This is a genomic window from Pseudomonas sp. JL27(2026) (assembly GCF_056933555.1).
Genome location: NZ_CM167794.1, coordinates 1 through 110,848, shown reverse-complemented (window position 1 = coordinate 110,848; position 110,848 = coordinate 1). Strand labels below are relative to the sequence as shown.

Here is a 110,848-nt window from a genome sequence, read left to right as displayed (position 1 = left end):
AATGACCAAGATGCCGGAACTGGTCGCGTTCATGCACAGCATGATCGGCCTGGCCGCGGTGTTCATTGCGATTGCCGCCGTCGTCGAGCCGCAGTCCCTGGGCATCGTCAAACACCTGGGTGATGCGATTCCTGCAGGCAACCGTCTGGAGCTGTTCCTCGGCGCGGCCATCGGTGCAATTACCTTCTCCGGTTCGGTGATCGCGTTCGGCAAGCTCTCGGGCAAGTACAAGTTCCGCCTGTTCCAGGGCGCACCGGTACAGTTCGGCGGCCAGCACAAACTGAACCTGCTGTTGGGGATGGCGACCCTGGCACTTGGTATCACTTTCATGCTGACCGGCAACCTCAGTGCCTTCGCGCTGATGCTGGCGCTGGCCTTCGTGATGGGTGTGCTGATCATCATCCCGATCGGCGGCGCCGACATGCCGGTGGTGGTGTCGATGCTCAACAGCTACTCCGGCTGGGCTGCGGCGGGGATCGGCTTCTCGCTGAACAACTCGATGCTGATCATTGCCGGCTCCCTGGTCGGTTCGTCCGGTGCAATCCTCTCGTACATCATGTGCAAGGCGATGAACCGTTCATTCTTCAACGTTCTGCTCGGCGGTTTCGGCAACAGCGCAGACGCGGCAGGCCCGGTCGGTTCGAAAGAAGCGCGCCCGGTGAAATCCGGCTCGGCGGATGACGCGACGTTCCTGCTGACCAACGCCGACACCGTGATCATCGTTCCGGGCTACGGCCTGGCGGTCGCACGGGCGCAACACGCGCTTAAAGAGCTGACCGAGAAGCTGACCCACCGTGGCGTCACCGTGAAGTACGCGATCCACCCGGTCGCCGGTCGCATGCCCGGCCACATGAACGTATTGCTGGCCGAGGCCGAAGTGCCTTATGACCAGGTATTCGAGATGGAGGACATCAACTCTGAATTCGGCCAGGCCGACGTGGTGCTGGTGCTCGGCGCCAACGACGTGGTCAACCCGGCGGCGAAGAACGATCCAAAATCGCCGATTGCCGGCATGCCGATTCTCGAAGCCTTCAAGGCCAAGACCATCATCGTCAACAAGCGCTCGATGGCCAGCGGCTATGCCGGCCTGGACAACGAACTGTTCTACCTGGACAAGACCATGATGGTCTTCGGCGACGCCAAGAAAGTCATCGAAGACATGGTCAAAGCCGTCGACTAAGGCTGCTCCAGCGCAATACCGAAAACCCCGGCGCAGGTTAGGCTGGGGTTTTTTATTTCCTGCGATAACCCGACCAAAGGCTCTAAATCAGGGCCCTGCATTCGACCATGGTAGCGGGACGAATGTTTTTGAAATCACTAGACTGCGCATCTTGCTTCCGTTGCCCGAGATAATAATCCATGTACCGTGACCGTATTCGCTTGCCTTCGTTGTTGGACAAGGTGATGAGCGCAGCCGACGCTGCCGCTCTGATTCAGGACGGCATGACCGTCGGCATGAGCGGCTTCACCCGCGCCGGCGAAGCCAAGGCCGTGCCCCATGCACTGGCCGAACGCGCCAAGGTCACACCGCTGAAAATCAGCCTGATGACCGGCGCCAGCCTGGGCAACGACCTCGACAAAGAACTGACCGAAGCCGGCGTGCTTGCCCGGCGCATGCCATTCCAGGTCGACAGTACCCTGCGCAAGGCGATCAACGCCGGCAAGGTGATGTTCATTGACCAGCACTTGTCGGAAACCGTGGAACAGTTGCGCAACCAGCAGCTCAAGCTGCCGGACATCGCGGTAATCGAAGCGGTGGCGATCACAGAACTTGGCCACATCGTGCCAACGACCTCGGTAGGCAACTCGGCCAGCTTCGCGATTTTCGCCAAGCACGTGATCATCGAGATCAACATGGCGCACAACCCGAACCTGGAAGGTCTGCACGACATCTATATACCGACCTACCGCCCGACGCGCACGCCGATCCCGCTGGTAAAGGTCGATGACCGCATTGGCAGTACCGCGATTCCGATCCCGCCGGAGAAAATCGTCGCGATCGTCATCACGAATCAGTCCGACTCGCCTTCCACCGTGTTGCCACCGGACAGCGACACCCAGGCCATCGCCGATCACCTGATCGACTTCCTGAAGCAGGAAGTGGATGCCGGGCGCATGACCAACAAACTCGGCCCGTTGCAGGCAGGCATCGGCAACATCGCCAACGCAGTGATGTGTGGCCTGATCGACTCGCCGTTCGAAGACCTGACCATGTACTCCGAAGTGCTGCAGGATTCGACCTTCGACCTGATCGATGCCGGCAAACTGAGCTTCGCCTCGGGCAGTTCGATCACACTGTCGAGCCGCCGTAACGCCGACGTGTTCGGCAATCTGGAGCGCTACAAGGACAAACTGGTCCTGCGCCCACAGGAAATCTCCAACCACCCTGAAGTGGTTCGGCGCCTGGGTATCATCGGCATCAACACTGCGCTGGAGTTCGATCTGTACGGCAACGTCAACTCCACTCACGTCTGCGGCACGCGGATGATGAACGGCATCGGCGGTTCCGGCGACTTCGCCCGTAACGCACACCTGGCGATCTTCGTGACCAAGTCGATTGCCAAGGGCGGGGCAATTTCCAGCGTGGTACCGATGGTCAGCCATGTCGACCACACCGAGCATGACGTCGACATCCTCGTCACCGAGATCGGCCTCGCCGACCTGCGTGGCCTTGCACCACGGGAACGGGCGCGGGCGGTGATCGACAACTGTGTTCACCCCGACTACCGCCAGGCGCTCAATGACTACTTCGAAAAGGCCTGCGCCATCGGCGGCCACACGCCGCATATCCTGCGTGATGCCCTGAGCTGGCACATCAATCTGGAAGAAACCGGAAGAATGCTCGCGGTCTGATGGCAACAATTGGCAGCTGACGCAAACACAGTTTCGTCAGCTGGCCAGACCTCGCGCCAAGGCGTGCAAAAACTGTACTGCTGTACCGGTAATTTCTTACCGAAATTGCCTACCTTTTCGCCTTCAACACTCAAAAATGCACCATATGAGTGCTGACAGGTACAGTTGCCTCATTTTCGAGCCGTACAGCCCCTATTAACAGTTAACTGGTCTCTCACAATACAGGTGAACTGTATCTAGAGCGGCTGGCCAAACGAGAGGATCATTGGCATCAGTTAAACCACTACCTGATCCCGCCACAAGCGGAAGGATGTCAACCATGGAACGTACACTCAGTTCCGAACTGTTCTTCGACGACAAAGCTGTAAACACCCAGGCTTCCCTGCCTCTTCGCGTTATCGCCAACCTGATGTTGTGGCAGCGCCGCATCTCCAGCCGCCACCAATTGGCTCGCCTGGATTCGCGTCTGCTGGCTGACGCCGGGATTAGCGAAGCACAACGCTACGAAGAGCTGAGCAAGCCGTTCTGGCGCTAAGTTAGCGTCGCTGGCTCTGACCCACCGGGTCCACCGCCAGCACCCCGAATTGAATACACAAAACCCGTCGTGGGAAACCGCGACGGGTTTTGTCGTTTCGGGGGTCTGAAAAGCCTCGAACAGATTGCTTGCCTTCATACCATTACAGTTAAGAGAACAAACAATCTGAACCAGTACAATTTAACACTGGTGTATCTGCCCTCATCTGCACCGGCCGCGCAACATGGTGTTCCAAGGACATTGCCTCGCAAGGACATCCCCCATGAATCGCCCATCCAAAGCACAAGCCAACCCCGTTCTGCGCTTGATCACTGCGCTGTTCGCCTTAATGGAAAGGGCCCGCACCCGGCGCCTGCTGGGGCAACTCAATGATCAGCAACTCAGCGACCTGGGCCTCAGCCACGCCGATCGCCTGGCAGAAATGGACAAGCCGTTCTGGCGCTGACAATTGATACAAGACTGTTCGAAACACCCGCCGGGCGCCTACTATTGCGCGACAGCGTGGCGAACACCGCGCAGTGCGCGTCTGACATTTGAGGCAGTACGCGCCTCGCCGTGGCGGCCCGATGGTTTACCCGGCACCACTTTTTTGTGTTTCCCACAGGAGTCATCCCATGTCCCGTCTTCGCCTGCTCAGCGCCGCAGCCCTGCTGGCCGTGGCTGCCAATTCGCACGCTACCAGCCTGATCGTCACCACCGATGCCATTGTTGGGGCACTCAAGGCCACGTCCGACGCCACCTCCGATGCCAGCTCCTCACTGCGTGACAACAAGATCGTCCGCGCCGCCCGTGACGACGCCGCCAGCTTCGTGGCCAGCGAAGGCGCCATCCGTGGCGTGAAACTGGAAAGCGCGTTTGACCACATCCGCCATCAGGCACCACAGCTCAACGCCACCGACGAGCAACTGGCCCAAGCCATCCTCGCCATCTGACCGCAAGTCGGGAAAGGGGCGTGTAACAACCGCCCCAAACCTTCGGCGCTGGCTCTAGTCCGGGCATTGCGCTAGCCTTGGCGCTCGCTTTTCGCTATCGAGTCCAATGCGCTTTCTTTCAAGTTTGTTCATCGTCCCCGCTGTATTTACTGCCTGCTGGACCGGATCGGCCAACGCCCTGGACCTGACCACGCAGAACCTGGTCATCACGGCGTATGCCACGAGCATGGTGACCTCCGCGCCCTTCGACCATAAACTGCTGCTCGCCGCTCAGGATGACGCGGCGGCTTTCGTTGCCAGTGAGGGCCAACTGCGCGGTGCACGACTGGAGTCCGCGCTGGCTTACCTGCGTCAGACCCAGCCGAAACTTCATGCCAGCGACCTTGAACTGGCACAGGCAATTCTCGTCCAATAGTCATTCTTGTTTTTCCGGAGTCGTTCCATGCGTAACCCGCTGATTGCTGCCACCCTTGGCCTGCTGTTGTTGGCCGACGTGGCCCAGGCGCACACCCTGGTAGCCACCAGTAACATCATCGTTCGGGCCTTTGGCCGCACGATCGATTTCACGTCCGATACCACCACCTCCATCCGCGACTCGAAAGTCGTACGTGAAGCCCACGACGATGCCGCCAGCTATGTGGCCAGCAACGGCGACATTCGCGGCGCGCAACTGGAAGCCGCCTTCGACACCCTGCGCGCCCGCGTTCCCGAAGCGCGCGACGCCAGTGATCAGGTCCTCGCTGAAGCCATCCTCGCCCTGTGAAGAACCTCGCCGCCTGGCTCTTGGCCAGCGCCGTGCTGCTGTGTGGCAGCACGGCCCAGGCCGATCTGCAACTACGGCTCAAGACCGAAGGCCTGAGCCCGGCAGAACAACAGGCCAGCCAGGCGCTGATCGATGAAGCGATGCAGGCGCTGCCGCCGCGCTTCATCGAGCAACTGGACCGCCGGATCGATGTCGGCTGGACCGACCAGATGCCCGACAACGCCTACGGTGAAGCGTCGCTGGTTTCAGAGCTCAACCTCAATCGCAACCTGCTCAAAGGCCTGACCGATGGTAGTGCCGCGATGCAAAAAACCCATCGCCCCCACGGCACCGTACGCCGGGAAATGCTCGCCACGGTGCTGCACGAACTGACCCACATTTATGACCGCTCGCGTTTGTGGCCAAGCGCCGAGCGCACGTTGATCCAGCGCTGCACGCGCCAGAACAACAGCTCAGGCCTGATCGGCATTCCCGACCCATGTCGCGGGCAGACGGCACGGCGCTTCACCCTCAGCGATGACCCGCGCCTGCTCGACCTCGCAGGCTGGCAGCAATATGTCGGCCGTCGCGGTGAACGCGAGCAACACAACCGGCAAATCGCCCGCAGCCCGGACCTCTACGAAATCAGCAGCCCCAAGGAGTTCGTCGCGGTCAACATGGAGTACTTCCTCCTTGACCCGAGTTACGCCTGTCGGCGCCCGGCGCTGTACCGTTATTACAAGGAACACTTCGGCTGGGTGCCGGCCGCCAAAGACACCTGCGCGACGTCCTTCGCATTCCTCAACGCCGGCAACGACTTCGCCAAGCAGCCGCTGGGCAAAGTCGACCCGGAGCGGGTGTACGCCGTCGATTACCTGCTGGCCGAAGCCAACCAGAACTGGGTCAGCCGTTGGGGCCACAGCATGCTGCGGTTGGTGATCTGCGCACCGGGCCGCCCCCGTGGGCCGGACTGTCGGCTGGACCTCGATCAACATCTGGTGCTGTCCTACCGCGCATTTGTCGGCGACGTTCAACTGTCGAGCTGGGACGGACTGGTCGGCAAGTACCCGTCCCGCCTCTTTGTGCTGCCGCTGGCCCAGGTCATCGACGAATACACCAAGACTGAACTGCGCAGCCTCGCGTCGGTGCCGCTCAATCTGTCGCGCAATGAAATCGAGGAGGTGGTCGAGCATGCCGCCGAGATGCACTGGAGTTACGACGGCAACTATTACTTCCTGTCCAACAACTGCGCAGTCGAAAGCCTGAAGCTGCTGCGCAGCGGCAGTAACAATCCACAACTGACCGGCCTGGACAGCATCATGCCCAACGGTTTGTTGGAAGTGCTCAAGGGCCGTGGCCTGGCAGACACCAGCGTGCTCGACGACCCACGCGAGGCGCTGCGCCTGGGGTATCGCTTCGACTCCTTCCGCGACCGTTATCAAGCCATGTTCGAGGTGCTGAAAAAACACCTGCCGATCAAACAGGACTCCGTCGAAGACTGGCTCTCCCTGAGCGCGGCCGAGCGACGTGAATGGTTCGAACGGGCCGACTTGCGCACCAGCGCGGCCTTGTTGCTGCTGGAGCAAGCAAGCTTCCGACGGCAATTGCTGCTGGCCCAGGACGAGGTCAAGCAGCGCTACCTCGGTGCCCGCGAGCTGAAAAACGGGGGCATGGAGAAAGCCAATAACACCCTGCAACTGATCCTCGCCAACAGCGGATTCCTCAGCCGTCCGGCAGAACTGCTGGGCAGCAGCGGATACGGGCTGCCACAACCCAGCGAGTGGCAGCGGCTGGAGTCGGAAAGCAGCTTGCGGCAGAAGCAATTGCAGACGCTGACCGGTGATCTGGATAAGGAAGTTCGCGCTCTGCTGGAGCCCGGCCGCGCAGCCGAAATTGCCGCGAACGAAGCCAACGTCAAACAACTGGGCGAGCATTTGCGGGCGCTGCATAAAGCCGCGGGTGGTCTGGAACTACCCTGACGCTAAAGACTTCGCGGGCACGGGGCGCCTTGCCTACGAACTTACAGCGTCTCTTCGGGCTCTTCCGGCAGATGCTCATCCAGGTGCAGCCAGGGCAACCGGCTACGGGTCCAGATATGCCGATCTGCCGGTGCCTGCTCCGGGTGATCCAGCGTGGCGATGGTCACGTCAATGCTGTCCGGGCTCAGGTGGGTGGTCAACGCCACATGGGCACCACAGTTCGAACAGAAATACCGTGCACACTGAGCCGACGAGTCGTAACGCGCAGGCTCGCCGGCCAGCCACTGAAACGCAGAACGGGGCAGGGTGATCCAGGTCGTCACCAGACCGCCGCTGACTCGCCGGCAAATCGAACAATGGCAGTGGGCAATGTCCTGCAAGGGCCCGCTGAACTGATACCGCAGCTGTCCGCAATGGCAACCGCCCGTCTGAAGCTCGCTCATGTCGTGCTCTTCCTTTCGTGTGTTCGACGCCGCAACCCCCATGAACCGGCGCAATGGCCATTACTGTAGGCCGCAATCACCACCGCTGGACATCTCGTCCGAGGTTTCCCTGACGAAAGCTGGCTGAAAGCTTTCCCGATTAGGATCGCCGTCACTTCCGGCAAAAGACCGGTTGGCCCTGGCATGCGTTTCGACGCCTGCGGCCCAATTAACAACAACAATGGTGATTCTGATGTCCGCTGCTTCCCGCCTGTACGCCCCAACTCCGCCCGTACGCCTCGTGCTTTCCGTTCTGCGCTGACCCCACCCGGTTCGCCATTCCCTAGCCGCGCTACGCCTGGAGTATTCCCATGCTGACTTTCCTTGGCTTTGCCATGGTCATTACGTTCATGTTCCTGATCATGACCAAGCGCCTGTCCGCGCTGATTGCCCTGATCATCATCCCGATCGTCTTCGCCCTGTTCGGTGGTTTTGCGCCGAAGATCGGCCCGATGATGCTCGAAGGCATCACCAAGCTGGCCCCGACCGGGGTGATGCTGATGTTCGCCATTCTGTATTTCGCCCTGATGATCGACTCCGGCCTGTTCGACCCGGCCGTGCGCAAGATCCTCAAACTGGTCAAGGGTGACCCGCTGAAAGTTTCCGTCGGCACAGCGGTCCTGGCACTGATCGTGTCCATGGACGGTGACGGCGCCACCACCTACATGATCTGCGTGGCCGCCATGCTGCCGCTCTACAGCCGCATCGGCATGAGCCCGCGCATCATGGCCGGCCTGATCATTCTGGCCGGGGGCGTGATGAACATGACCCCATGGGGTGGCCCGACCGCCCGTGCCGCCAGTGCGCTGCATGTCGACCCTTCGGACATTTTCGTGCCGATGATTCCGGCGATGCTTGCCGGCGTGGTGGCGATCCTGGCGATTGCCTACTACTACGGTAAACGCGAGCGAGCGCGCCTGGGTGAACTGCACCTGCAAGGCGACGAAATCGATCACAGTGAAATCAGCGTTTCCCAGTTCCCGGATGCCCGTCGTCCGAAACTGATCTGGTTCAACGGCCTGCTGACCCTCGCCCTGATGGGCACGCTGATCGCCGGCCTGCTGCCGCTGCCGGTGCTGTTCATGGTGGCGTTCAGTATCGCGATGATCGTCAACTACCCGTGCCTGCAACAGCAGAAAGACCGTGTCGCGGCCCACGCCGGCAGCGTGCTGTCGGTCGTCGGATTGATCTTTGCCGCCGGGATCTTCACTGGCATCCTGACCGGCACCGGCATGGTCGACGCCATGTCCAAGAGCCTGCTGGCGGTGATCCCCGATTTCCTCGGCCCGTACCTGGCCGTGATCACGGCGCTGGTGAGCATGCCGTTCACCTTCTTCATGTCCAACGATGCGTTTTATTACGGTGTGCTGCCGGTTCTGGCCGAGGCGGCCAGCCATTACGGCATCACCGCGGTGGAAATGGCCCGCGCCTCGATCGTTGGCCAACCCGTGCACTTGCTGAGCCCGTTGGTTCCGTCCACCTACTTGCTGGTGGCGCTGGCCGGGATCGAGTTCGGCGATCACCAGCGTTTCACCCTCAAGTGGGCTGTGCTGGTGTGCCTGTGCATCCTGGCTGCCGCCTTGCTGATGGGGATCTTCCCGCTGTTCAGCACGTTGTAAAAACACTGACTCACTGCGCCGCCAGCCTGCCTTCGCGACCCGAAGCGGCTGGCGTCGTGGCTTAACACTCGCTCAAAGGAATACTCATGGAATGGCTGACTAACCCGGAGATCTGGGTTGCCTTCTTCACTCTGACGGCCCTGGAAATCGTGCTGGGCATCGACAACATCATCATGATCTCGATCCTGGTCAGCCGCATGCCCAAGCACATGCAGACCCGCACCCGGCTCTTTGGCCTGGCACTGGCCATGGTCACGCGCATCCTGCTGTTGCTATCGATCACCTGGGTCATGCGCCTGACCGCCGACCTGTTCGAACTCTTCGGCCAGGGCATTTCCGGTCGGGACCTGATCCTGTTCTTCGGTGGCCTGTTCCTGCTGTGGAAAAGCTCCCAGGAGATGTACCACGCGCTGGAAGGCGAAGATGAAACCGATGAGGCGCCGGGCGGCAAGGGCGGCAACTTCCTCTACACAATCATCCAGATCGCAATCATCGACATCGTGTTCTCCCTGGACTCGGTCATCACTGCCGTCGGCATGGTCTCCCATGTACCGGTCATGATCGCCGCCATCGTCGTGGCCGTGCTGGTGATGATGATGGCTTCCGGCAAGATCAGTGAATTCATCGACAAGCACCCGTCGCTGAAGATGCTGGCGTTGTCGTTCCTGCTGATCGTGGGCACCGTGCTGATCGCCGAAGCCTTCGAAGTGCATGTGCCCAAAGGCTACGTCTACTTCGCCATGGCATTCTCGCTGGCGGTTGAAGCCATCAACATCAAGATGCGCGCCGCGATGATGAAAAAGAAAAAACAACAGGAACCGGTGAAACTGCGCAAGGACATTCCTGGTCAGTAACCCGAATGCAGTAGCGCTGCAAACTCTGTGGGAGCGGGCTTGCTCGCGAAGGCGGAGTATCAATCGACACTAATGTTGCCTGATACGACGCTTTCGCGAGCAAGCCCGCTCCCACATTGGTTTGTGCAATTGCATGAAGCTGTTTTCATGACAGCTTTATTTCAATCACTTCTTTAGCTATGCGATGCTGGCGCCCAGGCCGTTCGCCAACTACAGCTTAAGTACAGAACGTAGAACGTCGCGCGGCACCGTCAACTTGCTCCTTTGGGGCGCTATTCACCCAGGGGGCCCACCATGCTGACCCTGCTCAATCTACTCTCCGCCGTGGCCCTGCTGATCTGGGGCACGCACATCGTGCGAACCGGCATCCTGCGGGTCTACGGCTCCAACCTGCGCCACGTGATCGGCCAGAACATGGCGCGCCGTCCACTGGCCTTCGTTGCCGGGATCCTCGTCACCGCCATGGTCCAGAGCAGCAACGCCACGGCGATGCTGGTGACCTCATTCGTCGGCCAGGGCCTGATGGCGCTGACACCTGCCCTGGCGACCATGCTCGGTGCGGATGTCGGTACGGCGCTGATGGCACGGGTGCTGACCCTAGACCTGTCGTGGCTGTCGCCGTTGCTGATTTTCCTCGGGGTGATTTTTTTCCTGTCCCGCAAACAGACCCGTGCCGGCCAGCTCGGGCGGGTCGGCATTGGCCTGGGGCTGATCATTCTTGCGCTGCAACTGATCGTCGAGTCCGCCGCGCCCATTACCCACGCCCAAGGCGTGAAGGTGATCTTCGCGTCACTGACCGGCGACATCCTGCTCGACGCCTTGGTGGGTGCGCTGTTCGCGATGATTTCCTACTCCAGCCTGGCCGCCGTGCTGCTGACCGCGACCCTGGCCGGTGCTGGTGTCATCAGCCTGCCGGTGGCCATCGGCCTGGTGATCGGGGCCAACATCGGCAGTGGCGTGCTGGCGTTCCTCAGCACCAGCATGCAAAACACCGCTGGCCGGCAAGTGGCACTGGGCAGCCTGTTGTACAAACTGATCGGCCTGCTGCTGATCATTCCGGTGCTCGACCCGCTGGTGCACTGGATGGACAGCCTCGATTTCAGCCCACAAGGCCTGGTGATCGGTTTTCACCTGCTCTACAACACCGTGCGTTGCCTGGTGCTGCTGCCCAGTGTCGGGCTGATGGCCAGGTTGTGTGCCTGGCTGATGCCCGAGCGTGTGGAAACCAACGGTCACGCACACCCCCGACACCTGGATCAGACCGCGTTGGTCACTCCCAGCCTGGCACTGGCCAACGCGGCGCGGGAAACCCTGCGCATTGGCGACCTGATCGACAACATGCTCGAAGCAACGCTAGACGTACTGCGCGGCAAACAAACCGCCGTCACCCTGGAAATGCGTCGCCTGAACGACGATGTCGAAGCCCTGTACATCGCCATCAAGCTCTATCTGGCACAAATGCCCCGCGAAGACCTCAGTGAGCAGGACAGCCGCCGCTGGGCCGAAATCATCGAGCTGGCGTTCAACCTGAAACTGGCCAGCGACCTGATCGAACGCATGCTGCGCAAGGTCCAGCAGCAGAAAACCTCGCAGCGCCGGTCCTTTTCCGACGTCGGCCTGGAAGAGTTGACCGGGCTGCACGCGCAACTGATTGCCAACCTGCGGCTGGGGTTGTCGGTGTTCCTCAGTGCCGACCGCGAAAGTGCCCACCAATTACTGCGGGAAAAACGCCGCTTCCGCGCCCAGGAACGTCGACTGGCCCACGCCCATGTCAGCCGACTGCAACGCAAGATCGCGCAAAGCATCGAGACTAGTTCCTTGCACCTGGAGCTGATCGCCGACATGAAACGCCTGAACTCACTGTTTTGCAGCAGCGCCTACGTGGTACTGGAAACGTCCGACACCGGCGCGCTGGAGCCGGACGATATGGCTGACATCACTCATTCACCCTGAACGTCTGGCAATGTGGTCAGTCAGTAACAATGGTTCAGCCTTAAAGCCATTCGCGAGCAAGCCCGCTCCCACATTGGTTTTGTGAACACCGCAAATCAACTGTGGGAGCGGGCTTGCTCGCGAAGAGGCCTTCACTGGCGACACGGATCTCCAATCAGCCGTAAGGAAGCCCGTTATGCGTTGTTTGCTGTTCGCTTGTCTGTTGCTCGGTTCTACCGCGTCCTTTGCCCTGGATCGCTTTCAGGTCGAGGGCTACGTGTTGCCCAACGGTCTGCAACTGCTGCTCAAACCCGGCAGCGAGCGCGGGCATGTGGCGATCCGCCTGGTAGTGGGGGTGGGCCTGGACGACTTCGCCTGCGCCGATAAGGAACTGCCGCACCTGCTCGAACACGTGCTGTTCAGCGGCATCGACGACAGCGGTGAAGGCGGGCTGGAGGAACGCATGCAAGCGCTGGGCGGCGAGTGGAACGCCTACACCAGCAACGCCGACACCACCTTCGTGATCGAAGCCCCGGCGAAAAACCAGCGTAAGGTCCTCGACCTGCTACTGGCCGTTCTGACCCAGACCCGGATCGACGACGCCGCGATCAATGCGGCCAAACACGTGGTGGAACGCGAGGACGGCGGCCACTACTCGCACTTGCAGCGCTGGCTGGACCGCCAGGACCTCGGGCACAAGGCGAGCAATCAACTGGCGGTGGAACTGGGCCTCAAATGCCCGGAACGCGCCGAAGTCGCCCATCTGACCCGCGAACAGTTAGAGAAGGTGCGCAAGGCCTGGTACGCGCCGAACAACATGACCCTGATTGTCGTCGGTGAACTCGACCGCTTGCTGCCCGCCTACCTGGAGCGCACCTATGCCCGGCTTCAGGCCGTCGACCCGGCGGATCATCGACCACTGCCGCAAATCAAGGACACCGCCGCCGCCCGGCGTGAACTGATCCACGGCGTGGTAGGCAATAGCGCCAAACTGCATTGGTTGTTTCCCGAACCGGTGCAGGAAGAACAACACAACGAAACCTTCGACCTGCTCAAGGACTACCTGGACTGGGCGTTATATCGCCAGTTGCGCCTGGACCACGGTTTGTCCTACGGGCCGTGGGCCGAGCGTGAAGTGTTCGGCGGTGTCGGTTTCTTCAGCCTCAATGCAGACCTGGACCGCAACGACCTCGAACCGGCCCGGCACGTGCTCGATGAACTCAAAGCCACACTGCTCAAGGACGGCCTCGACCCAGTCAGTTTCGAACGCCTGAAACAGGCCGCCATCGCCCGCCAGGCCTGGGCGGTGCAGGGCAATAGCGCGCTCGCCGATTACTACTGGAGCGCCCTCGGCGACTACGAGGACGGGCGCTTCGCCGACCCGGCCAAAGACCTCCAGGGGGTCACGCTGGAACACGCCAACAAGGCCCTGCGCGAAATGCTGGAGCAACCGGGCTATGTGCGAATCGAGAAGCCGCTGCTCAGTGATGACGAGGTGCTCTGGGTTGTGGCGGGAATGCTCGGCTTGATGCTGCTGGGAGTGCTGGGCTGGCGCAGGCACCGCACGCCACGATGAATGTGGCGAGGGCGCGAAGCGGCCCTGAAAAACTGCCAACACGATTATGAATCGTTGAACCCCTACGATGACTTTTACGACGGCTGCGCACCCGGGCGGGAGCAAGCGCCCTCGCCACAGGTTCTGCGCCCGGCCACACGGCAAGCGCCTCGCAACATCAGTGTGCCAGCGGTATCCTGTCGGGGATTTTTCCCACGACAATTGCGAACCGCCGAATGCCTAACCTGACTCTTTGCGTACAGCGCATCCTCGAACTGATGAAGCGCTATCCGGGGGTCATTGCACTCGGCGGTTTCATCTCCGGGGTCGGCAGCTTCATCCTGGTGGATCGCCAGCAAAGCCTGGCCACCTGGATCTCCATCATCATGCTGGTCAGTTGGGTCTGGCTGATGCTGGAAAACAGCCTCACGCAGTTGTTCACCAAGGTGTTCAAACGCGAAATACCGCAACCGCTGCTGCGCTATGCCACGCAGATGATCCATCAGGAAAGCCTGTTCTTCGTCCTGCCGTTTTTCTTTGTCACCACGACCTGGAACAGCGGCCAACTGGCGTTCACCGGGCTGCTGGGCGCGGCGGCGCTGGTGTCGATCATCGACCCGCTGTATTACAAATGGCTGGCGCCCCGGCGCTGGGCGTTCCTGGCGTTGCACACCCTGACCCTGTTTGCCGCGCTGCTCACGGCGCTGCCGATCATCCTGCACCTGACCACCTCCCAGAGTTTCAAACTGGCGCTGGGCATCGCCATGCTGATGTCCTTCCCGAGCCTGGCGTCGATTTTCCCGATTCGCACCGTGCGCAATGCGCTGGCCATTCTGAGCATCACCCTGGGCATCGGCGCCGCCGGCTGGTTGCTGCGTTCGTGGGTGCCGCCGGCCACCTTGTGGATGACCGACGTTGCCATCAGCACCCAACTGCAGGACCGCACGCCCGGCGACAGCCTCGACGAGGTCACCGCCGCCCAGCTGCGCACCAACGGCCTGTACGCCTACACCGCGATCAACGCCCCGCGCGGGCTGGACGAGCGGATTTATCACGTCTGGAAGTTCAACGGCAAAGAGGTCGACCGCATCGCCCTGGATATTCATGGCGGGCGCAAGGAAGGCTACCGGGCCTGGACCCACAAGCAGAATTTCCCCGCCAACCCGGTCGGCAAGTGGCAGGTGCGGGTGCTGACCGAAGACGATCAGGTGATCGGCGTGCTGCGCTTTGAAGTCACCGACCCAGGTCAAGACAACGCGACGCCGAGCGAGGCAAAGTAGCCGTTATCGTGCTATTACGTAGCACTGCGTAACAGCCGAACAAGCACGGAGCTTATGACCAACCGCGGCAGTGCCCACCTCGACACCTCCAGCCTCCCAGCGCAGTTACGCGTCACGGGGGACTGGACGCTCGCCCATTACGCCGACCTCAAGCGCTTGAGCGAAGCCCTCAAGGGCCAGTACGACGACAGCACCTCCATCAACCTCAACGGCCTCGATACCCTGGACACGGCAGGCGCCTCACTGCTGGTCGAGTTGCTGGGCAGCGAACGCATCGGCCGCTGCGCCGAGCACCCCGATTGCAGTCTGTCGGCCGCCGACCGCGCGTTGCTGCACACCGTCTACTGCTCGTTGACCGACTTCTGCGTACCGGTCAAAGAGCCGGAAATCAGCGTCGGCATTCAACTGCTGAGCCGCATCGGCCGTGCTGTCGACACCATCTGGCAAGACACCCTGCAACTGCTGGGCTTCATCGGGCTGATTCTGGAGACCATCGCCCGGGGGCTGCTTCGCCCCAAGCGCTGGCGCATCACGCCGATGGTCGCGCACATCGAACAGACCGGCCTCGACGCCGCGCCCATCGTGGCCCTGCTGACGTTTCTGGTGGGCGCCGTGGTGGCGTTCCTCGGCGCTACGGTACTCAAGAGCTTTGGCGCGAGCATTTTTACCGTCGACCTGGTGGCGTTCTCCTTCCTCCGTGAGTTTGGCGTGTTACTGACCGCCATCCTCATGGCCGGGCGCACCGCCAGTGCCTTCACCGCGCAAATCGGCTCGATGAAGGCCAACGAAGAAATCGACGCGATCCGCACCCTGGGCCTGGACCCGACCGAGTTGCTGGTGGTACCACGGGTGCTGGCGCTGCTGGTGGCGCTGCCGATGCTGACCTTTCTGGCGATGCTCTCGGGGATTATCGGCGGCGGGGTGGTTTGCGCACTGTCGCTGGGGATTTCGCCGGCGATGTTCCTCTCGTTGCTGCAATCGGACATCGGCGTTCAACATTTTCTGGTGGGCATGGTCAAAGCACCGATCTTTGCGTTCCTGATCGCCGCCATTGGTTGCCTGGAAGGCTTCAAGGTCAGCGGCAGCGCCGAATCGGTCGGCGCCCACACCACCTCCAGCGTGGTGCAGTCAATTTTCGTGGTCATCGTGCTTGATGCCGTGGCCGCACTGTTTTTCATGGAGATGGGCTGGTGAATCGCATCCCCCGTGCGCCCGCAGAGGCAGTGATCGAAGTTCGAGGGCTGTGCAATCGCTTCGGTAAACAGAGCGTGCACGAGAACCTCGACCTCGATGTGTACAAGGGCGAGATCCTCGCCGTGGTCGGCGGCTCGGGCAGCGGCAAGTCGGTGCTGTTGCGCAGCATCGTCGGCCTGCGCCGGCCCAGCGAAGGCTCGGTGCGGGTGTTTGGCCAGGACTTGCAGAACCTGCCCGAACAGCAGCGCTCGCTGATCGAACGGCGGTTTGGCGTGCTGTTTCAGAAGGGCGCGTTGTTTTCCTCGCTGACCGTGACGGAGAACGTCGCCCTGCCGCTCATCGAACACGCCGGCCTCAGCCGCGCCGACGCCGAACACCTGGCGGCGGTCAAACTGGCGCTGGCCGGGCTGCCACTCTCGGCGGCCGACAAGTACCCGTCGTCGCTGTCCGGCGGCATGATCAAGCGGGCCGCGCTGGCCCGGGCGCTGGCGCTGGACCCGGACATCCTGTTTCTCGACGAACCCACTGCCGGCCTCGACCCGATTGGCGCGGCGGCGTTCGATCAATTGATCCTGACCCTGCGCGATGCGCTGGGCCTGAGTGTGTTTTTGGTCACCCATGACCTGGACACGCTCTACACCATCACCGACCGGGTGGCGGTGCTGGCGCAGAAAAAAGTGCTGGTGGCGGACGCCATCGACAAGGTCGCCGAAACCGACGACACGTGGATTCACGAATACTTCCATGGCCCACGGGGCCGCGCGGCGTATCAAGCCGCTTCACTGCTCAACGAGGTATGACATGGAAACCCGAGCCCATCATGTATTGATCGGCCTGTTCACCGTGATTGTGGTGGTCGGGGCGCTGCTGTTCGGCCTGTGGCTGGCCAAGTCCAGCGTTGACACGGAGTTCAAGGATTACGAAATCGTCTTCAACGAGGCGGTCAGCGGCCTTTCCAAAGGCAGTGCGGTGCAGTACAGCGGGATCAAGGTCGGTGACGTCGTCACCCTGCGCCTGGACCCGAAAGACCCGCGCCGGGTGCTGGCACACATCCGTCTGAGCGGCGAAACGCCGATCAAGGAAGACACCCAGGCGAAACTGACCCTGACCGGGATCACCGGCACCTCGATCATCCAGCTCAGCGGCGGCACGCCGCAAAGCCCGACGCTGCGCGGCAAGGACGGCAAGCTGCCGGTGATCGTCGCCACGCCATCACCCATTGCACGCTTGCTGAACAACAGCGACGACCTGATGACCAACGTCAACGTGCTGCTGCATAACGCTAACCAAATGTTCTCTTCGGAAAACATCGAGCGCGTCAGCAATACCCTCGAACACCTGGAGCAGACCACCGGGACCATCGCCGGACAACGCGGCGACATCCGTCAGGCCATGCAACAACTGGGCTCCATCGGCAAACAGGCCAGCGCCACCCTGGAACAGACCACCGAGCTGATGCGTAACGCCAACGGTCTGCTCAACGATCAGGGCAAGCAGATGTTCGGCAGCGCCGAGCAGGCCATGAAATCGCTGGAACAAAGCGCCACAACCATCAACACCCTGCTGTCGGACAACCAGGACTCACTCAGCAACGGCATGCAGGGCCTCAATGGCCTGGCGCCAGCGGTGCGTGAACTGCGCGACACCCTGAGCTCGTTGCGGGCCATCTCTCGTCGGCTGGAATCCAACCCCAGCGGTTACCTGCTGGGCAGCGACACGAACAAGGAGTTCACGCCATGAAGCCGGTCTTTCGTTTAGCCAGCCAGCTCACCTTGATTGCCGGTTTCGCGCTGACCAGCGCCTGTTCGATCCTGCCCAAGGCCGAGCCGCTGGACGTGTATCGCTTGCCAGCCGCGCCAATCGCCGCACCATCAGCCAGCCATGCGCAGGCCTGGTCGCTGCGCCTGTCCAAGCCCCAGACCAGCGATGTACTGGGTAGCGCGAAAATCGCCGTGATCCCCCGAGGTGATCTGATCAGCAGCTACAAGGCATCGCGCTGGAGCGACCCGGCGCCAATCCTGCTGCGCAATCGCCTGCTCGATGGCTTTGCCCGGGACGGCCGCGTACGCCTGCTGAGCACCGATGACAGCAACTTGCAGACGGACTTCGAGTTGGGCGGGAACCTGCAAGCCTTCCAGACGGAGTACCAGGGCAACGCCGCGCAGGTAGTGATTCAACTGGATGCGCTGCTGGTGCGCGGCAGTGATCAGCGAATCCTCGCCAGCCGCCGCTTCGAAGTACGCCAGACGTTGAGCGATGTAAAAGTGCCAGCGGTGGTGACGGGGTTTGGTCAGGCAAGTGACGTGCTCACCGCGCAAGTGATTGCGTGGACGGTGGAGCAAGGGCAGAAAAGTGCGGCGGCGCTGAGACCCTGAAGAACTGCACATATCAATGTGGGAGCGAGCCTGCTCGCGAAAGCGGTGTGTCATTCAACAATGATGTCGACTGACAAAATGCCTTCGCGAGCAAGCCCGCTCCCACAGGCTTTGGTGGTTAACCGAAGAACCAGTAGCACACCCCGATCGCACCCAGCACCCCGGCCAGTTCCGCCAACAGTGCGCAACCCACCGCATGGCGGGCGCGCTGGATGCCGACGGCACCGAAGTACACCGCCAGCACATAGAACGTGGTTTCCGTACTGCCCTGAATGGTCGCGGCCACCAACGCCGGGAAGCTGTCGACGCCTGAGGTCTTCATGGTTTCGATGAGCATGGCCCGCGCGGCGCTGCCGGAGAACGGCTTGACCATCGCTGTCGGCAAGGCATCGACGAAGCGCGTGTCCCAACCGGCCCATTCCACCAGATGGCGAATCCCGTCCAGGCCAAAGTCCAGCGCGCCGGATGCGCGCAACACACCGACGGCGCAGAGCATCGCCACCAGATACGGCAGCAGGTTCTTGGCCACATCGAAGCCTTCCTTGGCGCCCTCGACAAACGCCTCGTAGACCTTGACCTTGCGCAACGCACCGATCACCAGAAACACCATGATCAGGCCGAACAGCGTCAGGTTGCCGAGGATCGATGACAACCCCGCCAGGGCAGTCGCCGACATCGTCGCCAACAACGCCATGAAGGCCCCCAGCGCCAGCGCACCGGGAATCAGGTACGCCAGCACCACCGGGTCCCACAACCGCAGGCGCTGCATGAATGCCACCGACAGCAGGCCCACCAGGGTCGAGCAACTGGTCGCCAGCAGGATCGGCAGGAACACCAGCGTCGGGTCGGGCGCGCCTTGCTGGGCGCGGTACATGAAGATCGTCACCGGCAGCAGCGTCAGGGACGACGCGTTGAGCACCAGGAACAGGATTTGCGCATTGCTCGCCACTGTCGCGCTCGGGTTGAGCTCCTGCAACGCTTTCATGGCCTTGAGGCCAATCGGGGTTGCGGCGTTGTCCAGGCCCAGGCCATTGGCGGCAAAGTTGAGGGTGATCAGGCCGATGGCCGGGTGACCGCGCGGCACTTCCGGCATCAGCCGCAGGAAGAGTGGGCCGAGGGCCTTGGCCAGCCATTCGACAATCCCGGCCTTTTCAGCAATGCGCAGAAAGCCCAGCCACAAGGTCAGGGTGCCAAACAGCAGCACCATGACTTCGACCGACAGCTTGGCCATGGCGAAGATGCTTTCCACCATCGCCGCAAAGATCCCGGCATTGCCGCCGATCAGCCACTGCGCCAGTGCTGAAATGGCCGCTACGATGAAAAAGCCAAGCCACAGACCATTGAGCATCAGTCAAATCCCCCAGAAGATGCGCGAATGATAGCGGGGAGTGCAGAAACGACAAACCCCGGATTTCTCCGGGGTTTGTTTGTTACTGCCTGCACAACTCCAATGTGGGAGCGGGCTTGCTCGCGAAAGCGGTGTGTCATTCAGCATTGAACTGGCTGACATGACGCCTTCGCGAGCAAGCCCGCTCCCACAAGGGGTTTTGCATCAGTTTTTAGAAATTTCGCCCGCCGGCAGCTTCTCTTTGCTGCGCCAGTGCGGCAGGGAGTTCCAGTAGCGCTGGCCCTTCGCGTCGTCGTACATGCCTTCCCAACGAGCAATCACCAGAACAGCCAGGGCGTTGCCGATCACGTTCAGTGCGGTACGGGCCATGTCCATGATGCGGTCGACACCAGCGATGAACGCCAGGCCTTCCAGCGGAATGCCCACGCTGCCCAGAGTGGCCAGCAGCACCACGAAGGACACGCCCGGCACGCCGGCGATACCTTTGGAGGTAACCATCAGGGTCAGTACCAGCAGCAACTGCTGGCTGATCGACAGGTCGATGCCGTAGAGCTGGGCAATGAAGATGGCCGCGATGCTCTGGTACAGGGTCGAACCGTCGAGGTTGAACGAATAACCGGTCGGTACCACGAAGCTGCAAATGGCTTTTGGCGCGCCGTAGGCTTCCATCTTCTCGATCACACGCGGCAGCACGGTTTCGGAGCTCGCGGTGGAGTAGGCCAGCACCAGCTCATCCTTGAAGATGCGCATCAGCTTGATCACCGAGAAGCCGAACAGGCGAGCGATCAGGCCCAGCACCACGAAGGCGAAGAACAGGATGGCGACGTAAACCAGGATCACCAGTTTGGCCAGCGGCAGCAGGGAGGCGAAGCCGAAGTTGGCCACGGTCACCGCAATCAGTGCGAACACGCCGATCGGGGCGTAGTTCATGATCATGTGAGTGACCTTGAACATGCTTTCCGATACGCCCTGGAACATCTTCACCAGCGGCTCGCGCAGGTCCGATTGCAGGCTCGACAGACCGAGGCCGAACAACACGGAGAAGAAGATGATCGGCAGCATCTCGCCACGCGCCATGGCGGCAAAGATGTTCGAGGGGATCAGGTTGAGGATGGTTTCGATGAACGCATGTTCATGCTGAACTTCGGCAGCAGTGGCCTGGTACTTGGAAATATCCACCGTACCCAGGGTGCTCATGTCGATGCCCGAACCTGGATGGAACAGGTTGGCCAGCACCAGGCCCACCAAAATAGCGATGGTGGTGACGATTTCAAAGTAAATGATGGTCTTGAGACCGATACGCCCGAGCTTTTTCGCGTCGCCCACACCGGCAATGCCGACGATCAGCGAGGAGATCACGATCGGGATCACGATCATCTTGATCAGACGGATAAAGATATCGCCCGCCGGTTGCAGGACGTTGCTGATCCACCAGGCTTTTTCGGCACTGAAATGGTTGAGCAGCGCACCGATTGCAATCCCCAGTACCAGACCGATGAGGATCTGCCAGGCGAGGCTAAGCTTTGCCTTCTTCATATCATTACCCTTACTTGCGTTTGACTCAGGCAGATGCGCGAACTGGAACGCTCAATAGCGGAAAAGTCTTTGCATCTGCCCCCGTATAAGGTCGCCCGGAGCTCGTATTTACGGCTCTTCGGCAGGCGAAAAAAGGCGCAACTATTCCGATGCAAGGGAGCTGCGTCTAATGCCGTAAACGCCTACCCTATGCCGAATCGGCATGAGTTTTTTCAAACAAAACCATCGTCCCAACCGGTTCGAATACGACATTTCGGCAGGCATAAGTGCCGTGAACCGGCCATCGTAGAGGAGATCGGACATTTTTTGAGCAACAGAAAGGGGACAAAAATCCAGGAAATTCCCTACGACCGAGATCGAAAATGACGCACAAAATAACGCCAAATTTCTCGATATACGGTCGCCCGGAAACACCGCGAAATGTTTTGAGTTCAGTGTAGAAGATTTTTTCGGGATCAACGTTGCAAAAACCGAGGCAACTGCTCTAGATCAAGCCTTTGCGAGATAAAGCTCGCTGCCTGTCCGCCAAGGCTTGTGCAATTGGCGAACAGGCGGCTCGACTTTTTCCTGACCCGGCCCTTGCGCAGGCACTCCCTGTACCCGTAGGTCACTGCGCTCCTGAAGCAATCAGAACGTCCCGGTCCCTTGGTCATGCACGCACCTTTCTGGGGGGGGTGCAGAGGAAAGAAGCGTTGCGCTTCTTTCGTGATCCGAACTCAGTAACCGTTCGGATCGTTCTTCAGTTGTTCTCTCAACAATCCCTGCATACCGTCGCCCGGCTTGCCGAGGAAACGGTACTCGCCATGGCACAGCCGCCCAGTAACAGGGCGGCTGCCCGTGTCTTTAACGAAACGTCCATGGTCAGCCTCGTCCACGACGGCCAAAGAAGAAAGAAGCAACAAACATCACCAGGAACACGACAAACAGAATCTTGGCGATACCCGTGGCGGTGCCCGCGATACCACCGAAGCCCAGTACGGCAGCGACAATGGCAATGATCAGGAAGGTGATTGCCCAGCTCAACATGGTGATTCTCCTTACGCGTCTATCTATTAGAGAGGTGCTGCGGTGGAGCGGTGCAGGGCGCGCCGGTCACGCGCCCGTATGTTGCCTAGAACACCCAACGTTCCTGCCGGGACGTCTCGACCGCAGGCTGTGCCTGGTCGACGTCCATCAGCTTCATCGGGGTTATGTCAGCAACAGGGTTGCTGAAAGCACTGAAATGGGTTTGGGGAGCATGCTGGATCGACACGCGAGGCACCTCGGGCTGCTGGCTCAATTGCCAGAGCTGGTACTGCTGACCACCGACCAAGGTGACTACCAATGCCAACACCACGAACAACCCTTGCTGCATGAGCAGTGCCGAGATACGCAATTGAGCAGCACGTTGGCGATTCATCCTGAAACTCCTCCCACGCAAGTGGTCTTGGGTTCGAGGGCAGCTCTTCCATAGCGCCCTGGGCTAATCAGGCTATTGCAGCCTGCATGCCAGCTTTCACAAGGAAATAAGCTCAACTAACTCAATGAGTTATAGAAACACGGAAATATCTGCAAGACGCATCCTGCACGATGTACCTCTAAGGGGTCGTGCGAAATGCACGACAACGAGCCAGGAAACAGAAATTTATTGAATGTTCCCGTGACCGCACAGGTCAGACGTTAGAGAAGGAGGGCTGACGGAAGTCGCTTTTTTTCAAAAAAACCAATCGAATCAGCTAGTTAATATGACGACTAGCAGATAGCTACCCTGCACCGGGTGGAATCGATCAGAATCGACCATGCAACTTGCCCGATTCGTCCGGGCCCCCATCAACACGACTCATCAAGGAGCGCAGGAATATGGAATCAGCCACCGAGCACCAGGGCCGCATTCTGCTGGTGGACGATGAGTCCGCCATCCTGCGAACCTTTCGCTACTGCCTCGAAGACGAAGGCTACACTGTCGCCACCGCCAACAGCGCGGCCCAGGCCGATGCGTTGTTGCAACGCCAGGTGTTCGACCTGTGCTTCCTCGATTTGCGCCTGGGCGAAGACAACGGCCTCGACGTCCTGGCGCAAATGCGCATCCAGGCACCCTGGATGCGCGTGGTAATCGTCACTGCGCATTCGGCCGTGGACACCGCTGTCGATGCGATCCAGGCCGGTGCGGCCGACTATCTGGTCAAGCCGTGCAGCCCCGATCAGTTGCGCCTGGCCACCGCCAAGCAACTGGAAGTGCGCCAGCTCTCGGCGCGCCTGGAGGCCCTCGAAGGCGAAGTCCGCAAACCCAACGATGGCCTGGATTCCCACAGCCCCGCGATGAAAGTCGTCCTGGAAACCGCCCGCCAAGTGGCGGGCACCGACGCCAACATCCTGATCCTCGGCGAGTCTGGCACCGGTAAGGGCGAACTGGCCCAGGCCATTCACGGCTGGAGCAAACGGGCGAAGAAGTCCTGCGTCACCATCAATTGCCCGTCGCTGACGGCCGAACTGATGGAAAGTGAACTGTTCGGCCATAGCCGTGGCGCCTTCACCGGCGCCAGTGAAAGCACCCTGGGCCGGGTCAATCAGGCAGACGGCGGGACACTGTTCCTTGATGAGATCGGCGACTTCCCGCTGACCTTGCAGCCCAAACTGCTGCGTTTCATCCAGGACAAGGAATACGAGCGCGTCGGCGACCCGGTAACCCGCCGCGCCGACGTGCGCATCCTCGCCGCAACCAACCTGATCCTTGAAGACATGGTCCGCGACGGACGCTTTCGCGAGGACCTGCTCTATCGCCTGAACGTCATCACCTTGCACCTGCCACCGCTGCGCGAACGGGCCGAGGACATCCTGGCCCTCGCCGACCGCTTCCTCGCCCGCTTCGTCAAGGAATACGCGCGCCCGGCCCGTGGTTTCAGCGACGAAGCCCGTGATGCACTGCTCGGTTACCGCTGGCCGGGCAACATTCGCGAACTGCGCAACGTGGTCGAGCGCGCCAGCATTATCTGCCCGCAAGAGCGGGTGGAAATCACCCACCTGGGCATGGCCGAACAACCCACCAACAATGCGCCGCGCATCGGTGCGGCGCTGAGCCTGGATGAACTGGAGAAAGCCCACATTGGCGCGGTACTGGCCAGTGCCGGGACGCTGGACCAGGCGGCCAAGACCCTGGGCATCGACGCCTCCACGCTGTACCGCAAACGCAAGCAATACAACCTGTGAGCCGCACTTCATGAAACTGGCGATGAAACTGCGCACTCGACTGTTCCTGAGCATTTCGGCGCTGATCACCGTGGCCTTGCTCGGGCTGCTGCTCGGACTCGTCAGCGTGATGCAGATGGCCAGCAGCCAGGAAGCGTTGATCCGCAACAACTTCATCACCCTCGACCTGGGCCTGAAACTGCGCCAGACCCTGGGCGACCAACTGATCATCATGCTCAGCGAAAAACCCGACCACGCAGCCTTCGAAACCTCCAAACAACACTACTTCGAACTGCTAGACGAAGGCATCGCCCATGAAGAGCGAGGCGATGGCACCCAATACAGCTTCAATCAGGCCAAAACTGACTACCTGAGTTTTCTTCAGGCCTTCGGTCAGGCGGGCGAGCCGTCCCACGTATTGAGCGGCAATGAAGACCTCACCGAAAAATTCAATGCCCTGCGCAACGGCCTGATCGCCGAACACAAGCGTGCGCTGGACAACATCAATGCCACCGAGCGCAAGGCCCGCGAACACGCATTGCTGGTCGCCGGCCTGCTCGGGCTGGTGGGGTTGGCGGTGCTGATCATCGGGTTCATCACGGCCCATGGCATCGCCCGCCGCTTCGGCGAACCGATCGAGGCGCTGGCCAAAGCGGCGGACAACATCGGCCAGGGCAACTTTGACGTCACACTGCCGATCTCTCCGGCGGCGGAAATGAACCAGCTCACCCGACGCTTCGGAATGATGGCCGAGGCCTTGCGCGAGCATCAGGCAACCAACATCGATGAGCTGCTTTCCGGCCAGCAACGCCTGCAAGCGGTGCTCGACAGCATCGACGACGGGCTGTTGATGATCGACCGCGACGGCCACCTGGAGCACCTCAACCCGGTGGCCCAGCGTCAGTTAGGTTGGGACGAAAAACGCCTCGGCCAGGGTTTGGGCAGCGCACTGTCGCGCCCCGAGCTCGATGAGCAACTGCAACTGGTGCTGAGCGGCGGAACGCTTGAACGGGCGCCGGAGGACCTGAATGTCGAGGTCGATGGCGAGTCGCGCTTGCTGACGTACAGCCTGACGCCGGTCAGCCATACCCATGGGCATATCCTCGGCGCGGTCATGGTGCTGCACGATGTCACCGAGCAGCGTGCCTTCGAACGGGTACGCAGCGAATTCGTCCTGCGTGCGTCCCACGAATTGCGCACGCCCGTCACCGGTATGCACATGGCCTTTGGCCTGCTTCAGGAACGTGTGCACTTTGCCGACGACTCCCGCGAAGCCGACCTGTTGAACACCGTGAACGAAGAAATGCAGCGGCTGATGCAGTTGATCAATGACCTGCTGAACTTCTCTCGTTACCAGAACGGCCTGCAAAAGCTGACCCTGACGCCGTGCTCCATCGAGGACCTGCTGGAACAAGCCCAAACGCGCTTCAGCGATCAGGCCGGTGCCAGGCACATCGAGTTGGTGGTGGAGACGCAAACGTCGCTGCCACACCTGCACGCCGACCAACCGCAACTGGACCGCGTGCTGGACAACCTGATCGGCAACGCTCTGCGCCACACTGCCGAGAACGGGCTGATCCGCCTCCAGGCACGCCGGCATGGTAAGCGGGTGATCATCAGCGTCGAGGACAACGGCGAAGGCATCGCCTATGGCCAGCAAGGGCGGATTTTCGAACCGTTCGTGCAGGTCGGACGCAAAAAGGGTGGTGCCGGGCTGGGTCTGGCGCTGTGCAAGGAAATCGTGCAACTGCATGGCGGGCGGATGGGCGTGTACTCCCGGCCCGGCCAGGGCACACAGTTCTACATGGCATTGCCACTTTAAGGCGGACTCTAGGCTTCGTCGTCGATCCGGCGGGGTGCCAGACGCCGCCCGCGAGTAATCAGTTCGATGAACTGCACCGCACTCAGCGCGTGAGCGAACAACCAGCCCTGACCGAAATGCACCCCTTCGCTGCTCAGCAACATGGCCTGGGCTTCGTATTCGATGCCTTCGGCAATCACCTTGAGCTGCAAGGCATGGGCCATACGGATAATGTGCGGGGCTACGCCGCTACTGGCGGCATCGTGGCCCAGTGCATCGATAAACGCCTTGTCGATCTTCAGACAATCCACCGGCAGGGTTTGCAAATAGGCGAGGCTGCAATAACCGGTGCCGAAATCATCGATCAGCACCTGATGGCCAGCATCTCGCAGCGCCTGCAAGTTATCCCGCGCCACCGTCACATCAATCAACCCGCGTTCAGTCACCTCAAAGGCAATCTGCCGGGCCGCGACCCGGTGCAATGCCAGCAAACGCGCCATCACCTGGCCGATACGCGGCACCATTACATCGCAGGCCGCCAGGTTGACCGAGATGTACAGCTGCGGATTGGCCCGCAATAACTGACCCAATTGCTCAAGCAGACGTTGCAGGACGAAGTCGGTGATCTGGCGGATCTGCCCCGAATCTTCAGCCATCGGGATAAACAGGTCTGGGCTGGTCAGCGTTCCATCGGGCCGCCGCCAGCGCAATAACGCCTCGGCGCCGACGCAACTGCGGCTGTCGAGGTCAAAGATCGGCTGATACAACACCTGCAACTCGCCCCGGCGCAGCGCCCCCTGCAACTCCCCGCCCATGGACTGACGCTGACGCGCCAACACAAACACCACCCCGCCAATGCACGTGCCTGCCAGCACACTCACCGGCAGCAGCCACCACCAGGCTGACAGCAAATGTGACTGGGTCCCGCTGCGGGGGGCGATCAGCACTAACTGGTACTCGGGCGTATTGGTGGGCATCCGGTAGATCAGCCGGGTCTGCGTGACTTGCAAGGGATTGCCACGGGACGCCGTCCAGGGTTCGCTGGGCGGCCAGGACTGAGGTGCACCCAGAACCGGAATCGCGCGCGCGCCATGGTCGAGCACCACCATCAGGCTGCTGCCGGGAGACAGGTCGACCATGTCGGTTAAATGCCCACGGGACGTAGCCACGCGAAAGTTGCCGCGACCGAGCATTAACGCAGCGCGGTTCTCATCCGGTTCGGTGGAGGTGTTCAGCCAATAACTGTAGGTCCGCCCTTTGATGTCCGGGGTACGGACGGCCGAGAGGCTATCTTGGCGTGGTCGGTTCGAGCAGAAATGCTTGGCATCGATGTAGGCCGCTTCGTAGACAAATCGATAACTGAAGCTGACCTGTTGCAAGGTCGCGATCATCTCTTCGTCGCAGCCGCGCAAGGGCTGCGCTTCCAGATCGTCCAGCCCTTCGCGCAATTGACCGAAGAGCTGTTCGAGGCGCTCCAGGAACCGTTTGCCCTGGGCGTTCATCTGCTCGCTTTCGCGTTGCTGGACCTGATGCAGCGCCACCCCCAGGCTGATGGCCAGCAATAACACCGCACTCAACACAGCCGCCATCATCGCCAAAGACCAAGGACGATAGAACCAACTGCGCACGGTCTCTCGAGCGGCAGGCATCATTGAATATCCGAAGGATTACCAATGAGTTATAGCAACTGATGGCGAACTCGCGCTGACCGTCGGGCGGGCGTCATTATTTTGTCTGATTCAGTACCTGGAGAATCGCGGCACTTTGCGCGTCCGGCGTGCCGTCAAAACGCGAAGGCCGGAAGTGCATCTGGAAGGCGGCCAGCACATGCCGGGTCGCCACATCGAGCTCGCCGGTCTGCGGCGTGGTGTACCCCAGACGCTCCAGCTCTTCCTGGAACCAGCTGATGCTCGGCAGCTGCGTGGCGAACCGCGCCTGCTGACGCGCCACGGCCTGGGCATCAGGCCACACGGCCAGGCCTTCATCTGCCAGGCGTTTCCAGGGAAACAGAGGCCCCGGATCGAGTTTGCGCAACGGTGCAATGTCGCTGTGACCGATGATGTGGCGCGGCGAAATGCCGTAGCGCTTGCTGATGTCCTTGAGCAAGACGATCAGTTGCTGAACCTGCGCTTCACTGTAGGGATACCAGACCCGTCCGGTCGGGGTATCGCGGAAACCCGGGTTGACGATTTCAATGCCGATGGAGCTGGAATTCAGCCAGGTCCGACCTTGCCATTCGCTCTCCCCGGCGTGCCAGGCGCGCAGGTTCTCATCCACCAGTTTATAAATGGTTGCACCTTTGTCGTCGCCGATCAGGTAATGGCTACTGACCTCACCGTGGGTCAGCAATTGCAGCGAGCGCTCCATGGATGCGGAGGTGTAGTGAACGACGACGAACTGCACCCGGCTATCATGATTGACCGACGGGTGGCTGGTGTCATATCGAGGACCGCTGGCACAACCGGCCAGCAGAAGAAAGGCGAGGGCAAACGAGAAAAATTTCATGGCAGAAGGCAATACGCTAAGACAGTAATGCAACAGTGTAACGTACTGCCTTCCCCTGAGACCGCTAAAGCTGTGGTTTACACAAAATCAAACAAATCATCATCAGCCAAGTTCCACACGGTTGCGTCCGGCATTTTTAGCGCGATACAGCGCCTGATCGGCTCTTTTAAGCACAAGATCGCTGTGTTCTCCCGGTTTGAAGGCACTTAGCCCGATAGACACGGTGACCGTCACCCGCTCACCTTTGAAGTGAAATGGGCATGCCTCGATGGCCGCCCGCAGGCTTTCAGCCAGCTTTACGCCCACTGTCAGCGGCGTATTGGGCACCAGCAGGACAAACTCCTCGCCACCGAACCGGGCAATGAAGTCCGAACCGCGCAGGCGCTTTTTCAGCACACTGGCGATGATTTTCAACACTTTGTCGCCAGCCAGGTGGCCGTAGTTATCGTTGATGCGCTTGAAATGATCGAGGTCGAGCATGGCCAGCAGCAACGTGTTGCCGTGCTGCTGCCATTGGTCGATTTCGTGACCCAACCGTTCACTCCACGCCGCGCGGTTCGGCAGTCCGGTCAATGGATCGACCAGCGCTTTCTGTCGCTGCTCTTCAAGATGCTCGCGATAACCCTGGGCTTCCTGCTCCATGCTCGCTACCCGCTCGGCCAGGCCTTGCAGGCGCGCCGCCACTTCTTGCTCCCGCTCGTCGCGCTGCTTCTGGTGCTGGTCCATGGTGCCGAGCAGGCCTTCGAGGTGGTTCTCCAGCACGTGCTTGAGGTCCTCCAGGTTCGCCGCTTCCTGCACACTACTTTGCAGGCCATCGACCTGCTCACGGATTTGCGTATCCATCTCCCGAGCGGCGCTGCGACTGTCGGCGTGGCCTTCACTGGCGGCCTGCAAGTTACTCTGGAAGGACTCAAGGCGTTCATTGAGTTGCTTGAGGTAAACCTCGAATTCATGCTGGCCGCTGTCGGTGATGGCCAGCATCAACACCGCCAGATCGTCGAGGATCGGCAGCAATTCGTACCAGTTCAGCCCATGTTGCAAACGTTCGCGCATCGCCTCGGCTTGCGGACGATGAGGCTCGGGCAGTGACAACTCGTCGAGCAGCCCCAGCAGTGTCTCTTCAATGTGCTTGGCCACCGAACTGTAGGACGGCTCCGGCGAATCGGGCAGGGCGTACAGAATGTCGTGTTCAGCGTGCTCCGGATCGATGGCCGCCAACGCCTCGGCCATCACAGGCGGGAGCGGCAGGCTGTCGAGGAACACGGGAGACTCATGAGCTGGCGCCGTTGTGGCTATCGGCATCAGTTCGTCGGGATTGAGCGGCGCGTCAGCCACCGGCTCTGACGCCTCAGGGGCGGCGTGGGCCTCAATCTCGGGCAGAAGCGGATCAGCCGATGCAACAGGAGTTTCGACATGCCTGGCCTCTGGAACCAGCACCGGTGGGACGAACGCCACCACTGTCGGTGTTTCGTCCGGCATTGGCAGTTCGACAGCGTCGGCGTCGGGTTCAGGCTCCGGCTCGACAACCGCGACCGGAGCTACCGTTTCGGGCACCGGCATCGACTGCGCTGCAGGCGCAATCTGCTCGGGAGCCGAAGGCTCGGCCGACAGCTCGATAGCAGACTCTGCGGGCACTTGTTCCGGCGCGTGCCCGGACGGTGCATCGTCTGGATGAGCCACCGCCGGTGGCGCGCCATCCTCCGCGTCCCGCCCGCCAAACAGCCGTTGCAACAAACCTGGGCGGTTCGGCTCGGCAGGGGTTTCCAACACGTTCAATGCCTGGCTCTGCAAGCTGCTCAACTCACCGAGCAGCAGCGGAATCTCGCGCGCCTGGCTGACCCGTCCGTCCAGTTTCTTGGCAAACACCTTCAGCGGGCGGCTCACCTCGCGCGGCAATGGCAAGGCTTGCAGTTGGCTGACCAGCGACGTCAGTGCGGTGCCGATCTGGTCGACCCGAGTCTCCCGGCGCTGCTCGGAGTCGAGCACGGCTTTTTCAAGCCGGGGCAGCAAAGCCGCCAGGCCAGCGTCCATGTCATTGGTGCGGATAACCTCGCGCATTTCCTTCATGCACTGGTCAACGGCGCGGTCCGTACCTTCCGCCGCCAACGTGCTGCGCACCAGCCCGCGACGCAGCAAGTCGAGCCGGGCATCCCAACGGCGTTCGAGCTTTTCCTGCTGTTCGATGCTTTTGAGGTACTTCTCTTTCCAGCGCTGTGCTTCGTCGCTCATTCAGGGGTTCCGCGAGGGGCAGGACTCAGCGCGGGCAATGCATCGGCCGTGAGCGAACCCGGCAGACGAATCTCTACCGCGACCGGCAGGTGATCGGAAATCGGTTGTGCCAGCACTTCGACCCGTTCAAGGGTCAGGGTCGGGCTGAGCAGAATATGGTCAAGACAGCGTTGCGGGCGCCAACTGGGGAAGGTCGCCTCGACTTGCGGCGCGAGCAGACCGAGGTCGCGCAGCGGAGAGCTTTGCAGCAGGTCGCTGGCGTGGGTATTCATGTCACCCATCAGCACCTGATGCTTGTAATCACCGATCAACTCGCGAATGTACGCCAGTTGCATCGTCCGCACCCGAGCGCCCAGCGCCAGGTGCATCATCACCACCACCAACGCTTCGGGGCCCTCGCCAAAACGCACGAGGATTGCGCCGCGACCCTTTGGCCCTGGCAACGGGTGGTCTTCAATCATCCACGGGCGCAGACGGCTGAGCACGCCATTGCTGTGCTGGCCAAGGCGACCGAGATTGCGATTGAGTTGTTGATACCAGTAAGGAAAGGCGCCCAATTGGGCCAGGTGTTCGACCTGATTGACATAGCCAGACCTCAGGCTGCCGCCATCGACTTCCTGCAACGCGACAAGATCAAAGTCGCCGAGCAGGCTGCCGATCTTTTGCAGGTTATCGGCACGCCCGGTGTGCGGCAGCAGATGCTGCCAGCCACGGGTCAGGTAATGCCGATAACGCTCGGTACTGATGCCGACCTGGATGTTGAAACTGAGTAAACGCAGACGACTGTCTGCGGGCAAGCCCGAGGATTGCACATGGTGCTCGTTGACCTGCGGATCATGCAGGCCAACGACGCGCTCAGTTCCCCAGCGGCGCATGGCGTGCGCCGCTTACTTAGCGGCGCGCTCCTTGGCGATCAACTGATCGGCCACGCTCAGTGCACCTTCAGGGCCACCGGCTGTGCCGAGGTCGAAGCGGTATTTACCATTGACGACCATGGTCGGTACACCGCTGATCTGGTAGGCCTGAGCCTTTTTCTTGGCGTCTTCAACCTTGCCTTTGACGGCGAACGAGTTATAGGTGCTCAGGAACTTGTCCTTGTCGACGCCTTCACCGACCAGGAACTCAGCCATTTCTTCCGGGGTCGCGAGCTTTTTGCCCGAGTGGATCGCTTCGAACACGGCCTTGTGAACCTTGTGTTCCACGCCCATGGCTTCCAGGGTAATGAACAGTTGGCCGTGAACGTTCCAGATACCGCCGAACATCGCCGGAATACGCACGAAGTTCACGTCTTCTGGCAGTTTTTCAGCCCAAGGGTTGATCATGGGTTCGAACGCGTAGCAGTGCGGGCAGCCGTACCAGAACAGCTCCACGACTTCGATTTTGCCTGGCACCGCCACCGGAACGGCGCTGCTGAGTTCGATATATGGCTTGCGGTCCACCTGCTGCTCTTCGGCCGCTTGAGCGGTGATACCAAACAGGCTGGCGGTAACGAGTGCGGCGCTGAGAATCAGATTACGCATGCTTTACTCCTGGGCAAATTAGGTCGCCTCGCGCGGCCTGCTTTCGGGCAGGTCGTGGCGGGCATTAGTGTTCTAGTGTAACGGCAGCGGCCACAAAAAAGGGCGGCCTAGGCCACCCTTTTTATGCTTGCATCGAAGGATTAATCGAGCGTTAACATTGCGCGAGATCAACACCCCGCGCCACGCTTGCCCGGCAGGCCCTTAGTGCAGGCCTTGAATGTAGCTGGACACCGCTTCGATGTCTTTGTTGCTCATTTTTGCAGCAATGCTTTGCATGATTTTCGTGTCCCCGTCGTTGGTACGGTTACCTTCACGGAAATCAGTCAGCTGCTTGGCAATGTACTGAGCATGCTGGCCACCCAGGTGCGGGAAGGCAGCGGCTGCGTTGCCGGCACCGTTAGGCGAGTGGCACCCGGTGCACGATGGCATGCCCTGGTCCAGTTTGCCGCCACGGAACAACTCTTCACCGTGAGCCACGACTTTCGGGTCCGCTGCGCCGACGCTGCCTTTCTGGCTGGCGAAGTAGGCAGCGAGGTCGGCCAGGTCCTGATCGCTCAGGTTGGTCAGCAGGCCGGTCATTTCCAGAACGGTGCGCTTGCCCGACTTGATGTCGTGCAGTTGCTTGTTCAGGTATTTCTCACCCTGACCCGCCAGTTTTGGAAAGTTTGGCGCCATGCTGTTGCCATCAGGGCCATGGCAAGCGCCACACACTGCGGCTTTCGCCTGGCCAGCAGCAGCGTCGCCTGCAGCATGGGCAAAACCGGTGACGCCCAAGGTCAACAGCAGACTCACGATTAATTTGTTCATCAGCTAATCCAACTACGGCTAAGGGTTAAAGAGTTATGGGCCGGGATTACTCGCTCATCCACTGGATGATGGCTCGGTAATCCTCGGCACTGCAGTCCATGCACAAACCACGCGGCGGCATCGCCTTGAAACCCTGGGTCACGTGTTGCACCAGCGTCTCCATACCTTGCGCCAATCTTGGCGCCCAAGCTTCCTGATCGCCCTTTTGGGGCGCCGTTGGGAGTTGGCCGGAATGACAGGCTCCACAAACACGGTTGTACACAGCTTCCGGATCCTGTGTAGCCTGAGCGCTGTAAAGCGGCATCAAGACACCGGCAGCTAGCAGCCATTTCGTCATAAAACGACCTTTTCAGGGTTGAGAGCGTGCTGCGTTCTAATGCGCAATCAAGGTCAATCGCTCTCGTGAACTTCATCCTACGCTGGGACAAAGCGCACACAAAATCTGCGGCATTATATACTGGCGTCACTGAAACGGAAACGACACTGCTCGCCGCGTCCATTCCCGGCGCCGCCCACATCGGAAATCCCATGCAACTCAAGAACCCCATCCTCGGCCTGTGCCAACAGTCCACCTTCATGCTCAGCGCGGCCAAAGTCGACCAATGCCCGGACGACGAAGGCTTTGAAGTGGCCTTCGCCGGGCGTTCCAACGCCGGCAAGTCCAGTGCGCTGAACACCCTGACCCACGCCAGCCTGGCGCGCACGTCGAAAACCCCAGGCCGCACGCAGCTCTTGAACTTCTTCAAGCTAGACGATGAACGCCGTCTGGTCGACCTGCCGGGTTACGGTTACGCGAAAGTCCCTATCCCGTTGAAGATGCACTGGCAGCGCCACCTGGAAGCCTATCTGGGCGGTCGCGAGAGCCTGAAGGGCTTGATTCTGATGATGGACATCCGCCATCCGATGACCGACTTCGACCTGCTGATGCTCGATTGGGCCGTGGCCAGCGGCATGCCGATGCACATTTTGCTGACCAAAGCCGACAAGCTGACCTACGGCGCCGCGAAGAACACCCTGCTTAAAGTTCAAGCAGATATCCGTAAAGGCTGGGGCGAAACTGTGACGATTCAGCTGTTCTCGGCCCCGAAACGCCTGGGCCTGGAAGAGGCTTACACCGTGCTGGCGGACTGGATGGAACTGGCCGACAAGAGCGCAGAAACCGAGGCCTGAGAGGCATAGGCAAATTGTCTGTGGGGTGATCAGGCAAGGCAAAAAACAGGCGGGAAAGCGGAGTTCAGGGGCCTGAATGAGCATTTCCCGCCTTTTTTAACGCCGCATGATTGCGCCACAGGCGATTTGCAGGCAAAAAAAACCCCGGACTTCGTATGGGGAGAGGAAGTTCGGGGTCTAAGTTCCGGACCGTTAGGGCGGGGTCCAGATATCTGCCAACACTTAACACAACATAGGAGCATCGAAGGGCTTCACCACCCATTCAGTAACTCTGAGTGGAGGTTCACGGATTTAGTTCAAACCCGTTTCAAAATCTATTGGGAATAAGCCCCAGAATTTTCCGAACTAATAGCCCTTCGCTGGCGCTTTGCCGCGACACTATGCCGCGGCATTACCCCCGAAAAAACCGCCAAAAAACGGCTTAATGAGCCTCATCCCAGTTATTTCCAACCCCGACATCGACCAAAAGTGGCACATCGAGCGTCGCTGCGCCGCTCATGTGAACGCGAATTTCCTCACGAACCTGGTCGACCAGGTCCTCGCGAACCTCCAGCACCAATTCATCGTGTACCTGCAAAATGACTTTGGCATCCAGCCCTGAAGCCGTCAGCCAGTTATCCACCGCCACCATGGCTTTCTTGATGATGTCTGCCGCCGTGCCTTGCATCGGGGCGTTGATCGCCGTGCGCTCGGCACCGGCGCGCTCCTGTGGCTTGTTGGAGTTGATCTCCGGCAAGTACAGCCGACGGCCGAACAAAGTCTCGACATACCCCTGGTCCGCAGCCTGGGCACGGGTGCGCTCCATGTACTCGCGCACACCGGGGTAGCGGGCGAAGTAGGTGTCAATGTAAGCCTTGGCCTGCTTGGTGCCGACGCCGATGTCCTTGCCCAGCTTCTGCGCGCCCATGCCGTAGATCAGGCCGAAGTTGATGGCCTTCGCACTGCGGCGCTGATCGGAGGTGACATCTGCCAGCTCGACCTTGAAGACCTCGGCCGCCGTCGCGGTGTGCACGTCCAGGTTGTTGCGGAAGGCGTTGACCAGGCCTTCATCCCGAGACAGGTGGGCCATGATGCGCAGCTCGATCTGCGAGTAGTCCGCCGCCAGCAGCTTGTAGCCTTTTGGCGCAATGAACGCCTGACGAATCCGACGGCCTTCGGCGGTGCGTACCGGGATGTTCTGCAGGTTCGGATCGCTGGAAGACAGACGCCCGGTGGATGCCACCGCCTGGTGATAAGAGGTGTGGATACGCCCGGTGCGCGGGTTGATCTGTTCCGGCAAGCGATCGGTGTAGGTGCTTTTCAGCTTACTCATGGAGCGGTACTGCATCAGCACCTTGGGCAGCGGATAGTCATCTTCCGCCAGCTTGGCCAGCACCTCTTCGGCGGTGGACGGCTGGCCCTTGGCAGTCTTTTTCAGCACCGGCAAACCGAGCTTTTCGTAAAGGATCGCGCCCAACTGCTTGGGCGAACCGAGGTTGAATTCCTCACCCGCGATTGCGCAGGCTTCGCGCTCCAGCGCCACCATCTTGTTGCCCAGCTCGATGCTCTGCACGCCCAACAGCTCGGCATCCACCAGCGCGCCCTGGCGCTCGATACGCGCCAGCACCGGCACCAACGGCATCTCGATATCGGTCAGCACACTGGCCAGACTCGGGATGGCGGTCAGTTTCTCGTGCAAAGCCTGATGCAGACGCAGGGTCACATCGGCATCTTCAGCGGCATAGGGACCGGCCTGTTCCAGCGCAATCTTATCGAAGGTCAGTTGCTTGGCGCCCTTGCCGGCGATGTCCTGGAAGCTCACGGTCGTGTGGTCCAGGTACTTCTGCGCCAGGCTGTCCATGTCGTGGCGGGTCGCCGTGGAGTTGAGCACATAGGATTCAAGCATGGTATCGAACGCGATGCCCCGCACCGTGATGCCGCATGCCTGATCGCCACCGATGGCGCAGTTGGCCAGGATGTTCATGTCGAATTTCGCGTGCTGGCCAACCTTGAGCTTGCCCGGGTCTTCCAGCAGCGGCTTGAGGGCGCGCAGCACGGTGTCGCGATCCAGTTGGTCCGGCACGCCGATGTAGGAATGAGTCAGTGGAATGTAGGCCGCTTCGTGGGCCTGCACGGCAAAAGACAGCCCCACCAGTTGCGCCTGCTGGGCGTCGATGCCCGTGGTTTCGGTATCGAAGGCAAACAGCTTGGCGTTCTTGAGTTTCTCCAGCCAGGCATCGAAACGCGCCTGATCGAGGATGGTTTCATACTGCGCTTCGACCGCCACCGGCGCCTCAACCTCGACCGCGCTCAGCAGATCAGCCACCGGCTCAGGCTGGGCCACGGCGCTCAGTTCGATGCGCTTGGCGTCACGTTGCAGCTCGTCCATCCAGCTCTTGAATTCCAGCAGGGTGTACAGCTCGGCCAGTTTTTCACGGTCCGGCTCACGCAGGTGCAGATCGTCGAGGCCGACGTCCAGCGGCACGTCGATTTTGATGGTCGCCAGTTGATAGGAGAGGAATGCCATCTCCTTGTGCTCTTCGAGCTTGGCCGGCAGCGTCTTGGCGCCGCGAATCGGTAAGGTCGGGACGATGTCGAGCTGTGCGTAAAGCTCGACCAGGCCACCGTTCACGCCCACCAGCAAGCCAGACGCAGTCTTGGGACCAATGCCCGGCACGCCCGGAATGTTGTCGGAGGAGTCGCCCATCAGCGCCAGATAATCGATGATTTGCTCGGGAGCGACGCCGAACTTCTCCTTGACGCCCGCCACGTCCATGGCGCTACCGGTCATGGTATTGACCAAGGTAATGTGCCCATCGACCAGTTGTGCCATGTCCTTGTCCCCGGTGGAGATCACCACCGGACGGTCAGCGGCCGCGCTGCTGCGGGCCAGCGTGCCGATCACGTCGTCCGCCTCGACGCCTTCCACGCAGAGCAGCGGGAAACCGAGGGCGATCACACTGGCGTGCAAGGGCTCGATCTGCACGCGCATGTCGTCGGGCATGCTTGGGCGGTTGGCCTTGTACTCGGCGTACATGTCATCGCGAAACGTCCCACCCTTGGCGTCGAAAACGACGGCGAACGGGCTTTCCGGGTACTGCTTGCGCAGACTCTTGAGCATGTTCAGCACACCCTTGACCGCGCCGGTCGGCAGGCCTTGGGAGGTGGTCAACGGTGGCAACGCGTGAAACGCGCGGTACAGGTAAGAAGAACCGTCCACCAGGACGAGGGGGGCTTGGCTCATGAGCAGGATCAACCTTTTCGGCGGGTCCGGCGCTAGAATAGCGGGACCGTTGACGACAAAGGGATAAGGTTATCATGCGCACACTCAATCGCCTGTTGCTTGCCGGCTTGTTTGCACTCACGCCACTGGCCGTCATGGCAGCCGATGATGCACCCACGCCGGAACCGGAAGTCACCATCCACACAGAAGGCGACAAAGTCATTCAGGAATACCGCCAAAACGGCTTCCTGTATGCGATCAAAGTCACGCCCAAGGGTGGGGTTCCGTACTTTTTGGTGCGCGCGGACGGAACGGATGCCAACTTTATCCGCTCGGACCAGCCGGATATGCTGATCCCGGCGTGGAAAATTTTTGAATGGAAGTAGCCTCTTAACTTTAATCGGCGCCGCCTCAACCACGGCGCCCGAACTGAGCAGTTTTTAACCATGTCTGTGTTCACCCCCCTGGCTCGGCCCGAGCTGGAAACCTTTCTTGCCCCTTACGGGCTCGGTCGCCTGCTTGATTTCCAGGGAATTGCCGCGGGTAGCGAAAACACCAATTTTTTCATCAGCCTGGAGCAGGGCGAATTTGTCCTGACCCTGGTCGAGCGCGGCCCCGTACAGGAGATGCCGTTCTTCATCGAGCTGCTCGACGTGCTGCATGACGCCAACCTGCCCGTACCTTACGCGCTGCGCACCACGGACGGCATCGCCCTGCGTGAACTGGCGGGCAAACCTGCGCTGTTGCAGCCACGGCTGGCCGGCAGGCACATCAAACAGGCCAATGCACAGCATTGTGTACAGGTCGGCGAGTTGCTGGGGCATCTGCACCTGGCGACCAAAGACAGCATGATCAAGCGTAAAACCGACCGCGGCCTGGACTGGATGCAGGAAGAGGGCACGCAACTGCTTTCCCACCTGGACGCCGAACCACGGGATTTACTGCAACGGGCGCTGGACGAAATGACCGAGCAGAAGACCAAAATTCTGGCGCTGCCTCGAGCAAACATCCACGCAGACCTGTTCCGCGACAACGCGATGTTCGAAGGCACGCACCTGACCGGGTTGATCGACTTCTACAACGCCTGCTCAGGCCCGATGCTCTACGACGTGGCCATTGCCCTGAATGACTGGTGCTCGGACGAAGACGGGGTGATCGACGGGCCGCGGGCGCGGGCATTGCTGGGCGCTTATGCAGCATTACGTCCGTTTACAGCCGCCGAGGCTGAGCTGTGGCCGACCCTGCTGCGCGTAGCGTGCGTGCGGTTCTGGTTGTCACGCCTGATCGCCGCCGAGTCGTTTGCCGGGCAGGACGTGCTGATTCACGATCCGATGGAGTTTCAGCAGCGGTTGGCTCAGCGTCAGCACGTCAGCACGCCGTTGCCGTTCGCCCTTTAAATTGTGGCGAGGGAGCTTGCTCCCGCTGAGTTGCGAAGCGCCCCCTCTTTACCAAAAAGAATGGGCCTGCTGCGCAGTCCAGCGGGAGCAAGCTCCCTCGCCACAGGTTTATTGCTTTAATTAAAGCGACTCCAGGCACCCCGCCAAATCATTCCCCAGCTTCTCCAGCACCTGCTCGTAACCTTGAGCGGTCGCTGGCGTGTAGCCGCCCAGCGCATCCAGCTCTGCCAGTTTCACCGGTAAACCTGCCACCAGGGTTTCAGCCAGTCGCGGACGCAGCGGCGGTTCACTGAACACACACGTCTTGCCCACTTCCTGCAACCGCGCACGCATGGCCGCTACGTGCTGAGCGCCAGGCTGCACTTCAGCGGCTACGCTGAACACGCCAGTGTGCTTGAGGCCGTAAGCGTCTTCGAAGTAGTCGAACGCTTCATGGAAAACGAAGTACGGCTTGCCTGCGATACCCGCCAGTCGGGCTTTCAGGCGCAGGTCCAGCGCATCCAGACGCTCGTCGAACGCCTTGAGATTGCTCTGATAGCGAGGCGCATTGGCCGGGTCGGCAGCACTCAGGTCTGCGGCGATTTTCGCGGCGATAACCCGCGCATTGACCGGCGATAGCCACAAGTGAGCGTCGAGGCTGCCGGGGCGATGGTCATGATCGTGCTCATCGGCCTCCTCTGCGTGGGAATGGCTGTCTTCGGCGAAACGGCGCAGCTTCAAACCCGACAGATCCTGCACGGCAACCGATGGAAGGCTACGGCCCTTGAGCACGCGCGGCAGAAAACCTTCCATGTCCGGGCCGATCCAGTAGAGCAGGTCCACGGACTGCACTTTCCGTACGTCGGATGGGCGCAAGGCGTAGTTGTGTGGTGAAGCACCCGGCGGCAGCAACACTTCCGGAACCCCGGCACCGTCCTGCACCGCTGCGGCAATCAGTTGCAAGGGCTTGATGCTGGTCAGCACCTTCACCTCGGCCTGAGCGGCGCTGATCACGAACAAACTGACGGTAAATGTGACAAAGATGGCAAAAAGTCTGGACACGATGACCACTCAAAGAGGCGAGAACGGGTAACATAATAACGTCTCTCACAAAACTCGTCGCCGCTCATGCCTAAAACACCGATTGCCAGCCGCCCCCACGACCACTCTCACTGTGTGCACAGCGCATTGTCCGAGGCCGACGCCATTTGCGCTCGCCAAGGCCTGCGCCTGACCGCGTTGCGTCGCCGGGTGCTGGAACTGGTGTGGCAAAGCCACAAACCACTGGGCGCCTACGACATTCTGGCGGTACTCAGCGAGCAGGACGGCCGCCGCGCCGCGCCGCCCACGGTGTACCGGGCACTGGATTTCCTGCTGGATAACGGCCTGGTGCATCGCATCTCTTCGCTCAACGCCTTCGTCGGCTGCAACCATCCGGGGCACGCGCACCAGGGCCAGTTCCTGATCTGCCGCGAATGCCATGCCGCCATTGAGCTGGAACAGAAATCCATCAGCGACACCATCGTCAGCAGCGCCAGCGAAGTCGGGTTCGTGGTCGAAGGCCAGACCGTCGAAGTGGTCGGTCTCTGCTCGGGTTGCCAGGGGGCTTGATGAGCGCTGCGTTGATCCGCCTCGAGCAGGTGACGGTGACCTTCGCCGGGCAAAACGTGCTGGACAACATTCAGCTCAGTGTCGAGCCGGGGCAGATCGTCACCCTGATCGGCCCCAACGGCGCAGGCAAGACCACCCTGGTGCGCGCCGTACTCGGCCTGCTCAAGCCCGACAGCGGCAGCGTCTGGCGCAAGCCGAAACTGCGGGTCGGCTACATGCCGCAAAAACTGCACGTCGACCCGACCCTGCCGCTCTCGGTGCTGCGCTTCTTGCGCCTGGTGCCGGGCGTGGACCGCGCGCGGGCCTTGGCGGCGCTCAAGGAAGTGGGTGCCGAACAGGTGATCGACAGCCCGGTGCAGAGCGTTTCCGGCGGTGAAATGCAGCGCGTGCTGCTGGCCCGCGCCTTGTTGCGCGAGCCGCAATTGCTGGTGCTCGATGAACCCGTGCAAGGCGTCGACGTGGCCGGGCAAGCCGAACTGTACAGCCTGATCACCCGCCTGCGTGACCGTCACGGTTGCGGGGTGCTGATGGTTTCCCACGATCTGCATCTGGTGATGAGCACCACCGACCAGGTGGTATGCCTCAACCGTCATGTCTGCTGCTCGGGGCACCCGGAGCACGTCAGCGGCGACCCGGCGTTCGTCGAGTTGTTCGGAAAAAACGCACAGAGCCTGGCGATTTATCACCACCATCACGACCACGCCCACGACCTGCATGGCGCGGTGGTCAGCGAGGCCCCGGCGGCCCACACCCACGTTCATGGAGATGGCTGCAAGCATGGCTGATTTTCTGTTGTATGCCCTGCTCGCAGGCCTGGCCCTGGCCGTCGTTGCAGGTCCGCTGGGCTCGTTCGTGGTCTGGCGCCGCATGGCCTACTTTGGCGACACCTTGTCCCACGCCGCCCTGCTCGGCGTGGCGCTGGGGTTTCTGCTGGATGTCAGCCCGACCGTTGCCGTCACCGTAGGTTGCCTGCTGCTGGCAGTATTGCTGGTAACGCTGCAACAGCGCCAGCCACTGGCTTCCGACACGCTTTTGGGAATTCTCGCACCGAGCACGCTCTCTCTTGGCTTGGTGGTACTAAGCTTCATGCATGAAGTGCGGATCGACCTGATGGCCTATCTGTTCGGCGACCTGCTGGCGATCAGCCCGACCGATCTTGCGTGGATCCTCGGCGGCAGCGCGGCGGTGCTGGCGTTGCTGGTAGCGCTGTGGCGCCCCTTGCTGGCGATTACCGTGCATGAGGAATTGGCCACCGTCGAAGGTTTGCCCGTGGCAGCATTGCGCCTGACCTTGATGCTGTTGATTGCGGTAGTGATCGCGGTGGCGATGAAAATCGTCGGTGTTCTGCTGATTACCTCGCTGTTGATCATCCCGGCCGCTGCGGCACAGCGTCACGCCCGCTCCCCGGAGCAGATGGCCCTTGGCGCGAGCCTGCTGGGCATGCTGGCGGTGTGTGGCGGCCTGGCGTTGTCGTGGTTCAAGGACACCCCGGCCGGCCCGTCGATCGTGGTCGCGGCCGCCGCACTGTTTCTGCTGAGTTTTGTCCTGCCCCGTCGAGGGGTGTAGACTTGCTCGTTTTTTGCGCAATCAGAGAGTCGCAGGAATGAAGCCGTTCGCCTCCCGTTATCTGCTCCTTATCGCGTTTTCCCTGCTGTTGGGTGCCTGCCAAAGCACGCCGCCAGCCTCCGAGGCTCCGGATACCCGGGCCACGGCCATCGCTCAGCTGGAACAAAGCCTGGCCAGTAGCGAACTGGCCACCGCCGAAGATCAACTCGCGGCCCTGCAGGCCGAGACGCCCAACGATCAATCGCTGGAGCAATATCAACGGCAATTGGCCGAAGCCTACCTGCAACGCAGCCAGATCGTCCTGCAAAAGGGGGATGTGAATGCCGCCGCCACGGCGCTTAGCCGTGCTCGCGCACTGATGCCCAAAGCCCCGGCGCTGACCGGTGGGGTTAACAACGCCATCGTCAATGCGCGCAAGGCTGAGCTTGATAAAGCCGAAGCTGCGCTTATGGCAGCCGAAGCCAAGCCGCAGGCCAAGGTCATCGATCCGACAGCTGAAAGCACCACGGTCCAGCTGAACCTCGCCGATATGGGCAAACTGCGTCATCAACTGGACGCGATTGCCTCCGATATCGTGAACTATCAGTGCGACGTCAGCATCCAGGCACCGCGCACCCAGGATTACCCGTGGCTGGCCACACTGCTGAGCAAACGGGTCAAGAAGCTTGATGCGGATTTCGATTTGAAACTGGAAAAGCAGATCCTGCGCAATATTCCGGCACAAATGGTTCTGACACCGCGCAAGCCTTGAATACGAAGATCGCAGCCCCCGGCAATGCCTACGGACCCATGTAGGAACTGCCGGGGGCTGCGATCTTTTGCGTTCCAGGCCAGGTGGTTATTTCCAAATCGCAGGATGAATGCGAAATAAATGCTAAGAACCTCTATACGGACAGGCTAAAATGCGCGCCCGGCTAACCGCTGATCCTTTTCTAACGCGCCCCACAAGGTTCGCTACGTGATCGAGTTTCAAAACGTCCATAAAACCTACCGCGTCGGCGGTAAGGATATTCCCGCACTGCACCCGACCAATCTGACGATTGAGAATGGTCAGGTGTTCGGCCTGATAGGCCATTCCGGTGCGGGAAAAAGTACCCTGCTGCGCCTGATCAATCGCCTGGAAGACGCCAGCGGCGGCAAGATCACCGTTGACGGCGAAGTCGTCACGGCTCTGACCCCGAATGACTTGCGGCGCTTTCGTCAGCAAGTCGGGATGATTTTCCAGCACTTCAACCTGCTGGCGTCCAAGACCGTTGCCGACAACGTCGCGCTGCCACTGACCCTGGCCGGTGAGCTGTCGCGCAGTGACATCGACAAGCGTGTGGCCGAGCTGCTTGATCGCGTGGGTCTGGCTGACCATGCCAAAAAATACCCGGCGCAGCTGTCCGGTGGTCAGAAGCAACGCGTCGGCATCGCCCGCGCCCTGGCGACCAAGCCAAAGATTCTGCTCTGCGACGAAGCCACCAGTGCCCTCGATCCGCAAACCACGGCATCGGTCCTGCAATTGCTGGCCGAGATCAACCGTGAGCTGAAACTGACCATCGTGCTGATCACCCATGAAATGGACGTGATCCGCCGGGTCTGCGACCAGGTCGCGGTGATGGACGCCGGCATGATTGTCGAGCAAGGCCCCGTGGCCGAGGTGTTCCTGCACCCCAAGCACCCGACCACCAAGCGTTTCGTCCAGGAAGACGAACACATCGACGAGAGCGAACAGCGCGACGACTTCGCCCACGTGCCAGGCCGTATCGTGCGCCTGACGTTCCAGGGCGACGCCACCTACGCGCCGTTGCTGGGGACAGTCGCCCGTGAAACGGGTGTGGACTACAGCATCCTCGCCGGTCGTATCGACCGCATCAAAGACACCCCTTACGGGCAACTGACCCTGGCCATCACCGGCGGTGACATGGAAGCGGCGTTCGCCCGCTTTACCGCGGCTGAAGTCCACATGGAGGTGCTGCGTTAATGGAAGCCCTGATGAGTTTCTTCAGCAATATCGACTGGTACGAAATCTGGCTGGCCACCGGCGACACCTTGATGATGCTCGGCGGTTCGCTGCTGTTCACAGTGCTGCTCGGCCTGCCGCTGGGTGTGCTGCTGTTCCTGTGCAGCCCGCGCCAACTGCTCGAAGCCAAGGGTTTCTACGCACTGCTGTCGCTGATCGTGAACATCTTGCGTTCGCTGCCGTTCATCATCCTGCTGATCGTGATGATTCCGTTCACCGTCCTGATTACCGGCACCTCGCTGGGTGTCGGCGGTGCGATTCCGCCATTGGTCGTGGGCGCCACGCCGTTCTTCGCCCGCTTGGTGGAAACCGCCTTGCGTGAAGTCGACCGCGGCATTATCGAGGCCACACAGGCCATGGGCGCGACGACACGGCAAATCATCACCAATGCCCTGCTGCCAGAGGCCCGTCCGGGTATCTTCGCGGCGATCACGGTGACCGCGATCACACTGGTGTCCTACACGGCAATGGCCGGTGTAGTGGGTGCTGGTGGTCTGGGCGACTTGGCGATCCGCTTCGGTTACCAGCGTTTCCAGACCGATGTGATGATCGTGACCGTGGTGCTGCTGCTGGTGCTGGTGCAGGTTCTGCAAACCGTCGGCGATAAGCTGGTGGTGCACTTTTCCCGAAAATAAATGCAATCGCCGGCCACGGCTGGCAGGTGCCCGACCGGGCGTCTCACAAGGAGTTTGCTGGATGAAAAAACTACTCGTTGCGTTCGCTGCCGTTGCAGCGTTCTCCGCCCAGGCCGCTGAAACCCTGACCGTGGCCGCGACCCCGGTCCCGCACGCGGAGATTCTGGAGTTCGTGAAACCAGCATTGGCCAAAGAAGGCGTGGACCTCAAGGTCAAGGTCTTCACCGACTACGTTCAGCCGAACGTGCAAGTGGCCGAAAAACGCCTGGACGCCAACTTCTTCCAGCACCAGCCGTACCTTGATGAGTTCAACAAGGCCAAGGGCACGCACCTGATCAGCGTGGCCGGCGTGCACCTGGAGCCGCTGGGTGCTTACTCCAGCAAGTACAAGACACTGGCGGACCTGCCGGGCGGCGCCAACGTCGTGATCCCGAACGACGCCACCAACGGTGGCCGTGCGCTGCTGCTGCTGGAAAAGGCCGGCCTGATCAAGTTGAAGGATGCGAACAACATCCTGTCGACCGTCAAGGACATCACCGAGAACACCAAGGACCTGAAATTCCGTGAACTGGAAGCCGCGACCATCCCGCGCGTGCTGACCCAGGTCGACCTGGCGCTGATCAACACCAACTACGCGCTGGAAGCCAAGCTTGATCCGTCCAAGGACGCACTGACCATCGAAGGCAAAGACTCGCCTTACGTGAACATCCTGGTCGCCCGCCCGGACGACAAGGACAGCGATGCGATGAAAAAACTGGTTGCTGCCCTGCACAGCCCGCAAGTTAAAGCCTTCATTCTGGAGAAGTACAAAGGCGCGGTACTGCCGGCGTTCTGATCTGCTGATGTAAAACAAAACGGGGACGCAATCACTGCGTCCCCGTTTTTTTATGCCTGAAACACCATCCCTGTGTGGGAGCGGGCTTGCTCGCGAAAGCGGTGTGCCATTCAGCAGTTATGTCGACTGACACTCTGCCTTCGCGAGCAAGCCCGCTCCCACATTAGAGCTATGTCAGCCCAAGCAATGCAGATTCACCCTACTGACGCTTGAGCATCACCGGCAACTGCGCCACTAACTTCGTGTTGTTCAGCGGTGCGCGAATGAACCCGCGTTGCGTACCGTCCGGGCCGATCACCGCCAGGTTGCCGCTGTGGTCCACGGTGTAGTTGGGCTTGCTGGTGTCGGCCGGGATAAACGGAATGCTCACCGCGTTGGCGACTTTCTGCAGGTCCTCGATCGACGCCGGGGTCAGGCCGATGAATTGCGGGTCGAAGTAACCCAGGTACTGCTTGAGCTGCATGGGGTTGTCGCGGTTCGGGTCGACGCTGACCAGAATGATCTGCAATTTGTCGACCGCTTCTGCCGGCAGCTCGCTCTTGATCTGCCGCAGCTGCGCCAGGGTAGTCGGGCAGATGTCCGGACAGAAGGTGTAGCCGAAGAACAACAGGCTCCATTTACCTTTCAGCTCGTTGACCGTGACCGGCTGGCCATCCTGATTGGTCATCTGCACGGCTGGCAGGTTGCGGCTTTGCGGCAGCAGGATGATCCCGGCGTCGATCAACGCCGTCGGGTCGCCCTGGCCTTTACTGGTCAGCACTTTGTTAACGGTCAGCCCCAGGACCAGGGCCACCAGGGCAACGAGAATAAAGACGGTTTTCTGAGTTCGAGTCATAGGTTCAACACTAGGTAGTGGTCTACGAGCAGGGCGATAAACAGCAGGAACAAGTAGTAAATAGAGTACTTGAAGGTGTTGATCGCCGCGTGCGGCCGAGTGCCACGGTACAGCACCACGGCCCATTGCAGAAACCTTGCGCCCAGCACCAGCGCGCACGCCAGGTACAGCAGGCCGCTCATGTGGATCACATACGGCATCAGGCTCACCGCCAGCAAGGCGAAGGTGTACAGCAGAATATGGACCTTGGTGTAGTGCTCGCCATGGGTCACCGGCAGCATCGGGATATCGGCCTTGGCGTATTCCTCCTTGCGGTGAATCGCCAGCGCCCAGAAGTGCGGTGGGGTCCAGGCGAAGATAATCAACACCAGCAACAGCGGTTCGGCGCTGACATGGCCGGTGGCAGCGACCCAGCCCAACAACGGTGGCGCGGCGCCCGCCAGGCCGCCAATGACAATGTTCTGCGGCGTGGCGCGTTTCAGGAAACCGGTGTAGACCACCGCATAACCGAGCAACGAGGCCAGCGTCAGCCAGGCCGTCAGCGGGTTGGTGAAGGCCAGCAACAAGGCTTGCCCGGCCACGGCCAGCACGAGTGCGAAGGTCAGGGCTGCGGTCGGTGAAACCCGGCCTTCGGCCAGCGGCCGCTTATGGGTGCGAGCCATCACCGCATCGATACGCCGGTCCACCACATGGTTGACCGCCGCCGCGCCCCCCGCGCACAACCCGATCCCCAGGTTCCCGAACACCAGCACCGTCCACGGCACCCCGGCCCGGGTCGCCAGGAACATGCCCACCAGCGAGGTGATCAACATCAGCACCACCACTTTGGGCTTGGTCAGCTCCAGATAGTCGCGCCAGATCGCCCGGCCGTGCCGTTCGCCGATCAGAGTCGCCATGGCATTTCTCCTTTAAGGGTTGTGGGCCCGGCCGAGTGCTTGCGCAGACGCAAGCGCCAGCGTGCAGGCAGTGGCTGCCTGACCCGGACCAGGCTGGTCCGTGCGTGGTAATTGACCAGCACCATCGTCAGCAACAACGCCGCACCGCCCGCGTTGTGGGCGACAGCCACCGGCAGCGGCAGGTGGAAAATCACGTTGCTGATGCCCAGGCTGATCTGCGCCGCCAATGCCACCAGCACCAGCCCGGCGAGCCGGGTCATGCCGACGACCTTGAGTTGCCAGGCCAGCCCCAGCAGCACCAGGGTGACCAACAACGCGCCGAGGCGGTGAGTCAGGTGAATGGCCGTACGGGCATCGCTGTCGAGCTGCCCGCCCAGGTAATTGGGGCCGATGTGTTGGGTCAGGTGAAAGCCGTTGGCGAAATCCGCAGGTGGCAGCCACTGACCGTGGCAGGTCGGGAAGTCGAGACAGGCCACCGCCGCATAGTTGGAGCTGACCCAGCCACCGAGGGCGATCTGTCCGATAACCAGCAGTAACCCGGCAGTCGCCCAGTGCTGCAAGCGCCTGGGCACAATCAACGCCGGCAACACGCCGGACAAACGCAACGTCAGCAAAAACAGCAGGCTCAAGGTCGCAAAACCACCCAGCAGATGCCCCGTCACGACCTGCGGCCAGAGCTTGAGGGTCACCGTCCACATGCCGAACGCCGCTTGGGCAAACACCACCGCCAGCAAGAACAGCGGCAACTTCAAGGGTTGGTCCGGGTGATGCCGATGGGTCCAGGCGCGGGCGGCCAGCAACGCGATCAGCAGCCCCAGCGTGCCGGCGAAATAGCGGTGGATCATCTCGTTCCAGCCCTTGTGGGCCACCACCGGCGTGTCAGGGAAATGCAGTTCGGCGTGGGCCAGTTGGGCTTCGCTTTTTGGCACGCTGATGAACCCGTAGCACCCCGGCCAGTCCGGGCAACCGAGGCCCGCGTGGGTCAACCGGGTGTAGGCGCCGAGCAACACGACGACCAGCGCCAGCAGGGTGGCAAACAGCGCAAGGCGAAATCCAGGTTTGGCCATGACGATGCCCTTATCCGATGTTCGACAGTTTCAGCAGGTGGCGCAGGTCGTTGAGCAGGTCCTTGCCTTTGACAGTCGGGTCATAGCGCAGCACCAGGTTGCCGTGTGGGTCGATGATCCACAGTTGCGCCGATGCCTTGCCCTGAACGTTTTTGGTGTAGGTCGCAAGGTCCAGCGGGTAGCGCTGCAACTGCGGATACTCGCGTTTGAGCTTGGCGTCGTAATCCGCGCTCAACGGTTGCGCGGCGGCCAGCGCATGGCTGGCGCGTGAAGCGTCACGGCCCAGGCCGACCTGAATCTGCCGGGCCAGGTACACCAGTTGCTGGCAGTCCACCGAGCAATCCTGCGGCGCGGTAACCAGCATCTGCCAACGCTCTTCATCCGCCTGCACGCCAAGTTCGGCGCGGCCCTGGCCATTGCCGATCAGTTCGCCGTGATAGCTGCGACCCTCCGGCACCCAGAACTGCAATTTGTACATGCCGGTGGCCAGGATCATCGGGCCGATGACCATCAGCAGGATCAGGATCAGTTGCCAGCGCCCACGCCGACGATTGGGGGACTGCGCCTCAGACATGTTGGGTGGATTCATGGCCGCTCCCATGCTGTTTCTCCTTTGCGTTGTGCCATCCGAGGTAGAGGTAAAGGCCGAACAGGGCCAGCGCCATGGCAAACCACTGCACGGCATAACCGAGGTGTTTCTCCGGCCCCATGGCCACCACCGGCCAGTCGGTTTCATAGGACGCAGGGCCTGCTTCTTCGCGCAGTTCGTAGGCATAGCCGTTGCGCCCCAATTCACTCCACAGCAGCGCCGGGTCGACGGCCGTCACCAGCCGTGGCCAGTTCGCCTTCGTCGGGTCGGGGTGCAGTTGAAAGGTCGCGCCGGGGGCGACATACACCCACGCGTCCAGGCTCAGCGCTTGTTCGGGGGTGGTGAACATCGGCGGCGTGCGCCGATCCGGCCACGGCAGCCAGCCACGATTGAGCAGCAGCCAGGTGCCCGTCGCCTGATCCTGAAAAGGTTGCAGCAGCTCGACACCGGGGCGACCGTTGCGGGTGCGATTGTCCAGCAGGTAGCTGTGGGCGGCATCGAACTGGCCGTGCAGGCGCACCCGGCGAAACGCCGGGTCTGCGCTGGCTTGCAGTTGCGCGCTGGCCATTGGCTCGGCCGCCCGGCGTTCGGCGTAACTCTGGAGCATCACGCGTTTGTGTTCGCCCCGGCTCAATTGCCAGAAGCCGAGAAACACCAGCAGCGGCAGCAACACGACCACCACCAGCGTCGGCACGAAACCTGGCCGAAAGCGCGTCATAGCGGCGCCACAAAGTCGGTAGTCGGGCTGGCTATACTCATCTGCATCGCATTCCCCCGGGAGCCTCGCCATGCTCAAAGCAGCCATCGTCCTGATGCTGATTGCCACGGTTGTCAGCCTGTTCAGCGGCCTGTTTTTTCTGGTCAAGGACGACAGCCGCTCGAATCGCCTGGTCATCGCCTTGAGTGTTCGTGTGGCCCTGGCCGCTGCCACCGTCGGGCTGATTGCCTGGGGCTTTTTCAGTGGCCAGTTGGTGTCCCACGCGCCCTGGTGAACACCGCCTCAGAGCACGTAAACGAAGACAAACAAACCGATCCACACCACATCCACGAAGTGCCAATACCAACTCGCCGCCTCGAAGCCGAACTGGTGATCGGCGTCGAAATGCCCGCGCATGATGCGCATCAGCATCACGAACAGGATGATGGTGCCGATGGTCACGTGAGCACCGTGAAACCCGGTGAGCATGAAGAACGTCGCGCCATACACGCCGGACCCCAGGGTCAGCCCCAGCTCGTGATAGGCGTGAATGTATTCCTTCGCCTGGAAGCCGAGGAACGCACAGCCCAGCAGCACGGTCAGCGCCAGCCAGATTTTCAATGCGCCACGATGGCCCTTCTTCAAGGCATGGTGGGCGATGGTCACGGTAACGCTGGAGCTGACCAGCAACACCGTGTTCAACAGCGGCAAGCCCCAGGGGCTGATGACTTCCTTGGGCGGCGGGAACAGTGTCGGGTCCGGGGTGTGCAGCAATGGCCAGGCAAACTGGAAGTTCGGCCAGAGCATGTGCGCGATGCCTTTGTGCCCCTCACCGCCTAGCCATGGGCCGGACATGTTGCGCACGTAGAACAGCGCCCCGAAGAAGGCGATGAAGAACATCACCTCGGAAAAAATAAACCAGCTCATGCCCCATCGGAACGTGCGGTCCAGCTGTGCGCTGTACAGCCCCGAGCGGCTTTCCTTGATCACCGTGCCGAACCAGCCGAACAGCATGTACGCCAGCAACAGGCTGCCGACGAAAAAGATCAGCGGGCCGTGGGATTCGGGCCGCGCAGCCTTGAGGTCGTTGAACCAGGTGCCCAGGCCAAACACGGTGACGACCATGCCGACTGTGGCGATGATCGGCCATTTGCTCTGGGCGGGAACGTAATAGTGCTCATGACTTGCCATTGATTGTTCTCCTTATCGGGCACCCTTGAACGCTCAAGGACCGGCGTTGGTGTTGGCCACCACCGGCGGATGACGTGCAGTGATATCGAACAGCGTGTACGCCAGCGTCAGGTGCTTCACGTCCTTGGAGATGTCGCGGTCGACGATGAACCGTACGGGCATCTCGATCCGCTCACCGGGTTGCAACACTTGCTGGGTGAAACAGAAACATTCGGTCTTGTGGAAATACATCGCCGCCTCACCCGGCGAAATACTCGGTATCGCCTGGGCGCTCATCGGATGATCCGTCGGGTTGCGCGCGACGAAGACCATCTCGTTCACCGCACCGGGGTGGATCATCAGGTCATCGGCCTTGGGGTAAAACTCCCAGACCATGTCCACGGCGTTGGTCGACAGAAACTGCACACGGATCTGCCGCGAGGTGTCGACCACCTGCTCGCCCTGATATTGCCCGCCGGTTTTGCCATTGATACCCAGCGCCTTGCACATCACGTCGTAGATCGGCACCAGGGCAAACCCGAAGACAAACATCGCCGCCACCACTAACAACAGCCGCGTCACCAGCTTCTTCATCGAAACCGAATCAGCCATGGAGGCGGGCCTCAACGCTGCCCACTGTGGGAGCGGGCTTGCTCGCGAAGCAGACGCTGCGGTTTATCAGAAACACCGCGTTATCGTTCTTCGCGAGCAAGCCCGCTCCCACAAGACCGAGGCTGTTCATTTCACTTCCGGCGGCGTGGTGAAGGTGTGATACGGCGCCGGAGACGGAATGCTCCACTCCAGGCCTTCCGCGCCTTCCCACGGTTTGGCCGGGGCGGGCGGGCCGCCACGGATGGTCTTGATCACGATGAACAGGAAGAAAATCTGAGTCGCACCAAAGGTGAACGCCCCGATGGAAGACACCATGTTGAAGTCGGCAAATTGCAGGTTGTAGTCCGGAATCCGCCGCGGCATACCCGCCAGCCCCACGAAGTGCATCGGGAAGAAAGCCATGTTCATGCCGATGAACGACAACCAGAAGTGCAGCTTGCCAAGGGTTTCGTCGTACATGTGGCCGGTCCATTTCGGCATCCAGTAGTAGGCCGAGGCGAAGATCCCGAAGATTGCCCCCGGCACCAGCACGTAGTGGAAATGCGCGACCACAAAGTAGGTGTCCTGGTACTGGAAGTCCGCCGGAGCAATGGCCAGCATCAGCCCGGAGAACCCACCAATGGAGAACAGGATCACGAACGCCACGGCAAACAGCATCGGTGTCTCGAAAGTCAGCGAGCCTTGCCACATGGTGCTGGCCCAGTTGAACACCTTGACCCCGGTCGGCACCGCGATCAGCAGCGTCGCGTACATGAAGAACAGCTCGCCCACCAACGGAATGCCCACCACGAACATGTGGTGCGCCCAGACGATGAACGACAGAAAGGCAATACTGGCCGTGGCATAAACCATCGAGGTGTAGCCAAACAGCGGTTTGCGGGCGAAAGTCGGAATGATCGAGCTGACGGCACCGAACGCCGGCAGGATCATGATGTACACCTCGGGATGACCGAAGAACCAGAACACGTGCTGGAACAGCACCGGGTCACCGCCACCGGCAGCATTGAAGAAACTGGTGCCGAAATGGATGTCCATCAGCATCATGGTCACGCAGCCGGCCAGCACCGGCATCACCGCGATCAGCAGGAACGCGGTGATCAGCCAGGTCCAGACGAACAGCGGCATTTTCATCAGGGTCATGCCCGGGGCACGCAGGTTGAGAATGGTGGCGATCACGTTGATCGCGCCCATGATCGAGCTGATGCCCATCAGGTGGATGGCAAAGATGAAGAACGTCACGCTTTCCGGTGCGTAGGTGGTGGATAACGGTGCGTAGAAGGTCCAGCCGAAGTTGGGCCCGCCGCCCGGCATGAACAGGGTCGAAACCAGCAACAGGAACGCGGCCGGCAGCAACCAGAAACTGAAGTTGTTCATGCGCGGCAGGGCCATGTCCGGCGCGCCGATCATCAGCGGGATCATCCAGTTGGCGAGGCCGACAAATGCCGGCATCACCGCACCGAAAACCATCACCAGGCCGTGCATGGTGGTCATCTGGTTGAAAAACGCCGGCTCGACGATCTGCAAGCCCGGCTGGAACAGCTCGGCGCGGATCACCATGGCGAACGAGCCGCCGAGCAGGAACATCGTGAAGCTGAACCACAGGTACAGCGTGCCGATGTCTTTGTGGTTGGTGGTCAGCACCCAGCGCATCAGGCCCTTGGCAGGGCCGTGGGCGTGGTCATCGACGATGGCATGACCGTGGTCATCGCTCACAGCATTCATGGCCTGACTCCTGCAAACGGGTGGGCTGGGCGGCTTGGGGCGGCGAGCCCCAAGCGTTCACGGGAACACGCAATAGACCGGGTCATTTGCTTTGCGCCTGTTTGAGGGCCAGTACGTCTTTAGGCGTGACCATGTCGCCTTTGTTGTTGCCCCACGCGTTACGCTCATAGGTCACGACGGCGGCGATATCGACTTCCGACAGTTGCTTGCCAAACGCCGCCATGGCGGTGCCGGGCTTGCCGAAGTAGACGCGGTGCAGGTGGTCTTCTTTCGGCCCGGTGGCAATCGGTGAGCCCTTGAGTGCCGGGAACAGCGGCGGCATGCCCTGGCCTTCAGGCTGGTGACAGGCAGCGCAGGTGGTGTGATAAATCTTGTCGCCGCGCTCCTTCAGCTCGTCCAGGGTCCACTCTTTACTGGTCAGCTCTTTGAGCTTGGCGGCATCGGCCTTGCGGTCGGCCAGCCAGGTGTCGTAATCGGCCTTGGTCTTGACGTCGACCACGATCGGCATGAAGCCGTGGTCCTTGCCGCAGAGTTCCGCGCACTGGCCACGATAGAGGCCGGGCTTGTCGATGCGGGTCCAGGCTTCGTTGATGAAACCGGGAATCGCATCACGCTTGACCGCAAACGCCGGCACCCACCACGAATGGATCACGTCGGCGGAGGTCACCAGAAAGCGCACCTTGGCCCCCACTGGCAGCACCAGCGGCTGGTCGACTTCCAGCAGGTAGTGTTCGCCCTTGGCGCTTTTGTTATGGATTTGTTCTTGCGGGGTGGCCAGGTTGCTGAAGAACTCGACATCCTGACCCAGGTATTTGTAATGCCACTTCCATTGGTAGCCGGTGATCTGGATATCAATGTCCGGCTCGCTGGTGTCGTACATCTTGATCAGGGTGGCAGTGGCGGGCACAGCCATGGCCACAAGGATGATGAAGGGAACGACAGTCCAGAGGATTTCGACGGTGGTGCTTTCGTGGAATCTGGCCGCCACCTGGCCGGTGGAACGCCGATGAACCATCATCGACCAGAACATGGCACCGAAGACGATGAGACCGATCACCACACATATCCAGAAGATGGTCATGTGCAGATCAAACACTGCGTGACTGATTTCAGTCGCTCCAGGCGCCATATTCACAGTCCAGGCAGCGTGTGCCTGGCTGAAAACCGACCACAACAGGAGGCCCATCCAGACTCGTGGATGTCGCATCATTGCGGGTTCCCCTTATCGTTCTTGTTATCCCGCCGGTTTTCACCTGCGGTCAAGGGATCGGCTGCCCAGACTACGAACTTAAACCGCCGAGCCCTTGCTGCACATGCAGCCGGGCGTCATCAGCTAACTCCATACAACCCCGAGTATAGACAGCGACTGAGACCTCGCAACGCAGGGGCGTAAATCAACTGAAACACCCCGGACTTGCGCCAGAGGCCTTGAATGGAGAAGGATGCAGAGGTGAATACTGGCTAACCGATATAACGCAGGCGTATAAGTATTAAATAATTATGACAAAACCGTCTTAGCAGTTTTCATAAGCAGGCTAACTTATGTTCTCCCTATTTCACTGCCTTTGTTCCCTGGAGTTTTCATGAACACCGCCGCATTGCGCGAGCAGATACAACGTGCCCAACAACATGAAACCGAAACTGGCCAGCTGACACGTCAGTTGGAAATTCAATTGCCGCACCTTCACTCCGCCATTCAATTGCCGGATGTCGACGCCAAAGGCGTCATGACCCGTTTTGTCACTGCTTATATAGAACAAGTACCGGACCTGCTGGACGCGGCAAATGACGTCGCACGCCAAGCGGGTATCGAATCCCAGATCAAACCGGTGCTGAAAATCGCCGAGCAGTTCTTCATCCAGCCGCCCGCCATCATGGCTGGCCACGTCGGGCTCGACAGCCTGCTGGACGAAGCCTACCTCGCACACCGCCTGGTTGAAGAGGTCAACGACCTTTATATCAAGCACTTTGGCCAGCCACTGATCCCCTTGGACATGACTGTCGCCAACCTGATCGCCCACCAACTGATCGGCGAAAATTTCGCCAACCAGCTGGATGAGGCCGTACATCACGCCGTCGACACCCTGCTTGATGAAGACAGCTTCGCCCTGGAATCCGTCGAAGCCTACCGTGAGAAACTCAACAGCCCGGACACCGGCGCCGCATGGAAACGCTGGCCGTGCCTGTCACGCCAATTGGGCGTGGGCCTGGAACTCGATCAGCCGGCAGCCTGATCCAACTGAACGTACAGCCGGCTTGCTCCGGACTGAGATCCAACGACGGCGGTCACTCATTCAATAGGGATGTCGACTGGCTCACCGCCCTCGCAAGCAAACGGAACACCCAGCGGGGATCTACCCAGCGAAACCGACCCCCCGCGCTAGTGCGCAACCGTCCTTCAAGCCGCCGCTTCAACCCCCGCGCCTCGATCAACAGCTTCGACCCCTTGCTTTCATTGGCCCGTCCCCACTTCTCGAGCAGGCCAACAACTCCCATGGCAAAACACCTTTCCATTGCACAGCACGCATGATGACGCACCCTGAGGTTTTTTCAGGTATGGCGAAGCCCGACCGCTTTTCAGCGGCCTCGACCCGGCCAGACAACGTGTTCAGGCGGTTTAGAAGCGCGCTTTTGGCGTCGCCATGGGAATGGGGTGGCTGCCATCCAGCGGCAGGAAGCACCCTTGATCGGCGTCGTACGCTTTGATTTCACTGGTTTCGATGCTGTAGACCCAGCCATGGATAAACAGCTGACCGTTGGCCATGCGCGAGGCCACCGAGGGGTGGGTGCGCAAGTGCTGCAACTGGGCGATCACGTTTTCTTCGGTGAGGACGTGCATGCTTTCGTTTTCGTCAGCGCAATGGCAGTTATCCTGGACCATGGTTTTCGCCACTTCGGCGTGCCGCAGCCAGGCTTTGACCGTGGGCATTTTTTCCAGGCTTTGCGGGTTCAACACTGCACGCATCGCGCCGCAGTCAGAATGCCCGCAGATGATGATGTGCTGCACCCCCAAGGCCAGTACCGCGTACTCGATGGCCGTGGATACGCCACCGTTCATTTGACCGTACGGCGGCACCACATTGCCGACGTTGCGGGTCACGAACAGGTCGCCGGGAGCGCTTTGGGTGATCAATTCAGGAACGATGCGCGAGTCGGCGCACGCAATGAACATTGCACGGGGCCGCTGGGCCGTGGCGAGTTTCTTGAAGAGTTCCTCCTGTTGCGGGAAGACCTCGTGATGAAAGTGCAGAAAGCCGTCGACAATATGCTGCAGCGCTGCATCGGCGCTTTCGGCCTCGGGGAGGGCAGAAGCCGACGCAGCCAACGGCTGTTTATCCTTGTCACTCATAATTCATCCTCTTTGGCGGAGTAAGGGAATTTTCCCGTTTTGTCCGGTACGAAACCAGCACCTGATTAAAAAATATACAACCCTTTTATCTCGACCGGTCGGTCATTCGACAAACAAGGTAGCAGCCTAAACTTAGCTAAAATTGAATGAAACGCTCTAGAACAAGCGTTCCAGGTCACACAAAACGTGACCAGCCTACAAACGTTGCCTTTTTGTACCCCTCAACCATAGGCCACTCGCGCCTAGAGCAACGACATCTGACGCCCCGGCGGACAAAACGCCTGGCAATCCAGGTCGAAGCCTTCGCGGCGGTTGAGCCCCAGACGTTTGATGGTTTTTGCAAAGCGTTGCGCCAGCAAATCGGCAAACGGCCCTTCGCCACGCATCCGGGCACCAAATCGGCTGTCATACAGTTCACCACCACGGCTTTGGCGAATCAGGCTCAGCACATGAGCGGCGCGTTGCGGGTAGTGCGCCGCCAGCCATTCCTCGAACAACGGCGCCACTTCCAGGGGCAGACGCAACATCATGTAAGCGGCACTCTGCGCCCCGGCAGCATGGGCCTGGGTGAGCAAGCTTTCGAGTTCGCTGTCATTGATCATCGGGATCATCGGTGAACACAACACACCCACCGCAATGCCTGCCTCACGCATCACACGGATGGCGCGCAAGCGGGCCTTGGGCGCTGCGGCCCGGGGTTCGAGAATACGTTTGAGTTCATCGTCCAGGGTCGTCAGGCTGATCATTACCGCCACCAGCCGTTGCTGCGCCAGTTCGACAAGCAGGTCCAGGTCGCGCAGGATCAGCGACCCCTTGGTGATGATCGTGACCGGATGGCGATAACGCAGCAGCACCTCGAGGGTTCGCCGCGTGATCCGCTGTTCCCGCTCGATCGGCTGATAAGGGTCGGTGTTGGACCCCAGATTGATCGGCGCACACTGATAGCCCGGCCTGGAAAGCTGCTGCTCCAGCACATCGGCGGCATTGGTCTTGGCGATCAGTTTCGTTTCGAAATCCAGCCCCGGCGACAGGTCCCAATAGGCGTGGCTGGGGCGCGCATAACAATAGATGCAACCGTGCTCACAGCCACGGTAAGGGTTGATCGAGCGGTCGAAGGGCAGGTCGGGCGAGTTGTTGCGGGTGATGATGGTTTTCGCAGTCTCAATGCGCACCTCGGTGCCTTGGGTCAGCGGTGCTTCTTGATACCAGCCATCGTCCTCTGCCACCGAGATCTTGGGAGCAAAGCGATTGTGCGGGTTGGTCGCGGTGCCGCGACCGCGAGGTGGCAAGGAAGTGGTCATCGGTAGCAACCTGTTAACTGTATGTGCATACAGTATCCGAGAGCTCAGCATTGGACCAGTGCCGTTCGGCAGCTTCAGAATAAAATATGCACCGTTAGTTACTGATAACAACTAAGCGTCAATCAATGAAACAGATAGTTGGTGGTTGACTGTGTACTATCACCCGTACTATCTCCGGCACAGGTAACACTCAATCAACTCAACCCGTAAAAGGATTTACTTATGTCGTTCTTCAATCAACGCGGTATCTTTTTGCAATTACTTCGCCCAACTGTTGTTAACCCACGCGAAGCTCAGGTGTCGATGCAATTGGCCCGTAAAGAGTCGCAATGGGACCCGGTCAATCAAGTAGAGACCGATGTACTGGTGGACTCCATTTTCATTACCGCTGTTTCAAACGATGGCGGTCATTCCTTTAATATCAACACCGTACGCAAGGATGTGGACGGTGATGGCGATATTGATGAGCAAGACAAAGCTAAACTGCTGGCATTGGCCAAGGCCTATTCCAGCATCGTCAGCCCATGACTCAAACTGACTAACCGTCCATCAGGGCGGACGAGATAAACTGGCTATCGTTGATATCGTAAACATGGACCCTCGCCCGGGCATAACGCGGTATAAGAGTGTCTCTGTATGCACAGGAGCACAGCAATGCCCAAGCAACTAGCGGGCCTGGCGGAGTAAGACCATGGAGAAGATTTTCTATGCGGCAGATGCCTATCTCCCGACCTATGAACAAGGCGCCGACCTGATCATGGTCAAGACAGCCAGCGGAGAGCTCTGGGGAATTGCCTGCGAGTTCGACCTCTGCACCCAGGACATCGAACAGGCAGCGGTGCGCTGCAAGGGTCCGTTCGACGAAGCAGACCCGAAGTTCGCCCACGCCCGCTGGACCGAGTATGACGACAGCATCGGAGTGATCCCGGCGAGCTGGCAGGACCTGATCAACGCCGGGCTGGCCGATTTCATCGTCGGTTATCAGTTGGAAAGCGAACTGGGCATCCATCGCTTTCCACAACGCTGAGCATCGCCACCTCGCCGGGATCCTAAAAGGACACCGGCGAGACTGCTTACTGGCTGATCACTTGTCCCAAGTCGTCATTGGACGTGCTCTGCCTATCACCCTTGCGCAAGTCCGCCACCTGTGCGGGCTTCACCAGGGAGCCTCGATTCCCCCAACTCGTGCGGATGAAATTGACCACATCGGCCACTTCCTGATCCGACAGACGCCAGGCGAATGCCGGCATGGTGAAGGTCGACGGTGCACTGTGCGTGGCCGGCAGGGTGCCGCCCTTGAGTACGATGTGAATCAGCGAGGTCGGGTCGTCCGATTGCAGCACCGGGTTGCCCGCCAGTGCCGGGAACACTCGGGTATAGCCGTGCCCGTCGGTGCGGTGGCACGCCGCGCAGTTGTCGATGTAGACCGATGCCCCCGGTTTTCGGTCATCACCGTTCCACAGCGCCTGGGCCACCTGCTTGTCGTACACGTGTGGCTGATCCGTGGGGTCGTTGGCCGGCAGGGACTTGAGGTAACGGGCGATCGCGCTGAGATCCGCGTCGCTCATGTACTGCATGCTGTGCACCACCACATCGCTCATGCCGCCAAACACCGCACTGCGATCACTGCGGCCAGTCTTGAGAAACTGCACCAGTTGCTCCTCACTCCAACTGCCCAGGCCGTCCTTGTGATCGCCACGCAGGCTTTTCGCGATCCAGCCTTCCAGCGGCGCACTGCCGGACAGAAAATCACTGCTTTCGCCAGCGCTCAAGGCCTTTTCCTGCAGGGTCAGGGCACGCGGCGTATGGCACGCGCCGCAATGTCCGAGCCCTTCCACCAGATACGCCCCACGGCCGACGACTGCATCCTCACCCACGGCCGGTTGAGACGCCTCTACAACATTCGGGGCAAACATCCAGCGCCATCCGGCCAGCGGCCAACGCATGCTCAAGGGCCAGGGAATGTCGCTGTCCCTGTTCACTTGAGCAACTGGTGCCACGCCTTTCATGAAGTAGGCATACAACGCCTGCATGTCTGTATCAGTGACACGGGCATAGGACGGATACGGCATGGCCGGGTAAAGCGTACTACCGCTTTTGGCGACGCCATGGCGCACGGCCTTGTCGAAGTCTTCGAAGCTGTAATCGCCCACACCGGTTTTGTCCGGGGTGATGTTGGTGGAGTAGATCGTCCCGATCGGGGTTTCCATCGGCAGGCCACCGGCGAACGGCTTGCCGTCCTTGGCGGTGTGACACGCCACACAGTCGCCCGCACGGGCCAGGTACTCGCCTTGCCTGATCAATACTTGATCATCTTCAGCAGCGCTGATCGAGCAACTGCCGAGCAGGGCGAGGGTCGCGATAACGAGGGTCTTCATGGTCATCGCTCCTTAAGCCTGAACCAACGGGCCGGGGTTCTTCAGGTACTGCTCGCGAATCGCCCGCGCCGACCAGTAGGTGAGGGCAGCCACCAACCCCGTAGGGTTGTAACCCAAGCCTTGTGGGAAAGCGGAAGCACCGGGCACGAAGACGTTATGCACGTCCCAGCTCTGCAAGTAGCGGTTCAGCGCACTGGTTTTCGGGTGGGTGCCCATGATCGCGCCGCCGTTGAGGTGGGTGGTCTGGTAGGACGCCGTGTTGAAGTGGTCGCCGACTTTCTTGCCAATCACGGCGATAGCCTTGGGGTTCATCGCCTCGGCGATCTTGCCCATTTTCTCGACCATGAAGCGGTTCATCTTGATGTCGTTTTCCTGCCAGTCGAAGGTCATCCGCAGCAGCGGCAGGCCGTAGGCATCGCGGTAAACCGGGTCGAGATCCAGGTAGTTACCACGGTAGGACTGATGCGCACCGTGAGCGTCCATCGACACCTGATGGGTGTAGTAATCGGCGGTGGCGCGCTTCCAGGCACTGCCCCAGGCCGGGGTTCCCGGCGGATTTGAAGTGCCGGCAATCGGCCGGCTGCCCGCCTGGTTGACCCACATCGGCGAGCCGCCGACGAAACCATGGGGGCCATGGTCGAAGTTGTCGGCGTTGAAGTCGTCCACCGCCACACCGTTGCCGCCCGCGCCAATGAAGTTGTTGGTGTGCACGTCCTTGTCGAAATAGGCCTTGATGGTCGCCATGTTCTGATAGGCAAAGTTACGCCCGACCACACCTTCGCCAGTGATCGGGTCATAGGGTTTGCCGATCCCGGACAGCAGCATCAGCCGCACGTTATGAAGCTGGAACGCGCCCAGAATTACCAGGTCCGCCGGTTGCTCGATCTCGCGGCCCTGACCGTCGATGTAGGTCACGCCGGTAGCCTTGCTCTTGCTGCTGTCGAGATTGACCTTGAGCACGTGGGAATTGGGCCGCAGCTCGAAATTCGGCAGCGGTTTGAGCGCCGGCAGAATGTTCACGTTCGGTGAAGCCTTCGAATACATGTAGCAGACGTAACCGCTGCAGAACCCGCAGAAATTGCACGGTCCCATCTGTGCGCCGTAAGGGTTGGTGTACGGACCTGAAGTATTGGCCGACGGCAGGTTGTAAGGTTTGTAACCCACCGCGTTGGCGGCGCTCTGGAACAACTGCGCGGAGTAGGTGTTCTTCTGCGACTCCAGCGGAAAGTGGCTGGAACGGTCCGCCGCATAAGGGTTGCCGCCCTTGCCTTCACCCACCACTTGCCCGTTCACGGTCCAGGCTTGGCCGGATGTCCCGAACACTTTCTCGGCATAGTCGAAGAACGGCTCCAGTTCTTCATAGCTGACGCCGAAGTCCTGAATCGTCATGTCCTTGGGGATGAAGTGTTTGCCGTAGCGTTCTTCGTAGTGGCTGCGCATGCGCAGCTCGATCGGATCGACCCGAAAATGCACGCCAGACCAGTGCAGGCCGGCGCCACCCACGCCATTACCCGGCAAGAACGCCCCAAGCTGACGGTTGGGCAGGGCAATGTCATTCACGCTATGGCGAATGGTTACCGTCTCTTTCGAGACATCCTGAAAAAGCTTTTTGCGCACGCTGTAGGTGAGTTCGTCGATCACCTGTGGGTAGTTGCCGTCGGGATAGGTGTCCTGCATCGGCCCGCGCTCCAGCGCCAGCACATTGAGGCCGGCCTCTGTCAGCTCCTTGGCCATGATGGCGCCTGTCCAGCCAAAGCCGACGATCACTGCGTCGACCTTCTTCATTACCGTTGCCATGCTCAAGCCCTCTCGCCGCGAATCGACACTGCCGGGAAGGGGTACTGCTCGTTGCGCTCCACCCAATCCATGAAATCGGCGCGGGCGCCGGGGAAGCCGATCAGGGTCCAGCCGACCATGCCTTTATTGCCGCCGTGGATCGGGTCGCAGAAGAACCCTTCCCGGGTGTTTTGCAGCAACAGACTGAAGAAAATCTTCGGCGGCACGCTGTCGAATGTCGGCGTACCGGCCTCCAGTTGCTTGAGCAAATCGTCTCGGGTAGCGCTGTCTTGCTCAGCAAAAACTTTACCGTTGAACGCTTTCGACCAGGCATCCGTCGCCGCGATGCCCAGGCGGTAGATCTGTTTGGGCACCAATTTGCTCTGCCAACCCATTTCCGGCGCAGCGTCGGCATTGAACGGGCCTTGCATGTACCACAGCGCACCGGCGGCATACGGCGTGTTCATTTGACGGTCGATGTACTCCGGCACACCGGCTTCCAGCGCACCCGGGCCTTGTTCATCGGCAGGAATCAATCGCGCGACGGCGGCCTGAATGAAAGCCCACTCTTGTGCTGTGAAGTAGCTAGGCTGATACACAGCACTGTCGACCGGCGTCTGGCCGGAGCTGGCCGGCGCGGTGTCGGGCGCAGCCATCAGCACCGAGCTGCCAAAGCCTGTGCTGGCAACGGTGACCACCGGGATCAAGGTCAGGGATTTGCGTAAAAACTCACGCCGCGGGTTGTCTCGATCTTGATCAGACATGGGGGGTGCACCTCATCAGGCATTGGGCAGAACATCGCTTCAACGAGCGACTTGTCGTTTTTTGGTCGTGCCCCAGTGGGAAAGGACGCGCCAGTAATCATTAGTTACAAATGGTAGCAGCCTAAGCATCAAGATTAATCGTTTCAGCTCAAATAAACCCTGGAGCACTACCGCAGAGTGGGTTCACAACTTTTTGACAGACGTCTCACGGGCCTTTGACTGGCCCTCCCGCACGCTGCCCACCGATCTTCCATTCGTCTTTTAGGCCCCTACCTATGCCGACATTGCGCATCATCCCTGTGCTCAGCCTGCTGCTGATGTTGTTCGCGGTTCCTGCGGTCCAGGCGGACGACGCAGGTTCTCCACGTCCGGCCGAATGGGCACAGCCTGTGGAGGTGCAATACAACCTCTACCAGATGTCGCCGACGCTCTATCGCAGCGCGTTGCCTGATAGCGGTGCCGTGCCGTTGCTGGAAAAACTCAAGGTCGCGACCGTCATCAACTTCCTGCCGGAACCGGATTCAAACTGGTTGTCGGCACCCGGCATCAATCAGGTACAAATGCCGTACCGCACCAATCATGTCGATGACAGCGACGTGCTCGCGACGTTGCGGGCGATCCAGAGCGCCGAAAGCAAAGGCCCGGTGTTGATGCACTGCAAACATGGCTCGGACCGTACCGGTTTGATGTCCGCCATGTACCGGGTGGTGATTCAGGGCTGGAGCAAAGAAGACGCCCTGAAAGAAATGACCGAAGGTGGTTTTGGCGACAGTAGCCACTTCAAGGACGGCATTCGCTACATGATGCAGGCCGATGTCGACAAACTTCGCACGGCCCTGGCCAACGGCGACTGCAGCACCAGCCGCTTCGCCACCTGCTCGATGAAGAGCTGGCTCAAGACTGCCGGCGAGTAACTCACGCCAACGATAGAAGCCCCCCGAGCGCTGAACCCGGGGGGCTTTCATCAGGCAATGATCATGATTGGAAAAGCCCGGTCGTCACTGGCCGGCCGAGAAATACCTCCAGGGATTCGAGAAGGGGTCGCGAATCCCCCACCGCGAAAATCGCCTCACGAAAGGCTTTGCCGGTTTCAGGGCTGAATACCCCTCGTTCCTCAAATGGCTTGAACGCTACTGTCGCCAGGACACCGGACCATGTGTAGGCATACATCGAAGCCTCATAACCGGTCACCAGGTAGTCAAAGCCGTTGGCATACCGCGTGTAGCCCGGCAGCCGCAGGTGCGGGAACTGCTCCCGTACCTGGGCAAACACCGACGCCACGCTACGGCCATCGCCATACCCCCGGTGCAGTTCAAAATCGTACAAGGCGCCCATCAACAACCGCGCGGTTTGCCAACTGCTCTGTTGATGAATCGACGCCAGTATCGCGTCAACCCGTGCCTCGGATAAACGCTCGCCAGTTTGGTGGTGCGCCGCGATCCACAGCAGAAAATCCCGGGACAAACCCCATAGTTCAAAGACCTGCCCGGCGAACTCGGCCGTGTCGCGCCCCAGCTCAGAGATGCCGGAAATCCGCCGATACGGTGAACGCGTCAGTACGTGCTGCAAGCAGTGGCCCATCTCATGAAGCAGCACCCGCATTTGCATGTGATCGAGCAAACACGGCTGACCCGCCACGCCCTCGGGAAAGTTGCCGTGCAAAATGGCCATCGGCAGTTTGACCTGACCTTCGGCGGTCACCCGACGATTTCGCGGGGTGGATGTCCAGGCATAGTCGTCCCCTTGCGGGCGGTGAAACGGGTCGATGTAAATGTGCCCGATCACCTGGGAATGCTCCCTGACTTCCAGCAGCCGCACCTGCTCATGCCAGCGGCTGAACGTCTGTTGCTCGACGATTTCAATGCCAAACAGACGTTCACTGAAGCGGCACAACCGGTGCAACGTACCGTCCAGTGGGAAATAGGCGCGAACCCCGCTGAGGGCTGAACCATGCTGGTGCTGCCGCAGTTTCTGCGCATAAAACTCAAGGTCCCAGGCCTGCACATCGGCAACCCCCTGCTCAGCCGCAAAAGCTTCAAGCGTTTGGGAATCCTGGGCAAAATGCGGTGTTTCCAGCGTCAGTTGCCGCTGTAGAAAATTCACGACCTGACGGGCCGATTCCGCAGATTCGGTCGCCAGCTTCAACTCGGCAAAGTTGGCGTACCCCAGCAGTCGGGCCTTTTGTTGACGGTTGGCGAGCAATAGCTCAAACACCGGGCCATTGTCGAATTGCCCGGCGTGCGGCCCTTGGTCCGACGCCCGCGTGGCGTTGGCGATGAACAACTCCTCGCGCAAGGTTCGGTCTTCGGCATAGGTCATGACCAGGCGCCAGGTTTCCTGATCCAGCGTGATCAGCCAACCCTCATGCCCCGCTTCCCTGGCCTTGGCGGCCATGCGCTGTTTAAGGTCGTCGGGCAGGCCATCCAACGACGATTCATGGTTGAGCCGCTTGCTCCAGGCGTTGTCGGCGCTCTCCAGTTGCTGCAGAAACAAACCGCTGAGCAGCGATATTTCACGGTTGAGCTGCGCCAGTGTTGCCTGTTGATCCGCCGGCAAATCAATCCCCGACAACCGATACCGTCGCAGGATTTTCTTCAAAACCGCTTGGCGTGAAGCGTCGAAATTCTGCGCAGGCGAGCTGTCCGCCAGGGCCTGATAGGCCAGGAACAGCTCACGATTGCGTAACAGCCCGGTTTTATAGACCTCCACAGATTCGTCACAGGCAGCGCTTGCCTTACGCCAGGCGTCACCGGTATGGGCAACCAGATCCAGGGTATGAATAACGGACATCGCCTCATCCAGGCGCGCAGTCAATTCATCCATGCCCAACACCAGGTCATCCCAGTTCGGCAGCACCGACTGGCTGACAACAATCAGGGCAGTGGCACGGCGGTTATCGGCCAGAATCCGTTCGATGGCGGGCACCAGGTGTTCGGCGCGCACAGCCGCATAGGGCGGCAGGTCGTGGACCTGCAAAAGTGGATTGCTTTCAAGCATCACGTCTTCCTTGAATAGAGGCTGAAACAAGTCGCCAGCCTAAAAAGGAAGAGCCGTGAGAGGGTGGTAGATAACTATCGCCTTCCCGTCATCGGACAGGAAGGCGAGCGTCATCGCGGTGGACGATCAGGCCTGATCGTCCGGCTTTTTCTTGAGCTTGGGGTTCGGGAAAAACTGCACCGCCTGCACCTTGGCATCCGGCACTTTCAGCGCAGAGGTATTGACCCGCGTGCCCAATTCCTTGGGCACGGACAGCCCTTGCTCGTTGAGCGTGTCGGAGTAACCGCAGGCCACGCATTCGCGGTGCGGCACGGAGTCCTCGCTCCACATCATCAACTTGTCCGGCTCACTGCACGCCGGGCAAACGGCCCCGGCGATAAAGCGTCTTTTGGTCATCACAGGCCCATCACTCATGCTACCGCGACCTCGTCGAGGCCACTGTGACGCAAGAGTGCGTCAATCGACGGCGCCCGTCCGCGGAAATCGACGAACAGCACCATCGGCTCCTGCGAACCGCCACGCGCCAGGATCGCTTCGCGAAATGCCCGACCGGTGGCAGCGTTGAGCACGCCTTCTTCCTCAAATTTGGAGAACGCATCGGCCGACAGCACTTCAGCCCATTTGTAGCTGTAGTAACCCGCCGCGTAACCGCCAGCGAAGATGTGCGCGAAGCTGTTAGGGAAGCGGTTGTAGGCCGGTGGGCGCATCACCGAGACTTCGTCGCGCACGCCTTCAAGCACTTGCAGCACACTGCGACCGTCACCGTGGGTGGCGTGCAGCTCGAAGTCGAACAGCGAGAACTCCAACTGACGCACCATCATCAGGCCGGACTGGAAGTTCTTCGCCGCGAGCATTTTTTGCAGCAGGTCCTGGGGCAGTGCCTCGCCGGTTTCGTAATGCCCGGAGATCAGCGCCAGGCCTTCCGGCTCCCAGCACCAGTTTTCCATGAACTGGCTCGGCAGCTCGACCGCATCCCAAGCCACGCCGTTGATGCCGGACACGCCAGCATGCTCGACGCGGGTCAGCAGGTGATGCAGGCCATGGCCGAATTCATGGAACAGGGTGGTGACTTCATCGTGAGTCAGCAGGGCAGGCTTGCCACTGTCGGCCGGGGTGAAGTTGCAGACCAGGTTGGCCACCGGGCTTTGCAGAACGCCCGCAGCGGTGCGGCGACGATCACGGGCGCCGTCCATCCAGGCCCCGCCCCGCTTGTTGGCACGGGCGTACAGGTCGAAGAAGAAGCGGCCGACGTGCTGGCCGTTTTCCTTGATTTCGAACAGGCGAACGTCCGGGTGCCAGGTGTCGAAACCGGTCTGCTCGGCAATTTCGATGCCGTACAACCGTTGAACGATGGCGAACAGGCCACTCAGCACTTTGTCGATCGGGAAGTACGCACGCAGCGCTTCCTGAGCGACGCTGTAGCGTTGTTCACGGAGTTTTTCGCCGTAGAAACCGCTGTCCCAGCTTTGCAGGTCCGGGCAACCTTGCTCGGCGGCGTAGGCCTTGAGCTGTTCCAGGTCCTGTGCGGCAAAGGGTTTGCTGCGCTTGGCCAGATCCCGCAGGAAGCTCAGCACCTGATCGCTGGACTCGGCCATTTTGGTGGCCAGGCTCAGCTCCGAGAAACTGGCGAAGCCCAAGAGTTTTGCCAGCTCCTGACGCAGGTCGAGGATTTCTTCCATCACCGGGCCGTTATCGTTCTGACCGGCGTTCGGGCCTTGGTCCGACGCACGGGTGCAGTAGGCGGCGTAGACTTCTTCGCGCAGCGCGCGGTCCTGGGCGTAGGTCATCACCGCGTAGTAGCTCGGGAACTCCAGGCTGATCAGCCAGCCTTCCAGGTCTTTGGCCTGGGCGGCGGCGGCCATTTGCGCCTTGGCCGAATCGGTCAGGCCGGCGAGGGCGGCTTCATCGGTGACGTGCTTGGTCCAGGCCTGGGTGGCGTCGAGCAATTGGTTGGAGAAGTGGCTGCCCAATTCCGACAGCTTGCTTTGCACCTCGGCGTAACGCTTTTGCTCAGCCGCAGGCAAATCGATACCCGACAGACGGAAGTCACGCAGTGCGTGTTCAAGAATGGTGTTTTGTGCCACGTCGAAACCGGCCGCTTCAGAGCTGTTTACCAAGGCTTCATAAGCCTGGAACAGTTCGCGGTTCTGGCCCATTTCAGTCGCGTAGGCGCTCAGTGCCGGCAGGCAGGACTCGTAAGCCTCACGCAGTTCGGCGCTGTTGCACACGGCATTGAGGTGGCTGACCGGGCTCCAGGCCGCGCCCAGGCGATCATTGAGTTCATCCATCGCCAGCACCAGGCCGGCCCAGGTAGGCTGTGCGCCCTGAGTCTTGAGGATCTCGGCAATGGCGGTGCGGTTGTCCGCGAGGATCTGCTCAATGGCAGGTTGTACGTGCTCAGCACGGATCGCCGAGAACGGCGGCAGGTCGTAGGGCTGCAAAAGAGGGTTGTTCACGCTCACGGTTGGCACCTTGGCTGGAAGAAACATGCGGCCATCTTAATTACAATCGACGCCAACCGCAGCTATCAGCAACAGAGAGAGAGCCTATCGTGTCCCTTCGCAAGTACCAGAACCACACCCCCACGCTTGGCAAAGGCGCCTTTGTCGACGGTTCGGCGGTGGTGATCGGCGACGTCGAAATAGGCTCCGACAGCTCGGTCTGGCCGCTGACGGTCATCCGCGGCGACATGCACCGCATCCGCATCGGCCAACGCACCAGCGTGCAGGATGGCTGCGTGCTGCACATCACCCACGCCGGCCCCTTCAACCCGGACGGCTTCCCGTTGCTGATCGGCGATGACGTGACCATCGCCCACAAAGTCATGCTGCACGGCTGCACCGTGGGCAACCGGGTCCTGATCGGCATGGGCAGCATCGTCATGGACGGTGCGGTGGTCGAAGATGACGTAATCATTGGCGCGGGCAGCCTGGTGCCACCGGGCAAACGCCTGGAAAGCGGTTTCCTCTATGTCGGCAGCCCGGTAAAACAGGTTCGTGCACTGACTGACAAGGAGCGGGCGTTTTTCACCTACAGCGCGGCCAATTACGTGAAACTCAAAAACCTGCATCTGGCCGAAGGCTACGACCAGCTCTGACTCTCATTCAGGAATGTTCATGCATTACCAGACCGTTTTATTCGACCTCGATGGCACCCTGACCGACCCGCGTGAGGGCATCACCCGTTCGATCCAGTACGCCTTGAGCAAACTGGGGATCGACGAACCCGACCTGAGCAAACTCGAACACTTCATCGGCCCGCCGCTGCTGCAAGCCTTCATGCAGTTCTACGACTTCGACGAGGCCAAGGCCTGGGAAGCGGTGAACTTCTACCGCGAGCGCTTCAAAGTCACCGGGCTGTATGAAAACCGCGTCTTCGACGGTGTCACGCCGCTGCTGGAAACCCTCGGCGGGCAAGGCCGACAGTTGTACATCGCGACGTCCAAGCCGTGGATCTACGCCCGGGAAATCGCCCGGCACTTTGGTTTTGATCGGCACTTCAAGGTGATCTACGGCAGTGAACTGGACGGCACGCGCACCGACAAAGTCGAGCTGATTGCTCATTTATTGAGCGAAGAACAGCTGGACCCGACCACCACACTGATGATCGGCGACCGCAAACACGACCTGATCGGTGCCCGCAGTAACGGGCTGGATGCGGCGGCGGTGGGTTATGGCTTTGGCAGCCACGAAGAATTGAACGCTGAAGCCCCGGCGTATCACTTCGAAACATTGGCCGAGTTACATCAGGCGTTTTTGCAGCGCTAGTTGCTGGTCTGCTTTTGTGGCGAGGGAGCTTGCTCCCGCTGGGGCGCGGAGCGGCCCGGAAGTCATGCGGCGCGGTTTTTCAGCTTGATCGCATCCGCAGGTTTACGGCTGCTGCGCAGCCGAGCGGGAGCAAGCTCCCTCGCCACAGGGTTACTTGTTTGCCAACGCCTTCAACGCTGCCTTGCGTTGTTCTACGGGCAACGCCCCCAGCTTCTCGACCGCCGCATAAAACCGCAGCCAGTCCCCGCCCGACTGTTTGAACATTTCGGCGAATGCCGGTACCCATTGGTCATACAACCCAAACGGCAGCAACCGGGCATTGTTCAGCGGGGCATTGACCCAGGCATCAAAACGCTTGTCGCCGGCCCATTGGCTGTCGCGCAGGGTTCGGTAGTCGCTGCGCAAACGTTCAAACTCGGCGGCTTTGCGCGCGCGCATCTGCTCGATTGGCAGGGGCTGGGTGTAAAGCTGTTCGAGCCGGACGCGGGTATCCAGCAGCAGTTGAATGAATTGATCACGCTGGTGCACCAGCGCCTTGCTGGCCGGTGGCAAACCGCGCGCCGTGCGCCATTGACGGGTGCCTTCCTGCTCGACGAAGGTGGCAAAGGACTCGTTGAAGGCCGTGTCGTCCTTCACATAAAACCGCTGATGCGCCAGCTCATGAAATATCAGCGTGGCCAGGCGCTCGTCGCCCCAGCTCATCATTGAACTCATGATGGGGTCATTGAACCAGCCCAGGGTCGAGTAGGCTTCGACCCCGCCAATCGACACGTCCATGCCCTGCTGGCGCTGCAACGCCGCCTCACCCCGCGCCGCACCCTGGCTGTAGTAACCGCGGTAGGCCACGCACCCGGCGACAGGGAAACAATGGTTGAGCGGCTTGAGTGAAAACTCCGGTGTGGCAAACACATTCCACACCACGAACGGCCGGCCTATGTCGGCGTACAGGCGATAGCTTTTGTTGTCCGGCAGGTGCAATTGCTGGCTGGCGAAGGTCCGGGCCTTTTGCGCTTGGACCAAATGGCCACGCAGAGTGGCGTCACGCGTCGGGTCGGCAATGACCTCGCTCACCGGCTCACGCGCCCGCAGCAACTGCCACTGCCCGCTGGCCAACTGGCTGTAATAGCTGACGCTGGTGCAACCGTTGAGCACCAAAAACACCACACCCGGAAACAAAACCCGCAAAACGCGATCAAGTAACCCATGGCTCCTACGCGGCCTATCCAAATCGAATCATCCTGTGAGTGTCTGATTGCAAGACTATCTCGCCTGTCTGGAGCTTCGCTATGCGCGCGTTAATGCTGACTACGGGGCTGCTGCTGGTGGCAGGCTGTGCCGGATTGCCCGCCCACGACCCGGCGCAAGCCTGGATCGACCTCAAGCACCACCCAGACACGACGCTGCTCGCACTGGAAGTCGACGATAAAACCGTGGCCGATGACCGCTACTTTGAAGTCCAACCCGGCAGCCACGCACTGAAGGTGCGCTACCAGTTCGCGGTGGAACCGACCAACATCGGCCCGGAGACAGAGCCGCTATGGCGCGATTGTCAGTTGAAGGTGCGCTTCGAGGCATTCAATGCAGGTGAGCGCTACCAATTGCATGCCGCCCACATTGGCTGGCGACCCTCGATCCGGCTCTACGATCAACAGCATAAGGTGGTGGGGCAAGGACAACCGGCCGGCTGCCAGCACAGTTGATCGGCGCTATGCTGAGCGCATGACCGCCCGGAAGATCATCATGCGCAAGACTCTGCTTTTACTCGCTGCCAGCTCACTCGCCGCCTGTGCGAGCCCGTTGCCGGACGTCAACCCGAACATGGCCTGGGTCGACTTCGCCATGCCGACACCCGGTGGCAAAGTGCTGATGGCCGAGCGCCTGGACAATAAGCCGCAACGTGACGGGCGGTTTTTCCAGGTCACGCCTGGCAGCCATGAACTGACGGTTCGTTTCGACTTCGAAATCTTCGGCGGTGGCCTGGCCATGAACACCGACCCGCAGGAACGGCTGTGCTACATGACCCTGCGCTACGACCACTTCGAGGAGGGCCAGCGTTATCGTCTTGAAGCCCGCTCACTGTCCTTCACCCCGAGCGCCCGGCTGTACAACGCCAAACGTGAAATCGTCGCCGAAGAACGGCAGATCAACTGTGTACCCTAAGGCGAATTATCTGTCGTTCTTCTGGTAGATGATTTTCCTGGTGCCGTTTTCGCAGGTGCCGACCACCATGTTCTGATCGTGCACTTCATCATTGGTAACGATCTCCAGGGTGTAGGAAGTAACGCCCTGGGCCTGGATCTTGGCTTCGATCTCGGCCTTGAGTTCTTCACACGGCTTTGGCGCCGCCAAGGCCGAGGTGGCCAGTGCACTGCAGATAATCGCCAAGGCAAAACGTTTCATGGTTGAAGCTCCCTTGAGGCAGCGCGCACAGTCATGCGCTGAAGCTGCTGTCACTTATTCGACCACAGTTTTGCGAAGCGAGTTCTGACATCGCTCACAACCCTCATGTTTAGCCGTGGGGATTGTGTCGCTGACAAGGTAGCTCTCGCGAGCAGGCTCGCCCCCACATTTGAAATGCATTCCAATTATGGGAGCGAGCCTGCTCGCGAAGGCGCCAGTGCATTCAGCGCCTGATCAAACCTGAAAAAATCAGCTTACCAACGTGGCGTCCAAGCTGATTCTGGCGTTCAGCACCTTGGAAACCGGGCAGCCCTCTTTGGCTTTTTTGCTCAGTTCTTCGAATTGCTGCTGAGTTGCACCGGGAATTTTGGCCTTGAGAATCAGGTGCACGGCGGTGATCGCAAAACCACCGTCAACCTGATCCAGCGTGACCTCGGCCTGAGTGTCGATGCGGTCGGCCTTGAGGCCGGCATCGCCAAGAATCATCGAAAAGGCCATGGAGAAACAGCCAGCATGGGCCGCGCCGATCAGTTCCTCAGGGTTGGTGCCCTTGCCGCCTTCGAATCGGGCCTTGAAGCCGTAGGGCGCGTCCCGGAGTACGCCGGTTTCGGTGGAAATCGAGCCAATACCGGTTTTCAGATCACCTTCCCAATGCGCCGATGCTTTCTTCTTGATGCTCATCTGTGCCTCCTCGAGATCCGGCGCGAAGGGTCGCGCCTTCATGGTTTTCGGTTGCTAAGGGTTCTGAGGATAGAAGGCCGGGCAAAGTTCACCTTCTCGGATCAGACCGCTTATCGGGTAGGCAAATTCAGGTCTGCTATTGAAACTCGGGTATATGCCCACATTGCATAGAACACGCTTACGCATTCGGCAGGTTTTCGTTCGTGAGAAAAGCCTGCGTACCCTTTGGAGAAGCAGGCTTATGAAACCACTGTCCGATATCAAGTTCTCGACCCTGGACCTTGTACCCGTTCGCGAGAACGGCAGCCCCGCGCAGTCGCTGCGCAACTCGCTGGACCTGGCGCAGCACGTCGAGAAGTGGGGCTACAACCGCTTCTGGGTGGCCGAACACCACAACATGGATGGCATTGCCAGCTCCGCGACCTCCGTGCTCCTCGGTTACCTGGCCGGTGGCACGTCGAACATTCGTGTCGGCTCCGGCGGCGTGATGTTGCCCAACCATGCGCCCCTGGTGATCGCTGAGCAGTTCGGCACACTGGAAAGCCTTTATCCCGGCCGGATTGACCTCGGCCTGGGCCGTGCGCCTGGTTCCGACCAGATGACCGCCCGTGCCTTGCGCCGCGAACGCTCCGGCAGCGCCGATGATTTCCCCGAAGACGTCGCCGAACTGATGCGCTACCTCGGCCCACGCACACCCGACCAGCGAGTCATCGCCATGCCCGGCACTGGCACCCAGGTGCCGGTCTGGCTGCTGGGCTCCAGCCTGTTCAGCGCGCAACTGGCTGGGGAACGCGGTTTGCCTTACGCCTTTGCCTCACATTTCGCACCGCGTTACATGCACGAAGCGATTCGGGTGTATCGCAATCACTTCAAGCCTTCAGCCGTGCTGGATAAACCCTACGTGATGCTCGGCGTCCCGCTGGTCGCTGCCGATACCGACGAACAGGCCGATTACCTGGCGACGTCGGTCTACCAACGGATTCTCGCGCTGATGCGCGGCCAAAGCCTGGTCCAGCGCCCTCCGGTGAAATCCATGGAAGGCCTGTGGTTGCCTCACGAGAAGCAAGCTGTGGGCGATTTCCTGGGGCTGGCGATGGTCGGCAGCCCGGCGAAAATTCGCGCAAAACTGGAGGTGCTGATCGAGCAGACCGGTGCCGACGAGTTGATCTTCACCTGCGATTTGTACGAACACGCCGACCGCCTGCATTCCTACGAGCTGCTGGCACAGGTCATGAAGGGCTGACCCTCAAACCGCGCCCATAAAAAAGCCGACGCCAAGGCGTCGGCTTTTGCGTCTGCAAGGGATCAGCCGCGTTTGTAGACGATTACCTTTTTGCCCGCGTCGCACTTGCCGACCACTTTACCGCCTGCTGCCGCGCCTTTATCGACGATTTCCAGCGAATAGTGTTTGGTACCCTTTGCGTCGATTTTCGCTGCGATTTCGCTTTTCAGCTCTTCGCAGGGTTTGCCTGCCGCAAGGGCCGTTCCCGCAATGCTTAACAAACCTACCGCTAAAATAAATTTCTTCATCGGTCACATTCCCTGGTCGGATCAAAAGAGGGTCAGCGTAAGCACTTGAGCGTCTGGCACCCAAGAGGATGTAGCGCTTTGCCATTTCCTATGGCAATCGGCCAGCGTACAAGTTCAGAAGCCTAGCTCAAGCTCAGCTATTGGCAATCCGGAAACCGACTTTAAGCGTCACCTGGAAGTGCGCGGCCTTGCCGTCCTTGATGTGCCCGCGGGTTTCGGTGACCTCGAACCACTCCAAGTGCTTGATGCTCTTGCTGGCCTCGGCCAGGGCGTTGTTGATGGCGTCTTCAATGCTGGTGGGGGACGAGCCAACCAGTTCGACTTTCTTGTAAGTGTGATGGTCAGTCATGGCGTTCTCCTTGAGTACTGATTACAGCCTAGCAGTGATTTTTCTCATGACTTGAGGCAGCTGCTCCGACTGCCTATTCAGATTTACTGCACTTTCCAGAAGCGCTGGAGTCCCAATCAACACACGCTACTCATCAACAATGCAGGAGAGCCACCATGGCCAACACCTCGTTACGCAAAGCCTCATTGCAAAGCATGGAAGCCGAGATCGAGAGTCTGCTCAAGTCGTTGGAAAGCCTGAAAGACGATGCCTCGGACGAGTCGCGCAAAACCCTCAAGGCCCTGAAAAGCAACGCCGAAAACGCGCTGAGACACTCGCGTCACCTGCTCAGCGATGCGTACGAAGAAGTCAAAGTCAAAACCCGTGAAACCGGGATCGCCACCCGCGATTACGCCCAGGAACACCCATGGACCACGGCCGGTGTAGCGGTCGGTGCGCTGGGCTTGCTGGCTGCGTACTTGCTGTGCAAACGCGGCGACTAGACCTGACGCAGCTCATTTTTCAGCCACTGCGCCAACTGCCGAGCGCGCCCGTCCGCGGCGCGCTTGGGTAGCCACAACGCCAGTTGCGCCGGGGTTTCGCAAAAACCCCACGGCGCGACCAGGCGTCCAGCCTTCACGTCTTCGGCCACCAGCGGCTGCGGGGCAATCGCCACGCCCAGCCCGGCCACTGCGGCTTCCAGCAAGTAATACAAATGCTCGAAACCCTGCCCGAACTTCAACGCTTTGGCGTCCAGACCGCTTTGCTGCGCCCAACTGGGCCAGGCTTGCGGCCGCGAGGTGGTGTGTAACAAGGGCTCGTTGAGCAGCGCCGCTGCTGGCGCCGCACGCAGGCGTTCAAACCCGCCAAAGCGTGGGCTGAGCACCGGGCCGATGCGTTCGCTGGCCAATTCATAGACGTGCATGTCCGCAGGCCACGGCGGCTCGGCAAACACCAGCAAAGCATCCAGCCCTGGCCGACGCGGGTCGAGATCACCTTCGCCAGCCGACAGGTGCAAGCGCAAATCCGGCAGGTCGGCATTCAGCCGGCCCAGGCGCGGGATGAACCAGCGCGCCAACAGGCTGCCCGAGCAGCCGAGCACGAACGGCGCGTCGGCGGTGTTCTGGGTCAACTCGGCGCACACGGTGCGCAAACGCTCGAAGGCATCGCTGCTGGCATCGCGCAAACGCACACCGGCATCTGTGAGTTTCAGGCCGCGTCCATCCTTGCTGAACAGGCTCACGCCCAAGTGCGCTTCCAGGGCTTTCAACTGGCGGCTGACTGCTCCATGGGTCACGTGCAATTGCTCGGCGGCTTGACTGACGCTGTTCAAGCGGGCAGTGGCCTCAAAGGCGCGCAGGGCGTTCAGCGGGGGAAGGTCGTGGCTCATGGGATCTGTGAGTTTTCCTGACAGGTTGCAGCGATCTTATCGGTTTTCAGCCCGAGACGTCAGGGGTAGAGTGAACGCCATTGTCACTTCACGCATTCACCTGGAGCGCCCCATGACCCAGACTAATCTGCGCAACGGCCCTGATGCCAACGGCCTGTTTGGCGCGTTCGGCGGCCGCTACGTCGCTGAAACCCTGATGCCGTTGATCCTCGACCTGGCCCGCGAATATGAACTGGCGAAGGAAGATCCGGCCTTCAAAGAAGAACTGGCCTACTTCCAGCGCGATTACGTCGGACGCCCAAGCCCGCTGTACTTCGCCGAACGCCTGACCGAATTCTGCGGCGGCGCCAAGATCTACCTCAAGCGTGAAGAGCTGAACCACACCGGCGCGCACAAGATCAACAACTGCATCGGCCAGATCCTGCTGGCGCGGCGCATGGGCAAAAAACGCATCATCGCCGAGACCGGCGCCGGCATGCACGGCGTGGCGACCGCCACCGTGGCCGCGCGTTTTGGTCTGGACTGCGTGATCTACATGGGCACCACCGACATCGAGCGCCAACAGGCCAACGTGTTCCGCATGAAACTGCTGGGCGCCGAAGTGATTCCGGTGGTGGCCGGCACCGGCACCCTGAAAGACGCGATGAACGAAGCCCTGCGTGACTGGGTGACCAACGTCGACAGTACTTTCTACCTGATCGGCACCGTGGCCGGCCCGCACCCGTACCCGGCGATGGTCCGTGATTTCCAGGCCGTCATCGGCAAGGAAACCCGCGAACAGCTGCAAGCCCAGGAAGGCCGCCTGCCGGACAGCCTGGTGGCGTGCATCGGCGGCGGTTCCAACGCCATGGGCCTGTTCCACCCGTTCCTCGATGATAAAAGCGTCGAGATCATCGGCGTCGAGGCGGCCGGCTACGGCATCGAAACCGGCAAGCACGCGGCCAGCTTGAATGGCGGCGTACCGGGCGTACTGCACGGCAACCGTACCTTCCTGTTGCAGGACGACGACGGCCAGATCATCGACGCCCACTCGATCTCCGCCGGCCTCGACTACCCGGGCATCGGCCCGGAACACGCCTGGTTGCATGACATCGGCCGCGTCCAGTACACCTCGGTGACCGACGATGAAGCCCTCGACGCCTTCCACAAATGCTGCCGCCTGGAAGGGATTATTCCTGCCCTGGAAAGCGCCCATGCCCTGGCCGAAGTGTTCAAACGCGCACCGACCCTGCCCAAGGATCATCTGATGGTGGTCAACCTGTCCGGTCGTGGCGACAAAGACATGCAGACCGTGATGCACCACATGGAACACTCCCAACAAGAGCAATCCAAGCAGGAGAAACACTGATGAGCCGCCTGCAAACCCGCTTCGCTGAACTCAAGGAACAGAACCGCGCCGCCCTGGTGACCTTCGTCACCGCTGGCGACCCGAGCTACGACACTTCGCTGGCGATCCTCAAGGGCCTGCCAGCGGCCGGCGCCGATGTGATCGAGTTGGGCATGCCCTTTACCGATCCGATGGCCGACGGCCCGGCGATCCAGCTTGCCAACATCCGGGCCCTGGGAGCCAAACAGAACCTGGCGAAAACCCTGCAAATGGTTCGCGAGTTCCGCAAAGACAACACCGACACGCCGCTGGTGCTGATGGGTTACTTCAATCCGATCCATCACTACGGCGTACCGCGCTTCATCGCGGACGCGAAAGAAGCCGGGGTCGATGGCCTGATCGTCGTCGACATGCCGCCCGAACATAACGCCGAGCTGTGCGACCCGGCGCAAGCGGCCGGCATCGACTTCATCCGCCTGACCACCCCGACCACCGACGACGTGCGCCTGCCGACCGTGCTCAACGGCAGTTCCGGCTTCGTGTACTACGTGTCGGTGGCCGGCGTGACTGGCGCGGGCGCAGCGACGCTGGAGCATGTCGAAGAAGCCGTTGCCCGCCTGCGCCGCCACACCGACCTGCCGATCAGCATTGGTTTCGGCATTCGCACACCGGAGCAAGCGGCGGCCATCGCCCGCTTGGCTGATGGTGTGGTGGTGGGGTCTGCGCTGATCGACCACATCGCCAACGCAACCACACCGGACCAAGCCATTGATGGCGTACTGAGCCTGTGCCTGGCGCTGTCCGAAGGTGTGCGTAAGGCCCGCGTCAGCTGAAGGTAAAGTTCCTGATACAGAGGAATTAGCGCCCACCGCGACAGACTAAATAGCAAGACCCAGGGGTTTGGAACCGAGTTCCAGGCCCCTTTTTTTGCTGTGGATGCGGTGAGGAAACCCTGAATGAAAATGCCCAAACGCCTGATCGCCAGCCTGGGTGTGTTGATGCTCTGCGCCGCCCCCCTGGTGCCTGTGTACGCGCAAGAACAATGGAACGGTCACGACCACGGCGGCCCGCAGTATGACCACCATGGCGACGATCATCGCGGCCCCGGCCCGCACTACCGCGAGCCGCCGAGGGACTTCGGTCCGGTGCGCGAAGTTATCCGCGTCAACCACGGGTATTTCGTACGCGGCGCGCCACCGCCGCCGGGTATTCGTTGGGTCAGAGGCCAGCCCTTGCCGCGCGGCTACTACGGCGAACGCCTGGACAATCGCGCCCTCTCACGCTTGCCGTACTACCCAGGTTACGAATGGCGACGCATGGGTGGCGACATCGTGTTGATCGCCGTGGGCAGCGGAGTGGTTTATGAAGTGCTGGAGGGGGTTTTGTACTAAGTAGCGCGCTACACCGTACCCGTGGCGGGGGCGCTTGCTCCCGCTCGGCTGCACAGCAGTCGAAAATCCAGCGACCGTGTTTGACCTGATGTAACGGGGTCGCTGATTTTGGGGCCGCTTGGCGACCCAGCGGGAGCAAGCTCCCTCGCCACAGGTTGCACTGTGCTCAACAAATGCTCAAAAAATCGACAGATCCAACGGCCGGATCGCACCCATCCAGATCGCATGGTCAGTGTGATCGGCCAAATCATTGCCGGTATCCGGGTGCAAAAACACCACCAGGCCTTTGCGATTGAGCGCCAGCCACGGCAGCACCACACCGATGTACTCTGGCTCGAAAGCCAGCTGGCAACTCCAGTCCGGGTGCGGGCCGACCGGCCGTTCGTGGACCCGGCCCATCTTCAGCGGGAACAACTGCGCCGCCTGCTCACACAGGGCTCGTGCTTGATCGATGGTGCTTGCGTCAAAGTAAACGTGGGCGTGGTAGCCCTTGATCCGTTGCATACAGTTCTCGCGTCTCGGGATTCACTCCCCACACCCGCAACGCTACACCGCAATAGACGGCAGGGCCAAGCCTGTCAGCGACCCGGCGCGATGACGTTTGCGCTGGGGCATGGCGTGGAAGAGTCGAGAAAACTCGAAGGGCCGGAGAAGACTGATCCGATTTGAAGACTGATCAACGCAAATGCCGCGTCGAGCATACCCCCTGTGGCGAGGGAGCTTGCTCCCGCTCGGGTGCGAAGCGCCCACGTTCTTGCCGATGCATCGCATTGGCAGGTTTTAGGGCCGCTTCGCAGCCCAGCGGGAGCAAGCTCCCTCGCCACAAAAGCCTAGAGCGCCAGCTGGCGACGGAGTTCGGCCAGTACCGGCGCCGTATCCGGGCGCACACCACGCCACAGGAAGAACGCTTCGGCCGCCTGTTCGGCCAGCATCCCCAGACCGTCCATGGACACCGCCGCACCGTGCTCACTGGCCCAGCGGCAGAACGAGGTCGGCTCCTTGCCATACATCATGTCGTAGCAAACGGTCTGACCCGGTTCGATCAGGCTGCTGGCAATCGGCGGTACATCGCCTGACAGACTGGCCGACGTGGCGTTGATGATGAGGTCCACCGGCTCACGCAACCAATCGAAACCGCTGGCGGACACTGGGCCGAGGTCGGCGAACAGTTCGGCCAGCAATTCGGCCTTTTCCACCGTGCGATTGGCAATGATCACCGACGCCGGCTGCTCGGCCAGCAACGGCTCCAGCGCGCCGCGCACCGCACCGCCCGCGCCCAGCAGCAGAATGCGTTTACCGCGCAGGCTGAACCCGGCATTCACCGTCAGGTCCCGTACCAACCCGGCACCGTCGGTGTTATCGCCCAGCAAACTGCCATCCGCCAGTTTGCTCAAGGTGTTGACCGCACCGGCCCGCTGCGCCCGTTCTGTCAGGCTATTGGCCAGGCGATAGGCCTCTTCCTTGAACGGCACGGTGACGTTAGCGCCACGGCCTTCACGGAAAAACGCCGTGGCACACCCGGAAAAATCATCCAGCGGCGCCAGCAAGGTGCTGTAGTCCAACTGCTGGGCGGTCTGCTCGGCAAACAGGCGATGGATCATCGGCGATTTACTGTGGCCAATCGGGTTACCGAATACGACATAACGGTCCATCAAGCAGCATCCTCAGTGAGCAGCAGGCAAGGGCCGGGAGTTATCCACAGCCCGGAGCGGACATGGCGTCAGGCGGTGGCCAGCCAGTCGCGGTCTTGCAGGAAGTACTCGGTCAGGCGCGCTTCTTCGCTGCCCGGCGCAGCCTTCCAGTCGTAGCCCCAGCGAACCTGCGGCGGCAGCGACATGAGGATCGATTCGGTACGCCCGCCCGATTGCAGGCCGAACAGCGTGCCGCGGTCGTAAACCAGGTTGAACTCGACGTAACGCCCACGGCGGAATTCCTGGAACTCGCGCTGTTTCGCGGTGAAGGCTTGTGCTTTGCGCCGTTGCACGATCGGCAGGTACGCCTCGATGTAAGCGTCGCCGATGGCGCGCATGAAGGCGAAACTGGTGTCGAAGTCCCACTCGTTCAAGTCATCGAAGAACAGGCCGCCGATGCCCCGGGGCTCGTTGCGGTGCTTGATGTGGAAATAGCTGTCGCACCAATCCTTGTAGCGGCTATAGACGTCCGGGCCGAACGGCGCGCAAGCCGCAGCAGCCACGCGGTGCCAGTGCACGCAGTCTTCTTCATTGCCGTAGTAAGGGGTCAGGTCGAAGCCGCCGCCGAACCACCAGACCGGTTCTTCACCTTCTTTTTCGGCGATGAAAAAGCGCACGTTGGCGTGGGACGTCGGCACATGGGGGTTATGCGGATGGATCACCAGCGACACGCCGAGGGCTTCGAAGCCGCGCCCGGCCAGTTCCGGCCGATGGGCGCTGGCGGACGGTGGGAGACCACTGCCAAAGACGTGGGAAAAGTTGACGCCACCCTTCTCGATCACCGCGCCGTTCTCAATCACTCGCGTGCGACCGCCGCCACCGGCAGGCCGGGTCCAGGCATCTTCGACGAAGCGCGTGCCGCCGTCTTCAGCTTCCAGCGCAGCACAAATACGGTCTTGCAGGTCGAGCAGGTAGGCTTTTACGGCCTCGGTGCGGGTAGTCATGGCATCACCTTGAATCGGGCAAAGCTACGCGGCGCTCAAATCGGCCGGCGGCAAACGGGCGCACAGGATAACACTGCACCTTGCGCCGCCACAGTTGACGAAGATCAAGCTTAGGAGTCCGATAGGGTCCTTCGAAAAACACCTGAGGAGAATGCAGATGGCCAAACGTATCCAGTTCAGCGCCCACGGCGGCCCCGAAGTGCTTGAGTAGGTAGACTTCCAGCCAGCCGAGCCGGGGCCGCAACAGGTCCGCGTGAGCAACAAGGCCATCGGTCTGAACTTCATCGACACCTATTTCCGCAGTGGCCTCTACGCACCGCCAGCCCTGCCATCGGGCCTGGGCGCAGAGGGTGCAGGCGTGGTCGAGGCCGTCGGCAGCGGCGTGACCCGTTTCAAGGTCGGCGATCGCGTGGCCTATTGCAGCGGCCCGCTGGGTGCCTACAGCGAGTTGCATGTACTGCCCGAAGCCAATCTGGTGCATCTGCCGGACGCCATCAGTTTCGAACAGGCTGCCGGTGTCATGCTCAAGGGCCTGACCGTGCAATATTTGTTGCGTCAGACCTATGAACTCAAGGGTGGCGAAACCATTCTGTTCCACGCCGCGGCTGGCGGCGTCGGCTCGCTGGCCTGCCAATGGGCGAAAGCCTTGGGCGTGAAACTGATCGGCACCGTCAGTTCAAAGGAGAAAGCCGCGCTGGCCAAGGCCAACGGCGCCTGGGCCACCATCGACTACAGCCATGAAAACGTCGCACAACGCGTGCTGGAACTGACTGACGGTAAAAAAGTCCCGGTGGTGTACGACGGCGTCGGCAAGGACACATGGCTGACGTCCCTGGACAGCGTTGCACCTCGCGGTCTGGTGGTGAGCTTCGGCAATGCGTCCGGGGCGGTGGAGGGCGTGAACCTGGGGATTCTGTCGGCCAAAGGCTCGCTGTACGTGACCCGGCCGACACTGGCGACCTACGCCAACAACGCCGAAAACCTGCAACGCATGGCGAATGAATTGTTCGAGATGATCATCAGCGGCAAGCTGAAGGTGGACATCAGCCAGCGTTATCCACTGGCCGAAGCGGCGAAGGCGCAGACCGAGTTGTCGGCGCGGCGTACGACCGGGTCGGTCGTTCTGTTGCCCTGAGATTTTCGCTGACTGTTAAGGCCCCTTCGCGAGCAAGCCCGCTCCCACACTAGACTTGTGTACGACACAGATCAATGTGGGAGCGGGCTTGCTCGCGAAGGGCCTCACCTCGGTCTTAGGCCGGGCGCACGACCTGGCCGGTTGCCAGGTCGCGGATCAGGCTCGGGTTCTTGCGCCCGCCCAGGCTTCCGCCCAACACCATGTCGACCTGCCCACGGAAATACTGCTCGACGCGAATCCGCGTACGCGCCGCCGGGCGGCCTTGCGGGTTGGCCGAGGTCGAGACCAGCGGCCCGACCAACGCGCACAAATCCCGCACTAGCGGATGATCGCTGACCCGCAGCGCCACGGTCTCGTGCACCCCGGTGATCCATTGCGGCAGCATGTTCTGATGGGGCACCAGCCAGGTATTCGGCCCCGGCCAGGTACTGGCCATGCGATCCATCCACAGTTCAGGGAAATCTTCGAACAGGAAATCGAACTGGCGAATGTTGTCGGCGATCAGGATCAGGCCCTTGTCCACCGAACGACCCTTGATTGCCAGCAAGCGGTACACCGCCTCTTCATCCCATGGGTCGCAACCCAGGCCCCAGACAGCTTCGGTTGGATAGGCAATCACCGCCCCTGCGCGAATTTCTCGTGCGGCTTGCTGCACACGCCAACTGTTGACCATGAAAAACTCTCCGGAATTAAGCTGTGCGCAGTTTACCGATCTTCCCTTCAAAACCCAGCGCCTGAAAGCCTTAGCTTAGGCGCGCAAACCAGCGTCCGCCTTCACACGCCGCACGACCCTCCATCTCAAGCTCCGTCAATGCCGCCAGAACCTTGGGCAGCGCCCAGCCTGCGGCATTCGCCAGGGCTTCACTGGTATGCGGCGCGGCAAACAGCAAACACAGCAACGGATGATCGATAGGCGCCGCCGCTGTGGATAACGGCAGATTCTGCCAGCCGCGCAGGCCTTCAAGGATGTGTTCGATGGTTTCCACCAACACCGCGCCATCGCGGATCAACTGATGACAGCCACGAGCACCGGGGTGATGGATGGAGCCGGGAATCGCGTACACCTCGCGGCCCTGTTCTGCCGCCAGGCGCGCGGTAATCAGCGAACCGCTGGCCGTACTGGCCTCGACCACCAGCACCCCCAGGGACAAACCGCTGATGATCCGGTTACGACGCGGAAAGTTGCTGGCCTGGGGACCGGCGTCCAGCGGAAACTCGGAAACCACCGCGCCGCCCTGGGCAATCATCGCCTCGGCAAGCGCTCGGTTGCGCTGTGGATAAAATTTTTCAAGGCCCGTGCCAAGCACCCCGACCGTCAGCCCGCCGACGTCCAGTGCCGCCTGATGCGCGGCGGCATCGATGCCCAGCGCCAGGCCGCTGGTGATGACAAAACCGGCCCCCGCCAGGCTGCGGGAAAACGCGGTGGCGGTGTCCATCCCTGGCCGTGAGGCGCGGCGGCTACCGACCATCGCCAGTTGCGGTTTTTCGAGGATGGTCGGATCGCCCGCCACGAACAACAACGGCGGAGCATCAGCGGTTTCGGCCAGCAGTGCCGGGTAACCTGGCTGGTCAACCATCAGCAAATGCTGGCCGGGACGCTCTAGCCAGGCCAATGCATGATAGGCGCCATCACGAATCTCGGGGCTACGCCGAGCCTCTGCACACGCCGCCGGCAACCCCAACGCACGCCAGGCACTGGCCGGGGCGCTGATGGCTTTTGAGGCCGAACCAAAGGCTTCAAGCAACGTGTGAAAGCGTCGCGGACCCAACTCCGGCAGACGATGCAGGCGCAAACGCGCCTCCAGTTCCGCCGGCGAAACCGGCGGGGGTGCAGACAGCGACATAAGATCATCCTTGATCGTTATTGGTCCTGCTGTAATCAGGAACAAGCTGTGGATAAGTCTGTTGGTAACTTGTTGAGTGTTTTACGGGTTGCGCACCTTGTCCATCACCGCCAGGGAGCGTGAAGCGTTGAGGATCAGGCCGTAACTGAGCTTGTCGTAGGTGCGAAAGACCATCAGCAACCCGGCGCGCTCGTCAGGGACCTTCACTTGATCGCCGGTCACCCGGTCGCGCACGGTTTCACCGGTTTTCATCACCGCGAGCACATTACCCTCAGCCAACCCGTCGCGGCGGCCCTTGTTCAGGGTGACCACGTCGAGCACGCCGATCTGCGTCACACCGCGCGGCACGTCGATAATCAGGCCATTGATGTCGGTGTGGGGCGCGCTGGGCATGAAGGTTGAGTTGATGGCCCGTTCTTCGCCGCTGAACAACCGGTCACCTAGGCGAACCTCCTGAGTGGTGCGTTGCAGGGCCAATGTGGCCACATCGCCTTCGGTGGCGACGATTTCGCCGCCGCCGATGTCATCGGCGTTGATCCCCAGGAACTCCTTGCTCTGCGGATCGCTGTAGACCTTGCCCTGACGGAAGATGCCGTACACCGACTGCGTCGGGTCGAACTTGCCCCGGGCATAGATGCGGTCACCGGCACCGCTGAGCACCCGTTCGGCATCGCCGGCGACGATGTAGGGCGCCTTGTCGAAGTCCTCGACCTTGTTGACGATGCGGTTGCTCAGCAGAAAGCTGTTGATGGCTTGCAGCGGAATGCTCGGGATGGCGTCGGCCACCGGCGTGCTGCGAATCCGCGGCGAAAGCTTGATAGTGCCCCGGGAAGTGCCCCGATTGAGGGTCAGGCGCGGCTGGCCATTGACGTACACCAGCGACAACGAGTCGCCGGGGTAGATCAGGTTGGGGTTTTCGATCTGCGGGTTGGCGTGCCAAAGCTCTGGCCACTTCCAGGGTTCTCGCAGGTATTTGCCGGAGATGTCCCAAAGTGTGTCGCCCTTGACCACGGTGTAATGCTGAGGGAAACCATCCCGAAGCTGCACTTGCCCGTGCGCAATACCGGCCGAGGCCAGAAGCAGCAAGGCGAGTAGTGATTTCCTCATGCAGTGAATCCCTTTATTATATGCATTCGCGTAAAACGCCAGAGCCCCCGTGGCTCGCTCCTGACTCTTCTCGAAAAGAAGGGAGCTACGTTTTACAACGGTAGCCTGCATCTTCGGACCCGCCAGGCAATCGACCCTGACTTTTCCTAACACGTGCAGCAATTACGCCTATGGCCATTTTAAACATCCTCGAATTTCCCGACCCGCGCCTGCGTACTATCGCCAAACCAGTGGCCGTAGTGGACGACGAAGTGCGGCAGTTGGTCGATGACATGTTTGAAACAATGTATGAAGCCCCGGGTATCGGCCTCGCCGCAACCCAGGTCAACGTGCACAAACGCATCGTGGTGATGGACCTTTCCGAAGACCGCAGCGAACCCCGGGTGTTCATCAACCCCGAATTCGAAGTGCTGACCGACGAAGTGGACCAGTATCAGGAAGGCTGCCTCTCGGTGCCGGGTTTCTATGAAAACGTCGACCGCCCGCAGAAAGTCAAAATCAAAGCGCTGGACCGTGACGGCAAACCTTACGAACTGATCGCCGAAGGCCTGCTGGCCGTGTGCATCCAGCACGAATGCGACCACCTCAACGGCAAGTTGTTCGTCGATTACCTGTCCACGCTCAAACGCGACCGGATCAAGAAGAAACTGGAAAAGCTCCATCGCCAGAACGCTTGATGCCCTCCTTCAAAGGCTTGCTGCGGCAAGCCTTTTTCTTTTCAAGATGCTTTGTAACAGAGAGCCCTTCATGACTGAGCCATTGCGCATCGTTTTTGCCGGCACCCCCGAATTTGCCGCCGAACACCTCAAGGCCCTGCTCGACAGCCCTTACGAGATCGTTGCGGTCTACACCCAGCCGGATCGCCCGGCGGGTCGAGGACAAAAACTGATGCCAAGCCCGGTCAAACAGCTGGCGCTGGAACACAACATCCCGGTGCTGCAACCGCCCACCCTGCGCAACGAAGATGCCCAGGCCGAACTGGCCGCGCTCAAGCCGGACTTGATGGTGGTCGTGGCCTATGGCCTGATCCTGCCACAAGTTGTGCTGGATATTCCGCGCCTGGGCTGCATCAACAGTCACGCCTCGTTGTTGCCACGCTGGCGCGGTGCCGCGCCGATCCAGCGCGCCGTTGAAGCGGGTGACGCGCAAAGCGGCGTGACCGTGATGCGCATGGAAGCCGGCCTCGATACCGGGCCGATGCTGCTCAAGGTCACCACACCGATCAGCGGCGATGACACCGGCGGCAGCCTGCATGACCGCCTCGCCGAGATGGGCCCGCCAGCCGTGGTGCAGGCGATTGCCGGCCTCGCGGCAGGCACCCTGGAAGGTGAAGTGCAGGACGACAGCCTCGCCACCTACGCGCACAAATTGAACAAGGACGAAGCGCGCATCGACTGGACCCGTCCGGCGGTCGAGCTGGAACGTCTGGTTCGCGCCTTCAACCCGTGGCCGATCTGCCACAGCACCCTCAACGGCGAAGCGCTGAAAGTGCTCGCGGCCAGCCTCACCGAAGGCAAAGGCGCACCGGGCGAAGTCCTCGGCGCCAGCAAGGACGGCTTGATCGTCGCCTGCGGTGAACACGCCTTGTGCCTGACCCGTCTGCAATTGCCCGGAGGCAAGGCGCTGAACTTCAGCGATTTGTTCAACAGCCGTCGTGAGAAATTTGCCGTTGGCACTGTCTTGGGCCTTGCGGTGGACGCCCAATGAACCCGCGTCTGGCCGCCGCCAAGGCCTTGGCCGCCGTACTCAACGGCAAGGCTTCGCTGAACAGTTCGTTACCGACGCAACTGGACAAGGTCGAAGACCGTGATCGCGGTTTTACCCAGGACCTGGCCTTTGGCACGGCGCGCTGGCAGCCACGCTTGTCAGCGCTGGCGGCCAAGCTGCTGCAAAAACCCTTCAAGGCAGCCGACGCCGATGTCGAAGCACTGTTGCTGGTCGGCCTCTATCAACTCCTTTACACCCGTGTTCCGGCCCACGCCGCCATCGGTGAAACCGTGGGTTGCGCCGAAAAGCTGAAAAAGCCTTGGGCCAAAGCCCTGCTGAACGCCGTGCTGCGCCGCGCCCAACGTGAAAGCGAAGCGCTGCTGGCCGAGCTTGAGCACGACCCGGTGGTGCGCACCGCTCACCCGCGCTGGCTGCAAAAGTCCCTGAAAGCCTTCTGGCCCGATCAGTGGGAGGCGATCTGCGCAGCAAACAACGCGCACCCGCCGATGATTTTGCGGGTCAACCGTCGTCATCACAGCCGTGACGCCTACCTCGCGTTGCTGAGTGAAGCCGGCGTACCGGCCCAGCCGTGCACGTTCAGCCAGGACGGCATCGTCCTCGACACGCCGGGCGATGTGCGCGGCCTGCCGGGCTTTGCCGAAGGCTGGATCAGCGTGCAGGACGAAGCGGCGCAACTGGCCGCCGACTTGCTGGACCTGGCGCCGGGCCAACGGGTGCTCGATGCCTGCTGCGCACCGGGCGGCAAGACCTGCCATATCCTCGAAACCGAGCCAAAATTGGCTGGCGTGGTGGCCGTGGACCTGGAAGCCAAGCGCCTGGTGCGTGTGCGCGAAAACCTTGAGCGGCTGGGCCTGAGCGCCGAGCTGATCGCCGCCGATGGCCGCGACACTCAAGCGTGGTGGGATGGCAAACCGTTCCAGCGCATCCTGCTCGATGCGCCGTGCTCGGCGACCGGGGTGATCCGCCGTCACCCGGACATCAAACTGACCCGCCAGCCGGATGACATTGCCGCGCTCGCGGTGCTTCAGGGCGAATTGCTCGACGCGATGTGGCCGACCCTCGACGTCGGCGGCATCCTGCTGTACGCCACCTGCTCGACCTTGCCGACCGAAAACACCGAAGTCATTGAAGCCTTCCTGTCCCGCACGCCGGGCGCCCGCGAGTTGGACATTGCCAGCCAGGCCGGCATCAAGCAGCCTCACGGTCGCCAGTTGCTCGCGCAAGAGGGCGGTCACGACGGGTTCTACTACGCCAAGCTGATCAAGATTGCCGCCGCGCGCGGTTAAACGGGTTTAAGGGAGTGACCGGATGAAAATCATCATCCTCGGCGCAGGGCAGGTCGGCGGCACGCTGGCGGAACACTTGGCCAGCGAAGCAAACGACATCACCGTGGTCGACACCGATGGCGAACGCCTGCGTGACCTCGGTGATCGTCTCGATATCCGCACCGTGCAAGGCCGCGGCTCGTTTCCGACCGTGCTGCGCCAAGCCGGGGCCGACGACGCCGACATGCTGGTGGCGGTGACCAACAGTGACGAGACCAACATGGTCGCCTGCCAGGTCGCCCACACCCTGTTCCACACCCCGACCAAAATCGCCCGGGTACGCGAAGCCGCCTACCTGACCCGCGCCGGCCTGTTCGACAACGATGCGATCCCGGTCGACGTGTTGATCAGCCCGGAACAAGTGGTGACCCACTACATCAAGCGCCTGATCGAGCACCCGGGCGCCTTGCAGGTGATCGACTTCGCCGAGGGCAAAGCCCAACTGGTGGCGGTCAAGGCCTACTACGGCGGGCCGTTGGTGGGCCAGCAACTGCGCCAGTTGCGCGAGCACATGCCTAACGTCGAAACCCGCGTAGCGGCGATTTTCCGACGCGACCGGCCGATCCTGCCGCAAGGCGATACGGTGATCGAGGCCGACGACGAAGTGTTTTTCATCGCCGCCAAAGCGAACATCCGGGCGGTGATGAGCGAAATGCGCCGCCTCGACGAGAGCTACAAACGCATCGTGATCGCGGGCGGCGGGCAGATCGGCGAGCGACTGGCCGAAGCCATCGAAAGCCGTTATCAGGTGAAAATCATCGAGATGAACCCGGCGCGCTGCCGCTACCTCTCGGACACCCTCGACAGCACCGTGGTCTTGCAGGGCAGCGCCTCGGACCGCGACTTGCTGCTGGAGGAGAACATCGCCGACGCCGACCTCTTCCTGGCGCTGACCAACGATGACGAAGCCAACATCATGTCCTCGCTGCTGGCCAAACGCCTCGGCGCGAAGAAGGTGATGACCATCATCAACAACCCGGCCTACGTCGACCTGATCCAGGGCGGCGACATCGACATCGCCATCAGCCCGCAACTGGCGACCATCGGCACCTTGCTGGCCCACGTGCGCCGGGGTGATATCGTCAGCGTGCACTCGCTGCGCCGGGGTGCGGCAGAAGCCATTGAGGCGATTGCCCATGGCGATGCGAAATCGAGCAAGGTGATTGGCCGCGCCATCGAGAACATCGGGCTGCCGCCGGGCACGACCATCGGCGCGATCATCCGCGACGAAGAAGTGCTGATCGCCCACGACGACACCGTGATCGAAACCGGCGACCACGTGATTCTGTTCCTTGTGGATAAAAAGCATATCCGCGATGTGGAGAAGCTGTTCCACGTGGGGTTGAGCTTTTTCTGATCCCGAATTTACGGTGCTCGTGCGGGCCTCTTCGCGAGCAAGCCCGCTCCCACACTGGATCTTCGCCATACACAAAATATGTGTTCACTGAAAATCTAATGTGGGAGCGGGCTTGCTCGCGAAGGCAATCTCACTGACACCTATCCCTTCCCGATCCACCTCAACAAGGAATCCACCGATGATCGAATCCCTCGAAAAAATGCTCGCCAAGGGTGTGGATAACTCGCTGCTGCGCTTCGGTCTGGGCAAGGGTTATCTGGATCTGGGCGAAAACGCCAAGGCGGCCGAGCATTTCACGCGCTGCGTGGCGTTCGATCCCAAGTATTCGGCGGCCTGGAAGTTATTGGGCAAGGCCCACCTGGCGCTGGCTGACCATGCCGCCGCCCGTCAGGCCTGGGAGCAAGGCCTGGAAGCGGCCCGCGCCCACGGCGACAAGCAGGCGGAAAAGGAAATGACGGTGTTCCTGAAAAAGCTCGACCGATTGGCCAAGTGATCAAAAAACACTCAGGTCAGAGGTAACGCAGGCCGATACCTTCGGCGTCGACCTGCACCACTTCCATGCGCACACGCGGCGCTATCACCGGCAGGTCCTGCACCTGGCCATAGACCACGGCGCCCTTGGCCAGGGCCGCCAGCGCCGGGTGTTTCACATAGACGCCGCTGGTCGACAGGTTGCGGGTCTGGCCCAGGCACTCGCCGAAGCTCTCGTGCTGGATCTTGATTCGAAATGACTTACGGTGTTCGGACATCTTCTGCGCCCTTGATTGAACGGTTGTGGATAACTTTCATGGGGCTTGCCCGCAAAACTATCCACAGATCATGCCAGTGAGCCTCAGTACCAGCGCGCTTCGCCCGGCGGTCGTTTCTTGAAGCGCTTCATGCTCCACATGTATTGGCTCGGGTACGCCCGCACGTACTTCTCGACAACCTGGCTCATGGCCGCGCAGGAGGTCTCGGTATCCGTGCTGTACATGTCTTCGGGTGCAGCTTCCAGAATCACTTTGTAGCCTGAACCGTCCGGCAGGCGCAGGGCATGAAGGAACACGCCGACTGCTTTGCCACCGGCCAGCATGTTCGGCACGAACTTGCTGGTCAGGGCCTTGGTGGCGAAGAAGGGCACAAAGATCCCGGCGGACTCGGCCGGTTCCGGGTCAGCGGGAATGCCCACTGCACCACCCTTGCGCACTTCCTTGATGACACTGAGGATGCCTTCCTTGGTGGACGCGGCGACGCGATTGCCCAGTTGCACCCGTTGTTTGCGCAGCAATTCATCCACGGCCTTGAGCTTGGGTGGACGATAGAAAATGATCGGTTTGCACTGGTTGCAGTAGAAGTGGTTCAGCACTTCCCAGTTGCCCAGATGGCTGGTGATGCCGACCACGCCTTTGCCGGACGCCAGCGCGTCCTTCAACACCTCAAGGCCTTCGACTTCACGCACCAGGTCGATGGAACGCTGGGCCGGCCAGATCCAGGCGCAGGCGCTTTCGGTCAGCGACTTGCCGATGTCCATCAGGCTCTGGCCTGCCAGACGCTCGCGCTCGGCGGGGTCCATGTCGGGGAAACACTTGGCGAGGTTGATGCGCACGACGTCGCGGGAACGGTTGGGGGTTTTCCACATCACCCAGCCAATCGCCGAACCGACCGCTTGCACTGCCCGCCACGGGAGCAGGGCGAATAACCGCAGAGCGCCGACCAGCAAGGCGCCTTTCAACTTTTCCACAGGTCACTCCTGAGCTTCTTAATCGACATCATGAACCGTGTCGCGAGCCGGCTATTCTAACCACCGTTGGCCAACGTGGCGTAGCGATCACACTCAAGGGTGTGATCCATGACCATGCCCGAAGCCTGCATCAGCGCATAGCAAATGGTCGGGCCGACGAAGGTGAAGCCGGCCTTTTTCAGGCCCTTGCTCATCTCCACGGCGGCAGGCGTCACGGCCGGCACTTCGCTGCGGTCCTTGAAATGATTGACCTGGGGCACGCCACCCACAAACGACCACAGCAGGGCCACCGGGTCTTCCAGCGCCAGCCAGGCCTGGGCGTTGCGCCGGGCGGCATTGAGTTTGAGGCGGTTGCGGATGATCCCCGGATCGAGCATCAACTCGTCGATTTCGGCATCGCTCATCTGCGCCACGCGCTGCACATCGAAGCCGAACAGCACCTCGCGGTAACGCTCGCGTTTCTTCAGGACAGTGATCCATGACAGCCCGGCCTGGAACCCTTCGAGCAAAAGCAACTCGAACAAGCGCTGCGCATCGCGTAGCGGCACGCCCCACTCTTGATCGTGATAAGCCATGTATACGGGATCATCGGAACACCAAAAGCAGCGTGGCATAAGGCTCCAGGGGGCGTGCGAACGAACGAATCGGGTATACTCCCGCTCTTTAAATCGCAGCCCAAGTAACAGGTGAATTTCGTGAGCCAGCCTACGCCAGCCGTGCGTACCTTCCAAGACTTGATCCTCGCCCTCCAGCAATACTGGGCCGAGCAAGGTTGTGTGGTACTTCAGCCCTACGATATGGAAGTAGGCGCCGGCACTTTCCACACCGCAACATTCCTGCGGGCCATCGGCCCGGAAACCTGGAACGCCGCTTATGTGCAGCCCAGTCGTCGCCCGACTGACGGCCGCTACGGCGAAAACCCGAACCGTCTGCAGCACTACTACCAGTTCCAGGTCGTCCTGAAGCCGAACCCGGACAACTTCCAGGAACTGTACCTGGGCTCCCTCAAGCACGTGGGCCTGGACCCATTGGTGCACGACATCCGTTTCGTCGAAGACAACTGGGAGTCGCCAACGCTGGGCGCCTGGGGTCTGGGCTGGGAAGTCTGGCTCAACGGCATGGAAGTGACGCAGTTCACTTACTTCCAGCAAGCGGGCGGCATCGAGTGCTACCCGGTGACCGGCGAGATCACCTACGGCCTGGAGCGTCTGGCCATGTACCTGCAAGGCGTGGACTCGGTCTACGACCTGGTCTGGGCTGACGGCCCGATGGGCAAGGTCACCTACGGCGACGTGTTCCACCAGAACGAAGTGGAGCAGTCCACTTACAACTTCGAACACGCCAACGTCGAGAAACTGTTCGAACTGTTCGATTTCTACGAAAGCGAAGCCAAGCGCCTGATCGAACTCGATCAACCGCTGCCACTGCCAAGCTACGAGATGGTCCTGAAGGCTTCGCATACCTTCAACTTGCTGGATGCGCGCCGGGCAATCTCGGTGACTGCGCGTCAGCAATACATTCTGCGCGTACGCACCCTGGCGCGTTCCGTTGCGCAAGCCTATCTGCTGGCTCGCGCCAAGCTGGGCTTCCCGATGGCAACCCCGGATTTGCGTGATGAAGTGTTGGCTAAGCTGGAGGCAGCACAATGAGTGCTCAAGATTTCCTGGTTGAACTGGGCACCGAAGAGCTGCCACCCAAGGCCCTGAACACCCTGGCCGAAGCGTTCCTGGCCGGTATCGACAAGGGCCTGCAAGCGGCTGGCCTTGGCTATGAAGCCAAAACCGTCTACGCCGCGCCGCGTCGTCTGGCCGTGCTGATCACCGCACTGGCCACTCAACAGCCGGACCGCAGCATCAACCTCGACGGCCCGCCCCGTCAGGCCGCGTTCGATGCCGAAGGTAACCCGACCCAGGCAGCCCTGGGCTTCGCCAAGAAGTGCGGCGTCGAGCTGAGCGAAATCGATCAGAGCGGGCCAAAGCTGCGTTACAGCCAGAGCATCGCCGGCAAGCCGACCGCCAGCCTGTTGCCGACCATCGTCGAAGACTCGCTGAACGACCTGCCGATCCCGAAACGCATGCGTTGGGGCGCTCGCAAGGAAGAATTCGTTCGTCCGACCCAATGGCTGGTAATGCTGCTCGGCGACCAGGTGGTCGACTGCACCATCCTGGCGCAGAAGGCCGGTCGCGATTCCCGTGGTCACCGTTTCCATCACCCGGAAAACGTGCGTATCACCACACCGGCCAACTACCTGAACGACCTGCGCGCCGCTTACGTATTGGCCGATGCCAATGAGCGTCGCGAGCTGATCAGCAAACGCACCGCCGAGCTGGCCACGATGCAGGAAGGTACTGCCATCGTTCCGCCGAGCCTGCTCGACGAAGTGACCGCATTGGTCGAATGGCCAGTGCCGCTGGTGTGCTCGTTCGAGGAGCGTTTCCTCGATGTGCCGCAAGAAGCGCTGATCACCACCATGCAGGACAACCAGAAGTACTTCTGCCTGCTGGATGCCGACGGCAAGTTGCTGCCACGTTTCATTACCGTGGCCAACATCGAGAGCAAAGACCCGCAGCAGATCATCGACGGTAACGAGAAAGTGGTTCGCCCACGCCTGACCGACGCCGAGTTCTTCTTCAAGCAAGACAAGAAGCAGAAGCTCGAAGACTTCAACCTGCGCCTGCAAAACGTGGTGTTCCAGGAAAAACTCGGCAGCGTCTACGACAAGGCCGAGCGCATTTCCAAACTGGCCGCGTTCATCGCCCCACGCATTGGCGGCAACGCCCAATGGGCGGCACGCGCAGGCATTCTGTCCAAGTGCGACCTGGCGACCGAGATGGTCGGCGAGTTCCCGGAGATGCAAGGCGTCGCCGGTTACTACTACGCCCTCAACGATGGCGAGCAGCAAGACGTTGCCCTGGCGCTGAACGAGCAATACATGCCGCGTGGCGCGGGCGCTGAGTTGCCGACCACCCTGACCGGTGCGGCCGTGGCCATCGCCGACAAGCTCGACACCCTGGTGGGCATTTTCGGTATCGGCATGCTGCCCACCGGCAGCAAAGACCCGTATGCCCTGCGCCGTGCAGCGCTGGGTGTGTTGCGGATCCTGATCGACAAGAAGCTCGACCTCGACCTGACCGACGCCGTGGCCTTCGCCGTCAATGCGTTCGGCACCAAGGTCAAGGCTGCCGGCCTGGCTGACTCGGTGCTGGAGTTCATCTTCGACCGTCTGCGTGCCCGTTACGAAGACGAAGGCGTGGAAGTGGCGACTTACCTGTCGGTTCGTGCCCTGAAGCCGGGTTCGGCGCTGGACTTCGATCAGCGTGTACAAGCGGTGCAAGCCTTCCGCAAATTGCCGGAAGCCGCCGCACTGGCGGCGGTGAACAAGCGCGTATCGAACCTGCTGAGCAAGCTTGAAGGCAGCGTCCCGACCACCGTTGAAGCCAAGTACTTCGACAACGCCAACGAGTTCTCCCTGTACTCGGCGATCCAGCAAGCGGACCAAGCAGTGCAGCCCATGGCCGCAGCACGTCAGTACAGCGAATCGCTGGCACGCCTGGCCGCCTTGCGCGAGCCGGTCGATGCGTTCTTCGAAGCGGTGATGGTCAACGCTGAAGATGCCAAGGTGCGTGCCAACCGTTACGCGTTGCTGGCACGTCTGCGTGGCCTGTTCCTCGGCGTCGCCGACATTTCGTTGCTGGGCTAATTGTTTAAGGGGCGGCGTTTGAAACTGCTGATTCTCGATCGGGACGGGGTGATCAACTACGACTCCGACGCTTACATCAAGTCGGTGGCGGAGTGGGTTCCGCTCCCCGGCTCGATCGCAGCCATCGCGCAGTTGAGCAAGGCCGGCTGGACGGTAGCGGTCGCTACCAACCAGTCGGGCATTGCTCGCGGCTACTACGATGTCGCGACCCTGGACGCCATGCACGCGCGTTTGCGCACGCTGGTGGCGGAGCAGGGTGGCGAGGTCGGTCTGATCGTCTATTGTCCTCACGGGCCAGACGAGGGCTGCGACTGTCGCAAGCCCAAACCCGGCATGCTGAAAACCATTGCCGCACATTACGACGTGGCGCTGACTGACCTGTGGTTCGTTGGCGACAGTCTCGGTGACCTGGAGGCGGCAAAAGCCGTCGACTGTCAGCCAGTTTTGGTAAAAACCGGAAAAGGCGAAAAGACTCAGGGCAAGACCCTGCCGGCAGGGACTTTGATTTTTGACGATCTGGCGGCGATTGCCGCAGAACTTATCCACAACTAGAGCGATTCTGACATCCTGATCAAGGACTGTTCGGGAGCGCGCTTTTAACAGGCGGGCACAGCCCCGCAACGGTAAACGCGGCCATGTCGATCTTGCAGGCAATCAGAACCTTTCTTTTTTACCTGCTGCTGGGCACCAGCTCGTTGCTCTGGTGCAGCCTGAGCTTTTTTATCGCGCCTTTCTTACCGTTCAAGGCGCGCTACCGTTTCATCAACGTCTACTGGTGCCGCTGCGCGTTATGGCTGAGCAAGGTGTTCCTGGGCATCCGCTATGAAGTCAAAGGCGCCGAGAACATCCCGGACCGCCAGTGTGTGATTCTGTCGAACCACCAAAGCACCTGGGAAACGTTTTTCCTGTCGGCCTACTTTCAGCCGCTGAGCCAGGTGCTCAAGCGCGAACTGCTCTATGTGCCGTTCTTTGGCTGGGCGATGGCCATGCTGCGACCGATCGCCATCGACCGCGACAACCCGAAGGCCGCGCTCAAGCATGTGGCCAAGAAGGGTGATGAACTGCTCAAGGACAATGTCTGGGTGCTGATCTTCCCGGAAGGCACCCGCGTTCCGTTCGGCACCGTGGGCAAGTTCTCCCGGGGCGGTACGGCGTTGGCGGTCAACGCGCAATTGCCGGTGCTGCCCATTGCCCACAACGCCGGCAAGTTCTGGCCGAAAACCGGCTGGGCGAAAAAACCGGGGGTCATTACGGTGGTCATCGGTGCGCCGATGTACGCCGAAGGCACCGGGCCTCGGGCAATTGCCGAGCTCAACGACCGCGCAGCCGCCTGGAACGAGCAGACCCAGCGGGACATGGGCTCCCTGCCTCCGCTGCCCACTGCAGCAGACAAAGAAGCCGTTTGAGATTCTGTGGATAACCTGTGTACGGTTTTTCTGAAAGGTGTCGAATTTGCTCACTAGGCTTATGATTTATATACATATTTCTTAAGCTCATAAAACGCGGAAAAACGTGCATAAGTTTTCACGACGCAAAAAAACCGGCGATTTGAGCCGGTTTTTTTACGCCTGTTTGCCCGCCCTCACTCATCCAGCAGCGGCAACCGCACGCTGAATGTCGTGCCTCGTCCCACCTCGCTTTCACAGTCAATCCGCCCGCCGTGGCGGTCTACCACCGCTTTGACCATCGACAAGCCCAGGCCCAACCCGTCACTGCCCTGCGACGACGCAAATCGCCGGTACTGACTGAACAGCTCCGGCAGCTCGGCGGGTGCAATGCCTTGGCCCTGATCGGCAATGTCACAGGTCAGCCAGCCCTGTGCACCACTCACCCGTACGCTGACCTGCGAACCGGCCGGGCTGTACTTGATGGCGTTTTCCAGCAGATTGAACAAGGCGCGGGTCAGCAGTGACTGATCGGCCAGCACCATGGTCTCGGCGTCATCGTCCAGGTCATGCAGCAACTGAATGTTCTTGAGCTGCGCGATGCTCATGGCCTGATCGAACGCATCGAGCAGCAGCATGGCAAACATGCTCGGTTCAAACTGATACACCTCGGACTCGGCCTTGGCCAGTTGCACGAACGCCTCGGTCAAACTCAATGCCTTGCGCACTTGCAGCTCGATCTGGCTGAGCAGCGGGCGGTCACCCGAGCCTTGGTGGTACTGAACGTCCAGCAGCGCCAGAATCGCCGAATGCGGTGCGCGCAGGTCATGGGAGAGAAAGCGCAACAGGACTGCCCGCTGCTCTTCGGCATCGCGCTCGACACTCAGGTCGGTGAGGCTGAGCAACCAGCCGATTGGCGTATCGCCTTCGGCCGGCATCAACGCAGCCCTGTCCAGGCGCAGGCTGCGCGCCTGCACATCACGAAACTCCAGAGGGTCGAGCGAGGACAACGTCGGGCGAACCTTTCCGGGCGCCATCGGATAGCCCAGCGCGGTCAGGCACTCCAGTAAATCCGCGCCCACCAGGTCACAGGCAAACACACTGCGGGCATTGCGGTTTGCCAGCAGAATGCGCCCGCTCGGGTCGCTGATCAGCGTTGCCACCGGCAGGTATTCCAGGCCATCGGCGATAAACCGTCGAGTGTCGCGGGTGCGGCTCATGGCCTGCTCAAGGGCGATGATTTGCCCCTGCAACACGTCGCCCGCCGGCGCCTGGATGCGCCGCCGTTCGGGGAAGACTTTCGGTTCGCTGTCGAGCCGCGCCAGTTCCCAACCGAAATAGGCGAGCACTACGCTCAGGCGCCGCCAGTTCCAGATCAGGTAACCCAGCAGCATGGCGACCAGGCTCGCGGCCGGTGACCACCACCAGCCAAATCTGAGCAGCAGGCATGAAGCGAGCAGGGCGACAATCATGCATCCCAGGGTCAGCCACAAGGCGCGGCGGGCACGGAACAACAGCAAGCCCAGCAACAGCGCGACGATGGACACCGACAACAGCGTCGCCGGACCATCGTCCAGGGTGACGATGCTGCGCTGCTGCAACAAGCCGTTGAGCAGGTTGGCCTGAATCTCGATACCCGCCGTGGTGCCGATGCTCGCCGACTGCGGCGTCACGTAGCGATCACCCAGGCCTGGGGCCGTGGAACCGATCAGGATCAGCCGGTCACGCAGCAGCTCGGGCGGGACTTCGCCGCGCAACACACTGACATACGGCACACTTGGGAAACCCGCCTGATCGCTGATGAAAGGGATGCGCACTTCGTGGTCGCGCTGCCAGCCTTGAATCGTTTGCGGGTCATGAGAACCCGGCATCGCATTCGGCTCGCTGCCAGTCACCAGCTGATAGAGCAGCCACGCCAACTGCGCACGCGGTTTGCCCCCCGGTCCTTCGCGCAAATACACGCTGCGCACGATGCCGTCTTCATCGGCCTCTGCGTTGATGTGCCCCACTTCCCGGGCGCACTGGCTCAACGCCGAGACCGGTTCGATCTCGCCCAACGGCACGCCAAAACGCGCCACGCCTTCGCGCAGCAGCGGAATGAACACCGTACCGTTGCGGCACATTGCCTGCGCCAGACGCTGATCGTTTTCGGGGAGTTGGGCCGGTTCACTGAAGATCACATCGAACAGCACGCCCTTGGCGTGAGCGACGCTGAGCCGGTCGAGCAGGTCGGCGTGCAGCGTTCGCGGCCATGGCCACTGTCCCAACTGCTGCAGGCTGTAGTCGTCGATGGTGACGATGAGGATTCGCGGGTCGACCGCCAACGGGCTGAGCCGGCGCAGGTTGTCGTACAGGAGATTGCTGAGGGTCAGGCCATGGCTCAAGGACAGGAGGGCGGTCAGCGGCAACAGGATCAGGCTGACCCACAGCCACTCGCGGACCATGCGCCGGAACAGGTGCTGGGCCTGGGTCGGTCCACGACCCTCCTTCCTTGGCCAACGCTTCATCGGCAAATAGCCGGAGCGCTATTGGACACGAGTGGTCCTGGGGTAATAAAAAATGTCATATACCCCGGTTTCTCCTTCCAGCCCCTGCTCGTCAAACGCCGAGAGGCGCACATGGTAAAAAAACGCTTTGAGCCCGCTGAAGTTGACCTCCGGCGTGCTGGAAAACTGTTCCTGCTTGATGTTCAGGAACGCGGTGTCGGTGGCCACCTGTGCACGATAACGCGTGGCGCCCGGCAACGGTTTCATGATCAGTTGCCATACCGGTGCATCGCCCGTTTGCCCGGTCTGCCCCAGCAAGCGGGGTGCCGGGAGCAACTCGGTCGGCGTCAGCTTGCCTTCCTTCTGAATCCGCATGCCCTGGCGCGCCATGACCTGGACTTCGTCGGCAGGGACCGACGAGGTTTTTACAGCCTTGCCCGACACCGTTTTTTTCGGTTGCGGATCACGGGGGTCGATGCGGTCGACGGCGACCTGGCCATTAAGCACTTCGATCAGCGACTGTCCGTTCTCTTCGTTGCGCACCCGGAAATGCGTGCCCCGCACCCCCAACACCCCCACCGGCGTCACGATCTGAAAACGATCATAGTCGCTGGCGCGCTTGATCACATACGACTCGACCTGGCCTTGCTCAAGAATCACCTGCGCAATGGCGTGTTCGGTATTCAATTTCAGTGTGACCCGGGAGCTGGAGGGCAGCACCACACGGGTGCCATCACCCAATGAGAGGCTGACAAAGGCTGAGGGCGAGGTCTTCACGCCTTCCAGCTCATCAATCGTCATGCCTTCTTCCAGGGCGACCTGCTTGCCTTTGCTGTCGAGCTTCCACGCTTCGCCGGTCAAGTGTTCGACGGTGGCGGGCAACGGTTGGCCGCGACATTGCTGGTTATCATCGATGTAGGGCAAACGCTTGGCGGAAAAGAAACCCGCCGATGCAGACGGCACGACGCTCGCCAGACCGATCGCTAACATCAGACAGCAGCCAACAGAGCGAAAGGGCACAGAGATGATTGGGTTCATGGGTCGCTTTTCACGCTTATTCTGAACATCGGCTCGGTAACGGTTTATCCGCCTTGCGCACCATACCCGAGCAGGCTCTGTGGCAGATAGCCAGAAGAGGAGGATCGGCATAAGAAGCGAGGTGCACGCACGTGAGGCGAACACTCAAAAGAGATGACACATCCCTGTGTCGCAACCGGGCCAGTACATCAGCCCGGGTTTACACGTGAGCAGGCACTCCGTTTTTTCCCCTGAGCTGCAAACCGCAAGCGAACCGGCGATCGGCGGTCCCGCCAGGTTGGCGATGACACTCCCTGTGTCGGAGCACTTCCGAATGCTCCTGTGCCGCTCAACGTCGAATTTACCGCCCCGACAGCGGCATACGACATTTCGCAATATTTGTTCAGATTTGCCCATGCGGGCGTTAGAACACCCAGCGCTGCCGATCATCGCGCAGACTCGGCTGAACCGCCTGCTCAATCTCGATCAACGGGTTACTGGCCGGGGCAAAACCGGGAGAGTCGTCGAACACCAGGCTGGAGGTGTCCGGGCTGAAATACCGCTGCAACCCTTCTTCTTGCGGCAATACGGCCGTCGACTGAACGCCTCCGGAGCCAAGGCCCACGTACGCCACACAAGCCAGCAGCACCAAACGCGCCGCATGGATGCTCCTCTGTCCCAGAACCGTTCGCCCCATCATGTTCACTGTCCTTTTCTGGCCCATTCACGCGATATCACTGCTGCCTACCGGCCTATTGATATCAGCGTAACGAGCCGAAGAACCCTCAGAGCAAATCGCCACAATTGTTCAGATTCGGACAATCCGCCTAAACTCGGCACTGTAGGAATTTTTACCTACAGCACTCTACGAGATGAAGGAAGCACTCCGCATGCGTGTCGCAATACTGGATGACGAGCCCGCCGAACTGCGTCGGGTGGAACAGACACTGCGACAGATACCCGTAGCGGGGGAGCAAGCATGGACCTTGCACAGTTTCGAACGCGGCGAGGACCTGCTGCGACAGTTGCGACGGGAAACCTTCGACCTGTTGATCCTCGACTGGCAACTGCCGGACCTCAGCGGTCTTGCGTTACTGCGCTGGACCCGCGAACACATGGACGCGCCACCCGCCGCCATCATGCTCACCAGCCGCGATGCCGAGAGCGACATCGTCCAGGCCCTGAATGCTGGTGCCGATGATTATGTGAGCAAGCCGTTCCGACCCAACGAACTCAAGGCCCGGGTCAGCGCGGTGTTACGGCGACATGGTTTGCAGCGTTCAGCGGCGAGCGAGGTCCAGCGCTTCAACGACCTCGACTTCGATGACGCCGAACTGACCGTGACCCGCGCCGGCAAACCCATCAGCCTGACCGAGCGTGAGTACCGCCTGGCCCGGTGCCTGTTTGCCAACCTTGGTCGACCATTGTCGCGGGAATACCTGTACGAGCGCTTCTGGACCCACGAAGAAATGCTCTCTTCGCGACCACTCGATACCCATATCTACCGGCTGCGCAACAAACTCGGGCTGACGGCAGATCGGGGCTGGCAGCTACTGACGATTTACGGCTACGGCTATCGGCTGGAAAGTGTCGTGGCCGCGAGCGAGCAGGACGGCTAAGCGTCATTCCTGCCCTGCCAGCCAGACGTCTTCATAGCCTTCACGGTCGATGATGAACTTGGCGTCTGTCGGCAGCCAGAGGTAGTCCACCACCTCGGGCAACAACTCGGGTAAGTGGTGTGCGTGAAGCGGCTGATAGAAACCGGAGGCGGGTGAATGCTCTCCACAATGGAAAAACCAGCTCACCGTGCCACCCTCGGGTAACGCCACCCGCGTGCCATAAATGGGCGATTGGTCGAGCGTCCCCATCGCCAGGGCGATCATCTCCTCGGGGGCCTGCGCGGGGAGGTTGTAGCGTTCACAGATCAGCTTTTGTCTTTCATTCATGGTGTTTACAGCCCGGCTCAAAATGGATGAGGGTTCAGCGCGCATCCTCTAAAACGAAACGCCTCGTTTAGCGGGTCGTCAGCTATCGAGCCACCAGTTCAGCAACGTTTCGTCGTCCTCGTCATCGAGGTTTTTATAGATGTTGGCGTAGTACCACTCAATGCCGGTCGTCTCACGGAAGCGGTTGAAGAAGTCGGCAATCTTGTCCATGCCGTTTTTTGCCGGGACGGATAACGTCAGGTTTCCCTTGTATCGGCCGTCCAGCATGCCATCCAGCTCCGCCACGACATCCGCCTCCAGGGCGCTGATGTGCTCCTGGGCCATGTGGTCCGCATAAATGTGAATGCAGAAATTCCCCCCTCGCTTCAACACCTCGGCGGGGGCCTCCCTGTTCTTGATCGAAATGATGTCGCCCTTGGCCAGGTTCAGCGTCAGCCCCGGCGAATAGAGGATTTCGTAAACATCCTCATCAATCCGCCGAGCATGCAACGGTTCATACACCAGCCCCCGACTGTTTTCTCCGGCCACCACTTTGATGACAACTTCCTGGTGCTCATTTTCCATAAACGTCCCAACTGTTCCTGTGTATAACTTCGGCCCGAACAAACCTGTGCACTATCCGTGTGAGAGCCGCGTGGGCGTATCAATGAACATCTCTCGAAGGGCCTGCCCAATTGCCTCATTGCGGTGAAGATCAGCCGCCAGTTCAACGGCTATCGTGTCGATACCCACGCACCATGGCGTAGCGCCCGCCATTGTAAAAGTGATCCTGTCGGGGCGAATGCACACGTCCGCGATACCGCCATAACCCGACAGGGCAGGGCTGGCTATTTCAACGTGGTACGTGTCCTGGCCCAGTGCTTCATCCTGCTCGTCATGCTCAGTGCTGCGTTGCAGGACCAGATACTGTTGAGGGTCATCTTCTGTGCTGTCGGCAAACCCCACGATCAGCACATCGTCCTCGATGGAGGCCTCGAAATAACGTGCGCAAAATTCAAGGTGCATCGGGTTTCATCCTCAGTGATGACAGTGAAGCGCATTCGGCCAATCGCGAAGCGTCCAGTGTTCCATGTTGTAGGCAGGCGTCTTCATAGGCGATGGTTTCGTCATTGGTGATGGACGAAAGATACTCATCGATGGCTGCAAAGCTCACGTGGGGCGGGATATCCACAGAGAAAAGCGACAGCGCTGACGTGACCGAACACACAGCACCCAAGCGTTGCAGGTTCTCTATGATCGCCGACTTGTCCTCCTTACCGCTGGCAAACACCCTCACGGTGGAGTGCCCTGCCTGTTTGGCGACGCTGACGGCAATCAGCTCGTTTTCATCGGCGTGGGCAAGGACCCAGTCGCCTTTGCTGATGCCATAGAGGTAGTAAGGTGTGTTATCGACCTGATAGAGGTGTTCATCTTTCTGAATACCCCAGAGTGATTCAAACGAGACGGGCGGATAACCATCCGAATCCTGGGTGAGTTTGAACACGATCTTGCGAAACTGATCTGTCATGTTATCCATTCAATGTCAGGGTTCAGGGGGACTACAGGTCACTGGGGAGGGCGCCAGGAACTGACCGCAAAAGAAGTCCTCTTCAAAAGAGAATATGACCCTTGAACTGTCAGGCATGACCAGCACGCTGTTTTCATCTGACGGGTAGAAGAAGTCGCTCCAGCCCTTTATGAAAACCGCCCTGGGCACTTGGGCGGCGTAACCTCGGCCCCAGAAAAACCAGATGAAGTCGCCCTCGCCGAGCTGCGCCTCAAAAAACAAAGACGACGGTTGCGGGCTATTGAAGTCCAGGGTGACTTTCTCAGACAGTTGGAACTGTGTTTCAGCGAGGCTCATCAGTGTTTTAACCGGGACATACCCATCCCACAACGCGGCTGATTTCACCTGATCAAGCAAGACGATTTGCTGCTTGTCGCTGTCGCTCAACCCGCAGTCCAGTGCATTAAAACGCCAAGTGAGGGGGAATAGCGCTTCATCAAAAACGTAAGGCCTTTCATCCATGACGTGTCTGTCCTTATTGCTTCGCAGCACTCAATCAACCGGCCTGGGCGTGAGGCTGTGGATTAACAGTGCCGTCTCAGGCGTTGGCTCATACAGGAATGTCGATACCTCGCACATCGGCGAATCAACCTGAAACTTGAGGCATGCTTGAGGGTTGAACCGGTCGGCGGCATCGAACATCACCAGCGTACTGTCCAGCCACTCGATGTTCAGCTGTTCGATGAATGAAGCCCTGCCAAGGTCAATGCGCTCGATCTGAGCCCGGACCTCGGCCTCACTTTCGCCCCATCTCCATCTGACGATCAGTAACGTATCGCCTGCACTGGCAATGGCTGTCTGCAGCGGTTCGTCACCCAGAATCAGCACCTCGGCACCGTATGCAGCCAACTTGCCTGCATAGTCCGCCGACTGGCACGCCATCGCATAGTCTGAAGGCTGGCCGTCGACTCCCGTCCATGAACCCGCAATGGAAGCGTCCATCACAATCAGCGGACCGCCCGAGCTGGACAGCCATGTGGATACGTTAAATCGACTCATGTGCACGTTGCCTTCTTGTTGGCTTGAACCGCTTCTCAAAACTTCGCAAAAAAAAGGCCAACGCTAAGCGTTGGCCTCTTTTATTCAGCAGCGCAACCGGATCAGAAGTCCAGGTTAGACACGGCCAGGGCGTTGCTTTCGATGAAGTCACGGCGAGGTTCGACCGCATCACCCATCAGGGTGTTGAAGATCTGGTCCGCGCCAATGGCGTCTTCGATGGTCACTTTGAGCATCCGGCGCTGGCTTGGGTCCATGGTGGTTTCCCACAGCTGATCCGGGTTCATTTCACCCAGACCTTTGTATCGCTGGATGGTGTGACGCTTGGTGCTTTCAGTCATCAGCCATTCAAGCGCTTCCTTGAACTCCGTGATGGCTTTCTTGCGCTCGCCACGCTGGATATACGCGCCGTCGTCCAGCAAGGTGCTCAGTTGAGCGCCCAGCGAGACAACCGTCTTGTAATCGTTGCTGCCGAAGAAGTCGCGATTGAAGGTGATGTAGTTCGACAGGCCGTGGGAGATCAGTTCGACCTCTGGCAGCCAGACGTTACGTTCACGGTCTTCACGCAGGCTGGCCTTGTAGACCAGGCCCGACTTCTCGACGGTACGCAGACGCACTTCGTACTGGGCCAGCCAATCCTGCATCGCTGCGTGATCGGACAGTTGCTCCAGGCTGACAGCCGGCAGGTAGATGAAGTGCTCGGTCAGTTCCTGTGGGTACAGGCGCGACAGACGCTTGAGGGTCTTCATCACCAGGCGGAAGTCATTCACCAGACGCTCGAGGGCCTCGCCGGAGATACCCGGTGCTTCCTCGTTCAAGTGCAGGCTCGCATCCTCAAGGGCCGACTGCGTCATGTACTCTTCCATGGCGTCGTCGTCTTTGATGTATTGCTCTTGCTTGCCTTTCTTCACTTTGTACAACGGCGGCTGAGCGATGTAGATGTAGCCACGCTCGATCAGCTCCGGCAACTGACGGAAGAAGAAGGTCAGCAGCAGGGTACGGATGTGCGAACCGTCGACGTCAGCATCGGTCATGATGATGATGTTGTGATAACGCAGCTTGTCGATGTTGTACTCGTCGCGGCCGATACCGCAGCCCAGCGCGGTGATCAAGGTGCCCACTTCCTGCGAAGAGATCATCTTGTCGAAACGCGCCTTCTCGACGTTCAGGATTTTACCCTTGAGGGGCAAAATCGCCTGGGTCTTGCGGTTACGTCCCTGCTTGGCGGAGCCGCCAGCAGAGTCACCTTCCACGAGGTACAGTTCGGACAGGGCCGGGTCTTTTTCCTGGCAGTCAGCCAGTTTGCCCGGCAGGCCGGCGATATCCAGCGCACCTTTACGGCGGGTCATCTCACGGGCTTTACGCGCCGCTTCGCGGGCACGGGCCGCGTCGATCATCTTGCCGACAACCAGCTTGGCTTCGTTCGGGTTTTCCAGCAGGAAGTCGGAGAAGTACTTGCCCATTTCCTGTTCGACCGCGGTCTTCACTTCGGAAGAAACCAGCTTGTCTTTGGTCTGGGAGCTGAACTTCGGATCCGGTACTTTTACCGAGATGATCGCGGTCAGGCCTTCACGGGCATCGTCACCGGTGGTGGCGACTTTATGCTTCTTCGCCAGCCCTTCAGCTTCGATGTAGGTGTTCAGGTTACGCGTCAGTGCGGAACGGAAACCCACCAGGTGAGTACCGCCATCGCGCTGAGGAATGTTGTTGGTGAAGCACAACAGGTTCTCGTTGAAGCTGTCGTTCCACTGCAGGGCGATTTCCACGCCGATGCCGTCTTCACGCTGGACATTGAAGTGGAACACCTGGTTGACCGCAGTCTTGTTGGTGTTCAGGTATTCAACGAACGCACGCAGGCCACCTTCGTACTTGAACAGCTCTTCCTTGCCGCTACGCTCGTCCTTGAGGACGATGCCGACACCGGAGTTGAGGAAGGACAGTTCACGAATCCGCTTGGCCAGGATGTCCCAGCTGAAGTGGATGTTCTTGAAGGTTTCAGCCGAAGGCTTGAAGTGAATCTGCGTACCGGTGGACTCGCTGTCACCAACGATTTTCATCGGCTCTTGCGGAACACCGTGGACGTAAGTCTGTTCCCAGATCTTGCCGCTGCGGCGAACGGTCAGGATCAACTCTTCGGACAGGGCATTCACCACCGACACACCTACACCGTGCAGACCGCCGGATACTTTGTAGGAGTTGTCGTCGAACTTACCGCCGGCGTGCAGCACGGTCATGATGACCTCGGCCGCCGAGACGCCTTCTTCTTTATGCACGTCTACCGGGATGCCACGACCGTTGTCGCGCACGGTAATGGACTCGTCCGGGTGGATGATGATGCTGATGTCGTCGCAATGGCCGGCCAGAGCTTCGTCGATCGAGTTGTCGACCACCTCGAACACCATGTGGTGCAGACCGCTGCCATCGTCTGTGTCACCAATGTACATACCGGGACGTTTGCGTACGGCATCCAGGCCTTTCAGCACTTTAATGCTCGTTGAGTCGTACGTATTTTCTTCGCTCATGCCTTCACTCCCGATGGTCGTGGGTCTGGGTGATACGGCCCTGTTCCACGTGGAACAGAGCGACTGGCGTTTCCGTCTGCCAGCCTTCCCTCAATAATTCGTGATCTACACAGGTGATAAACACCTGGCAGCGTAAGTCTTCCAGCAAACGGCAAAGCGCGCGGCGGTGCTGCTCGTCCAGCTCGGACGGCAAGTCATCCACCAGATAAATACATTGGCCGCGCCGGGCCTGGCTGACCAAATGCCCTTGGGCAATCCGCAATGCACAGACCACCAACTTCTGCTGACCGCGGGACAAGATGTCCGCGGCATTGTGTGCGCCCAATCTAAGACGCAAATCAGCGCGTTGTGGTCCGGCCTGGGTATGCCCCATTTGCTGATCCCGGTGAACGGACGCAGCGAGCACTGCACTCAGCTCTCGCTCTTTGTCCCAACCCCGGTAATAGCTAAGCGTTAAGCCCTCGAGTTCGACGAGTTCACTCAAGGTCTGCTCAAAGACTGGTTTCAAGGCTTTGATGTAAGCGCGGCGGTATTCATCAATTTCAGCGCTGGCCTGGCACAATTCTCTGTCCCAAACCGCTTGCGAAACGGCGTCAAGTGTACCATGCCGCAGCCAAGAGTTTCTCTGGCGCAGGGCCTTCTGCAGCCGCTGCCACGTGGACATGAAACGCGGTTCCACGTGGAACACACCCCAATCCAGAAACTGTCGGCGTATCTTCGGCGCACCTTCCAGCAAACGGAAGCTGTCGGGGTTGATCAGTTGCAGCGGCAGGATTTCTGCCAGTTGCGCCGCACTTCGGGCGTTCTGCCCATCGATACGAATCTGAAACTCGCCCTGGCGGTCCCGTGAGATCCCCAACGCACTGTGCCCACCTTCAGCCAATTCAACCTGGCCAAATACTGTGCACGCGAGTTGCTCGTATTGGATGACCGGTAAAAGGCGGGTGCTGCGAAACGAACGGGCGAGCCCCAGCAGATGGATGGCTTCCAGCACACTGGTTTTTCCGCTGCCGTTGGCGCCGTACAGGATATTGATGCGGGGGGAGGGGGAGAAGGTCACCGGGTGCAGATTGCGCACCGCGGTGACCGAGACGCGACTGAGGGACATCTAGCGGCTGCTGAGCATGTTTACAGGCGCATCGGCATGACAACGTAAGCCGAGTCGTCGTTGTCGGACTCTTGCACCAGCGCACTGCTGTTGGAGTCGGACAGGATCAAGCGCACTTGCTCGGTGGTCATCACGCCCAGCACGTCGAGCAGATAGCTCACGTTAAAGCCGATTTCCAGCGAGCCACCGTTGTATTCAACGCCCACTTCTTCTTCCGCTTCTTCCTGCTCCGGGTTGTTCGCCTGAATCTTCAGCTGACCGTTGGCCAGTTGCAGACGAATGCCGCGGTACTTCTCGTTGGACAGAATCGCGGTGCGGCTGAACGCTTCACGCAGTGCCTGACGGTCACCCAATACCAGCTTGTCGCCACCTTTTGGCAGAACGCGCTCGTAGTCCGGGAACTTGCCGTCGACCAGTTTCGAGGTAAAGGTGAACTCGCCGGTGGTGGCGCGAATGTGGTGTTGGCCCAGCACGATGCTGACATTGCCGTCCGGCTCGGTCAGCAAACGCGCGAGTTCCAGAATACCTTTACGTGGAACGATCACTTGGTGGCGATCCGGCTGGCCGATGTCGGCCTGCATCGAGCACATGGCCAGACGGTGACCGTCTGTCGCCACGGCGCGAATGATCCCGGCGGACACTTCCAGCAGCATGCCGTTGAGGTAGTAACGAACATCCTGCTGCGCCATGGCGAAGCTGGTGCGCTCGATCAAACGACGCAATTTGCTTTGCTCAAGGCTGCAGGTCAGCGAGCCCGGGCCTTCTTCGACCGTCGGGAAGTCGTTGGCTGGCAGGGTCGACAGGGTAAAGCGGCTACGGCCGGCCTTCACCACGAGCTTCGCCTCATCAACCTTGATGTCGATCAGGGCATCGTTCGGCAGGCTCTTGCAGATGTCCATCAGCTTGCGCGCCGGGACAGTGATTTCGCCCGGCTCCGCCGGTTCTTCAAGTTGCACACGACCGACCAGCTCGACTTCCAGGTCGGTACCGGTCAGCGACAACTGCTGGCCCTCGACAACCAGCAGCACGTTGGAAAGCACCGGCAAGGTCTGTCGGCGCTCAACGACGCCTGCGACCAGTTGCAGGGGTTTCAACAGGGCTTCGCGTTGAATGGTGAAATGCATGGTCTAGTCCCTTGCCTTAATAAGCTGCGCTGGTGTTCATCAAGTAGTCAGTGTACGCAGCAGGTTCTTGTAGTCCTCGCGGATGTCCGCGTCGGATTCCTTAAGTTCGTTGATCTTGCGGCATGCGTGCAACACCGTGGTGTGGTCGCGACCGCCAAACACATCGCCAATTTCCGGCAGGCTGTGGTTAGTCAACTCCTTCGACAGGGCCATGGCCACTTGCCGAGGACGGGCGACCGAACGCGAACGGCGTTTGGACAGCAGGTCGGAAATCTTGATCTTGTAGTACTCGGCGACAGTGCGCTGAATGTTATCCACAGAGACCAGTTTGTCCTGAAGTGCCAACAGGTCCTTCAAGGATTCGCGAATCAACTCGATGGTGATATCGCGGCCCATGAAGTGCGAGTGGGCAATCACGCGCTTGAGCGCGCCTTCCAGTTCCCGGACGTTGGAGCGAATACGCTGGGCAATGAAGAACGCGGCATCGTGCGGCAGGTCGACTTTGGCCTGGTCGGCTTTCTTCATCAGAATCGCGACACGGGTTTCCAGCTCCGGCGGCTCGACGGCGACCGTCAGGCCCCAGCCGAAACGCGACTTCAGGCGCTCTTCAAGGCCTTCGATTTCTTTCGGATAACGGTCACTGGTGAGGATGACCTGTTGGCCACCTTCAAGCAGGGCGTTGAACGTGTGGAAAAACTCTTCCTGGGAACGTTCCTTGCGGGCGAAGAATTGAATGTCATCGATGAGCAGCGCGTCGACCGAACGGTAGAAGCGCTTGAACTCGTTGATCGCGTTCAGTTGCAACGCCTTGACCATGTCGGCCACGAAGCGCTCGGAATGCAGGTACACGACCTTGGCATTCGGGTTCTTCTTTAATAGGTGGTTACCCACAGCGTGCATCAAGTGGGTTTTACCCAAGCCAACGCCGCCATACAGGAACAACGGGTTGTAACCGTGCTTGGGGTTGTCCGCGACCTGCCAGGCCGCTGCGCGGGCCAGTTGGTTGGACTTACCTTCGACAAAGTTCTCGAAGGTGAAAGTGCGGTTCAGGTAACTGGTGTGCTTGAGCGCGCCTTCAACCTGCACGGTGCGCTGTTCGGCGCGTACCGGAGCCTGTTGCGAGCTGGCGCCGGCCATCGGGTCGAAGCTGTCGCGGGACGGCTCTTCGCTGACCTCGGCCATTTTTTGCGTGGCGCGCTTGGTCGGCGCGGCAGGCGCGGGCGCACTGGCCGGTGCCGGAGCAGCGGCGGCCTGGGCTTGCGACGCTGCCGCAGCCAGTGGCGCATTCGGTGCGGCACGCGGAGCGGAACTGCGCTTGCTGCCTATTAATAAGGAAAGCGCCGGCGCCATGCCATTGCCATGCTCGTCCAACAGTTCGAGCACGCGGCCCAGGTACTTTTCGTTGACCCAGTCGAGAACAAAACGATTCGGTGCGTAGACACGCAACTCGTCGCCTTCGGCTTCGACCTGTAGTGGACGGATCCAAGTGTTGAATTGTTGGGCAGGCAGCTCATCGCGCAAAAGCTCCACGCACTGCTGCCAAAGTTCCACTGACAC

Annotated in this window: 113 protein-coding genes and 2 pseudogenes (1 of these 115 cut by a window edge); 54 read left to right on the top strand and 61 right to left on the bottom strand. The window is 60.5% G+C overall.

Annotated elements, in window-relative coordinates; genetic code table 11:
• From AC1Z1G_RS00575 to AC1Z1G_RS00540, 8 genes are all read left to right on the top strand, one after another.
• Positions 1-1,180, top strand: partial view of an NAD(P)(+) transhydrogenase (Re/Si-specific) subunit beta gene (locus AC1Z1G_RS00575; RefSeq protein ID WP_483624022.1) — the 3' portion only. 257 nt of this gene lie to the left of the window's left edge; only the last 1,180 of its 1,437 coding nucleotides appear in the window; its start codon lies off the left edge, out of view; it ends in the stop codon at positions 1,178-1,180.
• 179 nt (positions 1,181-1,359) lie between these two features.
• Positions 1,360-2,853 (top strand): succinyl-CoA:acetate CoA-transferase ScpC, encoded by a 1,494-nt coding sequence (gene scpC / locus AC1Z1G_RS00570; protein WP_483624020.1) that lies wholly within the window; start codon positions 1,360-1,362, stop codon positions 2,851-2,853.
• Between the two features lie 319 nt (positions 2,854-3,172).
• Positions 3,173-3,388 carry a DUF1127 domain-containing protein gene (locus tag AC1Z1G_RS00565; RefSeq protein ID WP_347903067.1) on the top strand — a complete coding sequence of 72 codons (216 nt, stop codon included), beginning with the start codon at positions 3,173-3,175 and terminating at the stop codon, positions 3,386-3,388.
• Positions 3,389-3,650: 262 nt separating this feature from the next.
• Positions 3,651-3,833 (top strand): DUF1127 domain-containing protein, encoded by a 183-nt coding sequence (locus AC1Z1G_RS00560; protein ID WP_483624018.1) that lies wholly within the window; start codon positions 3,651-3,653, stop codon positions 3,831-3,833.
• A 169-nt stretch (positions 3,834-4,002) separates the two neighbouring features.
• On the top strand, positions 4,003-4,320 hold the full coding sequence (locus AC1Z1G_RS00555) for a DUF2388 domain-containing protein (protein ID WP_483624016.1): 318 nt from the start codon (positions 4,003-4,005) through the stop codon (positions 4,318-4,320).
• Between the two features lie 106 nt (positions 4,321-4,426).
• Positions 4,427-4,735 (top strand): DUF2388 domain-containing protein, encoded by a 309-nt coding sequence (locus AC1Z1G_RS00550; RefSeq protein ID WP_483624014.1) that lies wholly within the window; start codon positions 4,427-4,429, stop codon positions 4,733-4,735.
• A 27-nt stretch (positions 4,736-4,762) separates the two neighbouring features.
• Positions 4,763-5,083, top strand: coding sequence for a DUF2388 domain-containing protein (locus tag AC1Z1G_RS00545; RefSeq protein ID WP_483624012.1), 321 nt, complete (start codon positions 4,763-4,765; stop codon positions 5,081-5,083).
• Positions 5,080-7,041: a DUF7844 domain-containing protein gene (locus AC1Z1G_RS00540; RefSeq protein WP_483624010.1), complete on the top strand. Its 1,962-nt coding sequence runs from the start codon at positions 5,080-5,082 to the stop codon at positions 7,039-7,041. The genes AC1Z1G_RS00545 and AC1Z1G_RS00540 overlap by 4 nt, the downstream gene beginning before the upstream one ends.
• A gap of 41 nt (positions 7,042-7,082) precedes the next feature.
• Here the strand turns inward: AC1Z1G_RS00540 and AC1Z1G_RS00535 are convergent, their stop codons facing one another.
• Positions 7,083-7,484, bottom strand: a complete 402-nt coding sequence (locus AC1Z1G_RS00535; protein ID WP_483624008.1) for a GFA family protein — start codon at positions 7,482-7,484, stop codon at positions 7,083-7,085.
• Between the two features lie 350 nt (positions 7,485-7,834).
• Here AC1Z1G_RS00535 and AC1Z1G_RS00530 point away from each other — a divergent pair, with 350 nt between their 5' ends.
• From AC1Z1G_RS00530 to AC1Z1G_RS00490, 9 genes are all read left to right on the top strand, one after another.
• Positions 7,835-9,142 (top strand): CitMHS family transporter, encoded by a 1,308-nt coding sequence (locus AC1Z1G_RS00530; protein WP_483624006.1) that lies wholly within the window; start codon positions 7,835-7,837, stop codon positions 9,140-9,142.
• Positions 9,143-9,228: 86 nt separating this feature from the next.
• Positions 9,229-9,996, top strand: a complete 768-nt coding sequence (locus AC1Z1G_RS00525; protein ID WP_483624004.1) for a TerC family protein — start codon at positions 9,229-9,231, stop codon at positions 9,994-9,996.
• A gap of 294 nt (positions 9,997-10,290) precedes the next feature.
• Positions 10,291-11,949: a Na/Pi cotransporter family protein gene (locus AC1Z1G_RS00520; protein WP_483624002.1), complete on the top strand. Its 1,659-nt coding sequence runs from the start codon at positions 10,291-10,293 to the stop codon at positions 11,947-11,949.
• A gap of 175 nt (positions 11,950-12,124) precedes the next feature.
• Positions 12,125-13,504: a M16 family metallopeptidase gene (locus AC1Z1G_RS00515; protein WP_483624000.1), complete on the top strand. Its 1,380-nt coding sequence runs from the start codon at positions 12,125-12,127 to the stop codon at positions 13,502-13,504.
• Positions 13,505-13,719: 215 nt separating this feature from the next.
• The gene (locus AC1Z1G_RS00510) at positions 13,720-14,763 is read left to right on the top strand and encodes a DUF5924 family protein (RefSeq protein WP_483623998.1); all 1,044 of its coding nucleotides are present in this window, start codon (positions 13,720-13,722) and stop codon (positions 14,761-14,763) included.
• Positions 14,764-14,817: 54 nt separating this feature from the next.
• Positions 14,818-15,957: an ABC transporter permease gene (locus AC1Z1G_RS00505; RefSeq protein WP_483623996.1), complete on the top strand. Its 1,140-nt coding sequence runs from the start codon at positions 14,818-14,820 to the stop codon at positions 15,955-15,957.
• Positions 15,954-16,757 carry an ABC transporter ATP-binding protein gene (locus tag AC1Z1G_RS00500; protein ID WP_483623994.1) on the top strand — a complete coding sequence of 268 codons (804 nt, stop codon included), beginning with the start codon at positions 15,954-15,956 and terminating at the stop codon, positions 16,755-16,757. The genes AC1Z1G_RS00505 and AC1Z1G_RS00500 overlap by 4 nt, the downstream gene beginning before the upstream one ends.
• Before the next feature lies 1 nt (position 16,758).
• On the top strand, positions 16,759-17,697 hold the full coding sequence (locus AC1Z1G_RS00495) for an MlaD family protein (protein WP_483623992.1): 939 nt from the start codon (positions 16,759-16,761) through the stop codon (positions 17,695-17,697).
• Complete coding sequence (locus AC1Z1G_RS00490; protein WP_483623990.1) at positions 17,694-18,332, top strand: ABC-type transport auxiliary lipoprotein family protein; 639 nt, start codon at positions 17,694-17,696, stop codon at positions 18,330-18,332. The genes AC1Z1G_RS00495 and AC1Z1G_RS00490 overlap by 4 nt, the downstream gene beginning before the upstream one ends.
• A gap of 118 nt (positions 18,333-18,450) precedes the next feature.
• Here AC1Z1G_RS00490 and AC1Z1G_RS00485 read toward each other — a convergent pair whose 3' ends face one another.
• From AC1Z1G_RS00485 to AC1Z1G_RS00465, 5 genes are all read right to left on the bottom strand, one after another.
• Complete coding sequence (locus AC1Z1G_RS00485; protein ID WP_483623988.1) at positions 18,451-19,680, bottom strand: nucleoside recognition domain-containing protein; 1,230 nt, start codon at positions 19,678-19,680, stop codon at positions 18,451-18,453.
• 204 nt (positions 19,681-19,884) lie between these two features.
• The gene (gene gltP / locus AC1Z1G_RS00480; protein ID WP_347903044.1) at positions 19,885-21,216 is read right to left on the bottom strand and encodes a glutamate/aspartate:proton symporter GltP; all 1,332 of its coding nucleotides are present in this window, start codon (positions 21,214-21,216) and stop codon (positions 19,885-19,887) included.
• 716 nt (positions 21,217-21,932) lie between these two features.
• The gene (locus tag AC1Z1G_RS00475; protein WP_483628008.1) at positions 21,933-22,091 is read right to left on the bottom strand and encodes an Ivy family c-type lysozyme inhibitor; all 159 of its coding nucleotides are present in this window, start codon (positions 22,089-22,091) and stop codon (positions 21,933-21,935) included.
• Positions 22,078-22,242, bottom strand: coding sequence for a DUF1328 domain-containing protein (locus tag AC1Z1G_RS00470; RefSeq protein WP_007989444.1), 165 nt, complete (start codon positions 22,240-22,242; stop codon positions 22,078-22,080). Before AC1Z1G_RS00470 ends, AC1Z1G_RS00475 begins: the two co-directional genes overlap by 14 nt.
• Before the next feature lie 85 nt (positions 22,243-22,327).
• Positions 22,328-22,615, bottom strand: a complete 288-nt coding sequence (locus tag AC1Z1G_RS00465) for a hypothetical protein (protein WP_483623986.1) — start codon at positions 22,613-22,615, stop codon at positions 22,328-22,330.
• A 440-nt stretch (positions 22,616-23,055) separates the two neighbouring features.
• Here AC1Z1G_RS00465 and algB point away from each other — a divergent pair, with 440 nt between their 5' ends.
• Positions 23,056-24,402, top strand: a complete 1,347-nt coding sequence (gene algB, locus AC1Z1G_RS00460) for a sigma-54-dependent response regulator transcription factor AlgB (protein ID WP_483623984.1) — start codon at positions 23,056-23,058, stop codon at positions 24,400-24,402.
• Between the two features lie 10 nt (positions 24,403-24,412).
• A complete protein-coding gene (locus AC1Z1G_RS00455; protein WP_483623982.1) occupies positions 24,413-26,203 on the top strand; it encodes a KinB sensor domain-containing domain in 1,791 nt (596 codons plus the stop codon).
• A gap of 8 nt (positions 26,204-26,211) precedes the next feature.
• Here AC1Z1G_RS00455 and AC1Z1G_RS00450 read toward each other — a convergent pair whose 3' ends face one another.
• The 7 genes from AC1Z1G_RS00450 to AC1Z1G_RS00420 form a co-directional block, all read right to left on the bottom strand.
• On the bottom strand, positions 26,212-27,834 hold the full coding sequence (locus AC1Z1G_RS00450) for an EAL domain-containing protein (RefSeq protein ID WP_483623980.1): 1,623 nt from the start codon (positions 27,832-27,834) through the stop codon (positions 26,212-26,214).
• A 73-nt stretch (positions 27,835-27,907) separates the two neighbouring features.
• Positions 27,908-28,687 carry an N-acetylmuramoyl-L-alanine amidase gene (locus AC1Z1G_RS00445; protein WP_483623978.1) on the bottom strand — a complete coding sequence of 260 codons (780 nt, stop codon included), beginning with the start codon at positions 28,685-28,687 and terminating at the stop codon, positions 27,908-27,910.
• A 102-nt stretch (positions 28,688-28,789) separates the two neighbouring features.
• Positions 28,790-30,916, bottom strand: coding sequence for a GGDEF domain-containing protein (locus tag AC1Z1G_RS00440; RefSeq protein WP_483623976.1), 2,127 nt, complete (start codon positions 30,914-30,916; stop codon positions 28,790-28,792).
• Positions 30,913-31,791 carry an endonuclease/exonuclease/phosphatase family protein gene (locus tag AC1Z1G_RS00435; protein WP_483623974.1) on the bottom strand — a complete coding sequence of 293 codons (879 nt, stop codon included), beginning with the start codon at positions 31,789-31,791 and terminating at the stop codon, positions 30,913-30,915. The genes AC1Z1G_RS00440 and AC1Z1G_RS00435 overlap by 4 nt, the downstream gene beginning before the upstream one ends.
• A 12-nt stretch (positions 31,792-31,803) precedes the next feature.
• Positions 31,804-32,436: a thiol:disulfide interchange protein DsbA/DsbL gene (locus tag AC1Z1G_RS00430; protein WP_483623972.1), complete on the bottom strand. Its 633-nt coding sequence runs from the start codon at positions 32,434-32,436 to the stop codon at positions 31,804-31,806.
• A 201-nt stretch (positions 32,437-32,637) separates the two neighbouring features.
• Complete coding sequence (locus AC1Z1G_RS00425) at positions 32,638-33,243, bottom strand: c-type cytochrome (RefSeq protein WP_483623970.1); 606 nt, start codon at positions 33,241-33,243, stop codon at positions 32,638-32,640.
• 46 nt (positions 33,244-33,289) lie between these two features.
• Positions 33,290-33,580, bottom strand: a complete 291-nt coding sequence (locus AC1Z1G_RS00420; protein ID WP_347903030.1) for a c-type cytochrome — start codon at positions 33,578-33,580, stop codon at positions 33,290-33,292.
• A 191-nt stretch (positions 33,581-33,771) separates the two neighbouring features.
• On the opposite strand from AC1Z1G_RS00420, the gene yihA reads away from it, so the two are divergent.
• The gene (yihA, locus tag AC1Z1G_RS00415; protein WP_483623968.1) at positions 33,772-34,413 is read left to right on the top strand and encodes a ribosome biogenesis GTP-binding protein YihA/YsxC; all 642 of its coding nucleotides are present in this window, start codon (positions 33,772-33,774) and stop codon (positions 34,411-34,413) included.
• Between the two features lie 421 nt (positions 34,414-34,834).
• Here yihA and polA read toward each other — a convergent pair whose 3' ends face one another.
• Positions 34,835-37,636 (bottom strand): DNA polymerase I, encoded by a 2,802-nt coding sequence (polA, locus tag AC1Z1G_RS00410; protein ID WP_483623966.1) that lies wholly within the window; start codon positions 37,634-37,636, stop codon positions 34,835-34,837.
• Between the two features lie 74 nt (positions 37,637-37,710).
• On the opposite strand from polA, the gene AC1Z1G_RS00405 reads away from it, so the two are divergent.
• Together AC1Z1G_RS00405 and AC1Z1G_RS00400 are read left to right on the top strand one after the other, a co-directional pair.
• The gene (locus AC1Z1G_RS00405; protein ID WP_347903028.1) at positions 37,711-38,001 is read left to right on the top strand and encodes a DUF2782 domain-containing protein; all 291 of its coding nucleotides are present in this window, start codon (positions 37,711-37,713) and stop codon (positions 37,999-38,001) included.
• A gap of 60 nt (positions 38,002-38,061) precedes the next feature.
• On the top strand, positions 38,062-39,012 hold the full coding sequence (locus AC1Z1G_RS00400) for a homoserine kinase (RefSeq protein ID WP_483623964.1): 951 nt from the start codon (positions 38,062-38,064) through the stop codon (positions 39,010-39,012).
• 120 nt (positions 39,013-39,132) lie between these two features.
• On the opposite strand, the gene AC1Z1G_RS00395 is transcribed toward AC1Z1G_RS00400, so the two are convergent.
• Positions 39,133-40,062, bottom strand: coding sequence for a zinc ABC transporter substrate-binding protein (locus AC1Z1G_RS00395; protein ID WP_483623962.1), 930 nt, complete (start codon positions 40,060-40,062; stop codon positions 39,133-39,135).
• Between the two features lie 57 nt (positions 40,063-40,119).
• Between AC1Z1G_RS00395 and AC1Z1G_RS00390 the strand changes: the two genes are divergently transcribed.
• The 7 genes from AC1Z1G_RS00390 (at position 40,120) to AC1Z1G_RS00360 (ending at position 45,643) form a co-directional block, all read left to right on the top strand.
• Positions 40,120-40,602 carry a Fur family transcriptional regulator gene (locus AC1Z1G_RS00390; protein WP_483623960.1) on the top strand — a complete coding sequence of 161 codons (483 nt, stop codon included), beginning with the start codon at positions 40,120-40,122 and terminating at the stop codon, positions 40,600-40,602.
• Positions 40,602-41,387 carry a zinc ABC transporter ATP-binding protein ZnuC gene (gene znuC / locus AC1Z1G_RS00385; protein ID WP_483623958.1) on the top strand — a complete coding sequence of 262 codons (786 nt, stop codon included), beginning with the start codon at positions 40,602-40,604 and terminating at the stop codon, positions 41,385-41,387. The genes AC1Z1G_RS00390 and znuC overlap by 1 nt, the downstream gene beginning before the upstream one ends.
• Positions 41,380-42,168 (top strand): zinc ABC transporter permease subunit ZnuB, encoded by a 789-nt coding sequence (gene znuB / locus AC1Z1G_RS00380; RefSeq protein ID WP_347903021.1) that lies wholly within the window; start codon positions 41,380-41,382, stop codon positions 42,166-42,168. The genes znuC and znuB overlap by 8 nt, the downstream gene beginning before the upstream one ends.
• A gap of 37 nt (positions 42,169-42,205) precedes the next feature.
• Positions 42,206-42,919, top strand: a complete 714-nt coding sequence (locus AC1Z1G_RS00375; RefSeq protein WP_483623956.1) for a PA5502 family lipoprotein — start codon at positions 42,206-42,208, stop codon at positions 42,917-42,919.
• Positions 42,920-43,126: 207 nt separating this feature from the next.
• Positions 43,127-44,134, top strand: a complete 1,008-nt coding sequence (locus AC1Z1G_RS00370) for a methionine ABC transporter ATP-binding protein (protein WP_347903017.1) — start codon at positions 43,127-43,129, stop codon at positions 44,132-44,134.
• On the top strand, positions 44,134-44,808 hold the full coding sequence (locus tag AC1Z1G_RS00365; RefSeq protein WP_347903016.1) for a methionine ABC transporter permease: 675 nt from the start codon (positions 44,134-44,136) through the stop codon (positions 44,806-44,808). Before AC1Z1G_RS00370 ends, AC1Z1G_RS00365 begins: the two co-directional genes overlap by 1 nt.
• 61 nt (positions 44,809-44,869) lie before the next feature.
• Positions 44,870-45,643, top strand: a complete 774-nt coding sequence (locus tag AC1Z1G_RS00360; RefSeq protein WP_483623954.1) for a MetQ/NlpA family ABC transporter substrate-binding protein — start codon at positions 44,870-44,872, stop codon at positions 45,641-45,643.
• A 199-nt stretch (positions 45,644-45,842) separates the two neighbouring features.
• On the opposite strand, the gene AC1Z1G_RS00355 is transcribed toward AC1Z1G_RS00360, so the two are convergent.
• The 5 genes from AC1Z1G_RS00355 to AC1Z1G_RS00335 are packed head-to-tail and all read right to left on the bottom strand — an operon-like array spanning position 45,843 to position 49,748.
• Positions 45,843-46,478, bottom strand: a complete 636-nt coding sequence (locus tag AC1Z1G_RS00355) for an SCO family protein (RefSeq protein WP_483623952.1) — start codon at positions 46,476-46,478, stop codon at positions 45,843-45,845.
• The gene (cyoE, locus tag AC1Z1G_RS00350) at positions 46,475-47,374 is read right to left on the bottom strand and encodes a heme o synthase (protein ID WP_483623950.1); all 900 of its coding nucleotides are present in this window, start codon (positions 47,372-47,374) and stop codon (positions 46,475-46,477) included. Before cyoE ends, AC1Z1G_RS00355 begins: the two co-directional genes overlap by 4 nt.
• Positions 47,362-48,441 (bottom strand): COX15/CtaA family protein, encoded by a 1,080-nt coding sequence (locus AC1Z1G_RS00345; protein ID WP_483623948.1) that lies wholly within the window; start codon positions 48,439-48,441, stop codon positions 47,362-47,364. Before AC1Z1G_RS00345 ends, cyoE begins: the two co-directional genes overlap by 13 nt.
• 10 nt (positions 48,442-48,451) lie before the next feature.
• A complete protein-coding gene (locus AC1Z1G_RS00340; protein ID WP_483623946.1) occupies positions 48,452-49,042 on the bottom strand; it encodes a hypothetical protein in 591 nt (196 codons plus the stop codon).
• Positions 49,008-49,748 (bottom strand): SURF1 family protein, encoded by a 741-nt coding sequence (locus AC1Z1G_RS00335; protein ID WP_483623944.1) that lies wholly within the window; start codon positions 49,746-49,748, stop codon positions 49,008-49,010. The genes AC1Z1G_RS00340 and AC1Z1G_RS00335 overlap by 35 nt, the downstream gene beginning before the upstream one ends.
• Positions 49,749-49,818: 70 nt before the next feature.
• Between AC1Z1G_RS00335 and AC1Z1G_RS00330 the strand changes: the two genes are divergently transcribed.
• Complete coding sequence (locus tag AC1Z1G_RS00330) at positions 49,819-50,022, top strand: twin transmembrane helix small protein (protein ID WP_483623942.1); 204 nt, start codon at positions 49,819-49,821, stop codon at positions 50,020-50,022.
• Between the two features lie 8 nt (positions 50,023-50,030).
• On the opposite strand, the gene AC1Z1G_RS00325 is transcribed toward AC1Z1G_RS00330, so the two are convergent.
• The 4 genes from AC1Z1G_RS00325 to coxB all read right to left on the bottom strand — a co-directional run bounded on the left by AC1Z1G_RS00325 (position 50,031) and on the right by coxB (position 54,441).
• Positions 50,031-50,918 carry a cytochrome c oxidase subunit 3 gene (locus AC1Z1G_RS00325; protein WP_483623940.1) on the bottom strand — a complete coding sequence of 296 codons (888 nt, stop codon included), beginning with the start codon at positions 50,916-50,918 and terminating at the stop codon, positions 50,031-50,033.
• Positions 50,919-50,951: 33 nt separating this feature from the next.
• Positions 50,952-51,509, bottom strand: a complete 558-nt coding sequence (locus AC1Z1G_RS00320; protein ID WP_483623938.1) for a cytochrome c oxidase assembly protein — start codon at positions 51,507-51,509, stop codon at positions 50,952-50,954.
• 126 nt (positions 51,510-51,635) lie between these two features.
• A complete protein-coding gene (gene ctaD, locus AC1Z1G_RS00315) occupies positions 51,636-53,231 on the bottom strand; it encodes a cytochrome c oxidase subunit I (RefSeq protein WP_347903001.1) in 1,596 nt (531 codons plus the stop codon).
• Between the two features lie 82 nt (positions 53,232-53,313).
• On the bottom strand, positions 53,314-54,441 hold the full coding sequence (gene coxB / locus AC1Z1G_RS00310; RefSeq protein ID WP_483623936.1) for a cytochrome c oxidase subunit II: 1,128 nt from the start codon (positions 54,439-54,441) through the stop codon (positions 53,314-53,316).
• A gap of 373 nt (positions 54,442-54,814) precedes the next feature.
• Here coxB and AC1Z1G_RS00305 point away from each other — a divergent pair, with 373 nt between their 5' ends.
• The gene (locus AC1Z1G_RS00305; RefSeq protein WP_483623934.1) at positions 54,815-55,465 is read left to right on the top strand and encodes a hypothetical protein; all 651 of its coding nucleotides are present in this window, start codon (positions 54,815-54,817) and stop codon (positions 55,463-55,465) included.
• A gap of 52 nt (positions 55,466-55,517) precedes the next feature.
• On the opposite strand, the pseudogene AC1Z1G_RS00300 reads toward AC1Z1G_RS00305, so the two are convergent.
• From AC1Z1G_RS00300 to AC1Z1G_RS00290, 3 genes and pseudogenes are all read right to left on the bottom strand, one after another.
• Positions 55,518-55,722: pseudogene (locus AC1Z1G_RS00300) on the bottom strand (hypothetical protein); the annotation flags it as partial.
• A 126-nt stretch (positions 55,723-55,848) separates the two neighbouring features.
• Positions 55,849-56,580, bottom strand: a complete 732-nt coding sequence (locus tag AC1Z1G_RS00295; protein WP_483623932.1) for a carbonic anhydrase — start codon at positions 56,578-56,580, stop codon at positions 55,849-55,851.
• A 242-nt stretch (positions 56,581-56,822) separates the two neighbouring features.
• Positions 56,823-57,881: a PA0069 family radical SAM protein gene (locus tag AC1Z1G_RS00290; RefSeq protein WP_483623930.1), complete on the bottom strand. Its 1,059-nt coding sequence runs from the start codon at positions 57,879-57,881 to the stop codon at positions 56,823-56,825.
• A 222-nt stretch (positions 57,882-58,103) separates the two neighbouring features.
• Here AC1Z1G_RS00290 and AC1Z1G_RS00285 point away from each other — a divergent pair, with 222 nt between their 5' ends.
• Complete coding sequence (locus AC1Z1G_RS00285) at positions 58,104-58,409, top strand: hypothetical protein (protein WP_483623928.1); 306 nt, start codon at positions 58,104-58,106, stop codon at positions 58,407-58,409.
• A 163-nt stretch (positions 58,410-58,572) separates the two neighbouring features.
• Positions 58,573-58,908 (top strand): hypothetical protein, encoded by a 336-nt coding sequence (locus tag AC1Z1G_RS00280; RefSeq protein WP_483623926.1) that lies wholly within the window; start codon positions 58,573-58,575, stop codon positions 58,906-58,908.
• Positions 58,909-58,954: 46 nt separating this feature from the next.
• Here the strand turns inward: AC1Z1G_RS00280 and AC1Z1G_RS00275 are convergent, their stop codons facing one another.
• Genes AC1Z1G_RS00275 through AC1Z1G_RS00265 form a run of 3 tightly spaced genes read right to left on the bottom strand, consistent with a single transcriptional unit; the run spans position 58,955 to position 62,799 of the window.
• Positions 58,955-60,259, bottom strand: a complete 1,305-nt coding sequence (locus AC1Z1G_RS00275) for a c-type cytochrome (RefSeq protein ID WP_483623924.1) — start codon at positions 60,257-60,259, stop codon at positions 58,955-58,957.
• A 12-nt stretch (positions 60,260-60,271) separates the two neighbouring features.
• The gene (locus AC1Z1G_RS00270; protein WP_483623922.1) at positions 60,272-62,056 is read right to left on the bottom strand and encodes a GMC family oxidoreductase; all 1,785 of its coding nucleotides are present in this window, start codon (positions 62,054-62,056) and stop codon (positions 60,272-60,274) included.
• Positions 62,057-62,058: 2 nt separating this feature from the next.
• Complete coding sequence (locus AC1Z1G_RS00265; protein WP_483623920.1) at positions 62,059-62,799, bottom strand: gluconate 2-dehydrogenase subunit 3 family protein; 741 nt, start codon at positions 62,797-62,799, stop codon at positions 62,059-62,061.
• Positions 62,800-63,074: 275 nt separating this feature from the next.
• Here AC1Z1G_RS00265 and AC1Z1G_RS00260 point away from each other — a divergent pair, with 275 nt between their 5' ends.
• Entirely contained in the window at positions 63,075-63,713 is a 639-nt protein-coding gene (locus AC1Z1G_RS00260) for a phosphatase domain-containing protein (protein WP_483623918.1), read from the top strand.
• Between the two features lie 61 nt (positions 63,714-63,774).
• Here the strand turns inward: AC1Z1G_RS00260 and AC1Z1G_RS00255 are convergent, their stop codons facing one another.
• The 3 genes from AC1Z1G_RS00255 to prlC form a co-directional block, all read right to left on the bottom strand.
• Positions 63,775-65,796, bottom strand: coding sequence for a M3 family metallopeptidase (locus AC1Z1G_RS00255; protein ID WP_483623916.1), 2,022 nt, complete (start codon positions 65,794-65,796; stop codon positions 63,775-63,777).
• A gap of 126 nt (positions 65,797-65,922) precedes the next feature.
• On the bottom strand, positions 65,923-66,210 hold the full coding sequence (locus tag AC1Z1G_RS00250; protein ID WP_483623914.1) for a YheV family putative zinc ribbon protein: 288 nt from the start codon (positions 66,208-66,210) through the stop codon (positions 65,923-65,925).
• Entirely contained in the window at positions 66,207-68,285 is a 2,079-nt protein-coding gene (prlC, locus tag AC1Z1G_RS00245) for an oligopeptidase A (protein WP_483623912.1), read from the bottom strand. The genes AC1Z1G_RS00250 and prlC overlap by 4 nt, the downstream gene beginning before the upstream one ends.
• A 62-nt stretch (positions 68,286-68,347) precedes the next feature.
• Here prlC and AC1Z1G_RS00240 point away from each other — a divergent pair, with 62 nt between their 5' ends.
• Positions 68,348-68,893, top strand: a complete 546-nt coding sequence (locus tag AC1Z1G_RS00240; RefSeq protein WP_483623910.1) for a gamma carbonic anhydrase family protein — start codon at positions 68,348-68,350, stop codon at positions 68,891-68,893.
• A gap of 19 nt (positions 68,894-68,912) precedes the next feature.
• Positions 68,913-69,563, top strand: a complete 651-nt coding sequence (locus AC1Z1G_RS00235) for an HAD family hydrolase (RefSeq protein ID WP_483623908.1) — start codon at positions 68,913-68,915, stop codon at positions 69,561-69,563.
• 150 nt (positions 69,564-69,713) lie between these two features.
• Here the strand turns inward: AC1Z1G_RS00235 and AC1Z1G_RS00230 are convergent, their stop codons facing one another.
• A complete protein-coding gene (locus AC1Z1G_RS00230; RefSeq protein WP_483623906.1) occupies positions 69,714-70,790 on the bottom strand; it encodes an aminopeptidase in 1,077 nt (358 codons plus the stop codon).
• Between the two features lie 59 nt (positions 70,791-70,849).
• Here AC1Z1G_RS00230 and AC1Z1G_RS00225 point away from each other — a divergent pair, with 59 nt between their 5' ends.
• Both AC1Z1G_RS00225 and AC1Z1G_RS00220 read left to right on the top strand, forming a co-directional pair.
• Positions 70,850-71,263 (top strand): PA0061/PA0062 family lipoprotein, encoded by a 414-nt coding sequence (locus AC1Z1G_RS00225; RefSeq protein ID WP_483623904.1) that lies wholly within the window; start codon positions 70,850-70,852, stop codon positions 71,261-71,263.
• Positions 71,264-71,303: 40 nt separating this feature from the next.
• On the top strand, positions 71,304-71,723 hold the full coding sequence (locus tag AC1Z1G_RS00220; RefSeq protein WP_483623902.1) for a PA0061/PA0062 family lipoprotein: 420 nt from the start codon (positions 71,304-71,306) through the stop codon (positions 71,721-71,723).
• A gap of 6 nt (positions 71,724-71,729) precedes the next feature.
• On the opposite strand, the gene AC1Z1G_RS00215 is transcribed toward AC1Z1G_RS00220, so the two are convergent.
• The gene (locus AC1Z1G_RS00215) at positions 71,730-71,963 is read right to left on the bottom strand and encodes a DUF1161 domain-containing protein (protein WP_483623900.1); all 234 of its coding nucleotides are present in this window, start codon (positions 71,961-71,963) and stop codon (positions 71,730-71,732) included.
• Positions 71,964-72,212: 249 nt separating this feature from the next.
• A complete protein-coding gene (locus AC1Z1G_RS00210) occupies positions 72,213-72,644 on the bottom strand; it encodes an OsmC family protein (RefSeq protein WP_483623898.1) in 432 nt (143 codons plus the stop codon).
• A gap of 241 nt (positions 72,645-72,885) precedes the next feature.
• On the opposite strand from AC1Z1G_RS00210, the gene AC1Z1G_RS00205 reads away from it, so the two are divergent.
• The gene (locus tag AC1Z1G_RS00205; RefSeq protein WP_483623896.1) at positions 72,886-73,887 is read left to right on the top strand and encodes an LLM class flavin-dependent oxidoreductase; all 1,002 of its coding nucleotides are present in this window, start codon (positions 72,886-72,888) and stop codon (positions 73,885-73,887) included.
• Between the two features lie 62 nt (positions 73,888-73,949).
• Here AC1Z1G_RS00205 and AC1Z1G_RS00200 read toward each other — a convergent pair whose 3' ends face one another.
• Together AC1Z1G_RS00200 and AC1Z1G_RS00195 are read right to left on the bottom strand one after the other, a co-directional pair.
• Positions 73,950-74,174, bottom strand: a complete 225-nt coding sequence (locus AC1Z1G_RS00200; protein ID WP_483623894.1) for a DUF1161 domain-containing protein — start codon at positions 74,172-74,174, stop codon at positions 73,950-73,952.
• A gap of 133 nt (positions 74,175-74,307) precedes the next feature.
• Positions 74,308-74,523, bottom strand: a complete 216-nt coding sequence (locus AC1Z1G_RS00195; protein WP_029290270.1) for a dodecin — start codon at positions 74,521-74,523, stop codon at positions 74,308-74,310.
• Positions 74,524-74,678: 155 nt separating this feature from the next.
• Between AC1Z1G_RS00195 and AC1Z1G_RS00190 the strand changes: the two genes are divergently transcribed.
• Positions 74,679-75,005 carry an ElaB/YgaM/YqjD family protein gene (locus AC1Z1G_RS00190; RefSeq protein WP_347902975.1) on the top strand — a complete coding sequence of 109 codons (327 nt, stop codon included), beginning with the start codon at positions 74,679-74,681 and terminating at the stop codon, positions 75,003-75,005.
• On the opposite strand, the gene AC1Z1G_RS00185 is transcribed toward AC1Z1G_RS00190, so the two are convergent.
• Positions 75,002-75,892: a LysR family transcriptional regulator gene (locus tag AC1Z1G_RS00185; protein ID WP_483623891.1), complete on the bottom strand. Its 891-nt coding sequence runs from the start codon at positions 75,890-75,892 to the stop codon at positions 75,002-75,004. The genes AC1Z1G_RS00190 and AC1Z1G_RS00185 overlap by 4 nt on opposite strands.
• A gap of 112 nt (positions 75,893-76,004) precedes the next feature.
• On the opposite strand from AC1Z1G_RS00185, the gene trpB reads away from it, so the two are divergent.
• The 3 genes from trpB to AC1Z1G_RS00170 all read left to right on the top strand — a co-directional run bounded on the left by trpB (position 76,005) and on the right by AC1Z1G_RS00170 (position 78,610).
• Positions 76,005-77,240 carry a tryptophan synthase subunit beta gene (gene trpB / locus AC1Z1G_RS00180; RefSeq protein ID WP_483623889.1) on the top strand — a complete coding sequence of 412 codons (1,236 nt, stop codon included), beginning with the start codon at positions 76,005-76,007 and terminating at the stop codon, positions 77,238-77,240.
• Positions 77,240-78,052, top strand: coding sequence for a tryptophan synthase subunit alpha (trpA, locus tag AC1Z1G_RS00175; protein ID WP_483623887.1), 813 nt, complete (start codon positions 77,240-77,242; stop codon positions 78,050-78,052). The genes trpB and trpA overlap by 1 nt, the downstream gene beginning before the upstream one ends.
• Before the next feature lie 123 nt (positions 78,053-78,175).
• A complete protein-coding gene (locus tag AC1Z1G_RS00170) occupies positions 78,176-78,610 on the top strand; it encodes an anti-virulence regulator CigR family protein (protein ID WP_483623885.1) in 435 nt (144 codons plus the stop codon).
• A gap of 177 nt (positions 78,611-78,787) precedes the next feature.
• Here the strand turns inward: AC1Z1G_RS00170 and AC1Z1G_RS00165 are convergent, their stop codons facing one another.
• The 3 genes from AC1Z1G_RS00165 to hemF form a co-directional block, all read right to left on the bottom strand.
• Complete coding sequence (locus tag AC1Z1G_RS00165; RefSeq protein ID WP_483623883.1) at positions 78,788-79,114, bottom strand: DOPA 4,5-dioxygenase family protein; 327 nt, start codon at positions 79,112-79,114, stop codon at positions 78,788-78,790.
• A gap of 326 nt (positions 79,115-79,440) precedes the next feature.
• Positions 79,441-80,262, bottom strand: coding sequence for a shikimate dehydrogenase (aroE, locus tag AC1Z1G_RS00160; RefSeq protein ID WP_483623881.1), 822 nt, complete (start codon positions 80,260-80,262; stop codon positions 79,441-79,443).
• Positions 80,263-80,330: 68 nt separating this feature from the next.
• A complete protein-coding gene (gene hemF / locus AC1Z1G_RS00155; protein WP_483623879.1) occupies positions 80,331-81,245 on the bottom strand; it encodes an oxygen-dependent coproporphyrinogen oxidase in 915 nt (304 codons plus the stop codon).
• Between the two features lie 157 nt (positions 81,246-81,402).
• Here hemF and AC1Z1G_RS00150 point away from each other — a divergent pair.
• A pseudogene (locus AC1Z1G_RS00150) lies at positions 81,403-82,380 on the top strand (NADPH:quinone reductase).
• Between the two features lie 115 nt (positions 82,381-82,495).
• Here AC1Z1G_RS00150 and tsaC read toward each other — a convergent pair.
• The 3 genes from tsaC to AC1Z1G_RS00135 all read right to left on the bottom strand — a co-directional run bounded on the left by tsaC (position 82,496) and on the right by AC1Z1G_RS00135 (position 85,331).
• Positions 82,496-83,053: an L-threonylcarbamoyladenylate synthase type 1 TsaC gene (gene tsaC / locus AC1Z1G_RS00145; RefSeq protein WP_483623877.1), complete on the bottom strand. Its 558-nt coding sequence runs from the start codon at positions 83,051-83,053 to the stop codon at positions 82,496-82,498.
• A 70-nt stretch (positions 83,054-83,123) separates the two neighbouring features.
• A complete protein-coding gene (gene dprA, locus AC1Z1G_RS00140; RefSeq protein ID WP_483623875.1) occupies positions 83,124-84,224 on the bottom strand; it encodes a DNA-processing protein DprA in 1,101 nt (366 codons plus the stop codon).
• A gap of 81 nt (positions 84,225-84,305) precedes the next feature.
• On the bottom strand, positions 84,306-85,331 hold the full coding sequence (locus AC1Z1G_RS00135; RefSeq protein WP_483623873.1) for a LysM peptidoglycan-binding domain-containing protein: 1,026 nt from the start codon (positions 85,329-85,331) through the stop codon (positions 84,306-84,308).
• A gap of 170 nt (positions 85,332-85,501) precedes the next feature.
• On the opposite strand from AC1Z1G_RS00135, the gene def reads away from it, so the two are divergent.
• The 5 genes from def to AC1Z1G_RS00110 all read left to right on the top strand — a co-directional run bounded on the left by def (position 85,502) and on the right by AC1Z1G_RS00110 (position 90,234).
• Entirely contained in the window at positions 85,502-86,008 is a 507-nt protein-coding gene (gene def / locus AC1Z1G_RS00130; RefSeq protein WP_347902959.1) for a peptide deformylase, read from the top strand.
• 70 nt (positions 86,009-86,078) lie between these two features.
• Positions 86,079-87,038, top strand: a complete 960-nt coding sequence (fmt, locus tag AC1Z1G_RS00125; RefSeq protein WP_483623871.1) for a methionyl-tRNA formyltransferase — start codon at positions 86,079-86,081, stop codon at positions 87,036-87,038.
• On the top strand, positions 87,035-88,345 hold the full coding sequence (gene rsmB / locus AC1Z1G_RS00120; RefSeq protein WP_483623869.1) for a 16S rRNA (cytosine(967)-C(5))-methyltransferase RsmB: 1,311 nt from the start codon (positions 87,035-87,037) through the stop codon (positions 88,343-88,345). The genes fmt and rsmB overlap by 4 nt, the downstream gene beginning before the upstream one ends.
• A 22-nt stretch (positions 88,346-88,367) precedes the next feature.
• A complete protein-coding gene (gene trkA / locus AC1Z1G_RS00115; protein WP_483623867.1) occupies positions 88,368-89,741 on the top strand; it encodes a Trk system potassium transporter TrkA in 1,374 nt (457 codons plus the stop codon).
• 178 nt (positions 89,742-89,919) lie between these two features.
• Positions 89,920-90,234: a tetratricopeptide repeat protein gene (locus tag AC1Z1G_RS00110; RefSeq protein WP_483623865.1), complete on the top strand. Its 315-nt coding sequence runs from the start codon at positions 89,920-89,922 to the stop codon at positions 90,232-90,234.
• 16 nt (positions 90,235-90,250) lie between these two features.
• Here AC1Z1G_RS00110 and AC1Z1G_RS00105 read toward each other — a convergent pair whose 3' ends face one another.
• The 3 genes from AC1Z1G_RS00105 to tag form a co-directional block, all read right to left on the bottom strand.
• The gene (locus tag AC1Z1G_RS00105) at positions 90,251-90,490 is read right to left on the bottom strand and encodes a PilZ domain-containing protein (protein ID WP_347902953.1); all 240 of its coding nucleotides are present in this window, start codon (positions 90,488-90,490) and stop codon (positions 90,251-90,253) included.
• Positions 90,491-90,573: 83 nt separating this feature from the next.
• A complete protein-coding gene (locus tag AC1Z1G_RS00100; RefSeq protein WP_347902952.1) occupies positions 90,574-91,461 on the bottom strand; it encodes a lysophospholipid acyltransferase in 888 nt (295 codons plus the stop codon).
• Between the two features lie 56 nt (positions 91,462-91,517).
• Entirely contained in the window at positions 91,518-92,075 is a 558-nt protein-coding gene (gene tag, locus AC1Z1G_RS00095) for a DNA-3-methyladenine glycosylase I (protein WP_483623862.1), read from the bottom strand.
• Between the two features lie 81 nt (positions 92,076-92,156).
• On the opposite strand from tag, the gene glyQ reads away from it, so the two are divergent.
• The 4 genes from glyQ (at position 92,157) to AC1Z1G_RS00075 (ending at position 96,567) form a co-directional block, all read left to right on the top strand.
• Positions 92,157-93,110 (top strand): glycine--tRNA ligase subunit alpha, encoded by a 954-nt coding sequence (glyQ, locus tag AC1Z1G_RS00090; RefSeq protein ID WP_008155694.1) that lies wholly within the window; start codon positions 92,157-92,159, stop codon positions 93,108-93,110.
• Entirely contained in the window at positions 93,107-95,161 is a 2,055-nt protein-coding gene (gene glyS / locus AC1Z1G_RS00085) for a glycine--tRNA ligase subunit beta (RefSeq protein ID WP_483623859.1), read from the top strand. The genes glyQ and glyS overlap by 4 nt, the downstream gene beginning before the upstream one ends.
• A gap of 18 nt (positions 95,162-95,179) precedes the next feature.
• Positions 95,180-95,713: a D-glycero-beta-D-manno-heptose 1,7-bisphosphate 7-phosphatase gene (gene gmhB, locus AC1Z1G_RS00080; RefSeq protein ID WP_483623857.1), complete on the top strand. Its 534-nt coding sequence runs from the start codon at positions 95,180-95,182 to the stop codon at positions 95,711-95,713.
• A gap of 83 nt (positions 95,714-95,796) precedes the next feature.
• Positions 95,797-96,567: a lysophospholipid acyltransferase family protein gene (locus tag AC1Z1G_RS00075; RefSeq protein WP_483623855.1), complete on the top strand. Its 771-nt coding sequence runs from the start codon at positions 95,797-95,799 to the stop codon at positions 96,565-96,567.
• 176 nt (positions 96,568-96,743) lie between these two features.
• On the opposite strand, the gene AC1Z1G_RS00070 is transcribed toward AC1Z1G_RS00075, so the two are convergent.
• The 3 genes from AC1Z1G_RS00070 to AC1Z1G_RS00060 form a co-directional block, all read right to left on the bottom strand.
• Positions 96,744-99,053, bottom strand: coding sequence for a CHASE2 domain-containing protein (locus AC1Z1G_RS00070; protein WP_483623853.1), 2,310 nt, complete (start codon positions 99,051-99,053; stop codon positions 96,744-96,746).
• An 18-nt stretch (positions 99,054-99,071) separates the two neighbouring features.
• Positions 99,072-100,022 carry a FecR family protein gene (locus AC1Z1G_RS00065; protein WP_483623851.1) on the bottom strand — a complete coding sequence of 317 codons (951 nt, stop codon included), beginning with the start codon at positions 100,020-100,022 and terminating at the stop codon, positions 99,072-99,074.
• 451 nt (positions 100,023-100,473) lie between these two features.
• Positions 100,474-100,749, bottom strand: coding sequence for a hypothetical protein (locus AC1Z1G_RS00060; protein WP_483623849.1), 276 nt, complete (start codon positions 100,747-100,749; stop codon positions 100,474-100,476).
• 190 nt (positions 100,750-100,939) lie between these two features.
• Between AC1Z1G_RS00060 and AC1Z1G_RS00055 the strand changes: the two genes are divergently transcribed.
• Positions 100,940-101,668 carry a response regulator transcription factor gene (locus tag AC1Z1G_RS00055; protein ID WP_347902939.1) on the top strand — a complete coding sequence of 243 codons (729 nt, stop codon included), beginning with the start codon at positions 100,940-100,942 and terminating at the stop codon, positions 101,666-101,668.
• A gap of 3 nt (positions 101,669-101,671) precedes the next feature.
• Here AC1Z1G_RS00055 and AC1Z1G_RS00050 read toward each other — a convergent pair whose 3' ends face one another.
• The 10 genes from AC1Z1G_RS00050 to dnaA form a co-directional block, all read right to left on the bottom strand.
• A complete protein-coding gene (locus AC1Z1G_RS00050) occupies positions 101,672-101,995 on the bottom strand; it encodes an immunity protein Imm33 domain-containing protein (protein WP_483623847.1) in 324 nt (107 codons plus the stop codon).
• Positions 101,996-102,073: 78 nt separating this feature from the next.
• Positions 102,074-102,559 (bottom strand): DUF4265 domain-containing protein, encoded by a 486-nt coding sequence (locus AC1Z1G_RS00045; RefSeq protein ID WP_483623845.1) that lies wholly within the window; start codon positions 102,557-102,559, stop codon positions 102,074-102,076.
• A gap of 51 nt (positions 102,560-102,610) precedes the next feature.
• A complete protein-coding gene (locus tag AC1Z1G_RS00040) occupies positions 102,611-103,000 on the bottom strand; it encodes an Imm10 family immunity protein (RefSeq protein WP_483623843.1) in 390 nt (129 codons plus the stop codon).
• Positions 102,990-103,502: a DUF4265 domain-containing protein gene (locus AC1Z1G_RS00035; protein WP_483623841.1), complete on the bottom strand. Its 513-nt coding sequence runs from the start codon at positions 103,500-103,502 to the stop codon at positions 102,990-102,992. Before AC1Z1G_RS00035 ends, AC1Z1G_RS00040 begins: the two co-directional genes overlap by 11 nt.
• Positions 103,503-103,517: 15 nt before the next feature.
• Entirely contained in the window at positions 103,518-104,003 is a 486-nt protein-coding gene (locus AC1Z1G_RS00030) for a hypothetical protein (protein WP_483623839.1), read from the bottom strand.
• Positions 104,004-104,033: 30 nt separating this feature from the next.
• Positions 104,034-104,540, bottom strand: coding sequence for an Imm21 family immunity protein (locus AC1Z1G_RS00025; RefSeq protein WP_483623837.1), 507 nt, complete (start codon positions 104,538-104,540; stop codon positions 104,034-104,036).
• 101 nt (positions 104,541-104,641) lie between these two features.
• Complete coding sequence (gyrB, locus tag AC1Z1G_RS00020; RefSeq protein WP_483623835.1) at positions 104,642-107,059, bottom strand: DNA topoisomerase (ATP-hydrolyzing) subunit B; 2,418 nt, start codon at positions 107,057-107,059, stop codon at positions 104,642-104,644.
• A 4-nt stretch (positions 107,060-107,063) separates the two neighbouring features.
• A complete protein-coding gene (gene recF / locus AC1Z1G_RS00015) occupies positions 107,064-108,167 on the bottom strand; it encodes a DNA replication/repair protein RecF (RefSeq protein WP_019694407.1) in 1,104 nt (367 codons plus the stop codon).
• A gap of 20 nt (positions 108,168-108,187) precedes the next feature.
• On the bottom strand, positions 108,188-109,291 hold the full coding sequence (gene dnaN / locus AC1Z1G_RS00010) for a DNA polymerase III subunit beta (RefSeq protein WP_347902924.1): 1,104 nt from the start codon (positions 109,289-109,291) through the stop codon (positions 108,188-108,190).
• A gap of 39 nt (positions 109,292-109,330) precedes the next feature.
• The gene (gene dnaA, locus AC1Z1G_RS00005; RefSeq protein WP_483623833.1) at positions 109,331-110,848 is read right to left on the bottom strand and encodes a chromosomal replication initiator protein DnaA; all 1,518 of its coding nucleotides are present in this window, start codon (positions 110,846-110,848) and stop codon (positions 109,331-109,333) included.

Excerpts from the sequence above, each read along its gene's own strand:
- AC1Z1G_RS00535 (WP_483624008.1), bottom strand. The coding sequence starts at position 7,484 with ATGAGCGAGCTTCAGACGGGCGGTTGCCATTGCGGACAGCTGCGGTAT.
- AC1Z1G_RS00470 (WP_007989444.1), bottom strand. The coding sequence starts at position 22,242 with ATGTTGAGCTGGGCAATCACCTTCCTGATCATTGCCATTGTCGCTGCC.
- AC1Z1G_RS00235 (WP_483623908.1), top strand. The coding sequence starts at position 68,913 with ATGCATTACCAGACCGTTTTATTCGACCTCGATGGCACCCTGACCGAC.
- AC1Z1G_RS00060 (WP_483623849.1), bottom strand. The coding sequence starts at position 100,749 with ATGATGGGGCGAACGGTTCTGGGACAGAGGAGCATCCATGCGGCGCGT.
- AC1Z1G_RS00450 (WP_483623980.1), bottom strand. The coding sequence starts at position 27,834 with ATGATGCCTGCCGCTCGAGAGACCGTGCGCAGTTGGTTCTATCGTCCT.
- AC1Z1G_RS00330 (WP_483623942.1), top strand. The coding sequence starts at position 49,819 with ATGCTCAAAGCAGCCATCGTCCTGATGCTGATTGCCACGGTTGTCAGC.
- AC1Z1G_RS00505 (WP_483623996.1), top strand. The coding sequence starts at position 14,818 with ATGACCAACCGCGGCAGTGCCCACCTCGACACCTCCAGCCTCCCAGCG.
- AC1Z1G_RS00485 (WP_483623988.1), bottom strand. The coding sequence starts at position 19,680 with ATGCTCAATGGTCTGTGGCTTGGCTTTTTCATCGTAGCGGCCATTTCA.
- gltP (WP_347903044.1), bottom strand. The coding sequence starts at position 21,216 with ATGAAGAAGGCAAAGCTTAGCCTCGCCTGGCAGATCCTCATCGGTCTG.
- tag (WP_483623862.1), bottom strand. The coding sequence starts at position 92,075 with ATGCCACGCTGCTTTTGGTGTTCCGATGATCCCGTATACATGGCTTAT.
- def (WP_347902959.1), top strand. The coding sequence starts at position 85,502 with ATGGCCATTTTAAACATCCTCGAATTTCCCGACCCGCGCCTGCGTACT.
- AC1Z1G_RS00210 (WP_483623898.1), bottom strand. The coding sequence starts at position 72,644 with ATGAGCATCAAGAAGAAAGCATCGGCGCATTGGGAAGGTGATCTGAAA.
- znuB (WP_347903021.1), top strand. The coding sequence starts at position 41,380 with ATGGCTGATTTTCTGTTGTATGCCCTGCTCGCAGGCCTGGCCCTGGCC.
- AC1Z1G_RS00435 (WP_483623974.1), bottom strand. The coding sequence starts at position 31,791 with ATGCGCCGCTGGGGAACTGAGCGCGTCGTTGGCCTGCATGATCCGCAG.
- trpB (WP_483623889.1), top strand. The coding sequence starts at position 76,005 with ATGACCCAGACTAATCTGCGCAACGGCCCTGATGCCAACGGCCTGTTT.
- tsaC (WP_483623877.1), bottom strand. The coding sequence starts at position 83,053 with ATGGTCAACAGTTGGCGTGTGCAGCAAGCCGCACGAGAAATTCGCGCA.
- AC1Z1G_RS00550 (WP_483624014.1), top strand. The coding sequence starts at position 4,427 with ATGCGCTTTCTTTCAAGTTTGTTCATCGTCCCCGCTGTATTTACTGCC.
- AC1Z1G_RS00165 (WP_483623883.1), bottom strand. The coding sequence starts at position 79,114 with ATGCAACGGATCAAGGGCTACCACGCCCACGTTTACTTTGACGCAAGC.
- cyoE (WP_483623950.1), bottom strand. The coding sequence starts at position 47,374 with ATGGCGACTCTGATCGGCGAACGGCACGGCCGGGCGATCTGGCGCGAC.
- AC1Z1G_RS00345 (WP_483623948.1), bottom strand. The coding sequence starts at position 48,441 with ATGGCCAAACCTGGATTTCGCCTTGCGCTGTTTGCCACCCTGCTGGCG.
- gyrB (WP_483623835.1), bottom strand. The coding sequence starts at position 107,059 with ATGAGCGAAGAAAATACGTACGACTCAACGAGCATTAAAGTGCTGAAA.
- AC1Z1G_RS00400 (WP_483623964.1), top strand. The coding sequence starts at position 38,062 with ATGTCTGTGTTCACCCCCCTGGCTCGGCCCGAGCTGGAAACCTTTCTT.
- prlC (WP_483623912.1), bottom strand. The coding sequence starts at position 68,285 with ATGTTTCTTCCAGCCAAGGTGCCAACCGTGAGCGTGAACAACCCTCTT.
- AC1Z1G_RS00560 (WP_483624018.1), top strand. The coding sequence starts at position 3,651 with ATGAATCGCCCATCCAAAGCACAAGCCAACCCCGTTCTGCGCTTGATC.
- AC1Z1G_RS00215 (WP_483623900.1), bottom strand. The coding sequence starts at position 71,963 with ATGAAACGTTTTGCCTTGGCGATTATCTGCAGTGCACTGGCCACCTCG.
- hemF (WP_483623879.1), bottom strand. The coding sequence starts at position 81,245 with ATGACTACCCGCACCGAGGCCGTAAAAGCCTACCTGCTCGACCTGCAA.
- AC1Z1G_RS00135 (WP_483623873.1), bottom strand. The coding sequence starts at position 85,331 with ATGAGGAAATCACTACTCGCCTTGCTGCTTCTGGCCTCGGCCGGTATT.
- AC1Z1G_RS00290 (WP_483623930.1), bottom strand. The coding sequence starts at position 57,881 with ATGACCACTTCCTTGCCACCTCGCGGTCGCGGCACCGCGACCAACCCG.
- rsmB (WP_483623869.1), top strand. The coding sequence starts at position 87,035 with ATGAACCCGCGTCTGGCCGCCGCCAAGGCCTTGGCCGCCGTACTCAAC.
- AC1Z1G_RS00065 (WP_483623851.1), bottom strand. The coding sequence starts at position 100,022 with ATGTTAGCGATCGGTCTGGCGAGCGTCGTGCCGTCTGCATCGGCGGGT.
- AC1Z1G_RS00465 (WP_483623986.1), bottom strand. The coding sequence starts at position 22,615 with ATGAATCGCCAACGTGCTGCTCAATTGCGTATCTCGGCACTGCTCATG.
- AC1Z1G_RS00305 (WP_483623934.1), top strand. The coding sequence starts at position 54,815 with ATGAACACCGCCGCATTGCGCGAGCAGATACAACGTGCCCAACAACAT.
- AC1Z1G_RS00255 (WP_483623916.1), bottom strand. The coding sequence starts at position 65,796 with ATGCTTGAAAGCAATCCACTTTTGCAGGTCCACGACCTGCCGCCCTAT.
- scpC (WP_483624020.1), top strand. The coding sequence starts at position 1,360 with ATGTACCGTGACCGTATTCGCTTGCCTTCGTTGTTGGACAAGGTGATG.
- AC1Z1G_RS00490 (WP_483623990.1), top strand. The coding sequence starts at position 17,694 with ATGAAGCCGGTCTTTCGTTTAGCCAGCCAGCTCACCTTGATTGCCGGT.
- AC1Z1G_RS00375 (WP_483623956.1), top strand. The coding sequence starts at position 42,206 with ATGAAGCCGTTCGCCTCCCGTTATCTGCTCCTTATCGCGTTTTCCCTG.
- AC1Z1G_RS00035 (WP_483623841.1), bottom strand. The coding sequence starts at position 103,502 with ATGACAGATCAGTTTCGCAAGATCGTGTTCAAACTCACCCAGGATTCG.
- AC1Z1G_RS00420 (WP_347903030.1), bottom strand. The coding sequence starts at position 33,580 with ATGACGAAATGGCTGCTAGCTGCCGGTGTCTTGATGCCGCTTTACAGC.
- AC1Z1G_RS00360 (WP_483623954.1), top strand. The coding sequence starts at position 44,870 with ATGAAAAAACTACTCGTTGCGTTCGCTGCCGTTGCAGCGTTCTCCGCC.
- trkA (WP_483623867.1), top strand. The coding sequence starts at position 88,368 with ATGAAAATCATCATCCTCGGCGCAGGGCAGGTCGGCGGCACGCTGGCG.
- AC1Z1G_RS00265 (WP_483623920.1), bottom strand. The coding sequence starts at position 62,799 with ATGTCTGATCAAGATCGAGACAACCCGCGGCGTGAGTTTTTACGCAAA.
- AC1Z1G_RS00555 (WP_483624016.1), top strand. The coding sequence starts at position 4,003 with ATGTCCCGTCTTCGCCTGCTCAGCGCCGCAGCCCTGCTGGCCGTGGCT.
- AC1Z1G_RS00220 (WP_483623902.1), top strand. The coding sequence starts at position 71,304 with ATGCGCAAGACTCTGCTTTTACTCGCTGCCAGCTCACTCGCCGCCTGT.
- AC1Z1G_RS00525 (WP_483624004.1), top strand. The coding sequence starts at position 9,229 with ATGGAATGGCTGACTAACCCGGAGATCTGGGTTGCCTTCTTCACTCTG.
- AC1Z1G_RS00030 (WP_483623839.1), bottom strand. The coding sequence starts at position 104,003 with ATGGATGAAAGGCCTTACGTTTTTGATGAAGCGCTATTCCCCCTCACT.
- fmt (WP_483623871.1), top strand. The coding sequence starts at position 86,079 with ATGACTGAGCCATTGCGCATCGTTTTTGCCGGCACCCCCGAATTTGCC.
- AC1Z1G_RS00510 (WP_483623998.1), top strand. The coding sequence starts at position 13,720 with ATGCCTAACCTGACTCTTTGCGTACAGCGCATCCTCGAACTGATGAAG.
- AC1Z1G_RS00335 (WP_483623944.1), bottom strand. The coding sequence starts at position 49,748 with ATGACGCGCTTTCGGCCAGGTTTCGTGCCGACGCTGGTGGTGGTCGTG.
- algB (WP_483623984.1), top strand. The coding sequence starts at position 23,056 with ATGGAATCAGCCACCGAGCACCAGGGCCGCATTCTGCTGGTGGACGAT.
- AC1Z1G_RS00025 (WP_483623837.1), bottom strand. The coding sequence starts at position 104,540 with ATGAGTCGATTTAACGTATCCACATGGCTGTCCAGCTCGGGCGGTCCG.
- AC1Z1G_RS00405 (WP_347903028.1), top strand. The coding sequence starts at position 37,711 with ATGCGCACACTCAATCGCCTGTTGCTTGCCGGCTTGTTTGCACTCACG.
- AC1Z1G_RS00430 (WP_483623972.1), bottom strand. The coding sequence starts at position 32,436 with ATGCGTAATCTGATTCTCAGCGCCGCACTCGTTACCGCCAGCCTGTTT.
- AC1Z1G_RS00515 (WP_483624000.1), top strand. The coding sequence starts at position 12,125 with ATGCGTTGTTTGCTGTTCGCTTGTCTGTTGCTCGGTTCTACCGCGTCC.
- coxB (WP_483623936.1), bottom strand. The coding sequence starts at position 54,441 with ATGATGCGACATCCACGAGTCTGGATGGGCCTCCTGTTGTGGTCGGTT.
- AC1Z1G_RS00355 (WP_483623952.1), bottom strand. The coding sequence starts at position 46,478 with ATGACTCGAACTCAGAAAACCGTCTTTATTCTCGTTGCCCTGGTGGCC.
- AC1Z1G_RS00440 (WP_483623976.1), bottom strand. The coding sequence starts at position 30,916 with ATGAGCGACGAAGCACAGCGCTGGAAAGAGAAGTACCTCAAAAGCATC.
- AC1Z1G_RS00070 (WP_483623853.1), bottom strand. The coding sequence starts at position 99,053 with ATGAAGCGTTGGCCAAGGAAGGAGGGTCGTGGACCGACCCAGGCCCAG.
- AC1Z1G_RS00190 (WP_347902975.1), top strand. The coding sequence starts at position 74,679 with ATGGCCAACACCTCGTTACGCAAAGCCTCATTGCAAAGCATGGAAGCC.
- aroE (WP_483623881.1), bottom strand. The coding sequence starts at position 80,262 with ATGGACCGTTATGTCGTATTCGGTAACCCGATTGGCCACAGTAAATCG.
- AC1Z1G_RS00260 (WP_483623918.1), top strand. The coding sequence starts at position 63,075 with ATGCCGACATTGCGCATCATCCCTGTGCTCAGCCTGCTGCTGATGTTG.
- AC1Z1G_RS00530 (WP_483624006.1), top strand. The coding sequence starts at position 7,835 with ATGCTGACTTTCCTTGGCTTTGCCATGGTCATTACGTTCATGTTCCTG.
- ctaD (WP_347903001.1), bottom strand. The coding sequence starts at position 53,231 with ATGAATGCTGTGAGCGATGACCACGGTCATGCCATCGTCGATGACCAC.
- AC1Z1G_RS00320 (WP_483623938.1), bottom strand. The coding sequence starts at position 51,509 with ATGGCTGATTCGGTTTCGATGAAGAAGCTGGTGACGCGGCTGTTGTTA.
- dnaN (WP_347902924.1), bottom strand. The coding sequence starts at position 109,291 with ATGCATTTCACCATTCAACGCGAAGCCCTGTTGAAACCCCTGCAACTG.
- AC1Z1G_RS00295 (WP_483623932.1), bottom strand. The coding sequence starts at position 56,580 with ATGAGTGACAAGGATAAACAGCCGTTGGCTGCGTCGGCTTCTGCCCTC.
- AC1Z1G_RS00185 (WP_483623891.1), bottom strand. The coding sequence starts at position 75,892 with ATGAGCCACGACCTTCCCCCGCTGAACGCCCTGCGCGCCTTTGAGGCC.
- AC1Z1G_RS00110 (WP_483623865.1), top strand. The coding sequence starts at position 89,920 with ATGATCGAATCCCTCGAAAAAATGCTCGCCAAGGGTGTGGATAACTCG.
- AC1Z1G_RS00250 (WP_483623914.1), bottom strand. The coding sequence starts at position 66,210 with ATGAGTGATGGGCCTGTGATGACCAAAAGACGCTTTATCGCCGGGGCC.
- AC1Z1G_RS00425 (WP_483623970.1), bottom strand. The coding sequence starts at position 33,243 with ATGAACAAATTAATCGTGAGTCTGCTGTTGACCTTGGGCGTCACCGGT.
- glyS (WP_483623859.1), top strand. The coding sequence starts at position 93,107 with ATGAGTGCTCAAGATTTCCTGGTTGAACTGGGCACCGAAGAGCTGCCA.
- yihA (WP_483623968.1), top strand. The coding sequence starts at position 33,772 with ATGCAACTCAAGAACCCCATCCTCGGCCTGTGCCAACAGTCCACCTTC.
- AC1Z1G_RS00225 (WP_483623904.1), top strand. The coding sequence starts at position 70,850 with ATGCGCGCGTTAATGCTGACTACGGGGCTGCTGCTGGTGGCAGGCTGT.
- AC1Z1G_RS00325 (WP_483623940.1), bottom strand. The coding sequence starts at position 50,918 with ATGGCAAGTCATGAGCACTATTACGTTCCCGCCCAGAGCAAATGGCCG.
- AC1Z1G_RS00495 (WP_483623992.1), top strand. The coding sequence starts at position 16,759 with ATGGAAACCCGAGCCCATCATGTATTGATCGGCCTGTTCACCGTGATT.
- AC1Z1G_RS00045 (WP_483623845.1), bottom strand. The coding sequence starts at position 102,559 with ATGGAAAATGAGCACCAGGAAGTTGTCATCAAAGTGGTGGCCGGAGAA.
- AC1Z1G_RS00105 (WP_347902953.1), bottom strand. The coding sequence starts at position 90,490 with ATGTCCGAACACCGTAAGTCATTTCGAATCAAGATCCAGCACGAGAGC.
- AC1Z1G_RS00040 (WP_483623843.1), bottom strand. The coding sequence starts at position 103,000 with ATGCACCTTGAATTTTGCGCACGTTATTTCGAGGCCTCCATCGAGGAC.
- AC1Z1G_RS00455 (WP_483623982.1), top strand. The coding sequence starts at position 24,413 with ATGAAACTGGCGATGAAACTGCGCACTCGACTGTTCCTGAGCATTTCG.
- AC1Z1G_RS00545 (WP_483624012.1), top strand. The coding sequence starts at position 4,763 with ATGCGTAACCCGCTGATTGCTGCCACCCTTGGCCTGCTGTTGTTGGCC.
- AC1Z1G_RS00275 (WP_483623924.1), bottom strand. The coding sequence starts at position 60,259 with ATGAAGACCCTCGTTATCGCGACCCTCGCCCTGCTCGGCAGTTGCTCG.
- AC1Z1G_RS00390 (WP_483623960.1), top strand. The coding sequence starts at position 40,120 with ATGCCTAAAACACCGATTGCCAGCCGCCCCCACGACCACTCTCACTGT.
- recF (WP_019694407.1), bottom strand. The coding sequence starts at position 108,167 with ATGTCCCTCAGTCGCGTCTCGGTCACCGCGGTGCGCAATCTGCACCCG.
- AC1Z1G_RS00055 (WP_347902939.1), top strand. The coding sequence starts at position 100,940 with ATGCGTGTCGCAATACTGGATGACGAGCCCGCCGAACTGCGTCGGGTG.
- dprA (WP_483623875.1), bottom strand. The coding sequence starts at position 84,224 with ATGTCGCTGTCTGCACCCCCGCCGGTTTCGCCGGCGGAACTGGAGGCG.
- AC1Z1G_RS00195 (WP_029290270.1), bottom strand. The coding sequence starts at position 74,523 with ATGACTGACCATCACACTTACAAGAAAGTCGAACTGGTTGGCTCGTCC.
- AC1Z1G_RS00285 (WP_483623928.1), top strand. The coding sequence starts at position 58,104 with ATGTCGTTCTTCAATCAACGCGGTATCTTTTTGCAATTACTTCGCCCA.
- AC1Z1G_RS00280 (WP_483623926.1), top strand. The coding sequence starts at position 58,573 with ATGGAGAAGATTTTCTATGCGGCAGATGCCTATCTCCCGACCTATGAA.
- AC1Z1G_RS00205 (WP_483623896.1), top strand. The coding sequence starts at position 72,886 with ATGAAACCACTGTCCGATATCAAGTTCTCGACCCTGGACCTTGTACCC.
- AC1Z1G_RS00170 (WP_483623885.1), top strand. The coding sequence starts at position 78,176 with ATGAAAATGCCCAAACGCCTGATCGCCAGCCTGGGTGTGTTGATGCTC.
- AC1Z1G_RS00050 (WP_483623847.1), bottom strand. The coding sequence starts at position 101,995 with ATGAATGAAAGACAAAAGCTGATCTGTGAACGCTACAACCTCCCCGCG.
- trpA (WP_483623887.1), top strand. The coding sequence starts at position 77,240 with ATGAGCCGCCTGCAAACCCGCTTCGCTGAACTCAAGGAACAGAACCGC.
- AC1Z1G_RS00270 (WP_483623922.1), bottom strand. The coding sequence starts at position 62,056 with ATGGCAACGGTAATGAAGAAGGTCGACGCAGTGATCGTCGGCTTTGGC.
- AC1Z1G_RS00200 (WP_483623894.1), bottom strand. The coding sequence starts at position 74,174 with ATGAAGAAATTTATTTTAGCGGTAGGTTTGTTAAGCATTGCGGGAACG.
- polA (WP_483623966.1), bottom strand. The coding sequence starts at position 37,636 with ATGAGCCAAGCCCCCCTCGTCCTGGTGGACGGTTCTTCTTACCTGTAC.
- AC1Z1G_RS00445 (WP_483623978.1), bottom strand. The coding sequence starts at position 28,687 with ATGAAATTTTTCTCGTTTGCCCTCGCCTTTCTTCTGCTGGCCGGTTGT.
- AC1Z1G_RS00565 (WP_347903067.1), top strand. The coding sequence starts at position 3,173 with ATGGAACGTACACTCAGTTCCGAACTGTTCTTCGACGACAAAGCTGTA.
- AC1Z1G_RS00340 (WP_483623946.1), bottom strand. The coding sequence starts at position 49,042 with ATGGGAGCGGCCATGAATCCACCCAACATGTCTGAGGCGCAGTCCCCC.
- AC1Z1G_RS00075 (WP_483623855.1), top strand. The coding sequence starts at position 95,797 with ATGTCGATCTTGCAGGCAATCAGAACCTTTCTTTTTTACCTGCTGCTG.
- AC1Z1G_RS00520 (WP_483624002.1), top strand. The coding sequence starts at position 10,291 with ATGCTGACCCTGCTCAATCTACTCTCCGCCGTGGCCCTGCTGATCTGG.
- znuC (WP_483623958.1), top strand. The coding sequence starts at position 40,602 with ATGAGCGCTGCGTTGATCCGCCTCGAGCAGGTGACGGTGACCTTCGCC.
- AC1Z1G_RS00365 (WP_347903016.1), top strand. The coding sequence starts at position 44,134 with ATGGAAGCCCTGATGAGTTTCTTCAGCAATATCGACTGGTACGAAATC.